Below are 115343 nucleotides of genomic sequence, written 5' to 3'. Positions count from 1 at the left end.
GTGCAAGGATAACTGTTGGACGGCCTTTGGTGTCTTTAGCGCGTTGGAAAGCAGCAAACATTTTCGCTGGATCTTGACCACCACGGTTTAAACGGAAAATCTCGTCATCAGACATGTCTTTAACGAGTTCAGCCGTTTCTGGGTATTTACCAAAGAAGTTAGCACGGATGTAAGCACCATCTTTTGATTTAAATGTTTGGTAATCACCATCAAGCGTTTCGTTCATTAGGCGAATTAATTTACCCGATTTATCTTTCTGTAAAAGTTTATCCCAACGATCACCCCAAATAACTTTGACCACATTCCAACCTGCACCAGCAAAAATACCTTCAAGTTCATTGATAATTTTACCATTACCCGTTACTGGACCATCAAGACGTTGTAAGTTACAGTTAATAACAAACGTTAAGTTATCAAGTTTTTCACGTGTTGCAACAGTGATTGCACCTTTAGATTCTGGTTCATCCATCTCACCGTCACCTAAGAAAGCATAAACGCGTTGTTCAGTGGTATCTTTAAGCCCACGATGGTTTAGATATTTTAAGAAGCGAGCTTGATAAATTGCACTGATTGGACCAAGTCCCATCGATACCGTTGGGAACTGCCAAAATTCAGGCATTAATTTAGGATGCGGATAAGATGGTAAGCCTTTACCATGAACTTCTTGTCTGAAATTATCTAATTGTTCTTCGGTTAAACGACCTTCAACAAATGCACGAGAATAAACACCCGGAGAGATATGACCTTGGAAATAAACTAAATCACCACCATCTTTTTCATTGCGAGCTCTGAAAAAGTGGTTAAAGCAGACTTCATAGAATGTTGCAGCTGATTGGAATGACGCCATGTGGCCACCCAAATCCAAATCTTTTTTAGATGCACGTAGCACCATCATCATCGCATTCCAACGAACAATAGAACGAATTCGTCGTTCAAGTTCCCAATCACCAGGATAAGCAGGTTCGTCTTCAACCGGAATCGTATTAATATAGTTACTTGTTGAAGAACCGAATAATAATGGAACACCGCCTTGACGAGCTTGTTTCACAATTTGTTCAATAATGTATTGAGCTCGCTCTGTACCTTCTTCTCGAATGACTGATTCAATACTCTTAAGCCAGTCTTGAGTCTCAATGGGATCAATATCATTCATTTGCATGTCAGACATATTTAAACCTCTGTGTTTTGTTATAAAAAATGCAGATTTTTCTTATTGTTCTGCATTACGTATTTTATATGGCTGTAAGTCTGCCACTTACCTTAGAAAAGGTAAAGATAAACCTACTGAAGATAAGAATGTTAATTCCTATCAAACTAATCAACTATTCCAATATATATGAATCAGATATTTTTATTACTATGATAAAATTGAATTTTTAAGAATTGAAATATCGCATGGAAATCCGCTATGTTATATATCGATCTATCATGTATTGTCAATAAGTATTGCATTTGTTATATTCGCTCGAGCGTTTGTTTATCGATATATAAACCAAATAACAAACATAAATTTAGACTTTATATCACTAATATAAAATGATATTTTGAATAAGATGTCGTCTGACTTCACTACAACGTGTTGATTTGAGTAAATATAGCCTGAACCACTAAGGATAAATCGGTTGTTAAAATATGGATAAACCAATTGTCAAAAATTTAGGTCTACAAGATTATTTGTATACTTATGACATGATGCACCAATTTACCCAATCTCGCCACCAAAGTACTGCTGATGAAATCTGGCTAGTTGAGCATCCAGCTGTTTATACTCAAGGTAAGGTCGGTAAAGCCGAACATCTACTACAACAGACCACCATTCCGGTTATTCAAACCGATCGTGGAGGTCAAATAACTTATCATGCACCCGGTCAACAAATTATGTATATCTTGTTGGATCTCAAGCGTTTGAAAATTGGCATCCGCGATACCGTCACATTTTTAGAAAATAGTGTCATACGCACCTTAGCCGATTATCAAGTGCTAGCGGCAACGCAAGCTAATGCACCAGGTGTGTATGTTAACGGAAAAAAGATCTGTTCATTAGGCTTACATATCAATCATGGCTGCACGTTACACGGACTTGCTTTAAATGTTGATCTTGATTTAACGCCATTTAATTATATTAATCCCTGTGGCTACCAAGGTTTACAAATGACCCGATTAAACGATTATGTAGAAAACATCAATCATAATGAAGTTCGCCAATTATTGGCTCAGTACTTTATTGCGCAGCTTCCACTCACTCCCTAAAATAGACATAGTGTACATTAATATGACCAATCCAAATGCTGATATCCCTAACATAAGAAGTTCAAAGTATCGCGATGCTGATAAAACTCGTCTGATTCCCTCAATAACCGTTGACGATGTTGAATTACTCAAAAAACCAGACTGGATGAAAATCAAGCTACCGGCTCAGTCTGAAAATATTGCCCATATTAAAAATACGATGCGTAAGCATGGCTTACATTCCGTTTGCGAAGAAGCATCTTGCCCTAACCTTGCCGAATGTTTTAATCATGGCACAGCAACATTTATGATCTTAGGTGACATCTGTACTCGTCGTTGCCCATTTTGCGATGTGGCACATGGCAGACCGTTACCGCCGGATCATCAAGAACCAATAAAACTCGCTAAAACCATTGCTGAAATGCGCCTGCGTTATGTGGTGATAACCTCCGTTGATCGTGATGACTTGAAAGATGGCGGCGCAAGCCATTTTGTCGATTGCACTCGAGAAATTAGAGCATTAAGTCCGAATATCAAAGTGGAAACCTTAACACCTGATTTTAGGGGTTGCATTGATGAAGCGGTTGAAATTTTGGCTCAAAATCCACCGGATGTGTTTAACCACAATCTGGAAAATATTCCGCGTTTATATAAAAAAATTCGCCCAGGTGCAAGCTATGAAGGTTCACTCAACTTACTGGCTAAATTCAAAGAGCGTCATCCACACATTCCAACAAAATCGGGTTTAATGGTTGGGCTTGGTGAAACCAATCAAGAATTGATTCAAGTGTTAAAAGATTTGCGTGCACATGGCGTAACGATGTTAACGCTTGGCCAGTATCTACAGCCAAGTAAATTCCATTTACCCGTTGAACGTTATGTGTCACCGCAAGAGTTTGATGAGTTAAAACAGATCGCCTTAGATATGGGCTTTACTCATGCGGCATGTGGTCCGTTTGTCCGCTCTTCTTATCACGCTGATTTGCAAGCGCAAGGTCGAGAAGTTAAATAATCATAACCGGAAAGTGCATAATTATGCACTTTCCGCTTTCCCCTGATAAGCCAATCCGGTAAATCGCTATTTTACTCATTTTAGTATACAATTCTTAGCAATTTATTACGGAGATCTTCGTATCATGAAAAAATGTATTGCGTTGTTTTTATCTGCTTCTATGCTATTTCCGGCTGCGACCATCCCTGTTAGGGCAAATAATATCAATCTGCCTGATATTGGAACCACCGCGGCTGCAACTTTGAGCATTGGCCAGGAGATTGAGATGGGGGATTATTATACGCGTATGCTGCGTGGTAGTGCACCAATTATCAATGACCCAATGCTTAATGAATACATTAATTCGCTGGGCAGTAAACTGGTCGCCCATGCTGACTCCGTGCAAACCCCTTTCCACTTCTATATTATGCAAAGCGATGTACTTAATGCTTTTGCCTACTTTGGGGGAAATGTTGTTGTCCACTCGCGATTAATCATTGATACCGATGATGAGAATCAACTCGCTTCAGTCATGGCCCACGAAATTGGCCACGTCACTCAACGCCATCTAGCGCGAGCAATGGAAGCGCGTAATAAAAACAGTCCTTATATTTGGGGGGCAACGTTAGGATCTTTATTACTTGCATTGGCAAACCCAGAAGCAGGAATAGCCGCAATTTCAGGCACGATAGCCGGTAGTGCACAAAGTCAAATCAGCTTTACACAGAGTAATGAGCAAGAAGCAGACCGTGTTGGGCTAAGAACCTTGGCAAAATCAGGATTTGAACCAGCAGCTTCAGCCAGCTTTTTACAAAAATTATCTGACGAGACGCGTTTTATGTCTAAGCCGCCTGAAATGTTATTAACTCATCCCCTGCCTGATAGCCGATTATCAGACGTTCGTAGTCGAGCTAATCAATACCCTAAAAAACACGTTGCCTCCTCACTCGACTATTACTTAGCTAAAGCACGTCTTGTGGCGTTAATTGGTAACAATAAAAATGCCGTACAACTATTATTAAAGGATTACCAAAAGATTGATAATCCCCAAACTAAAATAGCGATTACTTATACCGCTGCGTTAATCGACTATCGAGGGCAAAATTATTCTGGTGCTAAAGCCAAGCTACAACCATTATTAGAACAAGATCCAACGAATGTTTGGTTTGTCGATCTAATGACCGATCTTGATTTATCACTTAATAATAAAAACTTAGCTATCAGCCGCTTACAAGCGGCGATAAAAGCCAATCCTAACAATACAGCCTTACAACTCAACTTAGCCAATAGCTATATTGAAAACCAGGAATATCAAAAGGCAACAGGTCTTTTACATCGCTATACTCACGAACATAGTGACGATATTAATGGCTGGGATTTACTGGTTCAAGCCTACGAAAACCAAAGACAACGCGCACAAGAAATGGCAGCGAGAGCCGAAATAATTGCGTTACAAGGTCAATATCCTCAAGCTATTAATTTATTACAAAATGCCAAAAATCAAGCACAAGGAAACTCGTTGCTGCTGGCAAGATTTGATGCACGTATTACCGATTTTCAGCAATTACAAACCCGTTATGCCGCTTATAAACGATAATTAAAAATCACGAGGAATAGAGTTAATATTATGATAGTTGGTCCAATAATGAATGGCAGCGCCATTGTGATAGGCGGTGTTTTGGGCGCCTTATTTGGTAAAAAAATCCCTGCTCGCGTACGAGAAGCACTGCCAATGACGTTTGGTTGTGCCGCTTTAGGAATTGGTATTGCGTTAATTGTAAAAGTTCAATCAATTCCGTCCGTGGTATTGGCCCTCTTGCTCGGTTCGCTGATCGGTGAGATTTTTCAACTTGAGCGAGGCATTGAAAAATTATCCCTCAAGCTAAAACGTTTCGTTGATAAACCCCAATCCAATGAAGCATTAATCGATTCGCATGAAGACTTTATTGAAAAATATGTGGCTTTAGTTGTACTATTTTGCGCCAGCGGTATGGGGATTTTTGGCGCATTGACCGAAGGAATATCGGGTGATCCCTCTTTATTAATTGCAAAAGCGTGTTTAGATTTGTTTACTTCTGCAATTTTTGCAGTCACGTTAGGATATGCTGTATCATTAATCGCTATTCCACAATTTATCATTCAAGCGACGCTATTCTTACTAGCGAGCGTAATTGAGCCATTAATTTCACCGGCAATGTTTGCTGATTTTTCCGCATGTGGCGGTATGATTATGTTAGCAACCGGTTTTCGTATTTGTGGCATCAAGTCATTCCCAGTTGCCAATATGCTTTTTGGCCTTGTGATAGTCATGCCGATATCAGCGCTATGGCTAAGCTTTGCCTAAATAATCAATGAGTTAAAATAATAAAAAGCCAGCTTTGCCGGCTTTTTATTTGTTATCTTCGCATTACAATCTGGGTAATGTTATTTAGCCTTATTTGGGCAAATGATCGATATTATTAAAATAATCAACACGATAATTCCCTGTTTTGCCATCACCTTGATAATTGACTCGGCTGATACTAGTGTTTAAGATTCGGGGAAAATAACTATCATCACGATGATCATGCCAGTGACCACCATTTAATACACACAGCAGTAAGCGTAGTGCTGTGCCGTGTGATACAATTAAAATATTGCCAGTATCTTGCACCGCCTTACTAACAATTTCATCTAGACTACTTTTCATACGGTTTAACACTGCAAGATAATTTTCACCCTTGTTGGTTGCTGAATCAAATTCCGCTGGCTTGTGCATATAATCACTAAATTCGGGTAATTGACGAAGTTCAGTAATTGGTTTACCTTCCCATAGCCCAAAATCCATTTCACGTAATCCATCGCTCGTTTTCGCCGGTACAATGTCATTACGTACCGACAAAATATAATCTCGCGTTTCAACAGCACGTTGCTGCGGGCTTGAATAAGCGGCAATAAACGGGGTATCTTGTAAATATTGCCCTGTAATTTTTGCACCTAAAACACCTTGTGCCGTTAATGGTGAGTTCTTTGAACCTTGCATACGATCTGCAATATTCCACTCTGTTTGTCCATGTCTAATTAAGTATAAATTCAGATTTTTCATTACCAGTCCTTTTAATATTCAAGCCCTAATTAACTTTGACGCAATACCGCTAAACATGTCTGTAACACATCATCTAACGGGGCATGTAATTGCATCGTCTCCCCAGTTGTTGGATGTGTAAATTGAACATTTGCGGCATGTAAAAATAAGCGATTAAGCCCAGTTTTAGTTATCTCACTATCAAAATCTTGTTCGCCATAGCGATCGTCACACGCAATCGGATGTCCGGTATATTGAGTATGTACCCGGATTTGATGGGTGCGACCTGTCACTGGACTTGCTTTTATTAGCGTGGCAAAACCAAAACGTTCTTCAACTTTAAATCGCGTCTCACTCGGTTTACCATCTTGATGAACGCGTACAATGCGCTCACCACTTTTTAAAACATTTTTTAATAACGGCGCCTGCACTACCTTGCAAGCAGAGGGCCAATCCCCTTTAACTAAAGCCAAATAATTTTTAGTCATCTGCTTTAAACGCAGCTGTTCATGCAACGAATTTAATGCTGAACGTTTTTTTGCAATCAGTAATATTCCAGAGGTTTCTCTGTCTATGCGATGAACTAGCTCTAAAAATCGATTATCAGGCCTCAGCGCCCTTAACCCCTCTATCACGCCAAAACTGAGCCCACTTCCGCCATGTACAGCAATACCCGATGGTTTATTCATCGCTAGCATAACGTCATCTTCATAAACAATTGCCTGTTCTAATACAGCGATTTTATCAAGCTTAGGGGATAACTGTGGGGCGGTTTTTTCTGCCACACGAACCGGCGGGATTCGAATTTGATCATCGATTTTAAGTTTATATTCTGGTTTAACGCGTTTTTTATTTATTCGTACTTCACCTTTACGTAAAATACGATAAATCATACTTTTTGGTACACCTTTTAGCTGAGTAATCAAAAAATTATCAACGCGCTGCCCCTCATTATCGACAGATATTGTGACTAATTGTACTTGCAACTGTTTTTGGGGCTCTTGAGATGTCATATATATTTTCGCTAATCTGAGATAAAATAATGGATTGTATTTTAAGATAGTCTGTATTTTTATTGTAAATACGGTATTATTACTCATTATCCTAATAATGTGAGATTATATAGGAAAACGAAGGAATAAAACAGTATGCTTAATTTACTTAGTCAATATTCACAAAGCCGCGTATCTTGGTTTCTCTTGTTATTTGCAACTCTTGCCTTCGAAGCTACCGCATTATATTTTCAACATGGACTTGGCCTAGCGCCTTGTACATTGTGTATTTATCAACGGATGTGTTTACTGGGTATTCTCTTGGCAAGTGTAATCGGTCTGCTCGCGCCCAAACGGCTTATTTTTAGGGTTATAGCACTATTAATCTGGCTTTACTCAGCCTTTACCGGTTTTAATTTAGCCTTCCAGCAAGCACGATTACAATTTGCTCCGTCTTTATCCGATAGTTGTACATTAAATGTTGACTTACCAACTTGGTTACCACTTAATGAATGGATGCCAAGTATTTTTAATGCAACAGGATCATGTGCTGAAAAAGCATGGGCATTTTTAACCATTGAAATGTCACAATGGATGATCATCATTTTTAGCTGTTATCTTGCTGTTGGCATTATCATTTTATTTGCCCAATGCTTTGCGCCGACAAAACGTACGACTTGGCGTAATTAAACGCGATTTTCCATTATTTTTTTGTTAGAATATGAGCCACTTTTATTCATGTGTTGATTGATGATGCTTTTGGAATACCATCCCCCTTTAGAACCGTGGCTCACTATTTTATATCAAGATGATCATATTGTGGTTGTCAATAAGCAACCCGGTATTCTATCCGTATCGGGCAGTAAACCCGAATTTCAAGATAGTATTATTCACCGTTTACAACAAAAGTATAGCTATGTTGAATCGGTGCATCGCCTTGATATGGCCACCAGCGGCATTATGGTCGTCGCCTTATCTAAACTCGCTGATCGTGAAATCAAAAAACAGTTTCGTGAACGCATTCCCAAAAAACGCTATATTGCCAAAGTCTGGGGACATTTAGCCGATGATCATGGCGAAGTCGATATTCCACTGATTTGCGATTGGCCTAATAGACCAAGGCAAATGGTTGATTACGAGAATGGTAAACAAGCGTTAACCTATTATAACGTATTAGCACGTAATGATGATGGCACAACTCGCGTCGAGCTACTGCCTTATACTGGGCGTTCGCATCAATTACGTGTACATATGCAGGCAATTGGGCATCCAATTTTAGGCGATAAATTCTATGCCAGTCCAGCAGCGTTTGCCATGGCAAATCGCTTGTTATTGCATGCACAAATGCTCACCATTAATCACCCCAAGTCGGGAGAAAGCATGACATTTACCTGTGATGCTGATTTCTAATAATCGTCGTGATAAACCAAATAAATTAAGGCAGATTAAGATGAAAAAAATTGTTCTGGCAACCAATAACCAAGGTAAAGTGAAAGAGTTACAAAGCTTATTAGCTGACGCTGGATTTAACGTGGTCGCGCAAAGCGAATACCACGTTCCAGATGCGGATGAAACGGGATTAACTTTTGTTGAGAATGCAATCATCAAAGCACGCCATACTGCTGAGCTTACCGGCTTACCGGCTATTGCCGATGATTCAGGACTTGCCGTTGATGCCTTAGATGGTGCGCCGGGTATTTATTCCGCTCGTTACGCTGGCGATGGCGCCACTGATGACAAAAACAATCAAAAACTCCTTACTGCATTACAAGCAGTGCCAACAGAAAAACGCACTGCTTATTTTTATTGTGCCTTAGTATTTATGCGCCATGCCAATGATCCAACGCCAATTATCTGTTTGGGCAAATGGAACGGGATGATTTTATCGCAGGCACATGGTGAAGGCGGCTTTGGTTACGATCCGCTATTTTATATTCCAAAGCTTGCTTGCACAGCTGCAGAACTCAGCCGTGAACATAAAAGCCAAATATCACACCGGGGCATCGCATTAAAACAGTTAATGGAAAAATTAACGACGGCGCTTAATTAATCGTAATGTTACCAGACTAACTCCGAGCATGAATATCATCATTGATGAGCTTGATAAGCATAGTGCGCCAAGATAACAGGCAAAGGCGCACGTTCACTTTCGATTAATATTTGCTACAAATAGATCACTTTTTTGCCAGCATGTGGAGCCGACGCATCATTGCCAAATTGTTCTAAAAAGTAAGCCACGTTGTCGAGTTTATCGCCCATTAATCGGCCTTTCACTTTATGCCAGGTTAATAACACAATATTCGCCTCAGGCTCACCAACAATTAGCATCGGTTGTTCTTGTTCACCATGCCAAAAAAACTCACCACCATAAAGTTTATAAGCGGTGAATAACAGATAACAGCCATATTCTTGGGTGAGCATCGTCACTTGATCTTCGGTCAATAGCAAGCTTTTTTCCGCCATTTCGCTAAGAATAACCTCAACCACACTAATACTTTTTTCACTGTAATCGAGTTGATTAATGCTCCATGTCGGGCTGTGAAAAATTGCATTCTCGGCCCATGCTTTAACCTCTTCATATAACTCATTTTTTGCTGTTGCCATAATCTTAACTGTCCTTACACTAAATTATTTTGCGATTCATTACTTTTGATATCTTGCCAAGCTTGTTCCATTTCATCAAGTGAAACCTCATTGAGCGGGCGATGTTGCTGAGCAAAATAGTCCTCAATCTGCCGAAAACGTTGCTCAAATTTTTGACTGGCTTTATGCAATGTCAACTCAGCTTTAAAGCCCATGTGCCGAGTTAAATTAACCACAGAAAAGAGTAAATCACCAATCTCTTCTTCAACGCGATCGAGTTGCATTGGCTGCTGACTCAGTTCCACTTGCACTTCAACAAGTTCTTCTTTTATCTTGTCAATGACTGGCGGTAGCGATTGCCAATCAAATCCGACCGATGCGCAGCGTTTTTGCATTTTTTCAGCGCGCATTAGTGCTGGTAACGCTAGAGGAATATCGTCTAAAATAGAAAATTGCTGTTTTGCTATTCGCTCTTGCTGTTTAAGCACTTCCCATTGTGCATTAGCTGACTGTACTTTAGCTGTTGGCTGCTCAGCAAAAATATGCGGGTGACGACGAGTCAATTTTTGGGCTAAGCCATCACAGATATCATCAAAGGTAAAGTATTGCTGCTCTTTCGCCATTTCAGCATAAAAAATAATTTGAAAGAGCAAATCACCTAATTCGTTTTTTAGCTCAACAAAATCGCGTTGCTCAATTGCATGTAATACTTCATAACACTCTTCCAGAGTATGGCCTTTAATCGAGTCAAATGTTTGTACGCGATCCCATTCACAACCGCTGACGGGATCACGTAGCTTAGTCATAATATTAAATAGTTTTTCTATCGATTGCACAATAATTACTCTTTTATCTAAAAATATCTTTGGATTAAAACGTCTGTGTACTAATATATCTCTTTTTACATATTTAAAATATCTGTTAAGTGGATGTATTTTTATCTATCATTTTTATACTATACAGATTTTATTAACAAATTGATATTGAAGAAAATCTATGAATAATATGCGTGAACTGACTCTGCGGGGTATCATTTTAGGGGCATTTATAACCGTTATTTTTACGGCATCAAATGTTTATTTAGGACTAAAAGTGGGTTTAACTTTTTCGTCTGCTATTCCAGCGGCTGTCATTTCCATGGCTATCTTGCGTTTCTTTTCCGGTTCAACCATACTCGAAAATAACATGGTGCAAACGCAAGCTTCGGCCGCAGGGACTTTATCATCGATTATTTTTGTCATTCCCGGTCTGTTGATGATCGGTTATTGGCAAAATTTTTCTTTTTGGCTAACGCTGTCCATCTGTGCATCAGGTGGTATGCTAGGGGTATTATTTTCAATCCCACTTCGTCATGTCATGGTGGTAAAAAGTGACCTACCTTATCCCGAAGGCGTTGCCGCGGCAGAAATTCTAAAAGCTGGCTGTGACAGTGATAATCCAGAAGAAACTAAGTCAAATAATGACGGTTTAAAAGATATTATCTTTGGTGGCGCAATTGCGGCGGTTGTGAGCCTATTTACCAATGGTTTTCGTGTGCTATCTGACGGCACCGCTTACTGGTTTACCCAAGGCAAATCGATTTTTCAAATCCCAATGGGGTTTTCACTTGCGTTATTGAGTGCGGGCTACTTAGTCGGCATTATTTCGGGTATTTCCATTTTAATCGGTAATATTATTGCCTGGGGATTTGCGATTCCCATTCTTAGCGCAGTCAGAGATTATGATCCAAACGCCTCTTTAGGCAGCGTTGCAATGGGACTTTGGGCTAGCGATGTGCGTTTTATTGGCGCCGGTACGTTAGCGATTGCCGCAATGTGGACACTACTGACCTTAATTAAACCAGTTATTGAAGGATTAAAAAGTTCTTTCAGCTCATTAAAAAATGACAATAACACCGGCAAGGTGCCGCGCACCGAGCAAGATCTTTCGCCTAAAACAATTTTAATGATTATGGCTGCCATGCTCGTGATTTTATTCATTACCTTTTATGCATTTGTTTCAAACAGCGGATTATCAACCGGCGTTGCCTGGTCATTGGTATTTTGTTCGGTTTTATTCGCCTTTATTATGGGCTTTTTAGTCGCAGCCGCATGTGGTTATATGGCTGGGTTAGTCGGTTCATCCGCCAGTCCAATTTCAGGCATCGGGATTGTGGCAGTTGCGGTTATTTCATTGCTGCTATTAGGGTTAGGTGAAGCAAACGGTATGCTAGCAACGGCAGAAGGTTCAAACTTTGCAACCGCGCTTGCGCTATTTACCACCAGTGCAGTATTAGCGATTGCAACGATTTCGAATGATAACTTACAAGATCTCAAAACGGGTTATTTAGTTAAAGCAACGCCATGGCGTCAACAAGTGGCATTATTAATTGGTTGTGTCGTTGGGGCAGTCGTTATCGCGCCGGTTTTAGATATTTTATACAATGCGTATGGCTTTACTGGCGCAATGCCTAGAGCTGATATGGATCCATCGCAAGTATTAGCCGCGCCACAAGCAACATTAATGACCACAATTGCTAAAGGTATTTTCTCCCATCAACTTGAGTGGACCATGATTATTATCGGTCTTGCCTTAGGTGCCGTGATTATTATTATTGATTTAGTTTTAGCTAAAATGAACTGTAAATTCCGGATGCCCGCTTTAGCCGTTGGGATGGGGATTTATTTACCACCCGTCATCACCACGCCGATATTTATTGGTGCACTCATTTCATGGTTTATCCGCCGCAAAGTGCATCAATCAAAAAGCAGTGAAGAGAGTAAAGAAAGTTATCGCAAAGTTGACCGTAAAGCGGCCTTAATTGCATCAGGCTTAATCGTTGGCGAAAGTCTAGTTGGCGTGATTATGGCGGTGGTGATTGTGATCAGTATTTCACAAGGTGGCAGCGACTCACCGCTCTCTTTAACGCCATGGTTAGGCAGCATGTTTGGTGGTGAACTTGATCTGGTGCAACAGTTACTCGGCTTATTGGTTTTTGTGGTGATCTGTTTTGCTTTCATTCGTCGGGCATTATCCGCACTTAAAAACAGGGCTTAAGCAGGGAATTTAACCACCCAATTTAAACACAAAGCTTAATACTCTCACGCTAAGTGAGAGTATTGACGACATCAACCACTTGGTTTATCACTATGACCCATCTTAAAGATCGCCAAACGTTTGCTGACCAAGTTTATGCCATTCTGGCGGCCATTCCCGCAGGTAAAGTGGTCACCTATGGCCAAATTGCCAAAATGGCAGGCCTACCGAGCTATATTCGTCAAGTCTGCTTTGTGTTACGCCACTTGCCAAGTGATCATCAATTTCCCTGCCACCGTGTTATTAATGCACAAGGTCATTTATCCGTACAAGGTGAGACTTATCAGCGTTATAAACAACGGTTAATCGACGAAGGTATCGAGTTTAATCATCATGATAAAATTGATTTAAAAAAATATGGTTGGCATATTTAACCTAACAATGGACTGATACCTCATCATTAATCTGATGCACTCATTATGCAATAAAAAAAGCGAGCCAAAACTCGCTTACTTTAAATCACACATCGTCAAAATAATAGTGACTATTTTATCCAGCTATTAATTAAGGCAATGACGTCTTGTGGTTTTGCCATATGCACATTATGCCCTGCGCCCACAACAGTCTCAATTGAGGCATACGGAAACTGCATTAAAATATCACTATAATACTCGTCGATAATATAATCAGATGAACCACCGCGAATAAACAGCACGGGTTGATTATAACGAGCGATTTCAGACCAACCGCGAATATCAGCATAATGCCGCGAAATCGCCCTAAAATTAAATAACCACTTATCGGCTTTATACGATTTTAATAAAAATTGAATGGTGTGCTCTGGCAAATATTCGCTCATAATATTATGCATGTTCGAGCGTCCGCTCACCGGAGCATTAAAGCACGCGTCAAGCGCTTGAAAAACTTTATTGTGCGAATCTGATGCGTAACTCACTGGCGCAATATCCAAAATCACAACCTGAGCAATTAAGTCAGCAATATACTGCGTTAACGTCATCGCCACTTTACCGCCCATCGAGTGGCCGATTAAAATAATATGGTCTAACGCTAATTCATTAATCAGAGCAAGGACATCGGTTGCCATCAGCTGATAATTCATCTCATCCGACCACGGCGATAAACCATGATTACGTAAATCAATTTGAATAATTTGATAATCATTAGCATACTCGCGTGCTAATACCCCTAAATTATCCAAATTACCAAATAAGCCATGAATAAAAATAATTGGTTGGCCAGTGCCATTAATTTTGTAATTTAGTTTCATTGTGTTATAAAATTTAGCAAAGATTAATTAGTTTGTATTTTACTGTGAATAGTCAGTCAAGACTAGATGAGTTTAGGGTTAAACTAGGCTAATCACGGTCACATGCTATTTACAATAACATATAGATACTGAATAGGACAGTGATGGGATAACATCGGTGATATTGTTTGATCGAAATTAGTAAAAAATTAGCATGACAACGCTAAACTCTGATAAAATTGCGGACATTATCCTCTATACATTCGACCATTATGTTACAAGACAATCCATTATTAGCACAACTGAAGCAACAACTGCACACCCAAGCACCTCGTGCAGAAGGTATCGTAAAAGCGCATGAAAAAGGCTATGGTTTTTTAGAAACGGATAATAAAAAAAGCTATTTTATTCCAGCTAATAAAATGAAAAATGTCATGGATGGCGATAAAGTATCTGGCATTGTCATTGAAAATGGCGACAAAACGGCCTTTGAACCTGAAACCCTACTCGAGCCAAGTTTAAACACCTTTCTCGGTCAAATTACCTTCGCCAATAAAGCGCTAGAAATCATTCCGCAAAATATGAGTAAAATGACCATAAAGTGTAAAACCAGCCCAAGTGTCACCCAACAACTTAAAGCCGGAGACTGGGTAAAAGCCAAAATAACTAGCCATGCACTAGAAAATAAACAAGGCTTTAGCGCAGAAATTACGCAATTTGTCACCGAAGACAATACGCCAGACTATCTATGGTTAATGGCACTGGCTAAATATGATTTAGCCGCTACACCACTTGCTGATATACAGTGGCAATTAACTGAGCACCCGGTACTAACACGTTTTGATCTCACGCAGCAACCGTTTTTTACCATTGATGGCGCAAGCACCGAAGATATGGATGATGCGCTGTCGATCTCACAAGATGCACAAGGTAACTATCATCTACTCATTGCCATCGCCGATCCGAGTGCCTATATTGCCGAAAATAGCGATATTGATGCACTTGCTTATCAGCGCGCTTTTTCAACGTATTTACCTAGTTTTACCGTGCCTATGCTACCCGTTTCCTTAGCCAATGAGCGCTGTTCGCTTAAAGCAGATGAAAAGCGCCCAGCGATTGTTTGTCATGTGACTATCGAGCAAGATGGTAATATCATCTATGATACCGCTGAATTTCATTTAGCGTGGATCATCTCTAAAGCCAAACTCACTTATGATAATGTCAGCGATTTCATTGCTAACAATCATGCTCTATCAACCGATGTTACCGGCATCGCTGAACAATTAGTTTTACTCTCGCAGCTTGCTAAAGTAAGAACGAATTGGCGATATCAACATGCGTTACTATTTAAAGACAATAGCGAATATCGCTTTGTTTTTGATAATAATAGACAAGTAACCGATATTATTAAAGAAACTAAACTTAGTGCCCATAAGATGGTTGAAGAAGCGATGGTTATCGCCAATCAAGTACTAACCTATCGGCTGACACACCAATTAGGCTTTGGTATATTTAATGTCCATAGTGGTTTTGATCCAAAATATTTAGATTCCGCGATTAAATTATTAAGTGAAAACCAGATAGAAAATTTTGATAAAGAGCGCCTATCTTCGTTAGCGGGCTATAAAGATCTGCGCCGTTTGACCGAGAAAAATGAGCGATTAGACTATCGGTTACGTCGTTTTCAGGCGCCAGCAGACTTTGCCATTGAACCCTATCCACATTTTGGTTTGGGATTTGAGGCTTATGCAACTTGGACATCACCGATTCGTAAATACGGCGATTTATTAAACCACCGCCTACTTAAAGCGCTTATGGCACATGAATCGCATGCAAAACCGAATCCTGACATTTTATCGATTATGAATGAACGCCGTAAAGCAGGCAGACTAGCTGAGCGAGAATTGAACAATAAACTATATTGCCAATTTTTAAAAAATAAAGTTGGTCAGACATTTGCAGCACAAATTATTGATTTAAATCGTGGTGGAGCAAAAGTTCGCCTGACCGATATTGGCGCGGTCGCCTTCTTACCGGCAACACTGATTCATCCTGTTCGCGGTGAGTTAATCTTGTCACCTGAAAATGGTCATATCAAAATCAAAGACGAAGTGGCCTATCAGCTGCTCGATTTTATTGATGTGACAATTAATGAAGTCAAAGTCGAAAATACCAGCGTCATTGTGAAAATCGCAGCCGCAGAGTAGCACTTAAAAATCAGTATTCATTATAAAAAACGGTTGGCATACATAATGCCAACCGTGATAGGCAAGTGTAATCGTTAAGTATTATCTAACGGATAATCGGCAGAAGGTACTATTTAACGACTTTAAACGGATTACTTGGTTTCTTTGGCTCTTCTTTTGGACGGTTTTCGTATTGTGGCTCAGGTTCAAAACCTAGCCCTGCACCATTTTCACGCGCATAAATCACCTCGATTGCCGCCATCGGCACAACTAAGTGCTGTGGATTACCACCAAAGCGCGCATTAAATTCCAGCTGCGCGTGATTAATGGAATATTGACCAACAGATTGAGGAGCAATATTTAATACAATCTGATCATTTTGAATATACTCTTCCGGTACGATAACGCCATAAACGGTGGTGTTAACGACAATATAAGGCGTTAGATCATTATCCAAAATCCAGTCATACATCGCCCTAAATAAATAGGGACGACGAGCAGTCATTGCAGAAATATCCATCGATTAAGCTCTCATTTTCTTTTCATCATCCGTTAATGACTCAATAAATGCTGGACGCTCAAAAATTCGCGTCATATAGCTAAGGTAATGCTTTTGTGCAACTTTAGGTAGTGTGACGTCTAAAATCGGTAAACGCCATAATAGCGGCGCAAAATAGCAATCGGCTAAAGTAAAATCATCACTCATAAAAAACGGCTTTTCTTTAAACATGACTGAAATTGCCGTCAAATCATCTTGTAATAGCTTTCTGGCTTCTTTAGCCGCTTCTGATTTAGGCGCATCGATGATCGTATGATAAGCTTTGTACCATTCTTTACGCATACGGTACATCGTTAATCGAGAATTTGCCCGCACAATCGGATACACCGGCATTAATGGTGGGTGAGGAAAACGCTCATCAAGATACTCTAATGCAATATGTGCTTCATATAACGTTAAGTCGCGATCAATCAGCGTTGGAATTGAACCATAAGGGTTAAGATCTAATAACTCCTGGGGCAAATGTTTAGCATCAACAAACTCTATTTCCGCCGTCACTCCCTTTTCCGCTAAAACAAAACGAATCTGATGACCATAAATATCTGTCGTGTCACAAAACAAGGTCATTACAGAGCGTTTATTAACAGCAACTACCATGTTAACTCCAAAATTTATTGATAAAGTATTTATACCGAGTGGCTATATTTTAGCAAATTGACAATCAAATTTGTGAAAAAAAGTAATAATTCTTGCTATTTATTTCGTTTTTACGCGCTTGATAATATAAAAATCAATATAATCAATAGATTAATAAATCATATCTTGAATATAATAAAAAACCCGTCTGAATATTCAGGCGGGTTTTTTTGATAAAAGACAAATAATTAACTAAAATTATTGACCTTTAACTTCTTTTAAACCGTTAAATGGTGCTTTGCTACCTAATGCTTCTTCGATACGGATTAATTGGTTATATTTAGCAATACGATCAGAACGACTCATTGAACCCGTTTTGATTTGACCTGCAGCTAAACCAACCGCTAAATCAGCAATTGTAGAATCTTCTGATTCACCACTACGATGTGAAATTACCGCTGTATAACCAGCATCTTTAGCCATTTTAACCGCAGCAATAGATTCAGTTAATGTACCAATTTGGTTAACTTTAACAAGAATTGAGTTAGCAATGCCTTTATCAATACCTTCTTTAAAGATCTTAGTATTGGTTACAAATAGATCATCACCCACTAATTGGATTTTATGACCTAATGCTTTAGTTTGGTATGCCCAGCCATCCCAATCGCTTTCATCTAAACCATCTTCAATTGAAACGATTGGATAGTTTTCAGTTAAGCCTTCTAAATAGTGAGTAAATTCTTGAGAAGTAAACTCTTTACCCCCTTCGCCTTTTAACACATATTTGCCAGTTTCTTTGTTATAAAACTCAGATGCTGCACAGTCCATCGCTAAAGTAATGTCTTTACCTAATACATAACCCGCTTTTTCAACCGCTTCTTTAATACATGCTAATGCATCAGCATTCGATGCTAAGTTAGGGGCAAAACCACCTTCATCACCTACCGCAGTATTCATGCCTTTAGCATGTAGTACTTTCGCTAAGTTATGAAATACTTCAGATCCCATACGGATTGCTTCACGAACGCTTTTAGCACCGACTGGTTGAATCATAAACTCTTGTAAATCGATGTTATTATCAGCGTGCTCACCACCATTGATGATATTCATCATTGGTAAAGGCATTGAATATTTACCCGGAGTACCATTTAAATCTGCAATATGAGCAAATAATGGCACGCCTTTCGCTGCTGCTGACGCTTTAGCATTAGCTAAAGATACTGCTAAAATTGAGTTTGCACCTAAGTTTGATTTAAAATCAGTGCCATCTAAATCTAACATAATTTGGTCAATCGATGCTTGATCGAGTGCATCTTTACCAATTAGCGCATCAGCAATTGGGCCGTTTACATTAGCAACTGCTTTCAATACACCTTTACCTAAAAAGCGAGATTTATCACCATCACGAAGTTCTAACGCTTCACGAGATCCCGTTGATGCTCCAGATGGAACAATTGCAAGACCAACAAAACCGCCTTCTAAATGAACTTCGGCTTCAACTGTTGGGTTACCACGTGAATCGATAACTTCACGACCATGAACTTTAACGATCTTTGCCATGTTATTTTCCTCTATATGACATATTAAAAACAAAATTAAAATACTTAATTAGCGCTGTTGATACTCATTGGCAGCACGAATAAAACTACTAAATAGCGGATGACCATCTCGTGGCGTCGATGTAAACTCGGGGTGAAACTGACAAGCAACAAACCATGGATGATCCGGATTTTCAACAATTTCAACGAGTTTTCTATCCGTCGATAAGCCAGTGACTTTCAGCCCTGCTTTAACAATCGCAGGTAATAAATTGTTATTCACTTCATAACGGTGACGATGACGCTCAACGATCGAATCTTTATTGTACATGTTACGTACTAACGAGTTTGGTTCTAAATGACAAATTTGCGCACCAAGTCGCATTGTGCCACCTAAATCACTATTTTCATTACGCTGAACAATCTCGCCAGATTCATCACTCCACTCTGTAATGAGTGCAACAACAGGATTTGGGCAATCTTTGATAAATTCACTTGAGTTAGCATCTTTAATGCCAGCAACGTTACGAGCAAATTCGATCAATGCAACTTGTAAACCAAGGCAAATGCCTAAGTAAGGTACTTTATTTTCACGCGCATAACGTGCAGCGATAATTTTACCTTCCACACCGCGATAACCAAAGCCACCTGGGATTAAAATCCCATCAAGCCCTTTAAGCAGATCCGTGCCTTTTGATTCAAGATCTTCTGAATCAATATAACGAATATGGACGGTTAGACGATTTTTCAAACCACCGTGTTTTAAGGCTTCGTTGACTGATTTATACGCGTCAGGTAATTCAATATATTTACCCACCATACCAATAGTCACTTCACCAACAGGGTTAGCCTCTTCATAAATCACTTGCTCCCACTCAGATAAATTTGCCTCAGGGCAATCTAAATGAAAACGATTGCACACATAAGAGTCTAAACCTTGTGATTTTAATAAAGCAGGAATTTTATATATTGAATCTACATCTTTAAGTGAAATGACCGCTTTTTCGGGAACATTACAAAATAACGCAATTTTAGCGCGTTCATTCGCAGGAACCATGCGGTCTGAACGGCAAATTAAAATATCAGGCTGAATGCCGATCGATAATAATTCTTTTACTGAATGCTGTGTAGGCTTAGTTTTTACTTCACCTGATGACGGTAAATATGGTACAAGTGTTAAATGCATAAATAGTGTATGCTCACGGCCCACATTCACGGCAAGTTGTCGCAACGCTTCTAAAAATGGCAGCGACTCAATATCACCAACCGTGCCACCCACTTCAACGATAGCAACATCAAAGCCTTTAGCGCCTTCAATGACACGCTCTTTAATCGCATTAGTAATGTGAGGAATAACTTGAACGGTTGCCCCTAAATAATCACCTCGACGCTCTTTACGTAAAACGTCAGAATAAATTCGGCCGGTTGTGAAGTTATTTTTTCGCGTCATTTTAGTACGAATAAATCGTTCATAATGACCAAGATCAAGATCGGTTTCTGCACCATCTTCAGTAACAAAAACTTCACCGTGCTGAATTGGGCTCATTGTGCCGGGATCAACATTGATATAAGGATCTAACTTGAGCATCGTCACTTTAAGACCTCGAGCTTCAAGAATAGCAGCCAATGATGCCGCAGCGATCCCTTTACCTAGGGAAGAAACAACGCCGCCTGTTACAAAAATATAATTTGTGACCATTAAATTAATACCATTTACTTGATGAATATCATCTTTAAAACGCCTTATTTATCAACAAAATTTGACGAGAATAAAAACAATATTACTATTAATCAGACGGGATAGTAGTCTAGCAGAAACCGACCTATGCCACAATGAAATAATTCACTTTTCCTCGGTACTTTAATGCGAGGTTTTCGCTAATTTTACAACTAAACTAAACGTATCTTTGAATAAACTAGGAATGACACTAGCGCCACGTGTTTTTGCATCATCGCAGACCGCGATCGCTAAATCTGGTTTGGAACTTTTCTGTATGGCTTTTTGAATAATTCGATGTATAGGCAGATCAATATGCTCGCTCGTGCCATAACTCGCCATTTTATAGACATGACTAAACCCATTTTTAAATAAAAAATTTTCAATATCTCTTGCTGGTAGCACGGTTAAATAGTTATTAATATTCCCCTCTACCGGGCATAAAGAATTGACCGTGTCAGCATACTTCTTGCCAGCTGTGTCGCCATCAGTTAAAACATGCCACTGAATTCCCATTTTATTGGCATATTTAATGAGTGGCTTTAATCCGCACTGTGCGAACTCAATTAATTGCACTCCGTCAGAATTAAGATGAAATCCACTTTGCTCAGCGAGTTCACGTAATAACCAAACTTCAGTTTCACCTTCCACTAATAACCAACTGCGTGCAAAAATTGCCGATGCCCGGCGGTATAATACATGAAATAAAATGCGCCGACTATCACTCACACTTAGGCCATTTACACCAGTATGCCAAGCCACAATGCCAGATGGACTTCGAATCAAACGATAAATGTGTTCTAAAGAAAATAGTGAGACCAAATCGCTGGAATTGGTAGTAATAATTTTTTGGGTTGGGAAATGCTTTAATAAACGAAAACCGACAGCCAGAATAATCGGATGTAACTGGCCTTCAGGTTCTTCTAAAACCAAAATCGGCATCGTATGAGGTGATAAATGATCATTGCCTCTAGCCGTTAGCAGCGCGCTAAAAACCCCCATTAATATGATGCGAATATAATCATTATCTAATCGATCTAATTGATCATTAATGCGCTCTAAGCTGTTCCACTCCTCATGTGTCGGCGTAGGCTTTTTGGCAATATGCTTGTAGTGATAACGGCGATTGCGATCAACAAGGTAATATTCAAGCAAGGCTTTCGCTGCCACTAACCCATGTTCCAAATCAGCGGGTGAAAACTGCTGACTATGCGCCGCTAACTGAGTTGATAATTCATTAATATAGTAACTTGATAAGGGCGTATTAGTGAGGGGTAGCTCCTTATCATTGAGTGGATTTTTTAAACGCATCACCGGATTAAGCATAATGAGCAATTCAATCAGCGCTTTATCGTTATCAAGATTAAGCCGATGACCATTAGCATCAATAAAATAGTGTTCAGTAACCATTTGCTCGTTACGCCGACTCGCCTGAATTTGGTATCGAATAACCCATCGATCTAATGTTGCATCAAAGTAGGCGGCGGAATTGAGAGGCAGGTAGTGTTGCTGTTTTAATTCATTTGGATTACTTTCACAAAAGGTAAACCGCAGGCAAGCTGAATGAATCGCTGCGCCTTGCTCATCAAAAAAATCATCATTGGTAAATTGATAATATAAATGTGATTGAGACAATAATGTCAACGCACTGATTAAACTAGAGCGGCCCCAACGATTTTCACCAATCAGCACGCTGCTCTTATGATTAAGTTCAAGCTCTAAATGTTTAATGCCTTTAAAATTATCAATATCAATCCGAGTTAGATACATACATTACCCTTTTATGAATTGAATCTATCTGAAAGTATAGCAAGTCATCGCCGATTCGTATTGCCTCAATGCGCTTTGTTTATTTCAACCTACATGGCCGAGAACCATTTTCTTGTGCCGATATACGCCACATTCTGACCCCATTAATCGCAAGAAAGGTCAAAATGATGTATTCAATCGCCATAGCATATACGCCTTGCATGGTAAAAATCACCACCGAGATAACATTTACCCCAATCCATAAAATCCAGTTTTCAACATATTTTCGTGTCATTAAAATCTGTGCAACAATCGATAAGATCATCATCGTCGAATCCCAAAATGGATAAGCATCAGCATACAAATGCGGGATTTGTAGCTCAAGACCCAAACGATTTAAGCTCAGGACAGTAAAATCGGTTAAAGCGGCAAAGACAGCGTCAATATAAAGCGTTAATACGCTAATACCAATCATACAAACCATCAACCAAAGCAGTGTTTTTGGCAGCGACATCCAGCGCGTTTTGAGTGTCATCTCTTGCGTGTCTCTAGTCACGCGTGTCCAGGCATACCAACCATAGATATTGGCAGCAAAGAAGAAGATTTGTAACAATAAACTGGCATATAAATTAATTTGAAAAAAGATAATCGCAAATAAGCTGACATTTAATAAACCAAATACATAGTTAATCGTTTTTTCAATGCTGGCGAAATAAATACATAATAATCCACAAACTGTACCAATACATTCAATATATGACAGGTCATATCCCCCACTGCCAATTGGAATGTGGACAAAAATATTACTCGTACTCAGTAGCTCTATCATGTAATTTCCTTTTTAGCTAAAGCAGTGAAACATTGCTAATTGACGGTTTATTGATACCGATAAACTCCATAATTTATAGAAAAATAACCAATTTATCTACTAAAACATCATTTCAGCTAAAATATATTGTTTCGATTCTCATCCCGTTTTTTTGACGATATTCACGAAAAATAAAAAAACTGTTTTTAATTTGCTTAAACTTATATTATCCTCCACCTAAAATTGAAACGTTCCAATTTTTCATAAACATGTCACAAAAAGAAAGTATCATAAATTATTTGATAAGATAGGAGAGATAGTTTGAAGATTCAGTTTTTAGGTACAGCTGCATCAGAAGGGATTCCTAATCCATTTTGTAAATGTAAGATTTGTGAAGAAACCCGGATACAAAAAGGCAAAAATATCAGAACGCGCAGTGCACTTGTTATCGACGATGTGATGCAAATTGATCTTGCACCCGAATTTAGTTATCAAGTTATGCGTGAAAATATTGATGTCACGAAAATTAAAGACCTATTATTTACCCACACTCATCCCGATCATTTTAATGTCGGTGACCTGTTTAGTCGAATGGTCGATTATGGTTTTAATATTACCCACCCTCTTCATATTCATGGTAATGATATTGCGATTAATGGTTGTTTAGCTGTTTTACCTAATTACAGCCGTGAACGTTTTGTGTTTAATCTAGCAATCCCTTATCAAACATTTACAACATCAAGCGACTATCAAGTCACACCATTACTTGCTAACCATGCAAAATGGGAATTTTGCTATATCTACCTGATCGAAAAAGCAGGTAAAACCATGTTATATGGTCATGATTCAGGTTATTTTCCTGAACTGACTTGGCAATGGCTTAAAAATAGCGGTAAAAAAATTGATCTGGCGATCTTTGAATGTACTTACGGCTATAAACAAAATGATCGAACCAACAATCACATGAGTATTGAAACCGTGATTGCCGCGCAACAAAGAATGAGTGATGATGGTATTTTCCATGCAAAAACCCAGCTCATCACCTCACATCATTCACACAGTAGTGGTTTTATGCATGACGAATTAGTCGAAATATTTACACCTCATAAAATTGAAGTCGCTTACGACGGCTTAACCAAAACGCTTTGATAAGGAATATGCTATGTTTAAGTTACCTCGTCTGTTGGTGATGATGTTTTTACAATATTTTGTGCAAGGTGCATGGAATATGGTTATTGGTGCAGTGCTTGCTGCGTATGGTTTAAAAGAAATTGTCGGTTCAACCTATTCTGTCTTAGGCATTGCTACCATTATTTCCCCCCTTTTTATTGGCATGATTGCCGATCGCTTTATTGCATCACAAAAAGTGATGGGGGTTTTACATCTGTTAAACGCAGTTGTACTATTCTCACTACCTAACTTTATTCAAAGCGGTAATGATTCGGGCTTCTTAGCGATGATCTTTATTGTGGGCTTACTGTTTTACCCAACAACAGCACTGGCCAATAGTGTCAGTTTTAGACATATTGATGGCGTGAAATGGTTCCCAATTGTTCGTGTATTTGGCACCATTGGTTTCATGGCGGTTGGCTTTACGATGGGTTCGACCTTCCTTGATATCTCAAAATCAACCAACTCTTTCTTATTAGCTGCTGGCGCTTCAGTGGTTTATGGTTTATATTGCTTTACACTACCAAACACTCCACCGGCTGCGAAAAATAAAAAGATCTCGATTCGTGAAATCTTATGCTTAGATGCCTTATCACTCTTTAAAGATAAATACTTTTCGATTTTTATGTTTGCAACGTTCATTTTAATGATCGCTAAAACCGCCTACAGTGCTTACCTACCTGTTTACTTACCGGTACTCAATATCGAACCGGCATCAATGATGCAGATCGCAACAGCGACTGAAGTTATATTCATGGTCTGTTTAGCCTTCTTATTAGGCCACTTCGGCTTTAAGAAAGTGATTCTATTTGGTTCAATCAGTTGGATCATTCGTAGCTTAATGCTATCACAAGCTGCTGTATCAGAACACTATATGCTCTATATCGTTGGCGCGTTATTATTACAAGGTTTATGCTGGGATTTCTTCTTTACCGCCGGTGATATTTACGTTGATAAAAAAGCGAAACCCGAAATTAAAGCGCAAGCACAAGGATTACGTTTTATCGTATCTAACGGCTTTGGTGTATTCATGGCAGCTTCAGTGTGTGGCTTTATTAATAACCGCGTGGTTACTGAAAAAGCGATGCCGGCGGCCGCGACGCAATGGCAAGAGTTCTGGATCTACCCAGCAGTTGTTGCAGCCGTTGTCACAATCGGTTTTTGGATCTTCTTTAACGATAAAGATGTGCTAATTAAACCAAAAGAAAAAATCTAATCATCTCGATGAGCAGATTCGGTAATAAGCCTATTCACTAGGCTTATTATCTCTTCGCTCCAGATAAGTATCGCATGTGTCATCGCAACAAAAAATCCCCCCATATATCTCATCACAAATTAGCGTTATAATAGCAATCTAATTTTCAACTATGTAAATATTATGGTCTTTGTTAAGCAACTTTATATCCATCCCGTAAAATCGATGCAAGGTATCGCACTTGACGAGAGTGAAGTACAGGCTTGTGGACTGCGATATGATCGCATTTTTATGGTTACCGAGCCTGATAGTACCTTTATTACCGCCCGTGAAATGCCGCAACTGTTACAATTAAAAACGGCTATTCATGACCAAGGTATTACTATTTACTTCAGCGACCAACAAAGCATACTGGTTAACTACGCTGATTTTTCGCTTAACAATGAACCGACCGTCGTTTGGGGAAACCAATTTACGGCGTATATTGCATCGATTAATGTCAATCGGTTTTTAAGTGAATTTTTACATCGAGATGTGCAGCTACGTTGGATTGGCACACAGAGTGATCGCGTCGTTAAGCGGTACCCCAATACGCCGTTGGCTTTTGCCGATGCTTATCCCTATTTACTGATCAATACCGCTTCTTTCCAATATTTACAGCAACAATGCCCAGAAAGACTAACCATTGAACAATTTAGAGGCAATATTATTATCGATGGTGCTTTACCATTTGCCGAGGATGGCTGGAAAACCATTAAAATCGGTGACATTATTTTTGATGTGGTAAAGGCATGTAGCCGCTGCGGTATGACGCGTGTCAATTTGAATACTCACCAATACTTGCCAGATAATGAACCGCTCAAAACGCTACGCTACTTTAGGCAAGATGAGCAAGGCGAAATCGATTTTGGTATGAATATGATTGCCCGTAATACCGGTCATATCAACATTAACGATAAAATAGAAGTATTAGTGCGTCAAACGAGTAAACGCTATATTAAATCGTTTCCTAAAGAAACGCTCATCGCAACTAAACCATGTCAAATCACGGTCGAATCAACCACATTTACCGGTAATAATAAACTGTCGATTTTAGAGCAGTTAGAACAAAACGGCATACCGATGCCCTACTCTTGCCGCGCTGGCGTGTGTGGACGTTGTCAGGTGGTATTAGAGGAAGGGGAAGTCACACCGATGACTCAATCTTCGATCAGACGTAATAATCGAATTTTGGCTTGTAGCTGCATACCAAAATCGGCCAATCTAACGTTGAAACTCTCGCGTCATAAATCTTAATTGAAAAAAATAGTCGGTGCCCTGCCGGCTATTATTGTGCAAAGTGAATTATCGCACCTATTACGAACAGACTTGATAAAGTAAATCCATCACCGCCTCTTCATCCCCGCCATCATCATCGTTGTCATTAACGATTTGGTGATTTTTCGATGCTAAGCGATCATTCATCACTTTCACCACTTCAGCGATAGTAAAACTTTTACCGGCCATATTTACATTAGGCTCAGCAATCAAACAGAGTGAAGCCATCTCGCTGGCCTCAACCACCAATAAATTGATGCGTTGATGACCGCCTTGAATCTGCGCTTCAACCAATTCCCCAAGCACCGGCGTAAATAACATTGGCTGCTGAACAAAATACCAACTTTTTGGCATTTGAGGCTTTAAAAAATTAGCAGCAATAATCGCATTTAACACTAGTTCAACTTTTTGTGGTTCAGATAAACTGAGCGATACGCAGCTTTCATAAAATTGATAATAAGCAGAAGCATCATCGACTGAGAATGGAAAAGCGCGAAAGGCATCGGGTGTTAACATTTTCGACGGATAACGGGAACGGAACACCATATCGTTTGCAATTTCTAGCATCAAACAATCATATTGGTTATCAAAATACCAACGCCAGTTGTCGCTCGGTCTCATTGTTATTTTTTTTCTCATTCCATTACCTTGAACACGTTAGAGTGTTTACTGAGCAATGATAACAAACTCCTGATAAAAAACAACCTAAAACATCAATTATTTTCTAGCTAATTATATAATTTTTAAAAGATTAATTTCAAATTATCGCGATCCTTTTGATCTAAATTTAGATCAAAATGAATATCATCGATCCGAACTTGAGATCGTGACATAACATTTGAATAACGATAACTCAATTCATCTCTATGATAACGAAAAACATCAATATTGCTGATTATTGAGCCTAGCTCAAGTACTGAAAGGCATAAATATAGGGACTTTATCGTTCAAGTTGATAAGATTTCGTCAAATTAACTACGCTAATGCGAATCTGCCCCTGAGATCATAATTGACTTATTTACTCAGGCTTATCGGCTCATTGTTGCCAAGTTGCCTATCAATGACGACAACATATTCTCGCCAATAAAAAAGGGCGCCTAAGCACCCTCTTTTTTCACTTAATCATTACAAAGTAATAATTAACCTGCTACATTGATTTTTTTCATATCTTTCATATAACTACGTAATGTATGACCAATTTTTTCAATTGGATGGTTACGAATTGCTTCGTTCACATCACGTAATTGCGCATTATCAACGCTACCTTCAGGGATCGCTTTACCTAAATCGCCTGTTTGTAATAGTGGCATGAATTTTTCTCTTAATAGTGGCACCGCAACATTAGAGAATAAATAGTTACCATATTCAGCCGTATCAGAGATAACCACGTTCATTTCATATAAACGTTTACGCGCAATGGTATTGGCGATTAATGGTAACTCGTGTAGTGATTCATAGTACGCTGACTCTTCAAGAATACCTGCTTCAACCATCGTTTCAAATGCAAGCTCAACACCCGCTTTAACCATCGCGATCATAACAACGCCTTGATCAAAATACGTTTGCTCTTCGATCTTACCTTGATATTCCGCTGCTTTCTCAAAACCAGTTTCACCCGTTTCTTTACGCCAAGTTAATAGATTTACATCATCATTTGCCCAGTCAGCCATCATTGTTGATGAGAAATGACCGGAAATAATGTCATCCATGTGCTTACGATAAAGATCTGACATTAAAACTTTTAACTCTTCAGCTAACGCATTAGCACGTAATTTTGCTGGATTTGATAAACGATCCATCATTAACGTGATACCACCTTGTTTTAATGCTTCGGTGATCGTTTCCCAACCAAACTGTAATAATTTGCACGCATACGCTGGATCCACACCTTCTGATACGAGCTTATCAAAGCATAATAATGATCCAGTTTGTAACATACCACATAAAATCGTTTGTTCACCCATCAAGTCAGATTTTACTTCTGCAACGAATGATGACTCTAACACGCCCGCACGATGTCCGCCGGTTGCCGCAGCCCACGCTTTAGCAATCGCTAAACCTTCACCTTTGGGATCGTTAGCCGGATGAACGGCGATAAGCGTTGGTACGCCAAAGCCACGTTTATATTCTTCACGTACTTCAGTACCAGGGCATTTTGGTGCAACCATCACAACGGTAATATCAGCACGAATTTGTTCACCGACTTCAACAATATTAAAGCCATGTGAATAACCTAATGCTGCACCTTTTTTCATTAAAGGTTGAACTGCTTTAACCACCGCTGAGTGTTGTTTATCTGGCGTTAAGTTAATAACAAGATCAGCAGTAGGAATAAGATCTTCGTAGCTGCCAACTTTGAAACCGTTTTCTGTCGCTTTTTTCCATGAAGCACGTTTTTCAGCAATTGCTTCTTTACGTAATGTATAAGCAATATCAAGGCCTGAATCACGCATATTAAGACCTTGGTTTAAACCTTGTGCTCCACAACCAACAATCACAATTTTTTTGCCTTTTAGGAAATCGGCTTCTTGGGCAAATTCGCTACGATCCATAAAACGACATTTACCTAACTGTGCTAACTTTTCACGCCAGCTTAATGTATTGAAATAATTTGACATTCTGTTTTCCTCTATAAATAAAATTGCAATATCAACATGTAGTGCGTCTAAATCATCATGTTGACTACTATACTTTATTTTTTTTATTGCTAAAATTGATATATTCAGAACATTATGTTGCATATTTTGCAACATTAATTTGAGATTAGCATAATGGATATACGTGATTTAAAAATATTTTTAAACTTATGTGAAACTAACCACTTCGGTTTAACCGCCAAAACCATGCACCTTACCCCATCGACGTTATCACGTTTAATTCAGCGTCTTGAAGAGAGCGTGGGTCAAGCGCTATTTATTCGTGATAATCGCTCAGTACAAATGACAGAAGCGGGCCAACAGCTCAAAGTCTTTGCTAAACAAGTGTTATCCGATTATCAGCAGCTCCAACAAAATATCACGCAATCGAGCCATCAGCTCATCGGTGAACTGAGTTTATTTTGCTCAGTTACCGCCGCTTACAGCCATCTCCCCGATATTTTAGATAAATTTCGGGTACTTTATCCTTTAGTCGAAATCAAACTTACTACCGGCGACGCTGCTGATGCCGTGAGTAAAATTCAATCGAATGAAGCCGATTTAGCGATTGCCGGTCGCCCCAAACAATTACCGTCAAGCGTTGAATTTGTTAAAGTGGGCGAAATCGACATGGTGCTGTTAATCCCCAGATTACGTAGCACTTTTAGTGATAAACTTCATCAAAAACAGCCAGATTGGCAGCATATTCCGTTTATTTTACCGGAACATGGTCCAAGTCGGCACCGTATCGATCAATGGTTTAAACACAATAAAATTCACTCGCCTAAAATCTATGCAACGGTTGCCGGGCACGAAGCGATTGTTTCAATGGTTGCGTTAGGATGCGGCGTGGCTCTATTACCTAAAGTGGTTATGGAAAATAGCCCAGAGCGCATCCGTGAACGGATTATTGAATGGCCATCAAGTTTAATTGAGCCATTTGATATCGGAATTTGTGCACAAAAAAGACGTTTATCCGAAAAAGTCATCGCTGCATTTTGGCAACTGGCTAATTAAACTAGATAGGAAAAAATACAGTGCCGACAAGCATGAAAGCACGATCAATCTTGCTCGGAGTATAATATATATAAATGTATAACCATTAGCATAACGTAGCATTCGGTAGCGGATAAGTCATTATTTAACCACCTCATTATAGGTTTGATTATTAATAATTTTATTATGTTATCAACACGATTACGACAAAGTTATTAAAGCTATTTGTGCATAAAATAATGATTATTATGCTAATATTACCTAGGATACTTAATCAAGCAACAACGGGTATACGGTATCAGCGAATAATTCACTTTATTAGAGGACATCTCCATGTTTTTTGCTGTCAATTCTGTTAGAACAAATAACTTCACTGATGAAAATATGATTGATAAAATTAAAGCATTGTGGCAAGAGGCACAAACTAAAATCACTAACGATACGGGTTGTGTATATGGAATTTATCACCATTATCAAAATGATTACCGTGGTGATTACACGTTATCAATCGCTGTCGATCATCCGATTGACCATTTTAGCGCGCTAATTACGCCAAATCCGATCGATAATTATGTGGTGTTCGCTGTGAATGATGATCATGAAGATAAAATCTACCAAACATGGCAACATATTTGGGGATTAGAGCAAGAGGGTAAACTCCTACGCGCTTATGATGTGGATTTTGAGAAATATTATCCTGATGGCCGAGTTGAAATTTATATCAGCATCTTAAACTAAATCATGATTGGCGAATAAGCAAAATTTGTTGATAACAATCGCTAAATAGTCATAACAAAATAGCAATATCGTGCCACTGCAATCTTAGGCACTCAGTCTATCACTAAATAGACTGAGTGGTGTTAGCTTAAAAACCAAATAGCATCTAGCAACGCGTTAATAATCGCTCGATTGTCGCAAGCAATGCTTTTACGTGCTCAAACTGAGTATGAGGGTTGAGCAACGTCAACTTAAGCGTGGTTTCCCCCTCACGACGCGTGATACCTAAATTAGCTCGGCCTTCATCAAATAGTAACTGGGCGATAAACCGATGAACTTGAGTGCTATCTTTATCACCTAATGCGTGCTTTTTGATCCGAAATAACACACTAGCAATTTGGGTTGAATTAACCAATTCAAATTTATCGGATTGGTCAATATAAGCCGCAACTTGCTGCGCCAAATCAATGGAGTAATCAACCATGTTAGCGTATTGCTCGGCACCGATACTACGAAAACTCATCCATAGTTTTAGTGCATCAAAGCGCCGCGTCGTTTGAATCGATTTACTCACCAAATTAGGCACCCCCTCTAGCTCATCTTCGATTGGGTTAAGGTAATCATCATGTCGTCGGATTAGCTCATAATTAGCCGCATCTTTTAACACAAAAGCGCCACAGCTTATCGTTTGTAAAAACTGCTTATGGAAATCAAGCGCAATCGAATCGGCTAATTCAATTCCTTGCAAGCGATCGCGATATCGCTGAGAAAACAGTAAAATCCCCCCCCAAGCTGCATCGATATGTAACCAAACCTCGAACTGCTTTGCCAGACTAGCAATCGCCGACAGATCGTCAATCGCACCAGTATCGGTTGTGCCGGCTGTCGCGACAATGGCAAATGCCTTTTTGCCTTGCAACGCTAAATCACGTAACGTAGCCGCTAACGCATCAACGACAATGCGGCCACCATGATCACACGCAATCGTGACTACCGCGCTGTCATCAAAACCCAATAACAACATTGATTGCTGCACCGAAAAATGCGCTTGCTCAGAACACAGCACAACTAAGTCGTGCTTTTGATAAGTCGGATAATGCTTTAAGCAATACTCACGAGCCAACAATAAGCCCATAAAGTTACTTTGCGTTCCGCCACTGGTAAATATTCCCGCATCACCAGCTGCATAACCAATATGTTGACGTAGCTGGGTAATAATATGCTCTTCAAATAATGTTGCTGAGGGACTTTGATCCCATGAATCCATTGACTGATTAGCGACATTAATTAGCACTTCTGCCAGCTGAGACGCTAACGTTGTTGGGCAGTGTAAATGCGCCGAGCACAGTGGATGATGAACTTGTAGCGCATGTTGTAAAAAATACTCATTTGCTTCTTGTAGCGCCCGCCTGTCACCAACGCCTTTAGCTGGTATCATTTCGATATGATTAAGTTGATCTCGCAGCGTTTGTATCGGCATGCCATCAAACATTTTATCAACCGTTAGCCAATCGGCCGCGACATCTACCGCTTGCTTCATCAAAGTGCGGTATTGCTCCGCACCCTCTTGACCTATCGATGTAACGCCCACTACTTTATTTTTTTGCATGATATGTCCTCTTACTTTGTCACCGCAGTTAACGCGGTTTCTAAGCGAGTCAAAATTTGATTTACCTCATCAAGCGTTAAAGTGAGCGGCGGGAGGAATCTCAATACCGAGCCATGTCGGCCACCGCGTTCAGCAATTAAGCCGGCCTGAAAACACGCTTTTTGTAACGCTACCGATAATTCTGGCGCGTAAGGTAAACTACCGAGCATATCCGGCTTACCTTTAGCATCGACAATTTCAATGCCCAGCATTAAGCCGCGTCCACGCACCTCGCCAATGCAGGCAAAGCGTTGTTGTAATTGGAGTAAGCCCGCTTTTAGTGCTTGACCTGCAATATTCACATTCTCTTGCACACCTTGCTGAGTAATCATATCAAGCGTGGCAAGGCCAGTTGCCATCGCTAACTGATTACCACGAAATGTTCCCGTATGAGCACCTGGGGCCCAAACATCGAGTTCAGCGCGATAAGCAACTAATGACATTGGTAAACCGCCACCAATCGCCTTGGACATCACAATCATATCGGGAACAATACCGGATTGGTCAAAGGCAAAAAATTCACCACTACGACCGATACCGGCTTGTACTTCATCTAAAATCAAAATAATTCCATGTCGCTTAGTGACTTCACGAACACGTTTTAACCATTGAACCGGAGCGGGAATTACACCACCTTCACCTTGAATTGCCTCTAAAATAACTGCAGCAGGTTTAGTTACTCCACTTTCAACATCATCTAAAAACCGCTCAAATAAATTAGCCAATGCCATTTCACCCAGTTCACCACCAAGTCCCAATGGGCAGCGATAAGCATATGGATAAGGCATAAACTGAACATAAGGCATCAAACCATGAATAGGAGATTTAGCACCTAAGTTACCAGTCGCACTTAACGTGCCATTAGTCATACCATGATAGCCACCCGTAAAACTAATAATAGGAGCTCGTCCTGTTACCGTTTTAGCCAGTTTAAAAGCGGCTTCATTGGCATCAGCACCAGTTGGACCACAAAATTGCAAACGCCAATCATCAGCACGACCTGGTAATAGATTAAGCACAGTATGAGAAAATTGATCTTTTAGCGGGGTGGTTAAATCCAATGTATGCAACGGTAGTTGGCTCTCTAGTACTTGTTTAATTGCACTAATAACACTTGGGTGATTATGCCCTAACGCTAACGTGCCAGCGCCAGCTAGGCAATCTAAATATTTTTTACCCTCAACATCTTCGAGCCAAGCGCCTTGCGCTGATTTAATCGAGATTGGAAATTTACGAGGATAACTTCGTGCATTTGATTCGAAGTGTGATTGTCGATCTAGATAATATTGATTATCAAATGAAGATAATTGTGTTGTTCCCATGTCAAACCCTCTGTTTAAAAAGTTCTACTGTGGAAATAAAAGTAACGTTGCTATTGAATTCTAACTATCCACCTAATGATACATTGTATTAGATTTATTTAGGCAATAAATCTAACTTGGATTCAATTTTCCTTGTTCTTTTAATCTAACAGTAATTTTTTGGTTATCAATGCCAAGATAATACACCTAATAATGTAATATCTATTGGCCCTCCGGTTAAAAAAATTTAATATATTTCCGCTAAATGTTAGCGCGCCAATTCTGCCCCATAAATTATAAATTTGCAACGAAATAATCCTCATCGCAAAAGAATTTTCCCGCAATGAGGATTTAAACAAAATCCCCCCATACTTTTTACACGTACCTTAAAGCGAATAAAACAGCGCCCTAAGTAAGTAACTCATTGACGCCTAAATTTTATATCAAAATTGATTAAATATTGTAAAATCAATATCAAAATAACTAAAGATTAAGCAATCAGGAGATTTATTTCAAAATTTTTATTGACTGAATTGATAAGATGGGTAAAATGCTCAGCATTCAAATCGTGATTAGTTTGATAAATTACGTTTTGAGCCCGGGTGGTGAAATCGGTAGACACAAGGGATTTAAAATCCCTCGGCCTTTGGGCCGTGCGAGTTCAAGTCTCGCCCCGGGCACCATTTATCTTATCTCTATGCGGGAATAGCTCAGTTGGTAGAGCGCAACCTTGCCAAGGTTGAGGTCGCGAGTTCGAACCTCGTTTCCCGCTCCAATTTATTAATATGGACTACTTAGTAATATCTACAACATTCATATAATTAATCCATTACGTTTGTTATTTTTCCAAATAAAGCATTGAAGTATACTAAAATTAATGTCGCGTAAGCACATCATTTTTCAATTTGATTAATTCGGTACTCATTCTCTTATTGAGTCTGATTTATACGATATTTTAGATAAAATCATTGCTACGTTTGGATCATGTTTAAAGCGCATCGCCTTTACCAATAACCACAGCGCACATACTGGATTACCCCATTTACGCCTGTAGTCTTATTATTTTCAAGTGCGCACACTGGGAGTTTGGCTGATGTTTCTAGCCTGACTACGGTGAAGCGAAAAGCGGTTTGGTTAGCCGGTAAAAACATCTACAACTCCTTATGCTTTATACCATGTATTCATATTTTTAAGAATATTGTGATACTAGAATAATCACAGTTATGCTAAATGATACAATCTCACCAGTTTTACCATTACTCGTCGTTTAATCTGATTATTAAACATTAATCTTGCCCTCTTATCTTAAGCCGCGATTGATTTTGTTATAGCCTATTTGGAATAAGTCTTATGCCTTTTAACCTATTTTTATTTTTAATATTTATCAGCATAATGCGCTATATATCATTTTTAAAATTTACAAGCAGGAAGAGAAATGGATAAGATAAATTTATTATCAAGCTATACATTTAGTAATGGTTTCGTTGTCAAAAATCGAATCGTTATGGCACCGATGACAACTATGAGTAGTTTTTATAATGGTCAAATCACTGAAGATGAACTTAAATATTATCAATTACGTGCAGGGGGACCGGGTATGCTTATTACTGGCGTTGCATATATTACAGAGCAAGGCAAAGGATTTGAAGGGCAATTAGGTGCTTCATCACTGCAACATCTATCAGGATTAACCAAACTTGCCAAAACAATTAAACAAAATGGGACCAAAGCGATTTTACAGATTTTTCATGCTGGCAGAATGAGTAATAGTAAAGTGCTACGTGGAATAAATACGGTGAGTGCAAGTGATGTTGCTGCATTGAGACCGGATGCGGAAAAACCAAAAGCATTATCAGAAAATGAAATTCTAACCATTATTGAAGATTTTGCTAATGCAACACATTTAGCAATACAAGCCGGATTTGATGGTATTGAATTACACGGCGCTAATACCTATTTATTGCAACAATTTTTTTCTCCTCATTCTAATCGACGTACTGATCAGTGGGGAGGTGATTTATCGAAGCGAATGAAGTTTCCACTAGCCGTGATCAAAAAAATTAAAACCATGATCAATACTACAGCAAAACAACCATTTTTATTAGGTTATCGCCTTTCACCTGAAGAATTTGAGACTCCTGGAATAAGATTACAAGATACCTTAACCTTTGTTGATAAACTCGCTACATCTGGTATTGATTATTTACATACTTCGATTGGTCATATATGGCGCCAACCGATAGGTGAGCATTTAGATTCATCTCCGATTATCTTACAGATGCTTAATGTTATTAATAATCGTATTCCATTAATTGGTGGTGGTTCAGTTCAAACACCAGATGAAGTCACTAATATTTTGAATAAAGGTATTCCACTCGTTGCATTGGGACGTGAATTAATTCGTGAGCCTAAGTGGGTACAAAAAGTAGAAAACGATGACGCACAAAGTATTCGTTATCGCCTTTCAAAAGCAGAAATGGATGAGTTAGCTATTCCTCCCGCTATGCAAATATATCTTAACGAGTCATTTCGTGACGTAATGGATTTTACTACGGATACCTCTTTATCAACTAATCGCTATCTCAATCAAATCGCACCAATGGAAGGCTATGAAAAGAAACTTTAAAAATCTTTTACTCAGCTAAAATATATTTTATCATAGCAAATAATACTAGTATGTGATTAGTCCATGTTAAAAAATATAAATGATTTAGTTATGTTAATTGCAGTAGCTGAAAGTAAAAGTTTTTCAGCTACTGCAAGGCTACACAATATTTCACCGGCGACATTAAGCAAACAAATTGCAAGAATTGAAAAAGAGCTTGATGTACAACTTTTTAAACGACATACTCGTTTTCTTGAGATCACTGATGAGGGTAAGCTGTTTGTTGAGAGTGTGCGTAATGCATTAGATATCCTAAATGAAGCAGAAACTCAGATTAAGCATTGTGATAAACTCAGTGGCTCAATAAACATTACTGCGCCTTTATTATTGGGACACCATTATATTGCGCCAATTATTGCTTCTTTTCATACGATGTACCCTCTACTTCGGGTTAACTTACGACTAACCGATCATATTATTGATCTATACTCTCAAGGCATTGATGTCGCAATTCGAGTTGGTAAGCTTGTTGACTCCAATCTTATAGCAAAGCACTTATCGACTAATCGACGTATTTTAGTCGCCTCACCTCAATATTTGGCAAAAAATCAAGCATTAACTCACCCAAAACAATTATCAACTCATCAATGTTTACTCTTCTCTTATCCTGGTTATCGGCAAGATAAATGGGTACTACACCATAAACAGGCTGATCATAAACCAGAAAAAATTTCTGTAAATGGCCACTTAAGTAGTGATAGTGGTGAAGTATTGAAGCAATGGTGCTTATTTGGTAAAGGCATTGCTTTACGGGAAACATGGGAAGTCACCAAAGAGATTCAAGAAAAACGACTTATCCATTTATTGCCCGATTGGCAAGAACCTGGCGCCGCAATTAGTATATTATATCAACAACGTCAATATATTCCTCAAAGAGTCAGTGTTTTTATACAATATCTTACTGAGCACTGGAGTCAACGGATTTAGCTAAGCTTATAATGAATTTTAGTCTTCGTTTGCAAGATTCTGAAAATTTGGCTATAGAAAACTTAAACTATAGCGGCCCAAATCTAATCTGACAGTTACTCGTATAAGTACAATATCTGCCAGATTAAAAGTGGGTTGACGATTTTCTATTACGTGATTTTATTGATTAAATACTATTTTCATAAGAGTTTAACCATAATATATTTTCCCCTATAACAATAAAAGTATGACTTAATGTCCCCATTCTCGCGCAGGTTTTAGTGCGCTTCGGTTAAATGGAATAAACTGATTTTATGTGTAATGATTGGATGTTCAAAGGGGGGGATATTAAATCGCCCCCACTAGGGGGCGATTTAACACTTGAAGATAGGGAGCTATGATATAAATCGCACCAGAGTTTAATAAACACAGCGCGTTAATCAAATCCTATCACATGAAATACAAATATATAGTTACTTTAACAGACACGAAGAGTGACGCACACCTAAACAACCGCCAAAAGCACTCAATACCGCACCAAGTAAGAATGCAAAGAAGGCCCAAAGCGTTAATTTAGCTGTTTGAGAAGCAATTTGGTCCGCTTTTTCTTTTGCTTGTTCTTTTAATTGATTATAGTCTGTTTTCGCTTTTTCAAGTGCTTGCTCAGCATCATTTAATCGATTTTTTACAGTGTCTTGAATATTTTTTCTCGCAGTCAGATAATTATCCACGACTTTTGTTGCTTCTTGCTTATTCATATCAGTATTTTTTTCAATTGCTTCAATGATTGAATCTTTGTTTGTATCAGCAGTTAGATTATCAACACGTTTTTTTAGTTGTTTATCTAAGTTGGAAAGAATCTGATCAGCATCATTTGGATTCATCGCAATGCTTTTAACTGCATTATGGATATCTTTTGACGATTGAGTTAATTGATTTTGTAGATAATCAGGTTGTAAAGTATCAATACCTGTCTGTTTAAGTACAGTATTGATATTGTCTTTTACATCGATTTTATTGATATCGGTATTAATTTCAACATTTGAAAAAATATCCTTGATTGCATCGCCGGCACGATTAGCACTATGTCCAATAATCGATCCCGTATTTGATGCAATATTTCCAACCGCTGAGCCAGTAGTACTAATTACACTCCCCGCCATTTTTGCCATTCCAATACCAAGCACCGCTGAAAAGATAGAATACACAACAAGTGTTGTTGCCCAAACTAAAAAGCCATGGATCAACCCAGTATTAGCCGCTAATCTCCCTGCAACATATCCACCTAGAAATAAGCTAATAATAAATGAGATAACGGTCCATATGATAAATGCAGTACCAATCCCGCTAAAAGGATCATTTGATTTAGGCTCAATCATTGCCAATCCCATACTAGCGCCTAATAACGATAATAGCATTGATACGGCTATTACAGTAAAAAGCCCTGCAATGATGCTTCCCCAAGATATTTTTTTACACTCAACTACCATAATCATCTCCTCCATAAATATTTAAATAATTGATCTTTAAAAAATAGATAATATTTTAAAAGATTCCCTGAAAATTAACGCTCTTCTCGAACATGAAACAATGGGTAATATCCAACTAAATAATATTAAATCAATAGACTTCAGCCTATCTTTATCCTGTTGGGTATTATTTTATAACCGCTTATTACTGATACTTTATTATGCACAATGTGCGCCGCCAGTGACGCCAAAAACCTCAGCAGTAATATAGCTAGACTCTTGTGATGCTAAGTAAACATACAAACTGGATAATTCAACTGGCTGTCCACATCGCGCAAGAGGTGTACTCATACCAAACTCAGGAATTGCCGCTTGTGGCTGCCCCCCACAAACTTGCAGTGGCGTCCATACAGGTCCTGGTGCTATTGTGTTAACACGAATGCCTTTGGATGATATTTGTTTGGCTAATGCTCGACTAAAAGCAATAATGGCTGATTTGGTTGAAGCATAATCCAATAATATAGAGCTGGGCTGGTAAGCTTGTATTGATGAGGTAGTAATAATTGTGGCGCCTTTAGGAAGATAAGGTAACGCAGCTTTTACCGTCCAAAATAAAGAAAATACATTAATCGCAAACGTTTTCGATATCTGTTCAGTTGTGAGATTTAAAATATCATCCACCGCCTGCTGTTTACCTGCAACCAAGGCTAAAATATCTAATCCACCAAGTTTTTGATGAGCCGTTTCAACCATGATTTTATTGAATGACTCATCACTAAGATCACCTGGTATGAGAACGGCTTTGCGCCCTTCTGCTTCAATTATTTTAGCAACTTCTTTCGCGTCGCTTTCCTCAGCAGGTAAATAATTGATAGCAACATCAGCACCTTCTCTTGCATAAGCAATAGCAGCAGCTCGACCTATTCCCGAGTCACCACCAGTCACTAGCGCTTTACGCCCAGCCAATTTATTTGATCCCCGATAGCTTGTCTCGCCACAGTCAGGAATTGGCTGCATTTCCGATTGAATTCCTGGTGGTGACTGTGGTTGTTTAGGAAATTTATCATGAAAAAATTGAGTTTGAGGATCTTGCATTTCGTAGATATTTTTGCTAGACATAATATATACCTTTCAATGTTTTTTAGTGATTATGCAATTAACAGCGTTAAAGCTGAAAATAAATGCAAACTATATTTAACGCTATAAACCTTAAATATTATCGATAACACTCAGCTTATAGCGACATGAATACATTAATAACAATAGACAAAAAGGATAAATTCACATCAAAATAGCACTATAAACCTCACTCCAAGACAACGCGTTCCCAAAATAAATTGTTATACGTTGACTCCTAATACTGCGAGTAATAGTACAAAATAGAAATTTCTACATCTTACTTATTTAATAAATCAATAATTTTTAAATTCTGAGACGATGATTTCAACCATATTGGCTACACGAATACCCCTGATTATAATAAGCTGATTTTGACAATCAGTTACGCCATAATCAAAATGCATAGTCATATCATTTCGTTCAGTAAAAGAAGTTCTGTAATTATTTTTCTTCATAACTAACATCTCTGTTTTTCATTTTTCAATAGTAAATATAAATACTAAAAGAACTAGTAAACTAAATGGATTAATTATTAAGTCTATTTAACAGTAATTGAAACACATATATGAACAGCTTTCAGTCAACTTCGGGTTGTAAATCTATTTCGCAATATGATTGATACAAAAAGCCCAACTAAGACCTATGACAAAAAAAGATACAATGTACATTGTTACTAAAATGTACGTTTTGTTAACCTTAACAAGCTACCATTTTTTAAATGACAAAGCAAACGATTACCTAAAAAACTAACTCATTTAGATAACTAAAATGATGATTATGCTGATATGCAATCACACAGATTAACCTTATTTACGATGGAAAAGATCGCTCATTAGCCCATAACGTTAACTAAATGGCGATGTTTTTGATAACTTGTTAACCCATCACAAACCGCCTCAAGTTCGATAGTCATTTCAGATTCTGTCGGCTGATTATCAAAAGTTGGGCTAACATTAACAATCTGATAATCTTGAATATATTTACCAATACCAACGGTAAAAATAACAAAATTGATTAAACCAACGTATGGATACGAAGATGATTTATTTAATTGCGTGCCTAGTCCAATGGTTGGCGTCATTGTGGCAAGAAAAAATGAGCATACCTTCGTCATAACATTTTTTCCATTAATAAAAAATTTCAACATATTATCGGTTCGACTCATAGCAACATGGTAACACTTACCTGCCTCAAAAATAGTTGATGGACTACTGAACGAGTAACCAATATTGCTAATCCATAATGATAAAGCACCTGAGCTTGTTATCACAACTTGCCACGTTACTTTTGAACCATTAGATGAATAGCCATTGAAAAAATCGAAAATAACTTGATCTTGTTCCCCCATTTTTTCAGGTTTAATCGAAAACTCAATCGTAAAATCTCGATTACCTATTTCGAAATTTGATACATTAGATGTTGATAAATAACTATTTTCCCCAATTTTCAGGGAGCCTTTAGAAGATAATTCTAAATCAGTTACAAACGTACAACCATTATTTGTCCATATTGCTCCAGCCTCATCAAGCAGATTGTTTTCAAGTTTAAGAAATACCTTTACTGGCGATGAAGTTGTATTAATCCAAGAATAAGATGTATTATGAATATTGTTGGCTGAATGTAAAATATGATTATTTTTATCTAAAATGGTTAAGTTATAAGCCGTTGATGTATTGAGATCTACATTTGTATCGGTATGACCAAATGTCGTATCAATAAGTTTATCGGCTTGTAATAAACGGTTTCGACTCGCCCATGAAATATTCAATATCGATGAATTAATCTGCTTAGGATAAGCAATGCCATTAATTTTAAAATTACCCGGTGGATAAGGCCTAGCCTGCCTACCAACGCTTTTTAATAGTTGGGTTGGCGCTTTTGACTGTTCTAACTGCCCCATGCTGGTATTACTTAGAAGTTTAAATTCAATATCCAAATTCGAGTTATACTCGATGGTATCACTTGCTTCAAATCCATCATAAAACCAGATTATACTATTAGCAGAATGTTTGTGTGGCACGGTATCGACACACCCTCTGGAAATGGTTAATCGATTATTGGCAATATCAATATCATCAATACGCACGATTTCATCATTAATTATTGCCGCCATACCTTTTTCAACATCTTCTAGTAAAATACCATTCGTTATGGACACCGTTTTATCAAGATAACCTAAATCATTCTCGGTTATCGCTGTTGGGCACCAATCACCAACAGAATCTGTCAATGTGTAATGAATACTTCCTTTTACACGAGATGCCAAATTATAATTACGGCACGTTCCTTTCGGACTCGCAGCAATAACAAAGAAATAGCAACTCGTTCGATCTAATAACTCAAGATTAGCGGGGTCAATTAACCCCGCTAACTCTCGATAAGGTGCTTCAATAATTCTATACTGTTCAATAATAACCGGGATATTATCTGGATCCGTTTTTTCAATAGCAGGGATAGTATTTATTGACGCCTTAGGTAAACCATATAAATCTTGGATAGCGGCAATTTTTATCGTACCGTCAGTTAAAAAATTTTCTTCTGTCCGTTCAACACGAAGGATTGAATTGATATTGCGTTCAACGGAACGTAATATGAATGGATCACCAATGTCTAAATCAAATGCACGACGATCAAATGATAGATTATAGCGTTTTAAGCCACTAGTACGAATTTTGAGCTCTCGATGAGCCACACGATCAGCTAATTCACCGGTCGGTAATCCCTTAAAATCCATCGGCTGAACAGACTGCCCCCCTTGACTTTGCACCACCGCTAAATTAACAGCCATTGCTGGACGCTCTTTAAATGTTACTGCATCTTTATAAGTGACAACAACTTTAGACGGCACTGTTACATTGTTAAGCGAATCATAATCTAATTTTAATAGACCCGAATTTTCATCAAATATAGGCAAATTATCGACATTATAGTCATCACGTATCAATTTAATACTAATTAACCCATTACGCGAAGTAAATACTTTTGCACCAATATGATCGCATACTTGCTGCCGGAATGTTTTTAGCTCATCACTCACTTTCCATGCTAAACATAGCCCAAATCCTTCATCATAAAGTGTATCTGCAGCTTTTTTAAATGCAAGCTCATCTATTGCGGCGGTAGATAAGCCACTTCCCCAATCGATATCGGTATAACTTTCCCATAGCATATGAGCTGGATTCATTGCATAAATATTACCATCAGCCAATAAAATCAATGATTTTTCAGGATAAAATGGTGAAGTATAGCGCCTAACATCATAAGTCCAAGCTTTTGGATAAGGGTTTAGAGCTGTTAACTTACCATCATAAACAGTCGATACATATCCCCTATCTGCAGGAATATCACTCCCTAATAACCGTTGTAGTATGCCACTAGGCTGTTGATTATTACCCCCCCAACGAACCTCTAAACTCCCTTGAATCCCCCCCTCTGACTTTTCACCGCCAAATAGTCCTGGATGATTAATATAAACAGATTGGTTACCTTGAGTTTTTTTTATACGGCCATTAAATGCAACTTTATCACTTACTTTAATTTGAAAAATTTCATCTAATTTTAAGGCTATACCCGCTTTAAGCGTAGCATAATACCAATAACCTACCGTGACTTTTTTAGACTTACCGCCCATGATCAAACTCCTCTACCGCATTTTCTAACTGTTTAATAGAATAGGAAGAATGTTGTTCTTTAACATACTCAACCAAATGGATCGCCAAAGCATTACCTGTCGCAAGTAGAGCCTCAGCCTCAATACCTTGATGAACAAAAGCATCCCAATCGAGATTATATTGCTTAAAAAAAGCTCGACTACTACTCGCACAATAGCCCGGTCTGCCATTCCAAGCAGGGACGGTTCTTAAATCTTGGATCGTAATGATCATTTTTTACCGCCTCCCTTTGTTTTAATCGCTGACGTTCTAAAATTACCGCTCCACTCGACTTGCCAGTCGGATAATTCAACTTGACCAAACACAATGACTTTAGTTGCGCCATCTTGCACTTTAGGAAAAGATTCATCATTGAAAGTTTGCGGTTTGGGTTTTTGCGTTTTATTTGGCATTAACAGCGATGAAACCAATGAAATTGCCATCGATATTGCCGCCATAATTAAAAATTCCATAATGACCTCACCACCCGACAGGATTACCATCAAAAGGAGAGCTATCTTTTAGATAAGGCGTTGCTCTCATATTAAGTAAGTTATTAAACTTTGTTTTACACGTTGGCTTAGCTAAATCACAACCAGGGTAAAAATTAATCACCATATTGTGCTTTAATCCTGCTGTGCCACCTAAGATGATCAATTTTGTTCCAATATGAGTTTCAATCGCTCGCATATCATATTCACCATTGCCGATGCTAAACTCGATAAAGCCACCCGTAAACCATCCATCAGGCATATTTGCAGCCTCAGTCACGTCAATTGTTGTTAAGTCGATGCGAGTAATCGTGTCTGTTTTTTTATAATGTTCTTTATTGACCTGACATTGCTGATCATATAGCACCGCATTGCACTGCCGGCTATAAGTTAGTGTCGCCCCTAATTTATTACTGGCACTTTCAGTTGGAATTGCTGATATTTTAACCATATCAAAAGCAGCGAAATTAACACTGACAACGTCACCTAGCCATACGGGTTCTGCGGTTGATAAACCTAAATGAGAATTATAAATTTTTAGCGTTACTTTTTTACTTGGTGCTACATTTGCAAACAGCTTAGCAACTTCAATATCAGGTGGGCAGGTAATTGTCAGTGAATCACTAGTTCCCCCATCTGAACGAATAATTCCGCTATCTGAAATACCGCCAATTAAAGCTTTAAAAAGCTGATTATTATAGGTAATATTGATGGCACTACTATTGTACGCATATTTAAAAATGCCCCGAGAAAACTCATATAACCTAATCGGTTGACGACCATCCAAAGACTTTTCAACATCATTAAAGTTCATTATCTAACACCCTCCTAAAGATCAATTCACAACTTGCTAAACCTTGCGAATCAGTCAAATGTTTGATATCAACGCTATCACTATTTAAACGACATAATCGCATATAGCTAATACGCAAAATTTGTTCTGGCTTAATCTGACGGTTTAGCGGTATATCAAGCGATAAGCTTTCAAGTTCACCATGACTACAACTACTAATAATTTGCCGATAAAATATCGAACCATCAGTTAATTTGATGTAAAGATATTTTTTATCACTATCCTTACTGGCAAAGCGGCTATAACCACAATTTTGAATAGTCAGCACCGGTTCACTAGCAGTAATCATTTTGACCACCGTTAAATCTTGTGCGTGAGTGGGTAACCAGATCGGCCGTTGTTGACCGTTTAGATAATAAAGTAATGATTTGAGATGCGATCGTTCTTCACGCCCAAGCCCGAGCCAACGATAACCTTGTAAATAGAAACGATTTTTAGCAATATCCGTTACACGTGGCAATGCCATTTTATTATCCAAAACCGATAACAATTGTAGGTACTCACCCGTCAAATCTTCACTTTCATCAGGTAATAAATCAAATACAGGATAACCTTTATAAATTGCATCTGGTGCTTGAGCGCGATATTCGCTGACAGCTGCTGCTCTAAACTCAATACTAACGTCTTGAAAATCATCCGTCTTGCGATTAAAACGAGGGCTGTTAGAAAACCTGGCAGAGATAGCTGGATAGATCCTAGTGCCAATTGGCCAATCATTTAATATCGGCCTTTTTACTTGGATATTATCATGATTAATTGCCATAATTTCAGCAATTTCATACGTAATAGGATTCATCCATAAAAAGGCTAATCCTCCCACTTGAAAATCAACGTTAACCGTATCGCAATAAATTTTCTGCGTTCCAATTGCAATAGCTTGTTGCGTAAATTGCACATAAGGCCAAATAGGTACCGCCCAATTATGGCCAAACCAACTTGACATATTATGTAATAACTGGCGATTACAACTATCAACATAGAAATTTGCGGTTAAATAACGGCGCGGCGCGGCATATAACGCGCTACGCTGCTCAACGCCAGTTTCACTAGTCATCACATCCGTTGACCACTCTAATTGCTCCACAATAGGACTATCCCAATTCGGCATAAAGCTAAAAGCGACAACGCGATTGCCGGTTAAATGAAGTAACGGGTTTTCAATATCAAAGCACCAGATGATGTTATCGTCAATGATAGTTGGCCCTTCAGGAGTGATCGTTATTTTATAATGCTGTTCTTCTAAGGGACCAAAGCAATAAGGCGCCGTTTTATCACCCAACCTGACTCCATCACTTACACCATCGATTGCATTTAATTGTTTTGGCTTAAAATGCGCATTCCAAACATAAGTATCAAACTCTTGTGAGCTCACTATATTACCAAGATCAATCGTATTGGGTTGAATATGAACTTGATTGTAAAAGAGGTCCTTATAAGACAATGTATTAAATCCCTTTATATGACGAGATAATGCATCGCCCATGCCATGATTTATCCGATCAAACAGAGCCATACTAGCCTTTGCTTGATTATAAGGAAACCACGTATGAGTTAAACTTAGCAATTCAGGTGATAAATGAGAATTAGCAATTCCGCCTATTGGAGAAATCAGTTGATAGCCATAAATTGATACCATAGTTTAATCTCCGTCATAACTCACAGCCACTCCATAAGTTCCGCTATGTATTAATGTAGAGGTCTGAGCAGAGCCAGAAAAGCTACGATTTTCTGTATTTTTGCGAATCCAAGGGTAGATTTTATATTTTCTGTTACCAATACTGATTATTTGTAGAGGTTCATAATTATCAATACGGATATAAAATGCATGCCGTAATTGACCAACAATCGTTCTGCGCTGCTGGGGTCGATAAATAACAGGCCTTATTGGAATTAGTATCGCTTCACCATTCCATTTGTTTGGTTGATAACTCATCGCTGGATAACATTCAAGCGTCGCTACGGCTTTTGAATTTACCTCATTTTTACCAGTGCCAGACCACTGACCATCAATTCCATGATGAAAAAAAGAAGACGTTGAAATCCGGTTATTTTCACGTTGGCTAAACATCATATGACAAAAATCATCTTGATACGCAAGTGAGGTATCAGAAATACGCGATCTACCATCACACGTTCCTGATATCCAATTACCTGTACCAGGAATACCACCAATCGGGCTTTGACCAAATGAGAGATAACTGTAGCGATCTACATTAAAATTAATAAAAGAATAGACTTCAAGATCATGTACATGCACATGATATGTTAAAGGATAACTAATATCCGTTGCGACAGCACAATAAGAAGCCGTACCAGAGCAAATACCAAAAATGTTATCTATAGCTCCTTGAATAACAATTGTTACGCCATTAACATAAGTTTTCACATAACATCCGTTCTTACTCAGTATATTGTTATTAAGACTCCATCCATTATCGAGACACGCATTATGTAAAGCCGATAATAAAACTTCAGGCGTTTGCGCGATTCCTGTATAATAAGCCATCGGTTAAGCCTCCAACTTTAATGCATAATAATCATTGGGTCCTGTACGTGCGACATCTTGAATAACAACGTATTTGATATCATCGATGATAATTGTGTTTTCAACAGTATTATCAAATCCGGTAATATGATAAATGCCTTCCAACTCACCATATATCCCATTTCCATCCATTAGGCGGGTTTCTAATAAAGCATAAGTATTATTGATTGGTCTTAAGTGTTTATCACTTCCAGTTAACCCCTCAGTATTATTCCAAGGCCATACTTGAGGAGTAATCCAATTACCATCATTAAAAAAAATTTTTAAGTACTTGTTATTATTGTAATCATAACCACTTTTATAAGGTATTGTATGTTTAGTATCACTGAACCTTACATTCTCAGCACCATTTAACATTCCGGCACAAACTAGTGGTAATGGATATTGATTAGGTAACGAATAGGATAAAAACTTGCCGACATAAAATGACTCATAAACAGGTGTTCCCACTTTAAAAGCACCAGCAAGCCTTTGCGGTGTCAAGCTGAGCCAATACTCAATACGGCGATTATGCATTGGCACACCAGAATAAGTCACATTCGGCTGAGTCAGGATGTTATTACTCGGTACATAGCCTAATGCCGTACCAACGGCTAAATTATAATAATCACTATTAGCGTTTTGATAAGTATAAAAACAGAGATAAATATTCTCCTTACCACTATAACCGAGGCCCTTCAAAATCAATTCTCTGTTAGCTTTTGATGTATCGTATAAGATCGCTTGCCAACCATTTTTAGTGGCAAAATCATGTATTGTTTGTAATAAATTATAATGCGCCCATTGGCCATTACTATCGTCTACTGTTCCTATTAAAAAAGCCACTTTTATACTCCTAAAATCGATTTTAATCGTTGGGGATTACGTTCAATTTTCAAGTAATAACTTTCCATTCCGCCATCGGAAAATGATGAATTAATAATTCGCTGAGGATCATCATAAACATGTAAATTAACCGCGTTTTCAACTGTTGTTGCTTTGCTTGTTCCTTCACTTAAGCTCACATTACCAAGTGATGGACTAGTTAAAGCAGCTGGAGTTCCAGCAATGCCTCCTGTTGCGTGACGAACTCGTCTGGCATAATCATTCACCGCCAAAAATCCACGTGTATTAACATCATGTAAAAATGGCAACATCCCGGGCTGTTTAACAACCGCAGCACGAGTAACAAATTCGCCGTCAGATAACCAAGCTGGAATCGAGTCACTTGTTTCATTACCGGGACCACGCACCACTCCGCCATCAGCGAGAAAAAAAGTATTCACTAGCGAGAGTAATCCAGATAGCCCATCACTACTGAACATAGACGAAAAGCTACCACCCGTGCCTTTAAATAATTGACTGAAAAACCCACCAAATAATCCGTTAACCTGCCCAACTAACCCTTGTATGCTATTACTCAGTCCACCTAACATGGAATCAGGATTGCTAAATAATGAGTCAAAAACACTGCTCAAACCTTTTTTAAAGGGTTCTGAAACCATTTGCATTAAATTCATCGACATCTGCGTCATAATCTCAGCAATATTTTTCATCATTTCTTGCATTAAATTTTGTTGAATATCAGCAAAAATGGTTTTGCTCATATCAGCAAATGTCATCTCGCCAGAAAATACTTTGCCAAGATTCTGGTTAAGACCACTATTTATCGAACTTCTGGTTATAGCGTCAGTGATACCTTCACCTTGGGCTTCGTTAACTCCCTGCGTAAGACGAGTACTCTCAATTGTGCTTTGAGCTGACTGTTTGACTTGAGCTGATGTGTGAGTTTGAAAATCTTCTAATTGACTAATCTGTTCTTGCAACTGCTCAGAAGTTTGTTTGTGTAGCGCAGCAAGTTTTTGTTTATAAGCAAATTCAGTTAATAAATTAGCATTTTTTTGCTGTGATAACGTCTGTGACTCTGCAGCTAACTTACTATTAATTTCAGCGATCTTGGCTTGATAAGTTTGCAGTTTGTTAACTTCACTTAATTCACTCATCCCCTTAATGCCATCTGCATCCGCTGCAGATACAAACTGGAATCGAAGTCGTTCTAGTTGTTTTGCGATATTGAGGTTTTTTTCGACCTCTGATGAGGGAAAATTTTCACTGATCGCCGCATCGATCGCACCTGAAACTTGACGTTTTGCTACTTGAATTTTTTGTAATACTTTATCGATGGAAGCTATTTGTAGCTCAGCTATGGCGGCCGTTTTAGAACCGGCATTACCAAGCTCATTGGTTGTTTTGGCAATCTCTGCATTGAATGACAAAAACTGTTTTTTTGCCTCATCTAATTCACCGATAGCGTTATTAATTTTGTCTAAATTAAGTGCCATTTTCGTATCCTAATAATAATTCATCCCGTACCGCTATTTTTATTGGTGCGGGATGAATATAAAGTGACGAATCCCATCAACATCGATGAGATCAATCAGTCCATAACATTTTTAACTGTTCCTCTGCTTCTTTACCGCCGGCAAGCCCTTTATTAACGGCAAGCATATGACGAGCTTGCAATTGGTTATCAAGCAAATTGGCTTCCTGATAAAACAGCGTAATTTGTCTGAAGGTATAATTAACTATGGATTCTCTTGTATGACCGGCTCTGATAAGGACTGCGAAAATTCGCCCCCACCGAGTTGTTGATTGCCTACTGCTGTTTGCGATATTTTCTTCATGATATTTTGGCGCAGTAGGCGACGGACAAAAAAACTATTATTGACAGTCCACCAAGTAATCAGCAGCTCTTCTCCTTGTGATGCCGGAAGGGACTCAATCCAATCTCTTGGCTGATCACAACAAAAAGCGACAATATCAAGCAATTTATCTGCATGATTGCCTAGAACAGTTAATCCTTCTTCAAAAAAATTGATGTTATGTACATTCATTTCATCAAAACTGCGCGCAATGTCATTTAAGGTCGCTTGCCAACGTAACTGCTCAGCAAAGCGTAGCTCCCTAACCACAATGTCCCTTCCCGAGATTGTCATACGACTATCTGGAAATAGTATGCTTAACTCGGTAAGTTCTGACTGTTGTACTTGTGCAGTTTTATTTTGCTCAACTTTCGTTGCCATATTAAGCTGCCTTCAGCTCTAATTTACCAAAACCACCTAAAGCAGGATCATTAACATTAACGGTATCTAATAGTGCGCTACCGCTTAATGATAGAGAACCATATTCGCTGTTAATTAAATCCAAACTTTCTGCAGGATCAAATCGAACACGATATAAGCTCAAGACAATCGGTTGATTGTTTTCTGTATTAACGCCATCTAATACAAAATAGCGCTCAGGCGGTGTTTGGCTCAAGATGGTGAATGCTGAACGTTTAGTGAAATGATAAGAAGCTTTTAAAGGTTGCACTAAGCCTGCAGTATTCACAATTTTAAGTAAACCCGCACTGACAGATTCAACAATGAACTTGGTTTTATCAACAGTAATGGGATTAGCTGCGCTATCTTTGATAATTAAAGATTCTTCATCAATAAAAGGATTATCTAAACGGATAATATCCCCTGATTCTAAGCCAGCTGGCAGTAGCTCTGAAGTAATCGCTCCCCCCTCAGTTTTAACCTGAGTAGAATAGAGCCCTTGAACTAAATTAGTCGGTAAAATTTCATCCAAATTTAATTTAATGGTTGCTTTTTTACTGGTTTGTATACGACCATAAGGTAAACGCTGGCCACTAAAACTTTCTATTTTTTCTGCATTTTCCGTGGCAATAGATAATGTGCAAGACGGTGCGTTACCGACCCATTCAAGCTTACCTGGTTTACCATTTTCTAAACGTTCGCCTAATAAAATCCGCCCTTGGAATGAAAATAATTGAGACATTTCGCTTTCTCCTTATATAATTTTAAATTTTAACCTAATTAGATAAGCTGTTTTTTCCTACCTAAAATCGTCTTAACGCCTTTGCTGACCAGCAGCTATACTTTTAATATGAACAAGTTATCGATTAGAACCAATGGCAAAACCAACTTGATAAACATCTTGCCAAATTTGTAATTGCTCGTTATAACATTGCATCTCACCCGATAAAAGCTGACATGAAGTCGTAGCAAAAAGCGTTGGATGCCAGCCAATAAGCGCCTGACGAATTTGTGGCAGTACTGACTCCAAATCACTTGATATTGGCGCAGATTGGTAGCGATGATTTTTAGCCACAATCGTTACAGCAAAAGTCATCACAACAGATTGCCGCGTTTTGCCTTTAAGCATTACAAGCTGCTTATCGCTATCGGTTGATGCTCTGATACTTTTTACCTCAAGATACACCGCCGTTTTATCTAAATATTGTGTTTTTTGCACATTAGCTAAATCAAGTGCATCACCAACATATTCATAACCCTCAACTTGCTCCTTTAACCGCTGAAAGACCGTTCTTAAATCCAACATATGCAATATCCTTTATTATCATTTCTAATAAAAAAGCCTGAATCAATGAATGCATTCAGGCTTTATTTGGATGGAAAATTTATACACATTTTAAAGCAGCAAAAACAATATTAAACCGTTTGGATTAATCCATATCGATTATCGGTATTTGTGTATAAAAAAACCACCAATAAGGTGGTTATATACAATTTCTGACTGTGGAATAATTATACCATTATCCGTCCCAAAGGTCAACCAAAAAATAAACTAAAGTTTACCAAAGATATTAATGTAAACTAAAGTACACTCATAGCGATTGATAATAGATGACAAATCATTCAATATTACTCTTGCGAAGCTATAATGCAACAACTAGAGTCATAGACATCGAAATGTGAGTCGAGCGGTTCCATTAACAAGTAAATGGGAGTTGGTTTCACTTATCACTTGTTCCATTGTTTTGTTTTGTTCTTTGCAAAACTCAACGGCATTTTTATTCGCCAATTCAACAGCGGTGGTAATACGCCCTGATGCTAACGATGCTTCAACCTCAGTGAAATAATCTCCGTTACTGAGTTGTTGTACATTCGAGCTGTAGGTCAATCCAAGCCCGTGAATTTTAGTTTTATCGTTTTGCACTGCACATCCATTTAATAGGATTACCACTAAAGTGGCTAGGGAGACTAAATATATTTTCATTATAAAATTTCCTTTTGAGGCATTTTTAATTAAAAATGCATGAATACTTTTAGTTTGTGTAACTTTTGCAAACCACCTTACATGATCTCGATACAGTAAACAATGTAATTGATCTATCTTTGCATCTGTTTTTCAATTACCGATCATCCAATTGACGAAAAGTCACTAGATTAGCTCAGAGTATTAACAATACTCATGGGCATGGGCATATTGTAGATAATCTTGATAACAGGTATTTCATTAAATAAAGCGTAATCATATTTTGAAAAATCATCTAAAGCGAAATGGATTACGTTGTAATCAGGAAATAGTGGATAACAAAATTTAAAATAAGCCATTTTAGCCGAGTTTATTTAACTTGATGAGTTGTTCGAATGAATGTATTGATAGCTTAAATGGTGGCCCCTACTGGACTTGAACCAGTGACCAATCGATTATGAGTCGACTGCTCTGACCAACTGAGCTAAGGGGCCATTTTGAATACGTCCTTTGATAAGGTTTGCGATTATAATAAAATTAATCACTTTTTGCTAGATTTTATTATAAAAACCTTATCAGATTGATTAAAACTTCAACTAAATTTATGCTGATGTGAAAAAATAGATGATATTCAACGTTGAATTGGATTCTTTTTCTTTGATTAAATTGCTACTATAATGTATCAGTTATACTTACCCATAAAGGAAACGATGATATGTCGATAAAAAAAGCGCTTTTAGTTGTTGTCGCCACCTCAACAACAGTATTATTACTTAATGGCTGCACGGGAACCTCTCAATATCAGCTTACTCAGGCAGGGCAACAAGTCAAATTTATTGATATTAAACCAGCCACTGATTGCCAATATATCGGTAAAGCAGAAGGCCGCCGAGGTACGTTTTTTGCGGGCACTAAAACCAACCGTGAACTGATCAAAGATGCCGCTGCTGATTTACTCAATAATGCCGCAAGTATGGGCGGGAATACAATTTATAATGCACAAGATGCCACAGCAAAATATATATCAGAAGTTGCCCCAACCGATATAATAATGACTGGTGAAGTTTATAAATGCCCAATCAAATAAGATAAGATCAAAAAAATCAGACTCCTGATACATGCCAATCATCGGGAGTTTTTACTTGGCTATACTAACATCCATTCCTCTAGCAACATTATTTTTTGATTTATCTGTCGGTACGATAAGCAAGTTTATTCTTCAAATCAATTTTATTTACGCCTTTTCATCTTTTAAAAAAAGGTTTAAAATTTTTAATATTAAAAATAACCTGTACGATCCTTATGAATCATGCTGAGTATGTCAAACTAAAAAAACGTGTAATCTTGTTGCATAAAATTCAAACTCTGCAAGATAGAGTACCTTTTATAGTGTTAATTTTTGCGGCTTTAATAGGAACGTTAACGGGTATTATCGGTGTTGCTTTTCAATATGCGGTCAACTGGATTGGGACTTATCGTACCACTGTCAGTTTAGCGTTTTTTTCATCTTTTTATCTCAATTTATTAATATCCGTTGTTTTATCCGCTTTAATGGCGAGCTTGGCTTATTTTTTAGTTAAGCGTTATGCTCCAGAATCAGGAGGATCAGGTATTCCCGAAATTGAAGGTGCGCTAGAAAATAAACGCCCTGTTCGCTGGCGACGTGTTTTGCCAGTAAAATTTTTAAGCGGGCTTGGTGCATTGGGTTCAGGTATGATATTAGGCCGTGAAGGTCCAACTGTGCAAATTGGTGGTAATGTTGGGAAGATGGTGTTTGATCTTTTTCGAATGAAAAAAGATGATTATCGTCATATTTTTATCTCAACTGGTGCGGCAGCTGGGATCACAGTTGCTTTTAACGCTCCACTCGCCGGTATTATTTTTATTATTGAAGAGATGAGGGAACAATTCCGCTTTAGTAACACCTCAATTAAAGCCGTTGGTGTTGGCGTTATCATGGCATGCTTGATGTATCAAATATTGATGAGTCCAAGCGCTTTATTCCAAATTGGAACCTTTCATGCCGCACCGCTTGAGTCACTTTGGATTTATATCGTATTTGGTGTAATCCTGGGATTAGCTGGTGTGCTGTTTAATCAGACGATTTTGGTGAGTCAAACCTACTTTCAAAAGTTTTATCAAAAAGGCAAATATTATTTTATTTTTACCGGTACCGCCATTGGCGCCCTATTTGGCCTACTAACGTTAGTCGTGCCAACCATTACCGGCAGTGGTTTTGCCTTTGTGCCGCCAGCAATTGCCGGTCATTATCTGTTTAATACCTTATGCTATATTTTTATATTACGATTTATGTTGACCGTGATGTGTTTTAGCTCTGGTGCGCCGGGTGGCATTTTTTCACCAACGCTGGCGTTAGGCACCGCAGCAGGACTGATTTTTGGCACACTCATGCAATCGTCATTCCCTGAGTATCAAATTGAACTCGGTGCTTTTGCCATTATTGGTATGAGTGGTTTATTTGCCTCGACCATCAGAGCGCCATTAACTGGGATCGTGTTAGTCATCGAAATGACCAGTAACTATCAACTCATTATTCCGATGATTATTACCTGTCTGGCTTCAACCTTTATTGCTCAAGCCTTAAATAGTCAGCCACTGTATTCGGCCATTTTAGCGCGAACATTGAAAAAACAACAAGATTCAACTCTCTAGCAACATAATCATATGCGGGTAATATCATTTTATTGTATGATATTGGTATTACCTAATCCTAGCAAATAATGAGAATACACGATGAGCCTTCCTTCTTTTATACAAATGTATAACGAGCTGATTGCTATTGCGACAATTAGTAGTGTGACCAATGAAAAAATCGACTGCCCCAATAAAGAGTTGATTGATAAGCTGGCACAATGGTTTGTGGAGTTAGGTTTTAGCATCAGCGTGGTCGCCGTACCCAATACCCGTAACAAATATAATTTATTAGCGACGTATACTAACGATAGCAATCAAACTCAAGGTGGTTTATTGTTCAGTGGCCACTCAGACACCGTGCCGTTTGATGACGGGCAATGGACTAAAAATCCATTTAAAATTACAGAAGAAAATAATAAATGGTATGGCCTTGGTACTGCCGATATGAAAGGTTTCTTCGCGTTTATTTTAGATGCGCTTCGTGATATTGATTTAAAAGCATTAACAAAACCACTGCATATTTTAGCGACCGCAGATGAAGAAATTACTATGGCCGGCGCCGCCTATTTTGCTCAAAATGCAAAATTGCAACCCGATTGTACCATTATTGGCGAACCCACATCGTTAATTCCCATTCGTGCTCATAAAGGCTTTACCGCGAATGTGATTCGAGTTATCGGTAAGTCAGGTCATTCAAGCGACCCAGAAAAAGGCATTAATGCTATTGAAGTTATGCACTTAGTGATAACTAAATTATTAGAACTAAAACAAAAACTCAAAGACGAATACCACAATGAGGGTTTTGCTGTGCCCTATCCAACCATGAATTTAGGTATGATTAAAGGCGGTGACTCAGCCAATCGAATTTGTGGCTGCTGTGAATTACTACTCGATATTCGCGTTTTACCAGAAATGAACGCCAATTCATTATATGAAGTGGTATGTCAGGCGCTAAAACCGATTATGGAGCGTTACCCAAATCGTATTCAAGTTGAAAACGAAGTAGATCCCATTGCGGGTTATGAATGTAACAAAGAAGAGCCCGCTTTACAGGAAGTAGAAAAATTACTTAATCAACGCGCGCAAACGGTCAATTATAGTACTGAAGCACCCTTTTTAAACCAAATCTCGCCAACCATCGTACTTGGTCCGGGCTCAATTGAACAAGCTCACCAACCCGATGAGTTTGTATCAATCGACTATTTAAAGCCAACCAAAGCGGCTATTCAAGGCTTAATTAAACGATTTTGCTAAAAGCACACCTCAACACGCAGGTGGCAATATTGCCACCTGAATTGCCATTAAGCACTCATTTTAGCAAACTGACTGAAATAGGTCGGGAACGTTTTAGTCGTGCACTTTGGATCTAAAATAGTCACCGGCGTATCAGATAACGCCACTAATGAAAAGCACATCGCAATGCGATGATCATTATAGGTTTCAATCTCAGCGTGCCGTAATACTGCTGGCGGAGTAATGGTAATATAATCATGGCCTTCATCAACCTCTGCGCCAACTTTGCGTAATTCTGTCGCCATCGCTGCTAATCGATCGGTCTCTTTAACTCGCCAGTTGTAAATATTACGAATGGTAGTTGGTCCCTTGGCAAATAGCGCAGTAGTGGCAATTGTCATTGCCGCATCGGGAATATGATTCATGTCCATATCGATGCCATTAAGTTCGCCACGACAGCACTCGATATAATCGTCAGCCATGGTGATTTTTGCCCCCATTTTCTCTAACACATGAGCAAACTGCGTATCACCTTGCAGGCTATGTTTACCAATGCCCGTCACACGAACCGTGCCGCCTTTGATGGCCGCAGCAGCTAAAAAGTACGACGCCGAAGAGGCATCACCTTCAACGAGATACTGCTTAGGCGAAACATAAGATTGGCCGGCTTTAATAGTAAATGTTTGATAATGATTATTCTCAACATATACACCAAACGTCGCCATCATCTTAATGGTAATATCAATATAAGGTTTAGATACCAAGTCGCCGATAATGGTGATTTCAGTGTCTTGTGGTGCTAGCGGCGCAGCCATCAGTAACGCCGTCAAAAATTGACTTGATACCGAGCCATCAACTGAGATTTTGCCGCCCACAAAGCCACCATGCAGATGCAATGGTGGGTAGCCGGTATTTTCAAGATAATCAATTTTTGCCCCACCCTGACACAGCGCATCAATCAAATGCTTGATTGGTCGCTCTTTCATACGTGGTTCACCGGTCAAAATAATATTATTGTGTCCTAAACATAGCGCAGCAGTCAGTGGCCGCATCGCGGTTCCCGCATTGCCTAAATATAACTCTAGCGGTTTATCGGCAAGCAGTGGCCCATTGACGCCGTGAATATCACAAATAGTACGATCGTCTGATAATTGGTATTTAACGCCTAATGCGGATAGTGCATCTAACATATATCGCACATCATCACTGTCGAGCAGATTAGTTAAACGTGTCACGCCCTGTGATAATGCCGCCAATAATAATGCTCGATTTGAAACGCTTTTTGAGCCCGGTAAATTAATCGTTCCAGCAAACCGTTTGACTGGCTGCAAAGTGAGCTTATTGTGAATATCTGACATGGATATACTCTTTTTAATTAAGGGTTAATGAATAGGCATTTTAAAAAGAATGCCTTGATAACTCAATCATAATTTTACAATTAATAGCGTTCCAGAGTCTTTTTCAATAAATCAATTGCGTGTTTATTTTTAGCACTGCTCTGCCACAACCTATCGAATAAAATTTGATAATGCTTAATGGCATCGTTTGACGAAGTAATCGACGCAATGCCGCTGCACACATTGGGCAGTTCACCGAGTCTAAACGGACTCATTGCCAGTGCTAATGGTTCCTGCTGCTGATAAAAGATTTGGAAGGTTAATGATGGTAAACTCTCTTGCGTAATGGCGATTTCAAGATTATCGCCCTGGCTTTCCAGCAATTCAATCAGGTGTACAACTTCTTTGCGTGCTAATAAGCAACGCTCCATTTTTTTGCTAGGTGAAATATTCAAATTACCGACTAAACCTAAATGCAAAAAACGTTCAATGTTTTGCAAACCAATTAAGTTCATAAATTGCGGATAATGAGTACGAAAATTGCCTTTACGCTCCTTGAGAATAGCGAGCGTTGTCGAAATTTTCTGTTCATTTTGCGGCATATTCGCTTCAGCTAACATGGTCGATAAATGGTGCAAATAATCATTGGATGTCAGTAAGAACGAGAAGGGATCAAAATGAGAATAAATTTTAGTGGATTTTTCTTCTAACTGGCGCATACGTTCAAAAAAACCATCGCCACTGGCATAATACTCAACATCAACACCAAGTAAACTACTCACCGAAGTATTGAGTAACGACGCTAAACGATCGAGTGTTTCAATTTTAACAATCTCGCCTTTTTCAAGTCGATACACCGCTGCCCGAGAAATTTTTAAATTTTTTGCAATATCTTCAGCCTTAAGTGAAGCCGCAATGCGATGCGCTTTTAAACGCTGGCCAATTGAAACGTAATCAATCGCAGAATTAATCATAACAAACCCTATTTATTCAAGTTTGCGCAAAGTTTATCACACCGAGCTATTGATGCCAAATGTAGCTAAGATAACGCCTTAACAATAAAGCGATGACAAAGTGTACCGTGTAGAAAAATCCCGCCGTCACTTGCCGCAAAAACATCGCCACGCTATCACTTAAATCGGTATTTTTATATTTGATAGCCATAAAAAAACCACACTTAAACTGCAAGTGTGGTTGGTCTGTCAGCAGTAGTTATGACTTGATGAGATTAACGTCAATACCAAGCGCTTTAGCAATACCTTCACCGTAAGGCGCAGCAACACGATAAAAATGCTTTAATTGCCTAATTTGTACATCTTTAGACACCGTTTTCATTGATGCAGTAATATTATCAATTAGCAACTGTTTTTGGTCATCTTTCATTAAGTTAAACAAAGCGCGCGGCTGAGAATAATAATCCTCGTCAACGCGGTGATTATGGCGATCGGCTGTCACATCACCGAAATGTAATGCTGGCTCTGCATATTGAGGTTGCTGTTTTGGTGCACTCTCAATACTATTAGGCTCATAGTTCGGTGCACCTTCACTCGTAAAACGCATCGCGCCATCGCGCTGATAATTGTGATACGGGCATTTTGGCGCGTTAACTGGTAGCTGCTGATAATTAGTACCAATACGGTAACGCTGCGCATCGGCATAAGCAAACACGCGGCCTTGTAACATTTTATCTGGAGATAAACCAACACCAGGTACCACATTACTTGGCGCAAATGCCGCTTGCTCAACTTCAGAAAAATAGTTCTCAGGATTGCGATTTAGCTCTACAACACCAACTTCAATTAACGGAAAGGTTTTTTGTGACCAGACTTTAGTCACATCAAATGGATTTTCTGCATGCTGATTTGCTTGTTCCTCGGTCATCACCTGCATAAATAGGCGCCATTTTGGAAAATTGCCGGTTTTAATCGCATTAAATAAGTCTTCTTGCGCCGAATCTGGGTTACCGCCATCAAGCTTGGCTGCCTGATCAGGGTGAATATTTTTAATCCCTTGCTCGGTTCTAAAATGCCACTTCACCCAGAAGCGTTGACCATCAGCATTGATCACGCTATATGTGTGGCTACCATAACCATGCATATGACGATAACCATCGGGAATGCCGCGATCAGAGAATAATATCGTTACTTGGTGCAACGATTCTGGTGATAATGACCAAAAGTCCCACATCATTTGCGGGCTTTTTAGATTGGTTTTAGGATCACGTTTTTGAGTGTGAATAAAATCGGGGAATTTAAGTGCATCACGGATAAAAAAGACCGGCGTATTGTTACCAACAATATCCCAATTGCCTTGATCGGTATAAAATTTAACTGCAAATCCGCGTGGATCGCGCGCCGTATCCGATGAACCACGTTCACCACCTACGGTTGAAAAACGAATTAACATTGGTGTTTGTTTACCAATGTGGGCAAAAACGCTAGCATAAGAGTACTTTGTAATATCATTCGTAACAGTGAACGTGCCATACGCGGCAGAACCTTTAGCATGTACGCGTCGTTCAGGAATATTTTCTCGATTAAAATGGGCTAATTTTTCAACTAACTGATAATCATCAAGCAGCACAGGGCCACGAGCGCCAGCTGTTCGAGAATTTTGATTATCTGCAATTGGCGCACCATTAGCGGTTGTCAAAGTGTTTTTACTAGACATTGCTTACTCCTTTTAAGTTTAATAATGAATAAATTCTTAAATCGAAATATTCTATTTGATTGATACCGTATCACAAAATACTAATACCGAATAATCGAACAATATGATATTTCTAAGTAATATAAAGATTTTACAATACTTTATAGCGATATGGGAGGCTTATCAAGCGAATAATTGCTTATAAAATAGCCCATTTACCCTTAATTTAACCATTAACAATGCAATAAGAATGTTGTTTTGATATGTAGTACTTTACTCACTGATAAACTCACTACATAGCTATGAGCAAATTGATGATAATTGCCGTTTTAATTCATGATTAAGGTAATCAATAATTAATTCACTATCACATTTGGCCGTTAACCATAGCGTAATATGTTCACCAATAATACGTTCAACTTGACGCAAATTAATCGATTGCCCATTGTTAAGTTGATTTTCACGTACACCATGAACATAATTTTGCTGCACTAAATTAAACCATGGGTAATGATGCATAATTTTTTGATTTTGAAACAGGCAATCTTGTGCAACTGAACCACCGAGTAAAGCAATTTGCTCACTAATTTCCTTAGAAAAAATCCAATCAAAGAACTGACTCACCTCAGTGATTTTATCACTATAACGCGACATACCTAACGATCCACCACCAAATAGAGGACGATTACCTGGCACTGGTGCACAACCAATTAATGGCAGAATATTTTTGGTTGAAATATACGAGAACAAATTCATATAAATAATCAGCATCGCTAAGTCACCCCGCTCGAATTGTTCAACGGAGGCTTGCCACCACGCTGCCTCTAAATGATGAGCAGAACTCATAAATTTAGCTAATTCCACTAATGTTTTCATCGCAATTGATTTATCTAATACGATTTGATCATGCTCGATTAATTGGCCGCCATTGGCATAATAACGCAACAAAAACTCCGATGCGATAATTTCGGTATTACCTAAAGTAATCCCACCGCCAAATTCAATCGGCGAATCGACATTATGTTGCCGGTTAAAAAACTCACTAATTTGCGTAAATTGCTCAAAGTCCGTTGGTACGTCTAAATTACGCCGATATTTTTCAAAATACTGCCGTTTTATCAACGGATCATCAAATAAATCTTGCCGATAAAATAACATTTGAATACTGGGATCAAAAGGCACTGCATACGCTTCACCATTAAGATAAGTAAAACGTTCGGTCACTTGCTTAGCGTAATGGTTTAATAATTTGGTCAAATCAAGATTTAATTGCTTTAATGGTCGTAAAATTGACGGTGCGAACCAAGGTAAACTGGCCATGTCTATACGGATAATATCAACATCAGGATGTTGATCAAGTTCATCAAATAGGCAGTACATCTCATCAAATGACCGAACGTCTAATGTGACATCAATGCCGCTTTTTTTCTTGAAATGAGGCAATAATTTACGCAGCGCTTCAGTAGAAGGACTAGGTAAAATCAATAACTTAAGCGTTTTGCATGGTGTGGTTATAGGCTGATGATCAAAATTATCTGCAAAAAAGAAATAGCCTTTATTTTTAACTGCTATCAGCTCGTCACCCTCAACTAAATTAACGATATTTTGACTCAACAAGCCATAATTCATATGGTACTGATAAAAATTATCATCGTAACGAAATCCCTCATTAGATAACGTATAGATAGGTGGGCATTTCGCTTGATGACCAAAATAGTTAGCGCTTCTCACATAATGAGCCCGTTCGATATCACTGGTAATAATCACTTCGAATGGTTCATTAGGCTGATTGAAAAACGAAAAAGCAAGATTATAAGTGCCATCGGATGGAACTGATTCAGCATGATACAGTTGCACAGCATATTTAAGCTCATCAAAGCGGTTTAATAATCCTTGTTTTAATGCATAAGAATGCGCATTTTTAATCGAATTACTAAATAGTCCAATACGATGATACTGCTTTGTCATAACGGCATCAGCAATATCACGACCAGCTTGCTCAAAATCAAGCGAAATAAACTGCTCTGCACAAGCCGGTTTACGATAGACAAAAATAATTTTATTTTTAGGTGTTTGCAGCATTTGGTAATAAGATTCAGCACTGTCTAAGCAGGACACGACAATCACTGCTGAATCTCGCTTAGTTGCAATTTTCTGAATAAATTGTAGCTCACGCTCTTTCGCATCACGAGTAATATAGAGTGTAAGCTCATAGCCTTGCGCAACCAAATCACTAAATAATCGCTCATACAGACAATGATATTGCTCAGAGGTAATATTAGGCAACACAATCGAAATAGTTTTAGCAAATCCTTCTTTCAAAATTTTAGCTTGCGCATTGAGCCGGTAACCCAACTTTTGCGCCGCATCTTCAACCAATTTGATTTTTTTTACGCTAACATTTCCTCGCCCATTAAGTACATTAGAAACAGTACCGTGAGAGACCCCTGCCATTTTAGCAATATCTTTTATCGTAGACATGTCGTACCTGTTAAATCAACTCTAAAATCATGACAATATCAAATTATGATAATCCGCCTGAATACGCTGCAAACGGCGTTTATTGCTCACCATTTTGCTAATCCAGATGACTAATTGTAAAACAGTAACCAATAAAATAATAGCGAAAATCCCTGTATTTACAACAATCACCGAGACATTGTGATGCCCATCAAATTGGTAACGATAACTCGGATTGATCGTCATATGTGCAACCGAGCCGTCTTCATGGTAAGTAATCGCGCTAACTAAGCCGGCAATTTTCACGGTGCCAAGTCCATGAAGCATAGCGCTGTAATTGTTCATCCACTCTTTATAGCTACTTAACGAGCGCTGTGATTGCACAAACGGCGTCGCCACATCACTTTGAGAGTTAAGTATCGTCAAGCTCAAACTGTTTGGGCTTGCCTGCTGCTGTTGCAACAACGTTTTTAATAACTCTTTGCGCTGTGCAAAAATATCCCGACTTAAGGTGGCAAAAAGGTTTTCAATCGCATTAGCAGAGCGAATGTATACGATGATATTTAGGCTGTTTTGCTGTTTGACAAAATCAGATAACGCTTGCCAGGTGGCAAACTCTTTGTCATCTTGATCAGTCATTAATATCAGCAAAGTATCTTTAAGCTCAGTGCACGTACCATTGTCAGTCGTGCAAGCTTCATCAATCGCTGCCACAATATTTTGCACATCTAATAGTTTGGTGTATATTTGGCGATTATTATTGTAGTTATTTGTATTGCCAAGCATACTGGCATACATTCTTTCATAATTTTCGAGTATCTCAATTTGTGAATCACGTTTGGTGACAATTAATGAACCATTTGCTTGCTTTTCGGCCCAATTGGGTAATGGGGTACCAAGCTCACTATCATCGACAATCTCATCCGTAATAAAGATCTGATCGCAACGATAATCGGTAGTCACAGCACATGACGCGCCTAATAGTTCAATATCCACAGTATCGCCACTTTTAATCGTTGCATTTTTTAGCATTGATTGATCCATGATATGCCAAGAGGATATTTTACTAGTTAAAATACGATAACTAACGAGCACATCATCATAAAGCGAAGATGAGAATACATAAATAACTCCAGATAAAATCAAGCCAGTAATAAATAGCGCACAATTACGTCCCCAAAATGCTGGCGGGCCATATTGCTCAATTTCTTTACTAATTGATAAACTATGACCATAACGCAGCACGCTTTTTTCGGTTACCGCGATATCCATATCATTGTCAATATTGGTTTTTTCCGGCAAAATGCCTTGCCAATGCTTAGGATAAGACACCATTAAGCTATCACCAATCAACATCGTTTGAATGGTTGGATCTTGCTCTTCAATAGTGCCTTTAATACGGTTCACCTTACCACGGTGCCTTTTTGGTCGATGGAAATAAAAAATGATTGCACAAACCGCACTAATGCCGCTGATAATTAATAGCCAACTATCATTATCATCACTGTATATTATCGCCATAATGGTTGCCATCACCCAAAAAATGACCGTGAGAATACCTAAATTTGATTTATTATAACGCTCAGATTCGAAGGGTGTTTCATCGCGCTGGGCTAAAATTTCACAACGACGATGTTTGGCTTGATGAATAAGGGGATCTAGATCTGGGTCATGCTCTTGCTGTTCGAGCTGTGCAATATCTTCATCACTAATTGTTTTAAACTGCCCATGCCCCCCGGTATGCCACTGCTCATCACGAGAGCCTTGCGCATCGCACTCGGCTTTTGCTGTCGCTAAGTCGTATCCATTAATACTGACCACAAAGGCATATTGCTCGGTAAAAACGACCTCGGCGATATTATCTGCCGCGGTGTACGAATCCATACCATATGGCAGAAAGACTTCAATATCACCAATAACAAAATAATAAGTTGACTCCGCGCCATTGGTACTAAAACTATGACGCACACATGATCCAGAAATCACAGACACGTCATAACTAACTAATGAGGATTGATATTTATAAGGTCGTACTAATGATTTATCGTCAAGATAAGGCTTTAACAAAAGATATTCATCTTCAGTTAACTGCCTAATTGCTTGGTTATTTTCAAGTGCCTGTTTTAAATTATGCTTATTATCACTACGTTGAATGAGATAACCAATAGCAGAAAAGAGCCCTATACCTAAGATAATGAGATTTAGGATCAGTGAAATTCCCATTGTGATTAACCTTATTTTTCTATGCAAAGATTAACTTTTACGATTTAAAAAGTCCGATCTAATTTATTGTTTTTGTGAAATGATTATATACGCATTATTGGTAAGTTTGAACAAACAGGTATTAAAATGATGAAAATATCAAACACGATAAATATCAAAATTGTTTTAGGAATATCATCGCTCGATTAGTGCAAATTTATCAAGCTATGTTAAACTGTGGCAATAATTAGACACTGAGAACGATTATGAATCTTAACCAATTTCATCAACTGGCAGAGCAGCTTTTTTCTAATATAGAACAGCAACTTGATGCATTTTCTCAACAATACGATACCGATATTGATTATGAAACGCATGGCAATGTTATTTCGATTACATTTGAGAATCACAGTAAAATAATTATCAATACACAAGAGCCATTATTACAAATCTGGATGGCAAGTCGTCAACAAGGCTATCACTTTGATTTTAAAGATGGCATATGGGTATGTAACCGTTGCGGACTTACATTCCAACAATTATTTAACCAATCAGTTCAAGACCAAATTGCCAACTAGATATAAAAAAGGAGCTAATAGCTCCTTTTAATCAATAAAAACAACTAGTTATTATTAGCTCTTGTCACTACGCGATAATCCAACAATTCCAGAGCGAACCATTTCAATAATGTCACACGTTTCGCGAATAGCATTTAAAAATGACTCTAACTTCTCGCTCGTGCCGGCAAGTTGCACAATAAATTGTGTTGCTTTGACATCAACAATCGATCCGCGAAAAATATCAACGCAGCGTTTGACTTCATCCCTTGCCGCTGAACTTTTAGCGGCAACTTTAATTAGCATAATTTCACGCTCAACATGAGGACCTTCAGTCAAATCATAAACTCGATAGACATCAATTAATTTATGTAACTGTTTTTGGATCTGTTCAAGTACATGCGCATCACCGCTAGTTTGAATCGTCATGCGTGACATGGTTGGATCTTCTGTTGGCGCAACCGTCACGCTTTCGATATTAAAACCACGTTGAGAGAACAAACCAATAACACGCGATAAAGCACCGGGTTCATTTTCAATTAAAATTGATAATATATAACGCATTATGTTCTCTCCGTTTTACTTAACCACATCTCGTTCATCGCACCGCCTCGAATTTGCATAGGATAGACGTGCTCAGTTTCATCGGTCATCACATCAACAAATACCAGTTTATTTTTTATTGCTAAAGCTTCTTTTAGCATCGGCTCAAGGTCTTCACGTTTTTTTATTGAAATACCAATATGTCCGTAAGCCTGAGCAATTTTAGCAAAATCCGGTAATGATTCCATATACGAACTCGAGTGTCGCCCAGCATAAATCATATCTTGCCACTGTTTAACCATACCTAAGAAACGGTTATTGAGATTCAAAATGACAACAGGTAAATCATACTGCAATGCGGTTGACAATTCCTGAATATTCATTTGAATACTGCCATCACCAGTGATACAGACTACTTGTTTGTGTGGAAATGCAAGTTTAACGCCTAGCGCAGCTGGGAAACCAAAGCCCATCGTCCCAAGTCCACCTGATGTGATAAAATGCCGCGGTTTATCAAAGGGATAATAGAGCGCGGCAAACATTTGATGTTGCCCAACATCAGTTGTAACATAAGCCTCACCATGAGTGAGTTTGTAAAGGGTTTCAACGGCTTCTTGTGGTTTAATCAAATCACCATCATGGCTATAACTTAAACATTTTTTAGCCCGCCAATGTTCAATTTGCTTCCACCAATTAACCAGCGCATCTAAATCACGTTTACTGTGATCCTCGGCTAATTGCTCAAGCATATTGTCAACAACAAATTTTGCATCACCAACAACTGGAACACTTGCCATAATAGTCTTTGAGATTGAGGTTGGATCAATATCAACGTGAACGATTTTAGCTTCAGGACAATATTTAGCCAAATTATTGGTAGTTCTGTCATCAAAACGTGCACCAACCGCAAAGATCACATCCGCATTATGCATCGCCATGTTAGCTTCATAAACGCCGTGCATACCGAGCATGCCCAAATTTTGTTTATGTGTACCTGGGAACGCACTAATTCCCATTAAGGTTGTTGTAACTGGCAGATTTAATTTTTCTGCTAATTGCATAACGGCGACCTCTGCATTAGCAGCAATCACTCCACCACCAATATAAAACACCGGTTTTTTAGCACTAAGCAACACTTTTAATGCTTTCTTAATTTGACCTTTATGGCCTTGTACCGTTGGATTGTAAGAGCGCATTGCTACCGATGACGGATAGCTATACGGATATTTTATCGCGGGATTCATGACGTCTTTTGGCAAATCAATAACAACTGGCCCAGGCCGTCCTGTCGAGGCAATGTAAAATGCTTTTTTTATTGTTTCAGCAATATCTTCCGTCTTCTTCACCAAAAAACTATGCTTGACAACCGGACGTGAAATCCCGATCATATCGCACTCTTGAAAAGCATCATAACCAATTAGATGGCTTGCCACTTGGCCTGATATCACCACCATTGGCACGGAGTCCATATAAGCTGTCGCAATACCGGTAATCGTGTTAGTCGCACCTGGCCCAGAGGTCACAAGTACCACACCAACATCACCGGTTGCTCTTGCATAACCATCAGCCATATGAACAGCCGCTTGTTCGTGTCTGACAAGCACATGCTCAATGCCGCCTAACGTATGTATTGCATCATAAATATCTAATACGCTACCGCCTGGATAACCAAAAATCTGTTTAACACCTTGATCGATCAAAGATTGGATAACCATCTCTGCACCCGACAATTTTGCCATGCTTGCCTCCGCTATGATTTCTTACAAGATAAAATAAGATCATAATTTATTGATTTGAATAAATAGAATTATAATGATTTAATTGAGATTGTTAAGCAGATAAAACAAAGTTTCGTTAAAATACGATAATAAAAAAAACAATCTGTTATTTTAAGCCGATTTCGATTAATACATACAACATAACTAAACAGTTATTACAATTTGCTTTATATTCAATATTTAAGGACCTTTATGCACATTTGGATCGATGCTGATGCATGCCCTAACCCAATTAAAGAGATTATCTATCGTGCTTCACATAGAAAACAGATCTGCGTAACACTTGTTGCAAACCAGCGGCTAACTATTCCCATATCTCCGTTGATAAAAATGCGCCAAGTCGACAAAGGATTTGATATCGCCGATAATGAGATTGTAAGATTAGTTGCTGCTAACGATTTAGTTATTACTTCTGACATTCCACTCGCCGCTGATATACTTAACAAACACGCTTATGTATTAACGCCCAGAGGGGAACGCTACACCCTTGATAGCATCAAGGAGAGACTCGTGATGCGTGATTTTATGGAAACCATGCGAGCAAGTGGCATTCAATCAGGTGGCCCTGCGCCTTTATCTAGCAAAGATCGCGAACAATTTGCTAACCAATTAGATCGACTACTTTCCACTTTAGATAAGGGGTAATTTATGTTAACCATTTATGGTATAAAAAATTGTGACACCATGAAAAAAGCCTTTAACTGGCTCGATGAACACCAAATTAAGTATCAATTTCATAACTATAAAACCGACGGTTTGTCTGCCGAAATACTACAAAATTTTATGGATAAATTAGGTTGGCAAACTATTTTAAATACCCGCGGCACAACTTGGCGCAAGCTTGATGAAGCGTTTCGTCAAAGCATTGATAATGCAGACGCCGCGAAGCAGCTGATGTTGGAACAGACATCGATTATTAAACGCCCCATTTTAATTGCGGGTGGCAAAGCACTCGCAGGGTTTTCACCCGAACTCTATCAACAATTTTTTGAGAATTAATCTATGTCTGAATCTGTGATTGAACTGACCAAACAACTGATTGCCGAAAAATCAGTTAGCCCTGATGATAAAGCTTGTCAAGCAATGCTTATTGCGCGCTTAAAAGCGTTGAATTTTACAATTGAAGAACTCAACTATAATCAAACTAAAAACTTATGGGCTTATCATGGTAACGGTAAAACATTGATGTTTGCAGGCCATACTGATGTCGTGCCGGCGGGCGATGAATCCAAATGGCTTTACCCTCCTTATCAGCCAACTATTGATAGTGAAGGTTATTTATATGGTCGAGGCGCGGCGGATATGAAAGGCGGCATCGCCGCAATGATCTGCGCAGCCGAGGATTTTATCAAGCAAAATCCCAATCATCAGGGGCGGATTGCGTTTTTAATCACCTCCGATGAAGAGGCAGATGCCAGTGACGGCACGGTCAAAGTCGTACAAGCGCTCATGGAGCGTAACGAACATATTGATTACTGCATTGTTGGTGAACCGTCGAGTGATAAAATTATTGGTGATCAAATTAAAAATGGTCGCCGAGGCTCGATCACCGCCAATTTAGTTGTGCACGGTATTCAAGGGCATGTCGCCTATCCACATTTAGCCGATAATCCTGTGCATCGCTTTGCACCAGCGTTAAACGAACTCGTTAATACCGAGTGGGATAAAGGTAATGAATACTTTCCAGCCACCTCAATGCAAGTTGCTAATATTAACGGTGGCACTGGCGCTGAAAATGTGATTCCCGGTGATTTAGCCGTGCAATTTAATTTTCGTTATAGCAGTGAATTAACCGATGAAATCATCAAACAGCGCGTTGAACAGATATTACATAAACACAATTTGAACTATAGCCTACGTTGGCGTTTATCTGGTCACCCATTTTTAACTCAGCAAGGCGAACTCACTGATGCGGCGCAAAATGTGATTAAAAATGTGATGAATATTGATAGCAAGCTATCAACCAGTGGCGGCACTTCCGATGGTCGTTTCATCGCGAAAATGGGCTGTCAGGTGATTGAACTTGGCGTGACCAACAGTACCATTCATAAAGTCAATGAACGGGTGCATTGTGACGAACTGGTTAAACTCAAAACGATTTATCAAGGCATCATCACAAAATTACTCGCCTAAACAGTGGCAAACATGATACACATCATGCAAAATGGAGCATTACTGAACACAATCTTGGGGGGTGAAAAAATACCGCCAAGATCGTGGTTCTCAATATGCTCGTGTATTTAATTAACTTGGCAGCAATCAATTTAACGTAATTTCACAATAATAGGTTAATCTATGGAATGGCTAAAAGGGTATTGGTGGTTGATTCTCATTGTCTTATTAGGCATTTTTATCAATACCATCAAAGATCTGCGCAAAACGAGCTTTAAAAGCTACTTAGATAAAAAGAAAGGTATTAAACCGATCCCTTATGATGACGATGAGGATGATTGGCCAAGTGATAAATCCCCGCCTAAATAATACCAGCCAATTATGCCATGAATATTTGCTCACCTGATGGTGAGCTTTTACTGAGTATGCAATAGCCCGCCTAAGGTAATGCGTTAAAAATAAACGATTAATTTTTGTTTGCTTAAAAACCGATAAAATTGTTATTTACAATACTTATTTTTTGATGATAATGAGAACGATTTTTATTACCATGTGGGCAATCTATGTTTAAACTCAAACCGTCTTATTATTTATCACTGCTTATCAGCATGAGCTGTGGTATGGCCGTTGCACAGGAATCTGATGTGCAAGAACCCGATGATGTTATGGTTATTACCGCCGCCGAACAAACGCGTCAAGCACTGGGTGTTTCGGTTATTTCGTCACAAGATTTACAAAAATCACCACCGAAAAATGATTTATCAGAAATCATTCGCACCATGCCGGGCGTCAATTTAACCGGTAACTCAAGCAGCGGTCAACGGGGTAATAATCGCCAAATCGATATCCGCGGTATGGGCCCTGAGAATACACTCATATTAATCGATGGCAAGCCGGTCAAAAGCCGCATGTCAGTGCGTTATGGCTGGCGTGGCGAGCGAGATACACGAGGTGATACTAACTGGGTACCAGCTGATTTAGTTGAACGCATTGATGTCATTCGTGGCCCAGCTGCTGCTCGCTATGGCGATGGCGCAGCCGGTGGCGTAGTCAATATTGTGACTAAACAGCCAACTGGCGAATTCCATGGCTCAATCAACAGCTATATCGATTTCCCCAAACACAGCAAAGAAGGTGCGACTAAACGCACGGATATCATGCTAACGGGCGGTTTAACCGATAATTTAAGTTTTAGATTATATGGTAATTTAAACAAAACCGATGCTGATGACTGGGATATTAACAAAAATCATCAGATTAACCCAGCATCATTAACCGCTGGCCGTGAAGGGGTAAGAAACAAAGATCTTAATGGGCTACTACGTTGGGATATTACTGATCAACAATCAATCGATTTTGAAGCAGGTACCAGCCGACAAGGCAATATTTATGCTGGCGATACTCAAAATAACAATCCTAGCCCATTAGTGAGTAGCTTATATGGTCAAGAGACCAACCGCATTTATCGCCAGAACTATGCGATTACTCATCGAGGTTATTGGGATAATGGTGTTAACTCGCTGTCTTATATTCAATATGAAAAAACCAATAACAGCCGTATTAATGAAGGTAAAGCTGGCGGTACAGAAGGGAGATTTTTAGGTGGATTTAACACTATCCACTATGATAACTTAACCCTACATAATGAAACCAATATTCCGTTTGACGCATGGGTCTCGCAAATGTTAACCATTGGCGCAGAGTATAACTATCAAAAACTCAATGACCCTACCTCAAATGATCAATCAACAGCTGAAGGGGGAAGTGTTCCGGGCATCGATGATAAAAACCGTTCAACTAAAGCATCATCCAATGCTTATGCCGTCTTTGTTGAAAACAATATTGAGCTGACATCAACTACCATGTTAACGCCAGAACTGCGCTTTGATCACCACAGTGTATCAGGCAGTAATTGGAGCCCGGCGTTAAATCTATCGCAAGAACTCGGTGATTATTTCACCTTAAAGCTGGGTATTGCCAGAGCTTATAAATCACCGAACTTATACCAATCTAACCCTAATTACCTACTATATAGCCGTGGCCAAGGCTGTTATGCCGGAGGCGGTAGTTGCTATTTAATGGGGAATGAGGATTTAAAAGCAGAAACCAGCGTTAATAAAGAAATTGGTTTAGAATTTCATAACAATCAAGGTTTAGTTGCAGGTGTGACCTATTTCCGTAACGATTACCATAATAAAATTGAAGCGGGTAACACAGTTATTGGCAACGCCACTAGTGGCAGCGGTTCTAATATTTTCCAATGGGAAAATGTGCCGCGTGCACTGGTTGAAGGGATTGAAGGATCACTCTCTTTGCCGGTCACCGATAAAATCAATTGGCGCAATAATTTAACCTGGATGATTACCACCGAAAATAAAGAAACCGGTGACTATTTATCGGTCATTCCTAAATTTACGTTGAATTCATCGATTGACTGGCAGGCTACCGATCAGCTTTCTTTACTGACGTCATTAACCTGGTATGGCAGACAAAAACCGAAAAAATATGATTTCAACGGCGATATTGTGAGTGACAGTTCAACCAATCAACTAAGCCCATACTCTATCGTTAATTTTAGCGGCAAATACCAGTTCAATAAGAATTTCACCCTATCGATGGGCGTTGATAATATCTTTGATAAACGTTTATTCCGCGAAGGGAATGCATCTTCACTGAAAAACCCAACAACAGGTGCAGTGACCGTTTATGGCGCTGGAGCTGCAACCTATAATGAGTCGGGTAGAACGTTCTTTGTGAGTACCAATCTTTCATTCTAAATTGCGTACTTTGATCTAAAAGGCGGCATTTAGCCGCCTTTTTATTTTGAATCAATACAACCTATCACTACTGTAATAACTGCGATAAACGCTCTTCAAGCACTAAAATACCAACGGTTTGATGAATCTGCTGCGGATAAATTTTAGTCTCCACACTCAGCGCATCCGTCGATGAATTTGATAATAAGGTTGCTAAATCGCGCACATTATCCACCATACGTCGATTTTGCAAATGCTGAGCTCGTAGCTGTTTTGCTGTTTCAGAAGGGAAAACTTCTTTGCCAGTGAGCGATTGTTCTAATGCACCAACCGACAAATATAAATGGGCCGGATGAGCCAAGTTAATCGACTTAGAATCGGCAAGAAAATTCTGCGCTTCTTGCAAAATATAGCGATCGTTAAACCAAATTGATGGACTAGAGGCAATATAATCTGAAAATGCGTTAGGCTGCGTAAATAACGTGTGTAACACAAATATGCCGCCAATTGAGTGACCAAAAATAATTTGTCGATTAGGATCAATCGCAAATCGCTGTTCAACCCTCGGTTTCAATTCTGTTTGCAAAAAGCCCCCAAAATCATCCGCGCCGCCATAAGCCTCCAGGACATTGGCTTTCCCATTCGATAAAACTTCTGGAATCAGCTCTGGTGGATTAGGTAAATAATCGCGCATACGCCGAGTTTGCTCTGGATAATCAATCGCAACAACAATGATCGGCATTGACTGCCGCTGCACAAAATCAACCACATCAGTAAAAAAGCTATCGCCATCAAGTAAATAAATAACTGGCCATCCTTGTGGCGGAATCGCTGTGTCAGGATGATAGATCGCGATTTTATAATCACCGATTATCTTAGAATGCACAATTTCAGTTTGACTGTTCTTCACAGTATTAACTTCACTATTGATTGGGTTATTTTCGTTTTTTGCATAGCCGGTTAACAACAAAATGCTACTTAAGCATACTAACAAACCGGATACCACTCGCCCCAGTATCGCCATCAAATTCAATTCATCCTTAATGTAAAACTCGCCAAGCGGGTTAACGAATAGACGCGGTATCAGGCTTAAGCCTATCCCTGTGTTTTTTCAAAATGGCGCATAAAATCGATCAGGTAATTGACCCCATCAAGATCCATCGCATTATAGATAGATGCACGCATTCCGCCGACAATTCGGTGTCCTTTAATGCCAATAATCCCCGCTTTTGTTGCTTGTGCGACAAAGCATTTATCAATCTCTTCATTTGGCGAAACAAAAGGTACATTCATGATCGAACGGTTAGGCTTGGCAATGTGGTTTTGATAAAAATCAGAGCCATCGATATATTGGTATAACGTGGTCGCTTTTTGCAAATTACGTTGCTCCATCGCAGCCAAACCACCGAGTTGCTTGATCCATTTAAACACCAGACCAGAGAGATACCAGGCAAACGTTGGTGGCGTATTAAACATCGAATCATGCTTACTCTCAATGGCATAATCAAGCACCGACGGTAATGCCGTGTGGCTTTTGCCTAATAAATCTTCACGCACAATCACAATGGTAATACCCGACGGGCCAATGTTTTTTTGCGCACCAGCATAAATAATGCCATAGCGGCTCACATCAATCGGCTTTGATAAGATACAAGATGAATAGTCTGCCACCACAATTTTATCAGCAAAATTGGGCTCTTCAAAAATCGCTAAACCATCAATTGTTTCATTCGGGCAGTAGTGCACGTAAGCCGCATCTTGATTAAGCTGCCAATTTGCCATCGGTTTTAGTGCTACTTTGCCATCGTGCTTGGTTTTAATATCAACGCGATTAGCCTGACAATATTTATCTGCTTCATCGGCAGCACATTGACTCCAGTAACCACTATCAATATAGTCAGCCGCGCGCTTACCCCCAAGAATATTCAACGGCACTGCGGCAAACTGCGCTCTTGCCCCGCCCTGTAAGAATAAAATTTTATAGTTGTTAGGCACATTAAGAATCGATCTTAAATTCTGCGTCGCTTCAATCGCACAAGCATCAAACTCTTTACCGCGGTGACTAAGCTCCATAACCGATGCACCAGTATGATTCCAATCCAAAAGTTCAGTTTGGGCTTGTTTTAACACATCAGCAGGAAGAATAGCTGGTCCAGCACTAAAATTATAGGTTTTCATATTATTCAACTCGCAACGATTTCAAAGTTATTAATGAGAGAGTATGCTCTATTCTAGTACAGAATTTTACAAAGGCAATTAATCCGCTAATAATTCTGTCATTTGAAAGATATTTTGCGAATTTAATATGTTGCGCTATAATTAGCGCCAATTTTTATTACCCATCTATCATTGCTTTTGGAGTTCATTATTTTTAAGCGAGTCTCACAAGTTTATCGTAAACTTTTTCATGCTGATAAGGTTAAAAAAACCGCTAATAAGCCAATGCAAACAACGCAGTTAAATACTTCGTTTGATGCTAATGACAACGTTTCGGTGAAAATTATCCCTCGAAATGCACATAATATTTCACGTAAAGCAATTAGTGATAATGCATTAAAAGTTTTATATCGCTTAAACAATCAAGGCTATGAGGCCTATTTAGTCGGTGGCTGCGTTCGCGATCTATTACTAGGTCGCCGTCCTAAAGATTTTGACATTACAACTAATGCAACCCCAGAGCAAGTACAAAAGTCATTTCGTAACTGCCGCTTAGTGGGAAGACGTTTTCGCCTAGCACATATCATGTTCGGTAAAGAAACGATTGAAGTTGCAACCTTCCGAGGAGAACATCTTGAGTCTGATGGTGATGTTAATACTTCAGCACAACTTGTAGATAATAATCAGTCCAAACGTTCTCAAACTGGGATGCTATTACGGGATAACGTTTATGGTACCATCGAACAAGATGCAATGCGCCGAGATTTTACCATTAACAGTTTATACTATAATGTGAAAGATTTTACGATTCGAGATTATTGCAATGGCGTAGAAGATTTGAAAAATGGCGTCATTCGTTTAATTGGTGATCCTAAAACGCGCTATCGCGAAGACCCGGTTCGGATGCTCCGCGCAGTTCGCTTTGCCGCAAAACTCGATATGACAATTGAAGAACAATCTGCAGCGCCAATTAAAAATCTAGCACCATTACTTAACAATATTCCATCAGCCAGATTGTTTGATGAATCACTCAAATTACTGCAAGGTGGCTATGGTTATCAGACCTATTTGTTATTGAGAAAATACGAACTATTTGCACCACTATTCCCAACTATTGCCCGTCTCTTACCTGCTCAAGATATTAATAACAAAACGCATTTAAGTTTAGTTGAACAAATGCTTGAACAAACATTAAAAAATACTGATTACCGAATTAGTCACAATCAGCGTATTAATCCAGCATTCCTTTTTGCTGCCATGTTATGGTATCCACTTTGCGAACAAACCCAAATGTTAATTTTAGAAAGTGGCCTAACTTATCACGATGCGTTTGATCTCGCTATGCATGATATTTTAGATGAGCAGTGTTCGAAAATTGCTATTCCAAAACGTTTTACCAGCGTTATGTGTGATATATGGCGTCTCCAGTTACGCTTAAATAAACTCAGCATAAAACGCGTTAATGCAGTGTTTGAACATGCTAAATTCCGTGCGGGTTATGATCTACTTGAACTTAGAGCATCACTAGAAAAAGGCGAACTGCTTGAATTAGCAAGTTGGTGGGATGAGTATCAACATACCGACCCAGCTAAACGAGAAAATATGGTCCTACAAATTGTCAATCGTGAGAAGAAACAGCCTGCTAAGTATCGTAAAAACAAAAATTCACGTCTAAGCAAAAAAATACAATAGCGTGATAAAACTGTTAAGATATTTAAGTTATTAGTTAGCACTTTTAAAATTTAACGTTATAATATCACGATTGAATTTTACTATGTAATGACGGCTAATTGCTAATGAAAAAATTAACTCCATCTTTTATTGCAGCGGCGGTTTGTCTGTCAGTGCACAGTCAAGACAGCTTCGCTAATATGGAGCTTGTGCCCCCAGCATCAACAAATAATCAATGCCTAATTGATGTGCCAATATATAATCGTCCCCTTGTTGAAGGGGATGTCAATACTTTACCTATCGAGGTTTCATCCGACAAATTTGAGATAGATTTGCCAAATCAAGCGATATACAGCGGAAATGTGCTTGCAACACAGGGAAATCGGATGGTTAATTCTGAACAAATTATCATTAATCAAACCGCGAATACAAATCGTAACCTTGTTCTAAGCGGTAATGTGGTTTATCAAGATAATTTGATTGAGATGCAAGGCAATAAAGCCGAAATGAATTTAAATACCGATGATATCGAAATCCAAAATGGGCAATATCACCTAGTTGGGCGCCTTGGGCGCGGCACCGCAGATAATATGACCTTTAATGACAATCGGTATATTGTTTTAAACAATGGTAGTTTTACCTCGTGCCCCATTAATGACAGTAGCTGGAATATTGAAGGTTCTAAAATCATTTATGATAATAGGGAACAGTTACTTGAAGTCTGGAATGCCGTATTTAAAATCGGTAAAGTGCCAGTATTGTATTCACCCTATTTACAGCTACCTACAGGCAATAAACGGCGCTCAGGATTACTAATGCCTGAAATATCTTATGATAGCATTGATGGTATCGATGTTTCTTTGCCATTTTACTGGAATATAGCGCCTAATTATGATGCTACGTTTACACCGAGAATTATTCAGCGTCGAGGCGTACAGCTCCAGACCGAAATGCGTTATTTAAATTATGTCGGTTTAGGTACGATAGCCTTTGACTGGCTACAGCACGATAGACTCTACAGTAACGATAGAAAAGATAGCAATAACAGTGGTTACAGTGAGAATGACTATCGTTGGTTATTTCACTGGAAAAATAATCAGTTAATTAATGATAACTGGCGGTTTAATGTTGATGCAACTCGTGTAAGTGATAATCAATATATTACTGATCTGAGTTCTAAATATGCTTCTGAAACTGATGGTTATCTAACGCAACACTATCAATTAGGTTATACCGATCAATATTGGGATATTGGCTTAAATTATAAATATTTTCAAGCTTTACGTGATGATATTAAAGATGATTTATACCGAGCAGAACCTCAACTAAACATTAATTATTATAATAATGATAACGATGGAATAAATTTCCGAACGTTCGGCCAAGTCTCTCATTTTGTAAGCAGCGGCAGTGCCAATCCAACTGCCTGGCGTTTCCATGTCGAGCCAACTCTTGATTACACTATCTTGTCATCTTGGGCATCAGTTACTGCAGAAGCTGGATTTATGGCAACGCATTACAATCAAGACATTCCTAGAGTGAATAAAAATGCTGATCTCGAAAGCAGTGTCAATCGATTTATGCCAAAAATTGGTATTGACGGTAAGGTCATTTTTGAACGCCAAGCCGTATTACTTGACGGTTATACACAAACATTAGAACCACGGATTAAGTATCTCTACATCCCTTATCGTAATCAATCACAAATACGTAACTACGATTCATCACTGTTACAATCTGATTATATTGGACTCTTTAGAGACCAGCCTTATAGTGGTTTAGATAGGATTGCGTCCTCAAATAAAGTTGCAACTGGAGTAACCACTCGATTTTATGATGCCAATAAAATAGAAAAATTTAATCTCTCCCTAGGGCAAATTTACTATTTTACTAAATCTAGAACCGGCGATACCTCGTCCCCACTCGATCAAAATGATGGTACAGGAAGTGTTACTTGGGCTACAGATACATTTTGGCGGATTAATCAAGATATTATTACGCGCAGCGGTATACAATATGATACCCGTATTAACGAAATATCGCTTGCAAATGCCATTATTGAATATCGCAAAACAGATAATAAACTCGTGCAACTCTCGTATCGTTATGCTAATAAAAATTATATCAACGGGATCAATCTCACCAATAATACTACCCCTTATCAGCAAAGTATTTCTCAAATTGGAGTAATCTCTTCTTGGCCTCTTACTGAGACGGTGAGCGTGGTCGGTTCTCTGTTTTATGATATTGATAATAAGCAATCATCTAATAGCTATGTCGGATTACATTATGCTGATTGCTGTTGGGGCGTTACATTACAATACGGACGTAAAATTACCGACTGGGATAACATCTCTAAAGAAAGTATCTACGAGAATAAATTTTCCATTAATTTTGAATTACGTGGCCTGACTAAAAATAGTAATATGACCGCAAAAATGTTAGATTTTGGTTTATTACCTTATAAAACAGCATTTGAAGAAGATTATTGAACTAATTAACAAAGTAATTGTCCAATAATCAAGTATAAATAACAGACTAAGAATACTCAATATGATCAAAAAATTATTGCCCGTTATGTTTATTACATTATGTTTATCAACCAGTATCCACGCTGCGCCCCGCATCGTTGAAAGTGTGGCTGCCATAGTGAACAATAATGTTATTTTGACCAGTGATGTTAATGAAATGCTAAGCAGTGTAAAATCAAGTGCAGATCCTAAAAATTTGCCTGATGATGCCACGTTAAGACATCAAATCATTGAGCGATTAATCGTCGATAACTTGATTTTACAACAGGCGAGTCGTGCAAAAATTACAGTCAGCGATGACGAGTTAAACACAACAATCAGCGGTATTGCTAAAGGTAATGGCATGACTGTTGATGAACTTAGAGGTTATTTGTCAAGCATCGGTGTTCATTATTCAGGATATCGAGAGCGTATTCGTAATGAAATGCTAATTGATCGTGCTCGCATGAATGCGGTAAGACAACGGATTAACATCAGTGATAAAGAAGTTGATACGTTGGCCGATACGATTGCTAAGCAACCGATGAATAATCTTGAAATTAGTATTAGTCATATTATGATAGCAATTCCAGAAAATCCAACAAAACAACAAGTAGAGAGTGCGACTGCGAAAGCAAAAGAAGTTATTAGTCGACTAAAAAATGGTGAAAGTTTTGCAAAACTGGCAGCAACCTATTCAAATGATGAGAACGCATTAAAAGGCGGTAGTATGGGCTGGCATAAGCTTAACGAGTTACCAACCATTTTTGAAGAAAGATTAGTACGTGCTCAAAAAGGCGATATTATTGGCCCATTACGTTCTGGAGTCGGTTATCACATATTAAAAGTGGATGATACGCGTGCAGAAAAAGCCAAAGCGGTGACCATCAAAGAAGTCGATGCCAAGCATATCTTAATTAAAACCAACGCACTAGTAAATGATGACATGGCAAAACAGAAACTACTTGATATCCGTCAAGCAATTACTAGTGGAACAACCACCTTTGACGCCGCAGCAAAAACCTATTCCGAAGATCCTGGATCAGCGGAAAAAGGTGGCGATTTGGGTTGGAATGATCCCGATCGTTACGATCCAATGTTTAAAAGTGCCCTATTAAAACTTAAAAAAGGTGAATTGAGTCAACCGATTAAATCCTCCTTTGGTTGGCATTTAATCGAATTAGTTGGTAGCAGAAATGTTGATAAAACGGATATGGCACAAAAAGATCAAGCCTATCGTTTAATCTTTAATCGTAAATTCACCGAAGAACTACAAGTTTGGATTCAGGAGCTTAGAGGTGATGCTTACGTGAAAATTATGAGTGAAGATAAAGAATAATGAATAATCGCGTACATCAAGGTCATTTTGCGCGTAAGCGATTTGGCCAAAACTTTTTACATGATGAATCCGTCATTGCAAATATTGTTGCTGCAATACAGCCCAAAAATGATCAAGCGTTAGTTGAAATTGGCCCCGGTCTAGCAGCATTAACATTACCGGTAAGTGATCGCATTGATCACTTAACCGTAATCGAGATTGATAGAGATTTAGCCGCTAGACTACAGCAAAATCCCTTCTTAAAAAATAAACTGACAGTCATAGAACAAGATGCAATGACCGTCGATTTTACAGAATTATCAGCTAAGATGCAGCAACCGTTAAGAGTGTTCGGCAATTTACCTTATAACATATCAACCCCATTAATGTTCCATCTTTTTGAATTTACACATGCTATAAGTGATATGCATTTTATGTTACAAAAAGAGGTCGTTAACCGCCTTGTTGCTGGACCAAATTCAAAGACTTACGGCCGTTTGAGTGTCATGGCGCAGTACTATTGTCAAATCATTCCGGTGTTAGAAGTGCCGCCAACAGCATTTAAACCAGCACCTAAGGTCGAGTCTGCAGTTGTAAAATTAATTCCACATCAAAATATGCCCTATGTTGTTAATGACATTAAATCATTATCACGCATCACTACCGCTGCCTTTAATCAGCGTAGAAAGACGATTCGAAATAGTTTATGTCAGTTTTTTACTCCCGAACAACTTACTGAACTTGGCATTAATCTTGATTCACGTGCAGAAAATTTAACAGTACAACAATACTGCCAACTCGCTAATGCACATACCGATTTAGGTAGTTAACCATGTCAAATTTGCTCATTGGTGATGTACATGGTTGTTATAATGAGTTAATGCGCGTTCTTGAAAAAGCTAATTTTAGCCATGATGACACGATTTGGTTAACAGGTGATCTAGTTGCCCGAGGCCCCCAATCTTTAGATGTACTTCGATTTGTTAAACAATATAGCAGTCAAATACGCTTAACATTGGGTAATCATGATATTCATTTATTAGCCGTTTATGCAGGTATTAGCAAAAGTCATAAAAAAGATCATATCAATGATATCCTAACAGCACCAGATTGTGATGAACTAATCAATTGGTTAAGACGCCAGCCATTGGTACAAGTCGATGAGCCTTTAGGACTTATCATGGCACATGCAGGTATTTCACCACAATGGGATCTACCTACCGTATTAAAATGCGCCAACGATTTAAGTTCAGTGTTATCAAGTGATACTTATCCGTTATTTCTTGATGCGATGTACGGTGATTTTCCTGATTCATGGAGTGAGAATTTACAAGGATTAGAACGTCTACGCTACATCGCTAATGCCTTTACTCGTATGCGGTATTGTTATGCTGATGGACGCCTTGATTTTTATTGTAAAGATTCACCAAAAGAAACACCAAGTAAATTAAAACCGTGGTTTTTATTACCTAGCAAAATTCCAGAGCGATATAGTATCGCCTTTGGTCATTGGGCTTCATTGAAAGGAAAAGGTACCCCTGACAATATTTACGCTCTTGATACTGGTTGCTGTTGGGGGGGTAAATTAACGTGTCTTAGATGGGAAGATAAACAGTATTTCAAAAAACGTAATAAAGACGGCGGCAACGATTAATCTTTATATAAATAAAAATCTATCCACTCTTCATAAAAGGATTGACTATGTATTTTTGGCGCTCGATGGGTAAAATACTTAAAGGTATTTGGAAAATTTTAAATATCACCAGAGAAGTTATTTTAAATCTTATTTTCATTATTCTGATTTTATCCGTGGTGAGTATTATTGGCTTAGTCAGTGATCCTGATGGTATAAATAATACACCACAATCTGGCGTACTAGTACTCGATCTTGAAGGTGTCATTGTTGACTCAACACCTTATAAACAAGACTTTTATAAGTTAAGTAAAAAAATGAACAATAATAAGCCAGACTTAAAATTACAAAATAGCTTATTTGAGTTAACCCAGAAGATAGACCAAGCAACGAATGATCCGAATATTACAGGGATGATTTTGAAATTAGATAACTTTGTCGGGGGAGATTTACCTAACTTACAGTACGTCACTGAATATCTCAAAAAATTCAAAAATGCAGGTAAACCTATCTATGCTGTCGGTAGTAACTTCGATCAAAAGCAATATTATCTGGCCAGTATTGCGGATAAAATTTACTTAATCAACCAAGGTAGTGTCTCACTATATGGTTTTGCCACTAATAACTTCTATTTTAAATCCTTACTTGATAACTTAAAAGTTAATACGCATGTATTTCGTGTAGGAACTTATAAATCAGCGGTTGAGCCATTTTTAAGAGATGATATGTCTCCCGCTGCCAAAGAAAATACTACCCGATGGCTATCAACGATGTGGCGTAACTACCTTAATGATATCGCTCAAAACCGAGATGAGGAAGCAGATAATTTATCTCCAGCGCCAAATATCATGCTATCACGTTTAAAAGCTGTATCGGGCAATATCAGTGAATACGCGTTAGAAAATGGCATTGTTGATAATGTGGTTTCATCGCATCAAGCAGATCAATTGCTTAATAAAGCCTTTGATGCTGCACCTGAATTAAGTATATATGACTATCGACTGAATCCAACAAAAATGTCTTCGTCTGCTGAGCAGCGAGGCGAAATGGACATGGCCACCCCACTTATTGGCGTTGTCTTTATTGATGGCACAATTGCAACAGGGCAAAGTGCCAACAATGTGGCGGGTAGTGACAGTATTGTTAAACAATTACAAGAATTAGGAAAAAATAAAAATATCCGTGCTGTGGTATTAAGAATTAATAGCCCAGGTGGTGGTGTATATGCGTCAGAAGCCATTAGAAGTGAAATTGCAGCGCTACGACAACAAGATATTCCGGTTGTTGTCTCAATGGGGGGAATGGCAGCATCTGGCGGCTATTGGATTGCCACGCAATCGGATTATATTATTGCCAATCCCAATACCTTAACCGGTTCGATTGGCATATTCGGTATTATTCCAACATTTGAAAATACTTTAGCTCAGGTTGGCATTTATACTGATGGGGTTGCAACCTCGCCGCTTGCTAGCATGAATATTGCTCAAAATCTGTCTCCGGAAGCGAATGACTTAATCCAAATGAATATTGAATATGGTTATGACAATTTTATTTCACTAGTGGCAGAATCGCGCAATATGACCTATGAAGACGTTGATAAAATTGCTCAAGGTCAAGTTTGGTTAGGTGAGGAAGCAAAAGAATTAGGTTTGGTGGATGAACTCGGCGACTTTGACGATGCCGTAACTAAAGCTGCATCATTAGCCGGGTTATCTGACTATCAGCTCGACTGGCCGAAAAAAGAAAGCGATTTGTTTGCAATCTTATTTAGTGATTATTCTGCCATTTTACCAAAATCGTTAGCGCAATTGATTTATAATCAATTACCCATTTCTAATCAATTACAACAACATATTGCGTTTTGGGATAATCTAAGTGATCCTCAAAACCGTTATATATACTGTTTAAATTGTTCTGATATAAAATAATATCATCCAATTCATAGGGCGCTAATTAGCGCCCTTTTTTATCATCATAATATCTAATTTACTTATAATAAATGATGATACTGCTGTTTCGTTTTTTCGTCCCAAACGCTCGATTGGACTTGACCAATATGAGACAATTGCAATAATAGCATCGCTAATCTTGACTGACCAATACCACCACCAATTGTTTGCAATAAATCACCGTGCATTAATGCTTTATGCCAATCAAATTTTAAACGCTCTTGATCATGGGTTAATGCTAACTGCTTTTCTAATGCTCGCGGATCGACTCGAATCCCCATTGAAGAAACTTCAAACGCACTTTGTAATACCGGATTCCAGACAATAATATCACCATTTAAACCAAAGTGACCATCTTCATTTTGCGTGCTCCAGTCATCATAATCAGGCGCTCTGACATCATGTTTCTCGTTATTAGACAGTAAACCACCGATACCAATAATAAATACTGCACCAAACTCCTTAGCAATCGCATTCTCGCGCTCTTTGGCTGAAAAGGTCGGATAGCGTTTTAATAAACTCTCACTATCAATAAAGGTAATAGTTTGTGGTAAAAATGGTGTTAAACCGTACTGTTTAACCACTTCCGCTTCCGTTGTTTTTAACGCTTGATAGATTTTTTCAACCGTTAATTTTAAAAATGCGATCGTGCGATCTTGCGGTGCAATCACCTTTTCCCAATCCCATTGATCAACATACACGGAATGAATAGGCGATAACATATCTTCATCAGGTCTTAAGGCTTTCATATTAGTATAAAGGCCTTCACCTATAGCAAAATGATTTACGCTTAATGTTTTACGTTTCCACTTTGCCAGTGAATGTACTACTTCAAAACTGGCATCAGGAATACACTTAACTTTAACTTGGACAGCTTTCTCACTACCCGATAAATTATCTTGAACACCATCACCAATTTGACTTAAAATTGGCGCTTGTACTTCGATCAACGATAGCTTCTCAGCAAGCTGTTGTGCAAAATAGGATTTAACAAACGAAATTCGTTGTTGTGTTTCTTTAAATGATGGCTGCATAGCGTTCCTCAAAATATCGTGCTTATATCAGTAAATTCAACTGAATAAAATAAACCAGAAAACAAAATTATTCAAATTAATCTCGTTTTATTACACATTTCAACTGCCGAAAAATATATAAATGTGCCTAAATCCATTTCCAAGTTATAGTAGTAAATAAATTAGGCTATAATTTCACCTACTTAATAATGAACACAATGAGTAATTATAACGATCATAAAACTTATGCTTAAATTGGATTGAGTTAATATGCAATTTAACACTTTAATTTTAAATCTCAAACGCTCCCTTATAATTTTTAAATTAAATTTTAATTTAAAATTAAAGCATTATTATTCAATTCATTAAACTTAAACCGTCGAATAAAAACATAAATTCCCTTGCAATAAAACGAAATTATCTTTATATTCAATTACATTTTTATGCATATAAAAGGAATAAATATGTATTTTAGAATTATTGCGAGCCTCTTTTTAGTCTTAAATTTAATGGCAATAGCGAATGCGGCAACTCCGACTTATGTAGTTGGTTCTGGTGGAACTTACCGACCATTTGAATATGAAAATAGCCAAAAAGAGCTAGAAGGTTTTGATATTGATATCATTAAAGCAATTGCTGAAGTTGAACAATTCAATATCCAGCTAATTAATACGCCATGGGAAGGGATTTTTGCTACATTAGATAATGGCGAACGCGATATTATTATTTCTGGGATTACAATTACCGATAAACGTAAAATATCAGTTGATTTTACTCTGCCTTATTTCCCCGCAGAGCAAGTGATTGTCACGCAAAAATCCTCACCGATTAGCAATATACAAGACCTAAAAGGCTATAGTGTTGGTGTGGTAAATGGCAGCACGGCAGATGTGGTCGTATCAAAAATTTTAGGTAGAAATAGCACGGCAATCAAACGCTTTGATAATACGCCACTATTATTACAAGAGCTGTATGAAGAAGGCATTAATGCTGCGGTCGGTGATGTCGGTGTCATTAAGTTTTATATCAAAATGCATCCAGGCAAAGATTTTGATCTCGTCTATGACAATAATTTTGAACAACAATATTTTGGTATTGCCGTTGCAAAAGGTAACCAAGAATTACAAGATAAATTAAATGATGGATTGAAAAAAATTATCGCTAATGGTACCTACGCTAATATTTACACAACATGGTTCGATAATAACGTGCCTGTCTTACCATTTGAACAATAAACTCATCGGGCTTAAACGATTTTATGACTTTTAATTGGGATATTATCAAAGATTACTACCCTCTTTTTATAGAGGGTGGAATAATGACGCTCAAATGTACTGTTTTTTGCGTGGTGTTAGGTACCCTATGGGGATTAATACTGGGCATTGGCCGAACTGCTCACGCCAGACATGGTTTTTGGAAATACGCGCTTTATTTGTGTGTCCAGTGGCCAGTGCGAATTTATGTCAGTGCATTTAGAGGTACACCACTGTTTGTACAAATCATGGTGGTTCATTTTGCCTTGATGCCTTACTTAATTAATCCAAGAGATGGTTTACTGGTTTCAGATAGCTTAATTTCAGCAGAAACGGCGCGTATGCTGCGTTCTCAATACGGCGCATTCATATCTTGTGTTATTGCGATCACCTTAAATGCGGGTGCGTATATTTCCGAAATATTTAGAGCCGGTATTCAATCGATTGATAAAGGTCAAATGGAAGCCGCACGTTCATTAGGTATGTCATACAACAGTGCAATGTGTAAAGTGATTCTCCCTCAAGCATTTAAACGCATGCTACCACCTTTAGGTAATAATGCGATTGCGATCTTAAAAGACTCGTCATTAGGCGCAACAATTGGGCTGGCTGAGTTGGCATTTGCCGCCAGAACTGCTGGCGCGGCTTATGGTGTATACGGCGAACCGTATCTAGTTATCTCAGTTGTATATTGGTCTATGACATTTTTATTATCACTACTCGTTCAGTATCTGGAAAAAAGGTTAGGCAAAAGTGATTCACATTAATAACTTACAAAAACAGTTCGGGCAGACTCACGTATTGCGAGGCATCTCTTGCGATATCAGCAAAAAAGAGGTTATCTCCATTATTGGGCCATCGGGTTCAGGTAAAAGTACCTTTTTACGCTGCATCAATTCGCTAGAAGAGATCTCATCTGGTGAAATTACCGTTAATGGTTTCAACGTTCACGATCCTAAAACTAACTTAAATAAGTTGCGCGAAACCGTTGGCATGGTGTTCCAACGTTTCAACCTATTTCCACATATGTCGGTGTTAGATAACTTAATTCTCGCGCCAATGGATGTCAAAAAAATAAGCAAAGCTTCGGCAATCACCAAAGCCGAATCCCTACTCAATAAAGTTGGCCTTATCGATAAAATTGATGCTTACCCCTCGCAATTATCCGGCGGTCAACAGCAGCGAGTTGCGATTGCTAGGGCACTGATGATGGATCCTGAAGTGATGTTATTTGATGAGCCCACTTCAGCACTTGATCCCGAATTAGTCGGTGAAGTGCTTGCTGTAATGAAATCCCTTGCACGTGAAGGCATGACAATGATTGTTGTGACCCATGAGATGGGCTTTGCCAGAGAAATGTCTAACCGTGTGATTTTTATCGATCAAGGTATTATTCAAGAAGAAGGTCCACCAGAACAAATCTTTAATAATCCACAAAATGAGCGAACCAAGCTATTTTTAAGTAAAGTATTATAACCGTCAGATCATATCATCATGTAATGTCGAGTAAAAAGGGGCTTAATTAAGCCCCTTTTATCATATTTTTAAACAACCATTATTTGGCTAATTTTCGTAGCACAATTGCGGCATTCGTACCGCCAAAACCAAAACTATTCGACATAACCGTCGTTAGTTCTCGCTCAGTTGGCTGAGTAATAATATTCATATCTTTTGCCGCTTCGTCGAGTTCATCAACATTAATACTTGGCGTAATGAAATTATTTTCTAGCATAAGCAGAGAATAAATCACTTCTTGCGCACCCGTTGCGCTTAAAGAGTGACCGGTCATTGATTTAGTCGATGAAATTGCCGGAATATTATCACCAAAGGCTTCTTTAATCGCCCATAACTCTTTCACATCACCAACCGGTGTTGATGTGCCGTGAGTATTAATGTAATCAATTGGCGTATCGACATCAGCAACCGCTAGCTGCATACAACGTAAAGCACCTTCACCTGAAGGTGAAACCATATCATAACCATCAGAAGTTGCTGCATAACCAACAATCTCACCATAGATATGAGCGCCACGAGCAAGTGCGTGTTCAAGTTCTTCAACCACAACCATACCAGCACCACCAGCAATAACAAACCCATCCCGGTTGGCATCATAAGCGCGTGATGCTTTTTCTGGCGTATCATTATATTTGGTTGACAGTGCGCCCATAGCATCAAATTCACAAGACATTTCCCAGCATAGTTCTTCACCGCCACCGGCAAAAACTACGTCTTGTTTACCTAATTGGATTAGCTCAGCAGCATGACCGATACAGTGTACGGATGTTGCACAAGCGGAAGTCATTGAGTAACTAACACCTTTAATTTGAAACGGCGTAGCAAGACAAGCAGAAATTGCCGATGACATCGACTTGGTCACCGCATATGGTCCAACACCACGCAATCCCTTTTCTTTCATGCCTGAAACAACAGCATACTGTGTTTTTGTTGAACCACCATATCCAGCAATTAAACCTGTTCGTGGATTAGACACTTGTTCAGGTGTTAATTTCGCATCTTCAATTGCTTGTTGCATTGCTAGGTAGCCGTATATAGAGGCATCATTCATGAAACGAACAATTTTACGATCAATTAATCCGGTTGTATCTAATTTTACATTACCCCAAACATGACTGCGCATTCCGCTATCTTTCATTTCTTGCGAGAAAGTAATTCCACTTTTTCCAACTTTAAGTGAATCTAATACTTCTTGTTTGTTATTACCAATACTGGATAAAATACCTAATCCTGTTATTACAACTCGTTTCATTAACCTAAAGCTCCGCTTATTAAATATAATAGACTACATATATAAATTTGTAGCAATTATAGCGTACACTTGTAAGCTGAACAACAATAATTATTATTCCCTGCTCAATTTTATCTTCTTTACCTTTCAATTAAGTAAGTTGATCATCAAATAAATTGATAAGAAATGAACACTTGTAAGCTGACTGAGTTTGAAAGAATAGTACAAATTTTCCTGACAGGATGCAAAAATACACAATTAAAATTGACAAATATCTGATTTAACACCGTATTCAACCTACTCTATGTGCTAGAAATATGCTATAATTAATAAGAAACTATATATATGATAAGAGGGTTATTTTGCAGCAGTCACTTCAAGATTTCATTATTGATAAAATCGATGATTTAAAAGCTCAAGACATTGTTACTATTGATGTCCAAGGCAAGTCCAGCATTACTGATTTCATGATTATCTGTACAGGCACATCCAATCGCCATGTCAGTTCAATCGCTTCGCATCTCGTCGATGAAGCCAAAAAGCAAGGGCATTTAGTGTTAGGTAGCGAAGGCAAAAGCGATTCAGATTGGGTTGTCGTTGATATGGATACGGTGATCGTACACATCATGCAAGCTGAAAGCCGACAGCTTTATGAGCTTGAAAAGCTTTGGGCTTAGTTAAGTATGAAAATTCAGCTTATCGCAGTTGGAACCAAAATGCCGAAATGGATTACAACAGCATTTGATGATTATTGTTCTCGTTTTCCTAAAGATATGCCTCTTGAATTGATTGAAATACCCGCAGGTAAACGAGGGAAAAATGCCGATATCACTCGTATTTTAGATAAAGAAGGCGAGCAAATGCTTGCCGCTTGTGGCAAAGGCACTCGTATTGTTACATTAGATATTCCCGGTAAACCACTGACAACTGAAGAGCTTGCGATGCAGCTTGAAAAATGGAAAGTCGATGGCCGTGATATCAGTTTATTAATTGGTGGCCCTGAAGGTTTATCCCCATCATGTAAAACCGCAGCGCATCAGAGTTGGTCACTATCGCCACTCACCCTACCGCATCCGCTGGTGAGAGTGATTGTCGCTGAAAGTCTTTATCGGGCGTGGAGTATCACAACCAATCATCCTTATCATCGAGAATAATTCATATGGATACTATTATTTTAGATCTACAAATTGCCACTGAAAATGATGATAATCTGCCTAGCGAGCAGCAGATTAATCAGTGGTTAAACGTCATTTTGCCACCTTTTATGGCTAATGCTGAATTGACGATTCGAATTGTTGATGCCGATGAAAGCCAGCAGTTGAATCACACTTATCGACATAAAGATAAACCAACTAATGTGTTGTCATTTCCCTTTGAGTCGCCAATTGAGATCGAAACGCCGTTACTCGGTGATCTAGTAATTTGTAAAAAAATTGTTGAGCAAGAAGCACAAGAGCAAAATAAATCGCTATCTGCGCACTGGGCTCACATGATCGTACATGGTTGCCTGCATTTACTCGGTTATGATCATATCGAAGATGATGAAGCAGAAGAGATGGAAAGCCTTGAGATAGAAATCATGGCACAACTCGGATTTGATAATCCTTATTAAAACCCGATACAATATGCCTAGTTTTACTCTATTTAACTCGGCATATTCCAGTCACATCCCAATAAATTATCTAACTTGCATCTTGCAGTAATTTCATGATATTGATATTATTTTCAGTGCTATCTATATAACATTAACGTAATAATTTGAAAGGAAAAATAGTAAGATGAATGATGACAATCACCGGAGATCAAAAAAAGGATTTACGTTATGGTTAAGTCAATTATTTAATTCCGAGCCGCAAAATCGAGACGAACTAATCGAACTTATTCGCGATGCCAAAGAAAACAAGCTCATTGCTCCAGATACCTTAGATATGATTGAAGGGGTGATGGAAATAGCCAAACAACGTGTTCGCGATATTATGATTCCTCGAACTCAAATTGTACCTATCAAAGTCAATTACACGCTTGATGAATGTTTAGATATCATTTTTGAATACGGTCACTCTCGCTATCCGGTCATTAGTGAAGATCGTGATCACATAGAAGGCATTTTGCTGGCTAAAGATTTACTCACGTTTATGAAACAAGGCAGTGAATCTTTTGATATCAAAAAAATTCTTAGACCCGCAGTTGTGGTGCCCGAAAGTAAGCGTGTTGATCATATGTTAAAAGAGTTCCGTATGCATCGGTATCACATGGCAATCGCAATTGATGAATTTGGTGGCGTTTCCGGTCTAGTGACAATTGAAGACGTGTTAGAGCTCATTGTTGGTGATATAGAGGATGAGTATGACGAAATTGAAGATCGTGACATTCGTAAACTAGCCCCTTTTGTCTATACTGTTCGCGCACTGACCAATATAGAAGATTTTAATGAAATATTTAATACAAACTTTAGTGATGAAGACGTCGATACTGTTGGCGGATTAGTCATGCAGCAATTTGGCCGCTTACCTGTCAAAGGTGAAACAACCACGATAAAAGGCTACCAATTTAAAGTTGTTTTGGTCGATAAACGTCGCATTATTCAATTGCATGTCACTTTACCAACCGGTGCTGCTGAACCTGATTTAGAACATACCGAGCACGAATGAGACAAAAATTATCCATAAAATGCCTGCTAAGTTTTATCTTCGGTGGAATAGCGGTTTTTAGCTATTCCCCTTTTGACTACTGGCCACTTGCGTTTATCTCATTCGTTGGGCTTTTGTTATTTATCAATCAACAAACAGCCAAACAAACTGCATTGGTCGCATTTAGTTGGGGTTTTGGTTATTTTTTATCTGGGGTTCACTGGGTTTATATTAGTATTAAACAATACGGTGATGTTCCAACTATCTTATCAATTGGTATCTTGTTCCTATTGGTTGCATATCTTGCATTATACCCCATGATATTTGCGCTATTATTGCGGCTATTAAGAAAACACTGTCAGCCTTACTCATTTAAACAGTTTATCATTTTAGCGCCATTATTTTGGCAGCTCACCGAATATATTCGCGGTACATTATTAAATGGCTTTGCATGGCTAATATTTGGCTATAGCCAATTAGAATCGCCTTTAGGCGGATTATTTCCAATTCTAGGTATTAATGGTGTGACACTGACTTTTACCATTTGTAGTGGTATTTTTGCCTATGTATATTACCGAATTGTCATAAATTGGCAGCATTATAATATGTGTGGTAAGTGGCATATTTACAGTGCCATTTGCACCATAATAGTGATATTTACCGCCTCATTTTGGTTCAAAACGATTCATTGGACACAGATTGATAGCACTCGTCAAGCTAATATTTCGTTGGTACAAGGTAATATCCCCCAGTCTATACGCTGGAGTAGAGAACAATTAAATACCACACGTCAAACATACAGTGATTTAACTCAGCAGCATATTAAGACAAGTGATATCGTTATTTGGCCGGAAGCGGCGATCACTGATTTAGAGATCAATCAACAAAGTTACCTCATATCGCTTGATGAGCTGGCAATAGCCAATAATACAGCGGTTGCCGTCGGCATTATTGATCTTGTCCGTCAAGCGGATCAAACTCAGATTTATAATTCATTAATTGTATTGGGCGATACTCAGCCTTATCAATATCCAACTACAAACCGCTATCTCAAACATCACTTGGTGCCATTTGGCGAATACACGCCATTAGAGTCATTATTAAAACCGATAGCATCGATACTAAATATTCCAATGTCATCAATGTCATCTGGCCCAACTATCCAAAAACCATTGGTCATGAAAGGATTCCGCTTTTCAACGGTGATTTGCTATGAAGTGGTTTTATCTGATCTCATCTTACAAAACTTTGATGGGAATACTGACTTTTTATTAACTGTCTCCAATGATGCTTGGTTTGGCGATAGTATTGGACCTTGGCAGCATTTACAAATGGCCAGAGCAAGAGCATTGGAATTTGGCCGAACACTACTGCGAAGTACAAATAACGGTATTACAGCCGTCATTACTCCGCAAGGTCTAATCAGTAATCAAATCCCACAGTTTGAAACCACAACGCTCACGACAACGCTTAATCCAAGTATCGGACTTACGCCGTATGCAAGATGGGGAAACTATCTTTATTACATTCTATTACTTGCGCTAATTATTATCCTTTTTATCGGTAAAAAACGCTAAATAAAGTTATGGCATATTTCTTGCTTAATCATTAAAAAGATGTCGTGAATTAAGCTCAACCAAATGCTAGCAATAGCATAAGTATGCAAAAATAATACATTTATAATCAAAAATCAGTTATAATGTTCAGCTGCCAATAAAATATTCTTTATTTTAAAGGCAATACAATCTAAAGAAAGAGGAGATGAGTATGATTAATCAAAAAAAACCTACAGGTAAATTGACCCAGTTAATTTTATCTTTTGCTTTACTTGGATTAGTTCAATCAGTGGCAAACGCAGAAGAACTAACCGGGACATTAGCTAAAATTAAAGACTCAGGTGTCATTGTTGTTGGTCACAGAGAATCCTCGATTCCCTTTTCTTATTATGATAATGATCAAAATGTTGTGGGATATTCTCAGGATTACTCTAACCTGATTGTCGATGCAGTAAAAAAAGAGTTAAACATGCCAAATTTACAGGTGAAATATTTACCAGTAACTTCAAAAACACGTATTCAGTTACTTAATAACTATACTTATGACTTTGAATGCGGTTCAACCACCAATAACCTTGAACGCCAAAAAGTGGTCGACTTTTCAGATACTATTTATATCGTAGGTACCCGCTTCCTTGTCAAAAACGATGGAAAGATTAACAGTATTGACGATTTAAAAGGTAAAAATGTTGTTACAACAGCAGGTACAACCTCAGAAATTCGCTTAAATCAAATTAATAATAGAGATAATTTGAAAATGCGTATCATTACTCCTAAAGATCACAGTGATGCGTTTAAGGCACTTGAAACGGGCCGTGCCGCTGCATTTTTGATGGATGATGCCTTGCTCGCGGGCGAACGATCAAGAGCTATTGACCCAACACAATGGACTATTGTCGGCGAACCACTATCTTATGAAGCTTATGGCTGTATGCTTCGCAAAGGCGATACTCAATTTAAGCAACTCATGGATAAAGCCATCGCAGATGCTCAAACATCAGGGCAAGCATTAGAATCTTATAATCGTTGGTTTACTCAACCCGTACCACCTAGAGGGGCTAACATGGATTTAGAGATTTCATCTAAAATGGTAGAGCTTTTTGCTGCCCCTAACGATAACGCATTAGACTAATTTTAGTCTCGCTTATTTTGTTCATTAATGTACTGAGTATAGTAAATACTCAGTACAAAACTGATAAATTGATAATATGAATTTTAATTGGACACTATTTTTTGAACCCACACCTTATGGTGATGGAATATACCTTAATTGGCTTTTGAGTGGGTTGACTGTCACCCTTTCTCTGGCCATATCAGCATGGATTATTGCCTTTATATTTGGTTCTATAGTCGGTATTATGCGCACGTCGAATAGTAAATTTTTACGAAAGTTTGCTATCTATTACGTCGATATTTTCCGTAATATTCCACTATTAGTGCAAATGTTTCTGTGGTATACATTGCTGCCACAGATATTAAGTGGATCGCTTAAAGTCTGGTTTATGGAAGATCTTGATCCCAATATTCAATGCTTTGTTTTAGCAATGGTAGCACTAGGCCTATTTACTTCTGCACGTATTGCAGAACAAGTAAGAACCGGTATCCAAACATTACCTGTTGGGCAAAAATACGCCGCTACCGCATTAGGACTTACGCAAGTACAGACGTATTATCATATATTGCTGCCTAATGCTTATCGTAAAATTATCCCAACGTTAACCTCAGAGATGACCAATATTATTAAAAACTCATCCGTTGCCTCAACAATAGGCCTGCTTGATTTGACTGGGCAAATTGACCGTATCAATGAGCAAACAAATAGTATCGTTGAGATACTATGCGGTGTGACCCTAGCCTTTGCGATTGTAAATTATGCGGTTATTTTGATTATGCGTAGAGTTGAAAAGAAAACTCGCTTACCTAACATGATGAGTGGAGGTTAATGATGCAGTTATTTGAATGGATTATTAATATTCCGTCACTTGTAATGGATAATACAGATTTATTACTCAGTGGTTTAGGATTAACACTCAAAATTACGATTACTGCCATTATTTTTGGGATTATCATTGGTACTGCATTAGCTTTAATGCGTTTATCAAATATTAAAATATTACGTGTCTTTGCTAAATGTTATGTGAATCTTTTCCGTTCCATACCATTACTATTAGTGTTACTTTGGTTTTATTTTGTGCTACCACAAGTCATTAAACACGTGTTTAATCTGCCACCCTATGCTGATGTGCGCGTTGCATCCGCTATGATCGCTTTTGCGCTGTTTGAGGCGGCTTATTATTCTGAGATAATTCGAGCAGGTATTAATGCAGTAAGCAAAGGCCAGTATCATGCAGCTTTTGCCTTAGGTATGACAAAAAGCCAAACAATGCGTTTGATTATACTACCGCAAGCATTCAAGGCAATGGTACCACTATTATTAACACAAGGTATTATCTTATTCCAAGATACCTCATTAGTTTATGTGATGAGTCTGACGGATCTATTTGGTGCAAGCGTCACTATCATCGGTAAAGGACAAGGCGGCACAGCTGAATATTCAATGATCATTTTTGCCGCTATCTGTTACTTTATTATCAGCTTTAGTGCATCACGTTTAGTTAGTTATTTGAAAAAGGACTAAAAATGATTTCCTTAAAAAATGTTTCAAAATGGTATGGCAAATTCCAAGTATTAAAAAATTGCTCAACAGATGTTAAAAAAGGTGAAGTCGTCGTTGTTTGTGGCCCATCAGGCTCTGGTAAATCAACATTAATCAAAACTGTTAATGGGCTTGAACCGGTGCAAATGGGGCAAATCTTTATTGGCGACACTGAAGTCACGAATAAATCAACTAATTTAGCTAATTTACGATCTAAAGTGGGGATGGTATTTCAACACTTTGAATTATTTCCACACCTAACAATATTGAAGAACTTAACATTAGCGCAAATCAAAGTGCTTGGTCGTTCTGATAAAGAAGCAAAAGAAAAAGCGCGTTCTTTACTTGAGCGAGTCGGTCTATCTGACCATGCTAATAAGCTACCAAGTCAACTATCAGGTGGTCAGCAACAACGTGTTGCAATTGCGAGAGCATTATGTATGGATCCGGTGGTGATGTTATTTGATGAGCCAACATCCGCCCTTGATCCTGAAATGGTTAATGAAGTGCTAGATGTTATGGTTGAACTCGCTTATGAAGGAATGACTATGATGGTTGTTACTCATGAAATGGGATTTGCTAGAAAGGTCGCTAATCGCGTTATCTTTATGGATGCGGGTGAAATTATTGAAGATACGTCAAAAGAACAATTTTTTAATAATCCGCAGTCTGATAGAGCGAAAGACTTCCTTGCCAAAATTATCCACTAATAATCTCTTAAAGGGTCGAAAGACCCTTTATCAATTCAATAATTACAAAATAAATTTAAATTAGTAAATTAGCCAATCCACTTTGCCGCTCAATTTGAGTATTAATTGTTTTTTCAATAATGGTATAAGGTGAATAAAGTGTTATGTGATTTTTTGCTCTAGTAACTGCTGTATATAGTAATGAACGCGTCAATAATGGTGAATATTCGTTTGGTAAAATAATGCTCACCGATCCAAACTCCGAACCTTGCGATTTATGAATCGTCATGGCATACGCGGTTTCATGCTCAGGAAGCCGAAAAGGTGCAACACCTTTTATCTCGCCATTAGGTAATAAAAAATACACTTTGAGTTTATTAGCATCGTCAAGAGAAGGTAGCGTAATACCAATATCGCCATTAAATAGTCCTAGTGAAAAGCTATTTTTTAATATCATTATCGGTCGACCAATATACCAACCATCGCGTTTAATAAGATTAATGACTTTTTTTTGAGCTAATAGCCGCTCAATCATCTCATTCAAACCAAGCACCCCAAACGGGCCCTCCCTTAACGCACACAATAATCTAAATTGCGCAAAAGAGTCTAATATGGTTTTGATGTCATTCGATTTGGATATTATTATTTGTAAATAATTTAAATAATTATTAGCACATTGTTCAACCGCTTGCTGATATTGATCACGACAACTTATTTCATGAAATGTTAAATCCGAGTAGTTTTTAGATTGTAATAATGTCATAACATGCGGGTATCGACCCGCTTTGATAGCATTAGCTAGCAAACCAATGCCTGACTCGCTAGAAAATCGGTAGCTTTTTTGTAACAAACACACATGATCAGCAATAGAAACCTGCGCAGATTTTGCTTCTAAAACATATCCGGTCAATTGACTAATCATCTGTACTTGCTGCTCACTATAGCCTCGCTGTAATTGTGCACATAAATCACCAAATACCGCACCAGCTTCAACAGAGGAGAGCTGTTCTTTATCGCCTAATAAAATCAATCTAGCATTATTAGGTAAGGCAGCAATCACACTCGACATCATGGGTAAATCAATCATTGATGCTTCATCAATTAATAAGATATCGATACTTAATGGATTGCCTTGGTGATATCGATATTGACGGTTATTAGAACTAGCGCCGAGTAATCGGTGCAATGTTAAAGCTTCGATAGGAATACGCTGCTTGATTGATTTAGGCACCGGTAATGTCGATATTGCTTTAGATAGTGATTCTGTTAATCTAGCTGCGGCTTTGCCCGTAGGTGCTGCAGCAACAATGCGTAATGGCGATAAGCTATCATGTTGATGCATTGAAACGAGTACGGCTAAAATTTTACTAATGGTGGTGGTTTTACCCGTACCCGGTCCACCTGAAATAATTGCGACGGGATGAATAACCGCTAAAGCCGCAGCAACTTTTTGCCAATCTATATCATGTGACGCACTCGTTGATGGAAATAAATCATTTAATAGTTGATTTGCTTGCCGCTCTACAACCTGACATGTTAATGCACTATTAAAATATGCTGCCACGTGTTTTTCATATAACCACATACGCTGAAAGTAGATTCGATTGTCATTGCGTATTAATGGGGATAAACAGCTACCATCACTGATTATGTTTTGACCAACTCGTTCACATAATTTTATCCAATCATGCCATGTTGGTTCATCTAAATCAGAAAAAATTCGAGTAACATATTCGCGGCCAAAACGATATTCTAAATTGTGTTTGGTGATTTGAGTGATATTTATACAGACATGACCTGCTCTCACTTCAATATTTAGCCACACAATTAAAAAAGCAAATCGAGACAAAGCCAAAGAATCGGTTAATTTAGATTGCCGGATAAAAAACAGCGCGAGATGATAATCAAGTGGCATAATCATGCCACTTGATTTTAATTTATCTAACAATGCAATATGCCCCATCAACAGCCCTTCTAAATTAGCACTTATAAGCCGATGATATTATCAGCTTTATCCTTTGGGTAGGTTATTTTAAAACTAAATGGTAGCTGCTTGGTCTCTTTAGCTGCCAAATGTATTTGCCAGGTGAGTAATCCTGTATCTTTATCATAACTAGCACCTGAATATTTTGTATCGTCTAAGGTAATCGTTTTATTTTCGATAACCGGTAATTGATCATAAACCGTCATGTTAATCTCACGCTCTTTCAGGTTTTTAACATCAATGGTGTAAGCAAATTTTTGCGATACTTCATTACCAAAAAAAGATGGCTTAGATGTTTCATTTAGATCCTGATTACGCGCAACAATGATCTCATTATCACGACCAAGTGAGATATTAAGCGTATCTTTGACGCCTTGTGTTGTTAGATATCCTTCACCCACATAATTGCCGGCATAAAAGACTGTTGATTTGCCTGGTAATAAGGCAAGGGTATCCCAATGGGTAATTTGCGCTTGTAAAAATACATGATTATCTAATTTAGGAATGGCAATATAACGATATTGAGCCGCAGCATCCCGCTGCTGTAAAACTAAGATATTATCATTACTATAACCTGTGATTGTATAAGGTAGCTTGATATTAAATTGTAAATTTAAACCATTATTATCAGTTACAATATAATTTATAACGTTATTTTTTTGCTGGAGAACATCATAATTTACCTCGCTTTGTTTCGCCTCATAAAGCACTGTTTTTGCATTAGATACACCATATCTTTTGCTATCGTACAAGGAAATATTCCAGGGAGCGAGCTCTGGTGCAGTAATACCTTGACTTGGATTTGCTGTCGATAATGTTAAATCAATATTATTCCAATTTAAGCCGCTATATTGATACACATTTGCTTTGTACGTTAAACCAACTGGTGAGCTAATATCTTTTACTCTTACATCATAAATCGGTTCCCAACCAGCCTCTGGCGTGATGTATGAGAGCGAAATTGGCAGTTCAATTGATTCATCACTATAAATTTTCACTTTAATTGCTTTTTGTGGTAAATTGTCACCTCGATCTTCTTGATTAATTTGCAGCTGATATTGTTTGATTGACTTTTGGAGTTCAGCTTGTTTAAGTTCTATTGCTCTCTGCTCCGTTAAAGCAGTAATCAAGTTCTCTTTTACAAATCCCATTACCTGTTTTGCATCATTAATAGAGCCATTTGGTTTGATAATCGTATCAATTCGGTTACCCTTCAATAACGCAATTTCTTCATTAACTGCCGCTAATTTTATCGATAGGACTGCTTTTTCGTCTTCTAATTTTTTTAATGCCGTAGTCAATGCCATTTGCTTGTCCGAGCTAGATTTTTGTACCATATAATCATCAACTAATGTGGTTGATAAAATCATGGCTTTATTATTCAATCCGACGTTAATCGAATTTGGATTGATCGTTTTAGCTAAACCAATTAATAAAATCTCACTCTCGCCTTTTGGGACTTTCACAACTGACGTGCCCTGTAACTCAGCGCCGCTTAAATATAAGGTAACTTTAGTCAAATCAACTTTAGCAGTCGATTCACTTGCTAAAGCTTGCAGAGTTATGGTTGGTATTGAGCACACAAACAGAAACACAATTACTTTTTTAAGTTGCATAATAGATTTCCCTCTATTCATTATTTTGATTCAAACATAATAAAGCGGCACCTCGAGCACCTCCTGCATCACCATATCGGGCTTTTGCAAGTCTAGGCACAACCATCTGCTTTAATAAATACTTACTCATACGCGTTGGAACATGCTGATAAATCGCTTCAAAATGCGATAATCCACCACCAAATACAATCAAGTCAGCATCGATGATCATAATTAAGTGTGCTAAATAGGCCGATAATAATTCTAAATAACGATCAACGTGTTGCTTGGCACTTTTATCACCTTGATAGTATCGCTCAATAATACTTGGGGCATCGAGTGTATAGTGGTAAAAATGCGTATATAACCATTCGAATCCACGACCTGATAAATATTGCTCACAGCAGCCAACCAATCCACAGCCACATTTCAGTAAAGGAATATCTTTACCGAGAATATCGAAAACATCAATCGGTAATCGTATATGTCCAACTTCACCAGCGCAGCCATTGGCGCCAGAAATAATCTGCTGATTAACAACAATGCCACCACCGACACCGGTACCTAAAATAATACCAAGCACACTCTGATAAGACTTAAAATCATCATCAAACGCCTCTGACAGTACAAAGCAATTGGCATCATTATTAATGAATACAGACCTTGCAATGGCGTGTTCGAAGTCGCGTATAAAGGGTTTATCATGTAATATGGCAATGTTCGTCGAGTAAACCGTTCCAGTGTGATGATTAACTAAGCCCGGTATGCCAATACCGACACGACCTTGCACCGAAAATTTCTCGTCAGCTTCGCGAATTAATTCAATTAGGCTAGTTAAAAATGCCGTATAGCTAGTTAAAGGTGTGGCTATCCGTTTATGCCATAATGGTGTGAGCGATTCATCAAAGACAACGATTTCAATTTTTGTGCCACCAATATCAAAACCGTACAGCATATTCTCTCCTTTAATAATTAATGCAGCGCTATCATGTGCAAGTACGGTTAATGGCTAACAATCGCATTATAGTAATTCGCCTTTCACCAAAGGCACAAATTTGACCGACTCAATAATGTTTAATCTAAATTTATCATTCTCTCGTTCAATGACTTGTAATGATTGATCATGTTCACCAACAGGGATAACTAACCGCCCTTTATCAGCAAGCTGATAAACTAAGGCTTGGGGAATTTCCGCCGCAGCGGCAGTGACAATAATGCCATCAAAAGGGGCTCTCTCTGGCCACCCCAACCAACCATCACCATGACGCGTTGACACATTATGAATATCTAACTGTTTGAGCCGGCGCTTAGCATTCCACTGCAATCCTTTAATACGTTCAATCGAGCACACATGCTCGACCAAATTAGCCAAGATTGCGGTTTGATATCCCGACCCAGTGCCGATTTCAAGAATCTTTGAATCGGGTCTTAATTGTAGCAATTCAGTCATTTTAGCGACAATATAAGGCTGAGAGATAGTCTGCCCTGAGCCAATAGGTAATGAACGATTATCGTATGCTTGATGTGATAATGCCTGATCGATAAAATGTTCCCTTGGCACAGCCGAAATCGCTTGTAAAACGCGAGCATCTTTTATTCCCAAAGCATCTAACTGAGAAATTAAAGACTTCATTTTTATATTTGCCATCAATATAAATCCTTTATGCTCAGGTTATGATATAAGCTCTCGCAAAACAGCTGTCGCATAGCTCCCTGCTGGCAACCAAAAATCGAGAGTTAATGTTGCCTTATCTTGCCACTGCCAATCGAGGTTCTTTGCTCTTAATCGCGCGGATCGACGCGCTGTCTCAACGCGTTCTTGACGAAATAACGGTAGAAAATCCGCCCAGTAATCATCAATAGATTGCTGTTCAAAGCGCAGTGCATCATCTTTAGTTTGCGCGCCATTATCCCCGAGCATTGGTGCGGTAATATTCAGCTCAGCACTTTCAAGGCGTTGTTGTAATAGCGCTAATTCATCCGCTTGTGCGACAAACCAGCTACCACGCTCAGCAAATTGTAAAATATCGCCATTTAACACCGTATCATTCAATTTTTTAACAATTCGTTCACTGACGATATGATTAAAAATCGCGCTACGAGCCGCTGACAGGTAAAAACTTCGTTTTTTACGATCCTTAACCTTTAGCTCACCTTTCGCCCACAAAATTGCTTGCTCGATATTATTATTTTCTTTGCCAAAACGCTGTTCACCGAAGTAGTTCGGCACACCATGTGCTTTAATTAACGCTAAACGATCGTTAACTTCGGTTTGATTATCAATATTACGCAGTATTAATGAAAAAAAGTTACCTTTTAAGTTACCAATACGCAGTTTTTTATTATGTCGTTTTACCGCCAAAATTTTACATCCTTCCAGCTCAAAGGTCGAAAAATCCGGAGTAAATTTACCGGGAATATGCAAACCAAACCACTGCTGTGTAACGGCATTACGATCTTTCAATCCCGCATAACCAACTAACTTAGGCGAGATACCAGCAAATTTAGCAAGCTGCTCGGCAACAAAAAGTGTATTACAATTTTGTTTTTGCACATTAACAAACACATGCTCACCCTCACCTTCAAGCTCGTAGCCAAGATCCTCTTTAACAAAAAAATCACTATCTTGCTCTTTATACAAACCTGATACAATTGGCTTGCCGTGTAAATATTGTAATGCGTCTAACATGCTAAAATCTCTTTATTTGTCGGTTATTTTTTTGAGTAACACTACTGCTTCGCAAGCAATACCTTCTTTACGGCCAGTGAAGCCCAATTTTTCGGTCGTCGTTGCTTTCACGCTCACTAAATCAAAATGTGCCTGTAAGTCTTCGGCAATATTAATTCGCATTTGTGGTATGTGAGATTGCATTTTCGGTTCTTGCGCAATAATGGTGACATCAAGGTTTGATAATGCATAACCTTTGGTCTGAATTAAGCCGAATACTTTTTGCAATAAAATACGGCTATCAATGCCCTTATATTGATTATCTGTATCAGGAAAATGTTTACCAATATCACCCAGCGCCAGAGCACCTAAAATCGCATCAGTCACCGCGTGTAATACTACATCCCCATCAGAATGAGCGATAAACCCTTGTTCATAAGGCACTTTAACACCACCTAATGTTAATGGCCCTTCACCACCAAAACGATGCACATCAAAACCATGTCCGATTCTTATCATATCAACCCTATCATTTCGTTTTTAATCATGTTGCCAATTACTGGTAAAAATTATTTTGTGATATAACCTTGTTCTTGCAAATATAGCGTTGCCAGTGGCAAGTCTTCTGGGCGCGTGACTTTAATATTATCGCGCTGGCACTCAACGAGTAATGGCTGCCCGTGACAGTACTCGATCGCTGATGCTTCATCCGTTAAGCTCACTCCATCTTCTTTTGCTTTTAGCATGCTCTCTTTTAGCAATTTAGCTTTAAACATTTGCGGCGTTGCTGCCGCCCATAAATATTCACGATCACATGTTTTTATAATGGTAGGAAAGTCAATATTAGATTGATGTGATGACTGTTTAATAGTATCGGTTACTTTGGTTGCTAAAATACCACCACAATTAGCCTGAATCACGGCATCAACTAATTTTTTGATATCAGCATGAGTGACGCAAGGCCTTGCCGCATCATGGACTAATGCCCAGCTATCATCATTGACAAGTGTTAATCCAGCAAGTACGGATTGAGCCCGCGTACTGCCACCATGAGTAAAAGAGATTCGCGGGTTGCTGGCAATCGCTAATGTGGTAAAAAAATGATCATCCGGACTTATCACCACAATAATACGACTAATCAATGGCAAAGATAGCAACTTGTGCAATGTGTGTTCTAAAATAGTCGCCTGGCCAATTTTAATATACTGTTTAGGTAATGACATATTCATTCTTTGGCCACCACCTGCAGCAGGAACGATAGCAATAATAGACTGGCTAACCATATTATTCCTGTCCCCATAAGGACGAAGATTCCGAAACGATTCGATAAAAGTGTTCATCGGGAGCAATCATACCTAAATGGCTTCTTGCGCGCTCTTCTATTGCATCAGAACCATCATAAAGATTGGATATTTCAGCAAACATTCGCTCATTACGTAGCTTTAATTTTTCATTCTCAGCATGCATAATTTGGACTGAATCTAAATTCTGTTTATAATCAAAAAAATTATTTTTGCCATACCAAAAATCATATTGTAAATATCCCAATATGGCACAGAGTAAAATTGGCAATTTCCACTTGGCTAACATGTTATAACCACTCTTATATGCATTTAACAGGTTTCGGCAAACCTGCTAATTTTGTTGCTTGCTTAGCAGGTCCATCAGGAAACAAGCGCTGCAAATAACGACTATTACCTTTTTCTGGACCCAATTTTTTTTCCATCGCCTTAACTAAAGCACGAATAGCTGGTGATGTCTTATATTCTAAATAAAACTCACGTACAAAATAGATGACTTCAAGATGTGCATCGGTTAATTCTATTCGCTCATTTTGCGCAATTAGATTCATTAATTCAGGTGACCATACTTGCCAATCTTTCAAATATCCACTTTCATCAGTAGCGATTGTTTTACCATTTAATACTAGCATAATTAACTAACCGTAATAAAATATTCTTCATTATACAATAATAAAGAAAATACAACATCTTTGCGTTTGAAATATATCATGCCGATATATCTTCAATCAGGGGAGCTGGTGAAATTTAAAGCAAACGAAAAAAAAATGATACTTACCTATTTACAAATCTAACACACTACTTTAATATGCACAGCCATTGCGGAAGTGTGGCCGAGCGGTTGAAGGCACCGGTCTTGAAAACCGGCGAGGGGAAACCCTCCCAGAGTTCGAATCTCTGCGCTTCCGCCATCTTCAACAAATTTTTTGATTCCATTCAGAAATTTCAAATGACCTAATTAAACTGTAACATAACTGTATACAGAAGGTTATTATGAATCAGCTTACATCACAACAACTTTTAAACTATTCTATTTCACTTTATCTTAGAAAACCTGTCTATTACATCAGATTAAAATATCAAGACTCTATCTACTCATTATCACTAAGAACTAAACATAAGAAAACAGCATTATCCAAGTTACAGATGGTTAAACAGGAACTTGAATTACAACAGTTAATCTCCGAGTTTAATTCATATCAAGAGCTACAGAGATATTTCAAATCAACTGTAGAATTAGATAATCAAATTAAACCTGTATGCTTTATCACTCAAGCATCACCAACTGATTTATTCTCTCCCTCACAAGCTATCACCTCAATCAGTGAGCTTTGTAATAACTACATTCAGGAAAAAGGGAGTAACTGGAAATATGCGACACAGCTAAGCTCACAAGCGAATAAAGCCCTACTCATTGAAATATTTGATTACTTAAAGCTAAATGATGTGGGCAGTATTACTCGCAAAGATATGTTAGAAGTTAGAGAAGTGATTAAACGACTCCCTGTAAACAGAAAACAGGTATTTAAAGACCAGTCATTAGCCGAAGTATTAAGCCAATCCTATGATAAAACACTATCAATCAGAACCATTAATGGACACCTAATCTTTTTATCCTCAGTATTTAACTGGGCTGAGAAGAATGACCTTATCAAAAAGAATTTAGCAACAGACTTATTGTTAAAGGATAGCCAAAAAGAAGCGGATAAACGTAACGCCTTTAGCCTAAAACAAATAGAGCTAATACTATCATCATGTAAAATTCACTACGCTAGAAACGGCTTAGCGTGGCAATATTACATCCCTCTTATTTCAGCAATAACAGGCGCTAGACTGAATGAAATCTGCCAATTACAAGTCAAAGATGTAATAAAAACAGATAACAACATTATTTACCTAGATATCAATGCTCACGGGGTTGAAGGAAAGAGCTTAAAAAACCAATACAGTGCTCGTACTATTCCTTTAGTCAATCATGCCTTTGGTTTTGATTGTAATGAGTTTATGGACTATGTTTCTTCTCGTGGACATCAAGATAATTTACTCTTTGATGTCACTTGGACTGATAAAGGACGATATAGTGATAAAGTCAGTAAATGGTTTAATCGCACCTTATTAAAGCATACATTAAACAACGTTAATGGCTTATCCTTCCACTCTTTTAGGCATAGCCTGGCCACCGTATTAAAGAACAGCGGAACGCCACTATCAACGGCTCAGCAAATCCTAGGGCATAGTTCTAATAGCCTTGCTTATGATACTTATGGAAAAGCCATTCATATAGAAACCCTGCATCATTCACTTGAAATGGCTTTAGTAAAATCGTTAAAAAGGATTGATCTTTAAAAACGATCAATAACCCATCAATGGATCGATGTAAACGATTTGAAGTCTTCCATTGAATGGTATCTAATTAAAATATTTTTAAAATTCAACATAAATAAGGAGTTATCATATGATATTCATAATAAGAGGTGTCATGCTTTCAATTAGTGCCGTTGTCTTCTTTGCTGGCTGGGATGGAATAATTATAGCTTTCGACATGAATAAGGTTATAGCTTTTATTATAGCGCTCATATTATTGGAATTTCCTATCATATTAGCTGTTGCAGCTTTATATGGAGCTGTCAATGCATGGGAATGGCCAATCTGGGGGGCTATCTTACTCGTTATGTGGCCATTAGCCTTCACTATTATCGTCAATGGCATTCCATCAGTCTTTTCATTGTTTAGTTTATCTCGATTCAAAAACTAACAAGATACAACATATAGTATAAAATCCCATTAATAGATACTACATATTGTACTTCTTGTTTTGTTTTTGATAAAATATCTCCATTATTTTAAAAACAAAAAGTTTTTAGCTAGATAATAAACGTCAAAGTAGTTATAAATTATTTTCGGAATTCTAGTCATGAACTTTATTACTATCATATTGATAGAGAGCAAACATAAAAGTATTTGCTTCTTTACTCAAAAGAATAAAAATAAGGAATATTACAATGGATTTTTTCTACGACGGAAAACATACTATTACCTGTGACAATCAGCAAACTGCGAGTTATTTATGTGGGGTTGGATTTGTCACTCATTACATGGATGAACTACATGTAACAGGAAAAATAGATACAACAACATCTATTCACCTTGATATAAAAACGGCTGAACAACACCTTAACAGAATGTATGGATTCAATATTGGTGAGTACCACGAGTTAAAAGAGACGGTTACAATTAGTCAATCAGACGTGAATTATAAAGGTGTATTTACCTCGCTCAAATACGCAAAACAATACATAGAAAAATTTTATGAGGAGAATTATAAGAAGCTACGTAAGTTTGCGAAAAACAAAATGTACACAAATCACCTAAATGTAAGTCATATAGATTGTGAGGATATTGTTCAACAAGCTTTTTTAAAATTACTCGATAGAAAACTTACTAAACCTGTTTATGAGCTAATGCCTTATATGAAAACAACCATTACCAATCTTATTAATGACGAGCTAAGAAAAAATCAAAATATAAAAAGACTAGCGCTTGAAAACTTTATACCATCAGATGTTATCTGCACTAAAGAAATGACTGATAATGATTATTTTAGTAGTGAATTAGATGACTTTGTTCTAAACAATAAAGAGGATGAATTAATTGAATCAACAATTAGAAGACATTATCCTCAAATACTCATACCTCATTTAATTGATGGATATACAATAAAAGAAACATCAAATAGGGCTAACATGTCTGAAAGAACGATTAAGTACGAATTGGACACATTGAAAAATAAATTGCAAAAAGTATTCAAAAACTAAAAAATAAATTGCACTTTTTTCTCTTAAATTACGTCTATATATGTGATATTCAAATATTTTCATTGAAAATGAGATACAGTTAAGACAGAAAATAAATTAACTCAATAATGATAACATAAGTGTATTTACCTAAAAAAGTAAGTAAGCCTATATTATTAATCTTACGCTTACTAAGATTAAACATTGTTACAGTATTTTTTAATAACATTAATTTACTTAGTTTAGGTAATACATTTTATCGTTATCATTTAATCAATGTTATTATCAATTCTTTATGTTATTCATTGATATTACTTAAATTAAGATTGAATTTAATGTTATATTTAAATCTATCATCCTATTTCAATTTACTATCTTTTTAAGTGTTATTATTTATGTATCATAACTAAGTTAATTATTAAGTTTAATTAATGCTACGCATTATATAGCGTAACACAACGTTAACTCATACTTCCGTATTTGTTGATACTAAAAATATCTAACGTTTACGATTAAAAAATAGAATAACTAGTTATATTATTTTCTATGAAAATAAAATATAGAAATATAATTTATTTCTTACGTTAAAACAATAAATTAAAATACGCAAATTAAATCATTAATGATTAATTTTGTTATAGATTACACTCTATGTACAACTACCAATACCGCACTTAGGCTAAAGTTCTATACTGTACTTGTCATCAAGATATTAATAAATCATCTTCAAGTGGTTTCCCATCATAAAGCTTGTTAGAGAAATCCTTAACGAACTCATTCCGTCGACTATCTGCAAAGAATTTAATTCCAATTAAACGAATGTTATCATCACCGTCTAAGAAAATAATATTTTCTTCGTTAATTGCTTCAAGCATATCTTCTTTCCATTTATCACCCAATAAACGGTCATCGCCTTTAGGCTCAAGAAACACTTGATAATAAGCATCTTCATGCTTATTTTTCATAAGTAAAATAAAATCAGGCATGAACCCTCTTACACCATCAAACTCTGTCAATTTAAAACGTGTTGACTGTTCATCATTACGAATAAGGTAAATATCATCATATTTTTCTTTCAGTTTAACGATAAACTTATCAAGTAATTCAACTAATCGGTGCTCTAATTGATTTAAAATTGCTGTATCAAACACATACCACGGTTTACCTATTGTACTGTTTGCTGTGATTTTTTGATTGATGGCAATTGAAGAATCTATATAGGCGCTATAATCCATAATAATATTTTTTAAAGGTTGACTAATAAACTCATACGTTCCTTTATACTTACGATAATTACGACGGATGTTATCCGCTACTTTACTTAATACATTTTCGAGGCATTGTAGCTTTTCTTTCGGTGTAAAGTCATCAACACTTAAAGATGATGGTAATTTGATATCAATTTGAATCTTACCTAAATAATTACTGTCTTTATCGATAAACTCAGTCATGCTTTTTAATTTAGGAAAGTAATATTGAAGATTGTTAAATGAATAAAATGATTGTTTTGCCATTGCCTTATTAATAAATCGCTTATCCAACTTCAATGGCTCAAGTTTATATTGCCCATTAAGATTAGTATCACTTAATTCACTTAATGATGTTTCATTAGCTGTTTTATATTCCTCTTCAAAATGTGTCTCAAGCGAGTATGAGCTCCATGAGCGCTGTTCACTCGTAATTTCTTCAACTTTATTAAAATACAACTTACCATATTGATAGGTTTTTGATTTTTTAAAGTTATCTTTTAATTTGGCATGATAAACAATACCATTACCATCGGAATTAAAATCGATATCCGCTTGCTTTAACGAGGCGTGTAAGACTTTAATATATGATGGCTCATTGATTGTGTGATAATGAAGCTGTTCAAGTATCGCTAGTTCGTGATTGTTTTTATCAAAACGACGTGTATAACTTTTATCACTATCATAAATAAATGGATAGTAACGAGCTCCACGTCCAATTAACTGGGCTTCACTGTCAGTATTGGCTTTCGTCGATGACGCTTTTTCGCTAATTCTGACAATATCATAGAGATTAAGAACATCCCATCCTTCATTAACTTTAGCAACCGCAAATACAACACGAATCGGGTTATCAATTTCCTCTAACGTATTAAGTAATACTGGTTGCTCCTCCATTAAATCACTTTTGTTTACATTAAGAAGATTCATTTCATTAAAGTCATCTTTAATCATCTCAACAATAACAATTAAATCGCTCTGACTATAACGCGTTATCACTTTATGCCAAATACTATTTACTGAGCTTAATTGTGTCTTCTTATTATTTAAATGCGTGGTGATTTTCTCTGGCGTTAAATTATCAATAATCTGGATAAAGTCATCTTGTTTTGCTTTAGATATCGCAATCTGATTTGATTTGAATAAAATAATCGGTTTAAACCCAATGATATTATTATCTATTGCAACTAACTTACGATATTGGCTTAATAATACTGCATCAAGCATTTTTTCATTATCATTCTGATTAGCCTCAAGTAACATCACTTTTTTAGAATAACCATCATCCATAAACTGTTTCAAGTCATATTGATAAATAATCTTATCTTTATACTTCTGATAAATCTCTTTGCTATCTAAGTTAATAGTGGCGGTAAATTCAAATAGTCGATTTTTAAGCTGTAGAGCAAGGATTTTTTCAATCGTCCTTTCCCAAGTGAGTTCTTCATTTTCTGATGAATTTTTCGCTTTACCTTTCGCCTTTGTCTCGGCATTAAAATGGTGAGCCTCATCACCTAATAACACTAATGGTAACTCTTTTAAGTCATCATACGTCACAGTATTTTCTTTATAATTATTTAGTTCATCGTGAATCTTATGAATAGTCGATAATTTTAAATAAATTGTATTTTTATTTGGCGTAACCGGAAATGTTTCAACCGCTTCAATCTGAATTTTTTCACCATCAATTTCAATTGACGGCGTAAACAAATATTTAGATGATAACGTATTTAATAGATTTTCTTTAGTTTTTTGGATAATAGCATCAGTGTGTACAAAGAAAATAAAATTTTGATAACCTTGCTCTTTAAACATGTAAAGTATTGTCGCAGCCATCACCATGGTTTTACCTGCACCCGTTGCCATGTTAAACAGTAAATGATTATATTGTTCACTCGCACTAGGGCTACTTTGTGCATAATGTAAATAACGCAAGGACTCTTCTTGATATGCTCGTAATGTATCTTTTAAGTTATTTTTAATATAACTAGGCACTTGATAAACCTCGGTAAACAATCCGAATTTATCAAACTCCTTAAATTGATTGAATAACAATTTATTCGTCTTAATTTCTTTTGCCATAATTAATCATTCCCATAAAAACTTTTCGTAAATGCTTTATCTGGCTCAGAAACATTTAAATCGCTATCATTCATTTCACTAACATTAACGTACAGTTGATTTTTATCAAGTAACTCAATTAAAAGTTGTTTTTGTTCCTCTAGTGCTAATTCATTAAATCCAACCATTTGACTAATACCATCAGTCTCATATTCAGTAGCTAAAATTTTATCCAATTCAACTAGGTAATTAAGATGCGCAGTCTCCTTCATTCGCTCAAACAGTTTAACTAATTCATCATAGTTTTGTGCTTTTTGAATATCATGAATATAACGATAATTAAACTCCATTAACTCAGCATAAACAAAGCTACCACCACCTCTCCAAGCATATAATGTTGAAGTTCCAGATTGCTCACCACCAATAACATTTGTAAGACGTTTAACACTATCATCTGTCCCATAATCCATCTGTTCAATACCAATAAATTTTCTACTTGATTTCATACAAACAGATGCAGTTGTTCCACTACCTAAAAAAAAGTCGAGAACAATATCATCTTTGTTTGTAGTCATTTCAATTATTCTTGATATGAGCATTTCCGGTTTCTTAGCTGTTGGAAAGCTTACACCTCCTTCATTTTGAGTATTTTGAAAATCAATATCATCCCAAAAATCACAAAGTAACATTCCTAAGTCATTTGTAAATCGCCGATTAATAATAACCTTTTGAATTCCCTGTTTTAACGGCGTAATTACTTGTCCATTATAGTATAGCCCTAACAAGTCACCTTTCTCATTAAAATGTTCATAAACTCTATTCCCTATGTTATTAGAGGCTTGCTTCGCGTCAATATTTTTATGTGATTGTAATCTACAAATATTTTCGCAATTTTCTAAATAAAATTTTTTAAAGTCTTTATTATTAATATCTAAATCCTTTAGTGATATTTTTCTATCAATTATTTTATTCTCAATTAATATATCTATTAAATTTTTTAATACCCATTGATTATCAATTTTTTCTAAAAATAAAGAATAATGAGAATCCCATTTATCTTTCACTATAAATTGCGGATTAAATTTAACATTATTTTTTTTATAAACAAGTATACAATCTTTAAGTTTGATTATCGTTTTTTCTCGATGAGCTGTTTTTGTTCCACTTGGTGTCGATGATTTCACAATAATAGTATTAATAAAATTATCTATTCCGTAAATATTATCCATTAGCACTTTAAGATAGGCGCTTTCATTATCATCACATTGAATAAATATTACACCATCATCCCTCAACAATTCACTAGCCACTTCAAGTCTACTTTTCATAAACGTAAGCCATGTGGAATGATTAAAACGGTCGTTATACTTAAAACTATCATTACCTGTGTTATAAGGAGGATCTATATAAATTAATTTAACTTTACCCGCATAACGTTCTTTTAAAGAGTGCAATGCAATTAAGTTATTACCTTTGATAATGAGATTATCACTATCTTTAAAATCTGTTATGTTGTCTTCCACTCCATCTTTACTGTAACGTTTAACATTAGTTAGTGCCTTAGGAGAAAATAGCCTATCTATTTCATCACGCGCGATGATTTCATTATAATAAACTTCATTCTTACCTTGTTCTTCTTTAGTCATTCCGCCTTCAAGTACACAATCTTTAAAAGGAAAATCTAGTACAACATCCGAATTATAATTTAAGTATTTTCCTTCACTAGTAAGCCCTACACTATTACGATATTTAGTAAAACTATTTGCCCAATATTCTTTATAACGTAATAAACTAATTAATGATTCAAAATCAAATATCAATACACCCTCAATTTCTGAGCCATATAGTTCTTTTATTTTAGGGTTGCTTATTAATGCTTTAATCAAAATGGGCTTTTTATTTTTAATATCATTAATAACAACTGAACGTTGTAATGTTTCACCTTCCCAATATTCAGGAAATTCTTTTAATATTTGATTAAGTTGTTTTATTAATTCAGTTTGCATAGAAGAAATCTGCCAATTAATGATTATTGATATACCGCTATTGTATGATAAATTTTAGTATTTGTTTATATTTAATAGTATATGTAATAAAACTATCTTAGAAATCCACTGTGCAACTCTCTATACCCAACTAATATATATACCTATAGCTTAGCAATTAAAATGGAAAAAAAAAGATCTCATAGAAGTTTATAAACATTTCTGTGAGAAAATTTTAAGGAGTATTGCATTATAGAATATTTACTCCTAATCCCCTGTACCCACCCTTAAGATTTATCTATTTTAAACAGTTAGATAGATAAAAAATAATTGATTAATTTGTACAAAAATAGCTTGCAATAATGAGATAAATTAGTGTAACTTAACTGACACTTCATTGGTCATTTCCAATTTTATTGAATAGCTCGAAGAATGTTGAAAAGGTTATTGATATCTCTTGTAAATCTAAGTATTTACAGGATTTTTAGATAAAATAGCCGAGCGGTTGAAGGCACCGGTCTTGAAAACCGGCGAGGGGAAACCCTCCCAGAGTTCGAATCTCTGCGCTTCCGCCACTTATTTTGTGGCAGATTCCACAGTAGTACAAAGATGTCCATTCTAACCTTTATTATAAAGGGTTCGAGTGGATTTTTTTTGCTCTCAATTTTTTTATTAATTCCATACTCATCCAGAGTAATCCACACCAATCCACTTTCAAAAGGTAGACCGAAAAATAGGTCTGTCAAATTAATTTTCAATGACGAATTTTAATTTGGCAGTGTAACGGTATACTTTTTTTATAGGCATTATTAGCGGTATGATAAACCATTAACTAAGGAGATTATCCCGTGACAAGACAACTAATCCCCATCAAAGAGAAGCTAAAATGGTACTGTCAACTTAACCAATCCTAAGTATAATCATACCGATGAAAACAAGTAAAATCTATCGGCGTCACCGTTATCCAGCTTCCATTATCAGTCATTGCGTTTGGCTCTATTATCGTTTTACGTTAAGTTATCGCGATATTGAACTTATCATGATGCAAAAAGGTATTTCTGTTACTTATGAATCCATTCACATCAACCAACGCGGCTTAAAGAGAAGAAAATGCGTAAATTTAAATCATTAAAACAAGCCCAATTATTCTTATCGTGTTTTGAAAATATTTATGGCCATTTCAATTGCGCAAGGTATTTATGCACAGCTAAAACATTTAGAATTTTAGCTGAACGTCGATTTAAAGATTGGAATGAGATCACCTAAGTTGTATCTAAAATTCAGAATTAGAGGTTAACTGCCAAATTAAAATTCGTTATTGAAAGTTAATTTGACAGTACTAAACTTAAATTCAATCAAACAATAATAATTTATTAATTACAACTATCTTTTTGCAAGAATGATTGGATATGTTCTAATACCTCAGATGGAGACTCCGTTGGTGGGTGGTGAGCCACACCTTTTAGAATCACAAGTTGGCTATTAGCGATTGCATCACTGATTTCTTTATTAATTTCTATAGGTGTTCCATGATCCTCTTCATCGCAAATAACCAATGTTTTAGCCGTAATTTTAGGTAAATAGGCGCGAATATCTTGTCTATTGATGGTTGCTGCATCAATAGCTAAGCATAAGCCAATATTATCATTG

General features: G+C 37.8%; 102 protein-coding genes, 4 tRNA genes and 1 pseudogene (2 of these 107 cut by a window edge). 52 read left to right on the top strand and 55 right to left on the bottom strand.

Annotation, left to right across the window (positions count from 1 at the left end; all coding sequences use genetic code 11):
• Nucleotides 1-1168, bottom strand: the 5' portion of a protein-coding gene (gene aceE / locus DES39_RS01990) for a pyruvate dehydrogenase (acetyl-transferring), homodimeric type (protein ID WP_121144090.1). It extends 1499 nt beyond the left edge of the window; the window shows 1168 of its 2667 coding nt (coding positions 1-1168); its start codon is at nt 1166-1168; the stop codon falls past the left edge of the window.
• 464 nt (nt 1169-1632) lie between these two features.
• Between aceE and lipB the strand changes: the two genes are divergently transcribed.
• From lipB to DES39_RS01970, 4 genes are all read left to right on the top strand, one after another.
• Nucleotides 1633-2250 (top strand): lipoyl(octanoyl) transferase LipB, encoded by a 618-nt coding sequence (gene lipB / locus DES39_RS01985; RefSeq protein ID WP_121144089.1) that lies wholly within the window; start codon nt 1633-1635, stop codon nt 2248-2250.
• A gap of 22 nt (nt 2251-2272) precedes the next feature.
• The gene (gene lipA / locus DES39_RS01980; RefSeq protein ID WP_121144088.1) at nt 2273-3241 is read left to right on the top strand and encodes a lipoyl synthase; all 969 of its coding nucleotides are present in this window, start codon (nt 2273-2275) and stop codon (nt 3239-3241) included.
• A 124-nt stretch (nt 3242-3365) separates the two neighbouring features.
• Nucleotides 3366-4817: a beta-barrel assembly-enhancing protease gene (gene bepA, locus DES39_RS01975; RefSeq protein WP_121144087.1), complete on the top strand. Its 1452-nt coding sequence runs from the start codon at nt 3366-3368 to the stop codon at nt 4815-4817.
• A 30-nt stretch (nt 4818-4847) separates the two neighbouring features.
• Complete coding sequence (locus tag DES39_RS01970; protein ID WP_121144086.1) at nt 4848-5564, top strand: DUF554 domain-containing protein; 717 nt, start codon at nt 4848-4850, stop codon at nt 5562-5564.
• A gap of 90 nt (nt 5565-5654) precedes the next feature.
• Here the strand turns inward: DES39_RS01970 and DES39_RS01965 are convergent, their stop codons facing one another.
• Entirely contained in the window at nt 5655-6305 is a 651-nt protein-coding gene (locus DES39_RS01965; protein WP_121144085.1) for a histidine phosphatase family protein, read from the bottom strand.
• Nucleotides 6306-6334: 29 nt separating this feature from the next.
• Nucleotides 6335-7297, bottom strand: a complete 963-nt coding sequence (gene rluC / locus DES39_RS01960; protein WP_121144754.1) for a 23S rRNA pseudouridine(955/2504/2580) synthase RluC — start codon at nt 7295-7297, stop codon at nt 6335-6337.
• 135 nt (nt 7298-7432) lie between these two features.
• Between rluC and dsbB the strand changes: the two genes are divergently transcribed.
• From dsbB to DES39_RS01945, 3 genes are read left to right on the top strand one after another with little or no spacing between them, the layout of a single operon-like run.
• A complete protein-coding gene (gene dsbB, locus DES39_RS01955) occupies nt 7433-7966 on the top strand; it encodes a disulfide bond formation protein DsbB (protein ID WP_121144084.1) in 534 nt (177 codons plus the stop codon).
• A gap of 60 nt (nt 7967-8026) precedes the next feature.
• The gene (gene rluA, locus DES39_RS01950) at nt 8027-8686 is read left to right on the top strand and encodes a bifunctional tRNA pseudouridine(32) synthase/23S rRNA pseudouridine(746) synthase RluA (RefSeq protein WP_121144083.1); all 660 of its coding nucleotides are present in this window, start codon (nt 8027-8029) and stop codon (nt 8684-8686) included.
• A gap of 40 nt (nt 8687-8726) precedes the next feature.
• On the top strand, nt 8727-9326 hold the full coding sequence (locus DES39_RS01945; RefSeq protein ID WP_121144753.1) for an XTP/dITP diphosphatase: 600 nt from the start codon (nt 8727-8729) through the stop codon (nt 9324-9326).
• A 113-nt stretch (nt 9327-9439) separates the two neighbouring features.
• On the opposite strand, the gene DES39_RS01940 is transcribed toward DES39_RS01945, so the two are convergent.
• Both DES39_RS01940 and mazG read right to left on the bottom strand, forming a co-directional pair.
• On the bottom strand, nt 9440-9880 hold the full coding sequence (locus DES39_RS01940; RefSeq protein WP_121144082.1) for a hypothetical protein: 441 nt from the start codon (nt 9878-9880) through the stop codon (nt 9440-9442).
• 14 nt (nt 9881-9894) lie between these two features.
• Entirely contained in the window at nt 9895-10695 is an 801-nt protein-coding gene (mazG, locus tag DES39_RS01935) for a nucleoside triphosphate pyrophosphohydrolase (RefSeq protein ID WP_211324585.1), read from the bottom strand.
• Between the two features lie 160 nt (nt 10696-10855).
• Between mazG and DES39_RS01930 the strand changes: the two genes are divergently transcribed.
• Both DES39_RS01930 and DES39_RS01925 read left to right on the top strand, forming a co-directional pair.
• Complete coding sequence (locus DES39_RS01930; RefSeq protein WP_121144080.1) at nt 10856-12895, top strand: OPT family oligopeptide transporter; 2040 nt, start codon at nt 10856-10858, stop codon at nt 12893-12895.
• 62 nt (nt 12896-12957) lie between these two features.
• Nucleotides 12958-13308 carry an MGMT family protein gene (locus DES39_RS01925; RefSeq protein WP_245959549.1) on the top strand — a complete coding sequence of 117 codons (351 nt, stop codon included), beginning with the start codon at nt 12958-12960 and terminating at the stop codon, nt 13306-13308.
• Nucleotides 13309-13418: 110 nt separating this feature from the next.
• On the opposite strand, the gene DES39_RS01920 is transcribed toward DES39_RS01925, so the two are convergent.
• Nucleotides 13419-14162, bottom strand: a complete 744-nt coding sequence (locus tag DES39_RS01920; RefSeq protein WP_121144078.1) for an alpha/beta fold hydrolase — start codon at nt 14160-14162, stop codon at nt 13419-13421.
• Between the two features lie 251 nt (nt 14163-14413).
• On the opposite strand from DES39_RS01920, the gene DES39_RS01915 reads away from it, so the two are divergent.
• The gene (locus tag DES39_RS01915) at nt 14414-16348 is read left to right on the top strand and encodes an exoribonuclease II (protein ID WP_121144077.1); all 1935 of its coding nucleotides are present in this window, start codon (nt 14414-14416) and stop codon (nt 16346-16348) included.
• Nucleotides 16349-16457: 109 nt separating this feature from the next.
• Here DES39_RS01915 and DES39_RS01910 read toward each other — a convergent pair whose 3' ends face one another.
• From DES39_RS01910 to pnuC, 6 genes are all read right to left on the bottom strand, one after another.
• Nucleotides 16458-16847 carry a ClpXP protease specificity-enhancing factor gene (locus tag DES39_RS01910; protein WP_121144076.1) on the bottom strand — a complete coding sequence of 130 codons (390 nt, stop codon included), beginning with the start codon at nt 16845-16847 and terminating at the stop codon, nt 16458-16460.
• 3 nt (nt 16848-16850) lie between these two features.
• Nucleotides 16851-17483 carry a glutathione binding-like protein gene (locus DES39_RS01905; RefSeq protein WP_121144075.1) on the bottom strand — a complete coding sequence of 211 codons (633 nt, stop codon included), beginning with the start codon at nt 17481-17483 and terminating at the stop codon, nt 16851-16853.
• 237 nt (nt 17484-17720) lie between these two features.
• Complete coding sequence (gene eno / locus DES39_RS01900; protein ID WP_121144074.1) at nt 17721-19022, bottom strand: phosphopyruvate hydratase; 1302 nt, start codon at nt 19020-19022, stop codon at nt 17721-17723.
• 48 nt (nt 19023-19070) lie between these two features.
• Nucleotides 19071-20699, bottom strand: coding sequence for a glutamine hydrolyzing CTP synthase (gene pyrG, locus DES39_RS01895; RefSeq protein ID WP_121144073.1), 1629 nt, complete (start codon nt 20697-20699; stop codon nt 19071-19073).
• 162 nt (nt 20700-20861) lie between these two features.
• The gene (locus DES39_RS01890) at nt 20862-22487 is read right to left on the bottom strand and encodes a DUF2813 domain-containing protein (RefSeq protein ID WP_121144072.1); all 1626 of its coding nucleotides are present in this window, start codon (nt 22485-22487) and stop codon (nt 20862-20864) included.
• Between the two features lie 79 nt (nt 22488-22566).
• Nucleotides 22567-23292, bottom strand: a complete 726-nt coding sequence (pnuC, locus tag DES39_RS01885) for a nicotinamide riboside transporter PnuC (protein ID WP_121144752.1) — start codon at nt 23290-23292, stop codon at nt 22567-22569.
• 303 nt (nt 23293-23595) lie between these two features.
• On the opposite strand from pnuC, the gene DES39_RS01880 reads away from it, so the two are divergent.
• The 3 genes from DES39_RS01880 (at nt 23596) to DES39_RS01870 (ending at nt 26935) form a co-directional block, all read left to right on the top strand.
• Nucleotides 23596-24423: an MBL fold metallo-hydrolase gene (locus DES39_RS01880; RefSeq protein ID WP_121144071.1), complete on the top strand. Its 828-nt coding sequence runs from the start codon at nt 23596-23598 to the stop codon at nt 24421-24423.
• A 13-nt stretch (nt 24424-24436) separates the two neighbouring features.
• Nucleotides 24437-25660 carry an MFS transporter gene (locus tag DES39_RS01875; RefSeq protein WP_121144070.1) on the top strand — a complete coding sequence of 408 codons (1224 nt, stop codon included), beginning with the start codon at nt 24437-24439 and terminating at the stop codon, nt 25658-25660.
• A 162-nt stretch (nt 25661-25822) separates the two neighbouring features.
• Complete coding sequence (locus DES39_RS01870; RefSeq protein WP_121144069.1) at nt 25823-26935, top strand: YcbX family protein; 1113 nt, start codon at nt 25823-25825, stop codon at nt 26933-26935.
• Nucleotides 26936-26995: 60 nt separating this feature from the next.
• Here DES39_RS01870 and DES39_RS01865 read toward each other — a convergent pair whose 3' ends face one another.
• On the bottom strand, nt 26996-27583 hold the full coding sequence (locus DES39_RS01865; RefSeq protein WP_121144751.1) for a cell division protein ZapC domain-containing protein: 588 nt from the start codon (nt 27581-27583) through the stop codon (nt 26996-26998).
• A 512-nt stretch (nt 27584-28095) separates the two neighbouring features.
• Nucleotides 28096-29574: a ketol-acid reductoisomerase gene (gene ilvC, locus DES39_RS01860; protein ID WP_121144750.1), complete on the bottom strand. Its 1479-nt coding sequence runs from the start codon at nt 29572-29574 to the stop codon at nt 28096-28098.
• A gap of 153 nt (nt 29575-29727) precedes the next feature.
• Here ilvC and ilvY point away from each other — a divergent pair, with 153 nt between their 5' ends.
• Together ilvY and DES39_RS01850 are read left to right on the top strand one after the other, a co-directional pair.
• The gene (gene ilvY, locus DES39_RS01855) at nt 29728-30609 is read left to right on the top strand and encodes an HTH-type transcriptional activator IlvY (RefSeq protein ID WP_121144068.1); all 882 of its coding nucleotides are present in this window, start codon (nt 29728-29730) and stop codon (nt 30607-30609) included.
• A 312-nt stretch (nt 30610-30921) separates the two neighbouring features.
• Nucleotides 30922-31326, top strand: coding sequence for a GyrI-like domain-containing protein (locus DES39_RS01850; RefSeq protein WP_211324584.1), 405 nt, complete (start codon nt 30922-30924; stop codon nt 31324-31326).
• 145 nt (nt 31327-31471) lie between these two features.
• Here the strand turns inward: DES39_RS01850 and DES39_RS01845 are convergent, their stop codons facing one another.
• Together DES39_RS01845 and DES39_RS01840 are read right to left on the bottom strand one after the other, a co-directional pair.
• On the bottom strand, nt 31472-32914 hold the full coding sequence (locus tag DES39_RS01845) for a pyridoxal phosphate-dependent decarboxylase family protein (protein ID WP_121144066.1): 1443 nt from the start codon (nt 32912-32914) through the stop codon (nt 31472-31474).
• A gap of 11 nt (nt 32915-32925) precedes the next feature.
• Nucleotides 32926-34275 carry a diaminobutyrate--2-oxoglutarate transaminase family protein gene (locus tag DES39_RS01840; protein ID WP_121144065.1) on the bottom strand — a complete coding sequence of 450 codons (1350 nt, stop codon included), beginning with the start codon at nt 34273-34275 and terminating at the stop codon, nt 32926-32928.
• Nucleotides 34276-34850: 575 nt separating this feature from the next.
• On the opposite strand from DES39_RS01840, the gene DES39_RS01835 reads away from it, so the two are divergent.
• From DES39_RS01835 to DES39_RS01820, 4 genes are all read left to right on the top strand, one after another.
• Nucleotides 34851-34937: transfer RNA gene (locus DES39_RS01835), tRNA-Leu, on the top strand.
• A 16-nt stretch (nt 34938-34953) separates the two neighbouring features.
• Nucleotides 34954-35029: transfer RNA gene (locus tag DES39_RS01830), tRNA-Gly, on the top strand.
• 660 nt (nt 35030-35689) lie between these two features.
• The gene (locus tag DES39_RS01825) at nt 35690-36880 is read left to right on the top strand and encodes an NADH-dependent flavin oxidoreductase (protein WP_121144064.1); all 1191 of its coding nucleotides are present in this window, start codon (nt 35690-35692) and stop codon (nt 36878-36880) included.
• A gap of 63 nt (nt 36881-36943) precedes the next feature.
• Nucleotides 36944-37846 (top strand): LysR family transcriptional regulator, encoded by a 903-nt coding sequence (locus tag DES39_RS01820; protein WP_121144063.1) that lies wholly within the window; start codon nt 36944-36946, stop codon nt 37844-37846.
• A 452-nt stretch (nt 37847-38298) separates the two neighbouring features.
• Here the strand turns inward: DES39_RS01820 and DES39_RS01815 are convergent, their stop codons facing one another.
• The 15 genes from DES39_RS01815 to DES39_RS01745 form a co-directional block, all read right to left on the bottom strand.
• Nucleotides 38299-39315 carry a CAP-Gly protein gene (locus DES39_RS01815; RefSeq protein WP_121144062.1) on the bottom strand — a complete coding sequence of 339 codons (1017 nt, stop codon included), beginning with the start codon at nt 39313-39315 and terminating at the stop codon, nt 38299-38301.
• A gap of 198 nt (nt 39316-39513) precedes the next feature.
• On the bottom strand, nt 39514-40413 hold the full coding sequence (locus tag DES39_RS01810) for an SDR family oxidoreductase (RefSeq protein WP_121144061.1): 900 nt from the start codon (nt 40411-40413) through the stop codon (nt 39514-39516).
• Between the two features lie 832 nt (nt 40414-41245).
• Nucleotides 41246-44044 (bottom strand): LamG-like jellyroll fold domain-containing protein, encoded by a 2799-nt coding sequence (locus tag DES39_RS01805; protein ID WP_121144060.1) that lies wholly within the window; start codon nt 44042-44044, stop codon nt 41246-41248.
• On the bottom strand, nt 44034-44297 hold the full coding sequence (locus tag DES39_RS01800) for a hypothetical protein (RefSeq protein WP_211324583.1): 264 nt from the start codon (nt 44295-44297) through the stop codon (nt 44034-44036). Before DES39_RS01800 ends, DES39_RS01805 begins: the two co-directional genes overlap by 11 nt.
• A complete protein-coding gene (locus tag DES39_RS01795; RefSeq protein ID WP_121144059.1) occupies nt 44294-44536 on the bottom strand; it encodes a hypothetical protein in 243 nt (80 codons plus the stop codon). Before DES39_RS01795 ends, DES39_RS01800 begins: the two co-directional genes overlap by 4 nt.
• 7 nt (nt 44537-44543) lie before the next feature.
• Complete coding sequence (locus DES39_RS01790; RefSeq protein WP_121144058.1) at nt 44544-45368, bottom strand: phage BR0599 family protein; 825 nt, start codon at nt 45366-45368, stop codon at nt 44544-44546.
• On the bottom strand, nt 45358-47043 hold the full coding sequence (locus DES39_RS01785) for a hypothetical protein (protein ID WP_121144057.1): 1686 nt from the start codon (nt 47041-47043) through the stop codon (nt 45358-45360). The genes DES39_RS01790 and DES39_RS01785 overlap by 11 nt, the downstream gene beginning before the upstream one ends.
• 3 nt (nt 47044-47046) lie before the next feature.
• Nucleotides 47047-47913, bottom strand: coding sequence for a hypothetical protein (locus DES39_RS01780; RefSeq protein ID WP_121144056.1), 867 nt, complete (start codon nt 47911-47913; stop codon nt 47047-47049).
• Nucleotides 47914-47916: 3 nt separating this feature from the next.
• Nucleotides 47917-48777 (bottom strand): hypothetical protein, encoded by an 861-nt coding sequence (locus tag DES39_RS01775; RefSeq protein WP_121144055.1) that lies wholly within the window; start codon nt 48775-48777, stop codon nt 47917-47919.
• A gap of 2 nt (nt 48778-48779) precedes the next feature.
• Nucleotides 48780-50273: a hypothetical protein gene (locus DES39_RS01770; protein WP_121144054.1), complete on the bottom strand. Its 1494-nt coding sequence runs from the start codon at nt 50271-50273 to the stop codon at nt 48780-48782.
• Between the two features lie 243 nt (nt 50274-50516).
• Nucleotides 50517-51014, bottom strand: coding sequence for a DUF6631 family protein (locus DES39_RS01765; RefSeq protein ID WP_121144053.1), 498 nt, complete (start codon nt 51012-51014; stop codon nt 50517-50519).
• 1 nt (nt 51015) lies between these two features.
• On the bottom strand, nt 51016-51774 hold the full coding sequence (locus DES39_RS01760; protein WP_121144052.1) for a phage tail tube protein: 759 nt from the start codon (nt 51772-51774) through the stop codon (nt 51016-51018).
• A gap of 117 nt (nt 51775-51891) precedes the next feature.
• Nucleotides 51892-52338: a phage tail terminator protein gene (locus tag DES39_RS01755; RefSeq protein ID WP_121144051.1), complete on the bottom strand. Its 447-nt coding sequence runs from the start codon at nt 52336-52338 to the stop codon at nt 51892-51894.
• Between the two features lie 357 nt (nt 52339-52695).
• Nucleotides 52696-53016, bottom strand: a complete 321-nt coding sequence (locus DES39_RS01750; RefSeq protein ID WP_121144050.1) for a hypothetical protein — start codon at nt 53014-53016, stop codon at nt 52696-52698.
• 396 nt (nt 53017-53412) lie between these two features.
• A tRNA-Ile gene (locus DES39_RS01745) sits at nt 53413-53489 on the bottom strand.
• 221 nt (nt 53490-53710) lie between these two features.
• On the opposite strand from DES39_RS01745, the gene DES39_RS01740 reads away from it, so the two are divergent.
• The 3 genes from DES39_RS01740 to argE all read left to right on the top strand — a co-directional run bounded on the left by DES39_RS01740 (nt 53711) and on the right by argE (nt 56904).
• Nucleotides 53711-54082, top strand: a complete 372-nt coding sequence (locus tag DES39_RS01740) for a DUF4156 domain-containing protein (protein WP_121144049.1) — start codon at nt 53711-53713, stop codon at nt 54080-54082.
• A 215-nt stretch (nt 54083-54297) separates the two neighbouring features.
• Nucleotides 54298-55668 (top strand): H(+)/Cl(-) exchange transporter ClcA, encoded by a 1371-nt coding sequence (gene clcA, locus DES39_RS01735; protein ID WP_121144048.1) that lies wholly within the window; start codon nt 54298-54300, stop codon nt 55666-55668.
• 81 nt (nt 55669-55749) lie between these two features.
• Nucleotides 55750-56904, top strand: coding sequence for an acetylornithine deacetylase (gene argE, locus DES39_RS01730; RefSeq protein ID WP_121144047.1), 1155 nt, complete (start codon nt 55750-55752; stop codon nt 56902-56904).
• A gap of 47 nt (nt 56905-56951) precedes the next feature.
• Here argE and aroA read toward each other — a convergent pair whose 3' ends face one another.
• The 6 genes from aroA to DES39_RS01705 all read right to left on the bottom strand — a co-directional run bounded on the left by aroA (nt 56952) and on the right by DES39_RS01705 (nt 65552).
• Complete coding sequence (gene aroA, locus DES39_RS01725; RefSeq protein WP_121144046.1) at nt 56952-58241, bottom strand: 3-phosphoshikimate 1-carboxyvinyltransferase; 1290 nt, start codon at nt 58239-58241, stop codon at nt 56952-56954.
• A gap of 80 nt (nt 58242-58321) precedes the next feature.
• A complete protein-coding gene (locus tag DES39_RS01720) occupies nt 58322-59194 on the bottom strand; it encodes a helix-turn-helix domain-containing protein (RefSeq protein WP_121144045.1) in 873 nt (290 codons plus the stop codon).
• A 46-nt stretch (nt 59195-59240) separates the two neighbouring features.
• A complete protein-coding gene (locus tag DES39_RS10900; RefSeq protein ID WP_170143307.1) occupies nt 59241-59384 on the bottom strand; it encodes a hypothetical protein in 144 nt (47 codons plus the stop codon).
• A gap of 48 nt (nt 59385-59432) precedes the next feature.
• A complete protein-coding gene (locus tag DES39_RS01715) occupies nt 59433-60890 on the bottom strand; it encodes a catalase (RefSeq protein WP_121144044.1) in 1458 nt (485 codons plus the stop codon).
• A gap of 279 nt (nt 60891-61169) precedes the next feature.
• Nucleotides 61170-63350, bottom strand: coding sequence for an extracellular solute-binding protein (locus DES39_RS01710; protein ID WP_121144043.1), 2181 nt, complete (start codon nt 63348-63350; stop codon nt 61170-61172).
• A gap of 27 nt (nt 63351-63377) precedes the next feature.
• Nucleotides 63378-65552, bottom strand: coding sequence for an IgaA/UmoB family intracellular growth attenuator (locus DES39_RS01705; protein WP_121144042.1), 2175 nt, complete (start codon nt 65550-65552; stop codon nt 63378-63380).
• Between the two features lie 245 nt (nt 65553-65797).
• Here DES39_RS01705 and cyaY point away from each other — a divergent pair, with 245 nt between their 5' ends.
• Nucleotides 65798-66109, top strand: coding sequence for an iron donor protein CyaY (cyaY, locus tag DES39_RS01700; protein WP_121144041.1), 312 nt, complete (start codon nt 65798-65800; stop codon nt 66107-66109).
• 54 nt (nt 66110-66163) lie between these two features.
• On the opposite strand, the gene ilvN is transcribed toward cyaY, so the two are convergent.
• Together ilvN and ilvI are read right to left on the bottom strand one after the other, a co-directional pair.
• Nucleotides 66164-66655 carry an acetolactate synthase small subunit gene (ilvN, locus tag DES39_RS01695; protein ID WP_342773779.1) on the bottom strand — a complete coding sequence of 164 codons (492 nt, stop codon included), beginning with the start codon at nt 66653-66655 and terminating at the stop codon, nt 66164-66166.
• Nucleotides 66652-68370: an acetolactate synthase 3 large subunit gene (ilvI, locus tag DES39_RS01690; RefSeq protein ID WP_121144039.1), complete on the bottom strand. Its 1719-nt coding sequence runs from the start codon at nt 68368-68370 to the stop codon at nt 66652-66654. The genes ilvN and ilvI overlap by 4 nt, the downstream gene beginning before the upstream one ends.
• Nucleotides 68371-68601: 231 nt before the next feature.
• Between ilvI and DES39_RS01685 the strand changes: the two genes are divergently transcribed.
• The 5 genes from DES39_RS01685 to DES39_RS01665 all read left to right on the top strand — a co-directional run bounded on the left by DES39_RS01685 (nt 68602) and on the right by DES39_RS01665 (nt 73298).
• Nucleotides 68602-69054 (top strand): YaiI/YqxD family protein, encoded by a 453-nt coding sequence (locus DES39_RS01685; protein ID WP_121144038.1) that lies wholly within the window; start codon nt 68602-68604, stop codon nt 69052-69054.
• Between the two features lie 3 nt (nt 69055-69057).
• Complete coding sequence (locus tag DES39_RS01680) at nt 69058-69408, top strand: ArsC family reductase (RefSeq protein WP_121144037.1); 351 nt, start codon at nt 69058-69060, stop codon at nt 69406-69408.
• A 3-nt stretch (nt 69409-69411) separates the two neighbouring features.
• Nucleotides 69412-70542, top strand: a complete 1131-nt coding sequence (gene dapE / locus DES39_RS01675) for a succinyl-diaminopimelate desuccinylase (protein WP_121144036.1) — start codon at nt 69412-69414, stop codon at nt 70540-70542.
• Nucleotides 70543-70704: 162 nt separating this feature from the next.
• Nucleotides 70705-70890, top strand: coding sequence for a YpfN family protein (locus DES39_RS01670; protein WP_121144035.1), 186 nt, complete (start codon nt 70705-70707; stop codon nt 70888-70890).
• Between the two features lie 239 nt (nt 70891-71129).
• Nucleotides 71130-73298 (top strand): TonB-dependent siderophore receptor, encoded by a 2169-nt coding sequence (locus DES39_RS01665; protein ID WP_245959565.1) that lies wholly within the window; start codon nt 71130-71132, stop codon nt 73296-73298.
• 67 nt (nt 73299-73365) lie between these two features.
• Here DES39_RS01665 and DES39_RS01660 read toward each other — a convergent pair whose 3' ends face one another.
• Both DES39_RS01660 and serC read right to left on the bottom strand, forming a co-directional pair.
• The gene (locus tag DES39_RS01660) at nt 73366-74301 is read right to left on the bottom strand and encodes an alpha/beta hydrolase (RefSeq protein ID WP_121144033.1); all 936 of its coding nucleotides are present in this window, start codon (nt 74299-74301) and stop codon (nt 73366-73368) included.
• 71 nt (nt 74302-74372) lie between these two features.
• Nucleotides 74373-75455 carry a 3-phosphoserine/phosphohydroxythreonine transaminase gene (gene serC / locus DES39_RS01655; protein WP_121144032.1) on the bottom strand — a complete coding sequence of 361 codons (1083 nt, stop codon included), beginning with the start codon at nt 75453-75455 and terminating at the stop codon, nt 74373-74375.
• 264 nt (nt 75456-75719) lie between these two features.
• Between serC and pcnB the strand changes: the two genes are divergently transcribed.
• The 6 genes from pcnB to sppA all read left to right on the top strand — a co-directional run bounded on the left by pcnB (nt 75720) and on the right by sppA (nt 84494).
• On the top strand, nt 75720-77126 hold the full coding sequence (pcnB, locus tag DES39_RS01650; RefSeq protein WP_121144749.1) for a polynucleotide adenylyltransferase PcnB: 1407 nt from the start codon (nt 75720-75722) through the stop codon (nt 77124-77126).
• A gap of 104 nt (nt 77127-77230) precedes the next feature.
• Entirely contained in the window at nt 77231-79597 is a 2367-nt protein-coding gene (gene lptD / locus DES39_RS01645) for an LPS assembly protein LptD (protein ID WP_121144031.1), read from the top strand.
• 34 nt (nt 79598-79631) lie between these two features.
• Entirely contained in the window at nt 79632-80954 is a 1323-nt protein-coding gene (gene surA, locus DES39_RS01640; RefSeq protein ID WP_342773778.1) for a peptidylprolyl isomerase SurA, read from the top strand.
• Entirely contained in the window at nt 80954-81763 is an 810-nt protein-coding gene (gene rsmA, locus DES39_RS01635; RefSeq protein ID WP_121144029.1) for a 16S rRNA (adenine(1518)-N(6)/adenine(1519)-N(6))-dimethyltransferase RsmA, read from the top strand. The genes surA and rsmA overlap by 1 nt, the downstream gene beginning before the upstream one ends.
• 2 nt (nt 81764-81765) lie before the next feature.
• Nucleotides 81766-82587, top strand: coding sequence for a bis(5'-nucleosyl)-tetraphosphatase (symmetrical) ApaH (gene apaH, locus DES39_RS01630; protein WP_121144028.1), 822 nt, complete (start codon nt 81766-81768; stop codon nt 82585-82587).
• Nucleotides 82588-82634: 47 nt separating this feature from the next.
• Entirely contained in the window at nt 82635-84494 is a 1860-nt protein-coding gene (gene sppA / locus DES39_RS01625) for a signal peptide peptidase SppA (RefSeq protein ID WP_121144027.1), read from the top strand.
• 62 nt (nt 84495-84556) lie between these two features.
• On the opposite strand, the gene asnA is transcribed toward sppA, so the two are convergent.
• Nucleotides 84557-85549, bottom strand: coding sequence for an aspartate--ammonia ligase (gene asnA / locus DES39_RS01620; RefSeq protein ID WP_121144026.1), 993 nt, complete (start codon nt 85547-85549; stop codon nt 84557-84559).
• Between the two features lie 443 nt (nt 85550-85992).
• Between asnA and DES39_RS01615 the strand changes: the two genes are divergently transcribed.
• The 3 genes from DES39_RS01615 to DES39_RS01605 are packed head-to-tail and all read left to right on the top strand — an operon-like array spanning nt 85993 to nt 88257.
• Nucleotides 85993-86763, top strand: coding sequence for a basic amino acid ABC transporter substrate-binding protein (locus DES39_RS01615; RefSeq protein WP_121144025.1), 771 nt, complete (start codon nt 85993-85995; stop codon nt 86761-86763).
• Nucleotides 86764-86786: 23 nt separating this feature from the next.
• Nucleotides 86787-87548, top strand: a complete 762-nt coding sequence (locus DES39_RS01610) for an amino acid ABC transporter permease (RefSeq protein WP_121144024.1) — start codon at nt 86787-86789, stop codon at nt 87546-87548.
• Complete coding sequence (locus DES39_RS01605; RefSeq protein WP_121144023.1) at nt 87535-88257, top strand: amino acid ABC transporter ATP-binding protein; 723 nt, start codon at nt 87535-87537, stop codon at nt 88255-88257. Before DES39_RS01610 ends, DES39_RS01605 begins: the two co-directional genes overlap by 14 nt.
• Before the next feature lie 79 nt (nt 88258-88336).
• On the opposite strand, the gene fabB is transcribed toward DES39_RS01605, so the two are convergent.
• On the bottom strand, nt 88337-89548 hold the full coding sequence (gene fabB, locus DES39_RS01600) for a beta-ketoacyl-ACP synthase I (protein ID WP_121144022.1): 1212 nt from the start codon (nt 89546-89548) through the stop codon (nt 88337-88339).
• 338 nt (nt 89549-89886) lie between these two features.
• On the opposite strand from fabB, the gene rsfS reads away from it, so the two are divergent.
• From rsfS to DES39_RS01555, 9 genes are all read left to right on the top strand, one after another.
• Complete coding sequence (gene rsfS / locus DES39_RS01595) at nt 89887-90204, top strand: ribosome silencing factor (protein ID WP_121144021.1); 318 nt, start codon at nt 89887-89889, stop codon at nt 90202-90204.
• 6 nt (nt 90205-90210) lie between these two features.
• The gene (gene rlmH, locus DES39_RS01590; protein ID WP_121144020.1) at nt 90211-90681 is read left to right on the top strand and encodes a 23S rRNA (pseudouridine(1915)-N(3))-methyltransferase RlmH; all 471 of its coding nucleotides are present in this window, start codon (nt 90211-90213) and stop codon (nt 90679-90681) included.
• Between the two features lie 5 nt (nt 90682-90686).
• Nucleotides 90687-91139: an rRNA maturation RNase YbeY gene (gene ybeY / locus DES39_RS01585; protein ID WP_121144019.1), complete on the top strand. Its 453-nt coding sequence runs from the start codon at nt 90687-90689 to the stop codon at nt 91137-91139.
• Between the two features lie 166 nt (nt 91140-91305).
• The gene (gene corC, locus DES39_RS01580) at nt 91306-92178 is read left to right on the top strand and encodes a CNNM family magnesium/cobalt transport protein CorC (RefSeq protein WP_121144018.1); all 873 of its coding nucleotides are present in this window, start codon (nt 91306-91308) and stop codon (nt 92176-92178) included.
• Entirely contained in the window at nt 92175-93734 is a 1560-nt protein-coding gene (gene lnt / locus DES39_RS01575; RefSeq protein WP_121144017.1) for an apolipoprotein N-acyltransferase, read from the top strand. The genes corC and lnt overlap by 4 nt, the downstream gene beginning before the upstream one ends.
• Nucleotides 93735-93924: 190 nt before the next feature.
• Nucleotides 93925-94845: a glutamate/aspartate ABC transporter substrate-binding protein gene (locus tag DES39_RS01570; protein WP_121144016.1), complete on the top strand. Its 921-nt coding sequence runs from the start codon at nt 93925-93927 to the stop codon at nt 94843-94845.
• Between the two features lie 76 nt (nt 94846-94921).
• On the top strand, nt 94922-95656 hold the full coding sequence (locus DES39_RS01565) for an amino acid ABC transporter permease (RefSeq protein ID WP_121144015.1): 735 nt from the start codon (nt 94922-94924) through the stop codon (nt 95654-95656).
• Nucleotides 95657-95658: 2 nt separating this feature from the next.
• Nucleotides 95659-96351: an ABC transporter permease subunit gene (locus DES39_RS01560; RefSeq protein WP_121144014.1), complete on the top strand. Its 693-nt coding sequence runs from the start codon at nt 95659-95661 to the stop codon at nt 96349-96351.
• A 2-nt stretch (nt 96352-96353) separates the two neighbouring features.
• Complete coding sequence (locus tag DES39_RS01555) at nt 96354-97079, top strand: amino acid ABC transporter ATP-binding protein (protein WP_121144013.1); 726 nt, start codon at nt 96354-96356, stop codon at nt 97077-97079.
• 55 nt (nt 97080-97134) lie between these two features.
• On the opposite strand, the gene recD is transcribed toward DES39_RS01555, so the two are convergent.
• From recD to DES39_RS01510, 9 genes are all read right to left on the bottom strand, one after another.
• Nucleotides 97135-99021, bottom strand: coding sequence for an exodeoxyribonuclease V subunit alpha (gene recD / locus DES39_RS01550; protein WP_121144012.1), 1887 nt, complete (start codon nt 99019-99021; stop codon nt 97135-97137).
• Nucleotides 99022-99044: 23 nt separating this feature from the next.
• On the bottom strand, nt 99045-100658 hold the full coding sequence (locus tag DES39_RS01545; protein WP_170143305.1) for a DUF4139 domain-containing protein: 1614 nt from the start codon (nt 100656-100658) through the stop codon (nt 99045-99047).
• A 13-nt stretch (nt 100659-100671) separates the two neighbouring features.
• The gene (nagK, locus tag DES39_RS01540) at nt 100672-101592 is read right to left on the bottom strand and encodes an N-acetylglucosamine kinase (protein WP_121144010.1); all 921 of its coding nucleotides are present in this window, start codon (nt 101590-101592) and stop codon (nt 100672-100674) included.
• A gap of 66 nt (nt 101593-101658) precedes the next feature.
• The gene (locus DES39_RS01535) at nt 101659-102285 is read right to left on the bottom strand and encodes a protein-L-isoaspartate(D-aspartate) O-methyltransferase (protein ID WP_121144009.1); all 627 of its coding nucleotides are present in this window, start codon (nt 102283-102285) and stop codon (nt 101659-101661) included.
• A gap of 24 nt (nt 102286-102309) precedes the next feature.
• On the bottom strand, nt 102310-103326 hold the full coding sequence (gene truD, locus DES39_RS01530; protein ID WP_121144008.1) for a tRNA pseudouridine(13) synthase TruD: 1017 nt from the start codon (nt 103324-103326) through the stop codon (nt 102310-102312).
• Between the two features lie 12 nt (nt 103327-103338).
• Complete coding sequence (gene ispF, locus DES39_RS01525; protein WP_121144748.1) at nt 103339-103821, bottom strand: 2-C-methyl-D-erythritol 2,4-cyclodiphosphate synthase; 483 nt, start codon at nt 103819-103821, stop codon at nt 103339-103341.
• Nucleotides 103822-103874: 53 nt separating this feature from the next.
• Entirely contained in the window at nt 103875-104588 is a 714-nt protein-coding gene (gene ispD, locus DES39_RS01520; protein ID WP_121144007.1) for a 2-C-methyl-D-erythritol 4-phosphate cytidylyltransferase, read from the bottom strand.
• A 1-nt stretch (nt 104589) separates the two neighbouring features.
• Nucleotides 104590-104895, bottom strand: a complete 306-nt coding sequence (ftsB, locus tag DES39_RS01515; RefSeq protein ID WP_121144006.1) for a cell division protein FtsB — start codon at nt 104893-104895, stop codon at nt 104590-104592.
• Nucleotides 104896-104908: 13 nt separating this feature from the next.
• Nucleotides 104909-105238 carry a TusE/DsrC/DsvC family sulfur relay protein gene (locus DES39_RS01510; protein ID WP_121144005.1) on the bottom strand — a complete coding sequence of 110 codons (330 nt, stop codon included), beginning with the start codon at nt 105236-105238 and terminating at the stop codon, nt 104909-104911.
• A 191-nt stretch (nt 105239-105429) separates the two neighbouring features.
• On the opposite strand from DES39_RS01510, the gene DES39_RS01505 reads away from it, so the two are divergent.
• The 4 genes from DES39_RS01505 (at nt 105430) to DES39_RS01490 (ending at nt 108421) form a co-directional block, all read left to right on the top strand.
• Nucleotides 105430-105517 (top strand) — tRNA-Ser (locus DES39_RS01505).
• Nucleotides 105518-105599: 82 nt separating this feature from the next.
• Nucleotides 105600-106952 (top strand): site-specific integrase, encoded by a 1353-nt coding sequence (locus tag DES39_RS01500; RefSeq protein ID WP_121144004.1) that lies wholly within the window; start codon nt 105600-105602, stop codon nt 106950-106952.
• A gap of 133 nt (nt 106953-107085) precedes the next feature.
• Nucleotides 107086-107361 (top strand): hypothetical protein, encoded by a 276-nt coding sequence (locus DES39_RS01495; protein WP_170143304.1) that lies wholly within the window; start codon nt 107086-107088, stop codon nt 107359-107361.
• 247 nt (nt 107362-107608) lie between these two features.
• A complete protein-coding gene (locus DES39_RS01490) occupies nt 107609-108421 on the top strand; it encodes a sigma-70 family RNA polymerase sigma factor (protein ID WP_121144002.1) in 813 nt (270 codons plus the stop codon).
• A 683-nt stretch (nt 108422-109104) separates the two neighbouring features.
• On the opposite strand, the gene DES39_RS01480 is transcribed toward DES39_RS01490, so the two are convergent.
• Nucleotides 109105-111729, bottom strand: coding sequence for a DEAD/DEAH box helicase family protein (locus tag DES39_RS01480; RefSeq protein WP_121144000.1), 2625 nt, complete (start codon nt 111727-111729; stop codon nt 109105-109107).
• A gap of 2 nt (nt 111730-111731) precedes the next feature.
• On the bottom strand, nt 111732-113714 hold the full coding sequence (locus tag DES39_RS01475; RefSeq protein ID WP_121143999.1) for a site-specific DNA-methyltransferase: 1983 nt from the start codon (nt 113712-113714) through the stop codon (nt 111732-111734).
• Between the two features lie 907 nt (nt 113715-114621).
• Between DES39_RS01475 and DES39_RS11030 the strand changes: the two are divergent.
• Together DES39_RS11030 and DES39_RS10980 are read left to right on the top strand one after the other, a co-directional pair.
• A pseudogene (locus DES39_RS11030) lies at nt 114622-114771 on the top strand (IS6 family transposase); the annotation flags it as partial.
• Nucleotides 114772-114803: 32 nt separating this feature from the next.
• Nucleotides 114804-114959, top strand: coding sequence for a hypothetical protein (locus DES39_RS10980; RefSeq protein WP_211324580.1), 156 nt, complete (start codon nt 114804-114806; stop codon nt 114957-114959).
• A 107-nt stretch (nt 114960-115066) separates the two neighbouring features.
• Here DES39_RS10980 and DES39_RS01460 read toward each other — a convergent pair whose 3' ends face one another.
• Nucleotides 115067-115343: the 3' portion of an alpha/beta fold hydrolase gene (locus tag DES39_RS01460; protein ID WP_121143998.1), read on the bottom strand. It continues 962 nt past the right edge of the window; only the last 277 of its 1239 coding nucleotides appear in the window; the start codon falls outside the window, past its right edge; the stop codon is at nt 115067-115069.

This window comes from Orbus hercynius (assembly GCF_003634275.1).
GTDB lineage: Bacteria > Pseudomonadota > Gammaproteobacteria > Enterobacterales > Orbaceae > Orbus > Orbus hercynius.
Note: the sequence above shows the minus strand (reverse complement) of the source record. Positions and strands in the feature narration are given on the sequence as shown.

Excerpts from the sequence above, each read along its gene's own strand:
- lipB (WP_121144089.1), top strand. The coding sequence starts at position 1,633 with ATGGATAAACCAATTGTCAAAAATTTAGGTCTACAAGATTATTTGTAT.
- lipA (WP_121144088.1), top strand. The coding sequence starts at position 2,273 with ATGACCAATCCAAATGCTGATATCCCTAACATAAGAAGTTCAAAGTAT.
- bepA (WP_121144087.1), top strand. The coding sequence starts at position 3,366 with ATGAAAAAATGTATTGCGTTGTTTTTATCTGCTTCTATGCTATTTCCG.
- DES39_RS01970 (WP_121144086.1), top strand. The coding sequence starts at position 4,848 with ATGATAGTTGGTCCAATAATGAATGGCAGCGCCATTGTGATAGGCGGT.
- DES39_RS01965 (WP_121144085.1), bottom strand. The coding sequence starts at position 6,305 with ATGAAAAATCTGAATTTATACTTAATTAGACATGGACAAACAGAGTGG.
- rluC (WP_121144754.1), bottom strand. The coding sequence starts at position 7,297 with ATGACATCTCAAGAGCCCCAAAAACAGTTGCAAGTACAATTAGTCACA.
- dsbB (WP_121144084.1), top strand. The coding sequence starts at position 7,433 with ATGCTTAATTTACTTAGTCAATATTCACAAAGCCGCGTATCTTGGTTT.
- rluA (WP_121144083.1), top strand. The coding sequence starts at position 8,027 with ATGATGCTTTTGGAATACCATCCCCCTTTAGAACCGTGGCTCACTATT.
- DES39_RS01945 (WP_121144753.1), top strand. The coding sequence starts at position 8,727 with ATGAAAAAAATTGTTCTGGCAACCAATAACCAAGGTAAAGTGAAAGAG.
- DES39_RS01940 (WP_121144082.1), bottom strand. The coding sequence starts at position 9,880 with ATGGCAACAGCAAAAAATGAGTTATATGAAGAGGTTAAAGCATGGGCC.
- DES39_RS01930 (WP_121144080.1), top strand. The coding sequence starts at position 10,856 with ATGAATAATATGCGTGAACTGACTCTGCGGGGTATCATTTTAGGGGCA.
- DES39_RS01920 (WP_121144078.1), bottom strand. The coding sequence starts at position 14,162 with ATGAAACTAAATTACAAAATTAATGGCACTGGCCAACCAATTATTTTT.
- DES39_RS01915 (WP_121144077.1), top strand. The coding sequence starts at position 14,414 with ATGTTACAAGACAATCCATTATTAGCACAACTGAAGCAACAACTGCAC.
- DES39_RS01910 (WP_121144076.1), bottom strand. The coding sequence starts at position 16,847 with ATGGATATTTCTGCAATGACTGCTCGTCGTCCCTATTTATTTAGGGCG.
- DES39_RS01905 (WP_121144075.1), bottom strand. The coding sequence starts at position 17,483 with ATGGTAGTTGCTGTTAATAAACGCTCTGTAATGACCTTGTTTTGTGAC.
- eno (WP_121144074.1), bottom strand. The coding sequence starts at position 19,022 with ATGGCAAAGATCGTTAAAGTTCATGGTCGTGAAGTTATCGATTCACGT.
- pyrG (WP_121144073.1), bottom strand. The coding sequence starts at position 20,699 with ATGGTCACAAATTATATTTTTGTAACAGGCGGCGTTGTTTCTTCCCTA.
- DES39_RS01890 (WP_121144072.1), bottom strand. The coding sequence starts at position 22,487 with ATGTATCTAACTCGGATTGATATTGATAATTTTAAAGGCATTAAACAT.
- DES39_RS01875 (WP_121144070.1), top strand. The coding sequence starts at position 24,437 with ATGTTTAAGTTACCTCGTCTGTTGGTGATGATGTTTTTACAATATTTT.
- DES39_RS01870 (WP_121144069.1), top strand. The coding sequence starts at position 25,823 with ATGGTCTTTGTTAAGCAACTTTATATCCATCCCGTAAAATCGATGCAA.
- ilvC (WP_121144750.1), bottom strand. The coding sequence starts at position 29,574 with ATGTCAAATTATTTCAATACATTAAGCTGGCGTGAAAAGTTAGCACAG.
- ilvY (WP_121144068.1), top strand. The coding sequence starts at position 29,728 with ATGGATATACGTGATTTAAAAATATTTTTAAACTTATGTGAAACTAAC.
- DES39_RS01850 (WP_211324584.1), top strand. The coding sequence starts at position 30,922 with ATGTTTTTTGCTGTCAATTCTGTTAGAACAAATAACTTCACTGATGAA.
- DES39_RS01845 (WP_121144066.1), bottom strand. The coding sequence starts at position 32,914 with ATGCAAAAAAATAAAGTAGTGGGCGTTACATCGATAGGTCAAGAGGGT.
- DES39_RS01840 (WP_121144065.1), bottom strand. The coding sequence starts at position 34,275 with ATGGGAACAACACAATTATCTTCATTTGATAATCAATATTATCTAGAT.
- DES39_RS01825 (WP_121144064.1), top strand. The coding sequence starts at position 35,690 with ATGGATAAGATAAATTTATTATCAAGCTATACATTTAGTAATGGTTTC.
- DES39_RS01820 (WP_121144063.1), top strand. The coding sequence starts at position 36,944 with ATGTTAAAAAATATAAATGATTTAGTTATGTTAATTGCAGTAGCTGAA.
- DES39_RS01815 (WP_121144062.1), bottom strand. The coding sequence starts at position 39,315 with ATGGTAGTTGAGTGTAAAAAAATATCTTGGGGAAGCATCATTGCAGGG.
- DES39_RS01810 (WP_121144061.1), bottom strand. The coding sequence starts at position 40,413 with ATGTCTAGCAAAAATATCTACGAAATGCAAGATCCTCAAACTCAATTT.
- DES39_RS01805 (WP_121144060.1), bottom strand. The coding sequence starts at position 44,044 with ATGGGCGGTAAGTCTAAAAAAGTCACGGTAGGTTATTGGTATTATGCT.
- DES39_RS01800 (WP_211324583.1), bottom strand. The coding sequence starts at position 44,297 with ATGATCATTACGATCCAAGATTTAAGAACCGTCCCTGCTTGGAATGGC.
- DES39_RS01795 (WP_121144059.1), bottom strand. The coding sequence starts at position 44,536 with ATGGAATTTTTAATTATGGCGGCAATATCGATGGCAATTTCATTGGTT.
- DES39_RS01790 (WP_121144058.1), bottom strand. The coding sequence starts at position 45,368 with ATGAACTTTAATGATGTTGAAAAGTCTTTGGATGGTCGTCAACCGATT.
- DES39_RS01785 (WP_121144057.1), bottom strand. The coding sequence starts at position 47,043 with ATGGTATCAATTTATGGCTATCAACTGATTTCTCCAATAGGCGGAATT.
- DES39_RS01780 (WP_121144056.1), bottom strand. The coding sequence starts at position 47,913 with ATGGCTTATTATACAGGAATCGCGCAAACGCCTGAAGTTTTATTATCG.
- DES39_RS01770 (WP_121144054.1), bottom strand. The coding sequence starts at position 50,273 with ATGGCACTTAATTTAGACAAAATTAATAACGCTATCGGTGAATTAGAT.
- DES39_RS01765 (WP_121144053.1), bottom strand. The coding sequence starts at position 51,014 with ATGGCAACGAAAGTTGAGCAAAATAAAACTGCACAAGTACAACAGTCA.
- DES39_RS01760 (WP_121144052.1), bottom strand. The coding sequence starts at position 51,774 with ATGTCTCAATTATTTTCATTCCAAGGGCGGATTTTATTAGGCGAACGT.
- DES39_RS01755 (WP_121144051.1), bottom strand. The coding sequence starts at position 52,338 with ATGTTGGATTTAAGAACGGTCTTTCAGCGGTTAAAGGAGCAAGTTGAG.
- DES39_RS01750 (WP_121144050.1), bottom strand. The coding sequence starts at position 53,016 with ATGAAAATATATTTAGTCTCCCTAGCCACTTTAGTGGTAATCCTATTA.
- DES39_RS01740 (WP_121144049.1), top strand. The coding sequence starts at position 53,711 with ATGTCGATAAAAAAAGCGCTTTTAGTTGTTGTCGCCACCTCAACAACA.
- clcA (WP_121144048.1), top strand. The coding sequence starts at position 54,298 with ATGAATCATGCTGAGTATGTCAAACTAAAAAAACGTGTAATCTTGTTG.
- argE (WP_121144047.1), top strand. The coding sequence starts at position 55,750 with ATGAGCCTTCCTTCTTTTATACAAATGTATAACGAGCTGATTGCTATT.
- aroA (WP_121144046.1), bottom strand. The coding sequence starts at position 58,241 with ATGTCAGATATTCACAATAAGCTCACTTTGCAGCCAGTCAAACGGTTT.
- DES39_RS01720 (WP_121144045.1), bottom strand. The coding sequence starts at position 59,194 with ATGATTAATTCTGCGATTGATTACGTTTCAATTGGCCAGCGTTTAAAA.
- DES39_RS10900 (WP_170143307.1), bottom strand. The coding sequence starts at position 59,384 with ATGGCTATCAAATATAAAAATACCGATTTAAGTGATAGCGTGGCGATG.
- DES39_RS01715 (WP_121144044.1), bottom strand. The coding sequence starts at position 60,890 with ATGTCTAGTAAAAACACTTTGACAACCGCTAATGGTGCGCCAATTGCA.
- DES39_RS01710 (WP_121144043.1), bottom strand. The coding sequence starts at position 63,350 with ATGTCTACGATAAAAGATATTGCTAAAATGGCAGGGGTCTCTCACGGT.
- DES39_RS01705 (WP_121144042.1), bottom strand. The coding sequence starts at position 65,552 with ATGGGAATTTCACTGATCCTAAATCTCATTATCTTAGGTATAGGGCTC.
- cyaY (WP_121144041.1), top strand. The coding sequence starts at position 65,798 with ATGAATCTTAACCAATTTCATCAACTGGCAGAGCAGCTTTTTTCTAAT.
- ilvI (WP_121144039.1), bottom strand. The coding sequence starts at position 68,370 with ATGGCAAAATTGTCGGGTGCAGAGATGGTTATCCAATCTTTGATCGAT.
- DES39_RS01685 (WP_121144038.1), top strand. The coding sequence starts at position 68,602 with ATGCACATTTGGATCGATGCTGATGCATGCCCTAACCCAATTAAAGAG.
- DES39_RS01680 (WP_121144037.1), top strand. The coding sequence starts at position 69,058 with ATGTTAACCATTTATGGTATAAAAAATTGTGACACCATGAAAAAAGCC.
- dapE (WP_121144036.1), top strand. The coding sequence starts at position 69,412 with ATGTCTGAATCTGTGATTGAACTGACCAAACAACTGATTGCCGAAAAA.
- DES39_RS01670 (WP_121144035.1), top strand. The coding sequence starts at position 70,705 with ATGGAATGGCTAAAAGGGTATTGGTGGTTGATTCTCATTGTCTTATTA.
- DES39_RS01665 (WP_245959565.1), top strand. The coding sequence starts at position 71,130 with ATGAGCTGTGGTATGGCCGTTGCACAGGAATCTGATGTGCAAGAACCC.
- DES39_RS01660 (WP_121144033.1), bottom strand. The coding sequence starts at position 74,301 with ATGGCGATACTGGGGCGAGTGGTATCCGGTTTGTTAGTATGCTTAAGT.
- serC (WP_121144032.1), bottom strand. The coding sequence starts at position 75,455 with ATGAAAACCTATAATTTTAGTGCTGGACCAGCTATTCTTCCTGCTGAT.
- pcnB (WP_121144749.1), top strand. The coding sequence starts at position 75,720 with ATGCAAACAACGCAGTTAAATACTTCGTTTGATGCTAATGACAACGTT.
- lptD (WP_121144031.1), top strand. The coding sequence starts at position 77,231 with ATGAAAAAATTAACTCCATCTTTTATTGCAGCGGCGGTTTGTCTGTCA.
- rsmA (WP_121144029.1), top strand. The coding sequence starts at position 80,954 with ATGAATAATCGCGTACATCAAGGTCATTTTGCGCGTAAGCGATTTGGC.
- apaH (WP_121144028.1), top strand. The coding sequence starts at position 81,766 with ATGTCAAATTTGCTCATTGGTGATGTACATGGTTGTTATAATGAGTTA.
- sppA (WP_121144027.1), top strand. The coding sequence starts at position 82,635 with ATGTATTTTTGGCGCTCGATGGGTAAAATACTTAAAGGTATTTGGAAA.
- asnA (WP_121144026.1), bottom strand. The coding sequence starts at position 85,549 with ATGCAGCCATCATTTAAAGAAACACAACAACGAATTTCGTTTGTTAAA.
- DES39_RS01615 (WP_121144025.1), top strand. The coding sequence starts at position 85,993 with ATGTATTTTAGAATTATTGCGAGCCTCTTTTTAGTCTTAAATTTAATG.
- DES39_RS01610 (WP_121144024.1), top strand. The coding sequence starts at position 86,787 with ATGACTTTTAATTGGGATATTATCAAAGATTACTACCCTCTTTTTATA.
- fabB (WP_121144022.1), bottom strand. The coding sequence starts at position 89,548 with ATGAAACGAGTTGTAATAACAGGATTAGGTATTTTATCCAGTATTGGT.
- rlmH (WP_121144020.1), top strand. The coding sequence starts at position 90,211 with ATGAAAATTCAGCTTATCGCAGTTGGAACCAAAATGCCGAAATGGATT.
- ybeY (WP_121144019.1), top strand. The coding sequence starts at position 90,687 with ATGGATACTATTATTTTAGATCTACAAATTGCCACTGAAAATGATGAT.
- corC (WP_121144018.1), top strand. The coding sequence starts at position 91,306 with ATGAATGATGACAATCACCGGAGATCAAAAAAAGGATTTACGTTATGG.
- lnt (WP_121144017.1), top strand. The coding sequence starts at position 92,175 with ATGAGACAAAAATTATCCATAAAATGCCTGCTAAGTTTTATCTTCGGT.
- DES39_RS01570 (WP_121144016.1), top strand. The coding sequence starts at position 93,925 with ATGATTAATCAAAAAAAACCTACAGGTAAATTGACCCAGTTAATTTTA.
- DES39_RS01565 (WP_121144015.1), top strand. The coding sequence starts at position 94,922 with ATGAATTTTAATTGGACACTATTTTTTGAACCCACACCTTATGGTGAT.
- DES39_RS01560 (WP_121144014.1), top strand. The coding sequence starts at position 95,659 with ATGCAGTTATTTGAATGGATTATTAATATTCCGTCACTTGTAATGGAT.
- DES39_RS01555 (WP_121144013.1), top strand. The coding sequence starts at position 96,354 with ATGATTTCCTTAAAAAATGTTTCAAAATGGTATGGCAAATTCCAAGTA.
- recD (WP_121144012.1), bottom strand. The coding sequence starts at position 99,021 with ATGGGGCATATTGCATTGTTAGATAAATTAAAATCAAGTGGCATGATT.
- DES39_RS01545 (WP_170143305.1), bottom strand. The coding sequence starts at position 100,658 with ATGCAACTTAAAAAAGTAATTGTGTTTCTGTTTGTGTGCTCAATACCA.
- nagK (WP_121144010.1), bottom strand. The coding sequence starts at position 101,592 with ATGCTGTACGGTTTTGATATTGGTGGCACAAAAATTGAAATCGTTGTC.
- DES39_RS01535 (WP_121144009.1), bottom strand. The coding sequence starts at position 102,285 with ATGGCAAATATAAAAATGAAGTCTTTAATTTCTCAGTTAGATGCTTTG.
- truD (WP_121144008.1), bottom strand. The coding sequence starts at position 103,326 with ATGTTAGACGCATTACAATATTTACACGGCAAGCCAATTGTATCAGGT.
- ispD (WP_121144007.1), bottom strand. The coding sequence starts at position 104,588 with ATGGTTAGCCAGTCTATTATTGCTATCGTTCCTGCTGCAGGTGGTGGC.
- ftsB (WP_121144006.1), bottom strand. The coding sequence starts at position 104,895 with ATGTTAGCCAAGTGGAAATTGCCAATTTTACTCTGTGCCATATTGGGA.
- DES39_RS01510 (WP_121144005.1), bottom strand. The coding sequence starts at position 105,238 with ATGCTAGTATTAAATGGTAAAACAATCGCTACTGATGAAAGTGGATAT.
- DES39_RS01500 (WP_121144004.1), top strand. The coding sequence starts at position 105,600 with ATGAATCAGCTTACATCACAACAACTTTTAAACTATTCTATTTCACTT.
- DES39_RS01495 (WP_170143304.1), top strand. The coding sequence starts at position 107,086 with ATGCTTTCAATTAGTGCCGTTGTCTTCTTTGCTGGCTGGGATGGAATA.
- DES39_RS01490 (WP_121144002.1), top strand. The coding sequence starts at position 107,609 with ATGGATTTTTTCTACGACGGAAAACATACTATTACCTGTGACAATCAG.
- DES39_RS01480 (WP_121144000.1), bottom strand. The coding sequence starts at position 111,729 with ATGGCAAAAGAAATTAAGACGAATAAATTGTTATTCAATCAATTTAAG.
- DES39_RS01475 (WP_121143999.1), bottom strand. The coding sequence starts at position 113,714 with ATGCAAACTGAATTAATAAAACAACTTAATCAAATATTAAAAGAATTT.
- DES39_RS10980 (WP_211324580.1), top strand. The coding sequence starts at position 114,804 with ATGCGTAAATTTAAATCATTAAAACAAGCCCAATTATTCTTATCGTGT.